General features: G+C 68.7%; 94 protein-coding genes and 2 pseudogenes. 49 read left to right on the top strand and 47 right to left on the bottom strand.

All coding sequences use genetic code 11. From position 1 onward, the window contains the following. On the top strand, positions 1–843 hold an 843-nt coding region (locus tag MMF94_RS35955), incomplete at its 5' end, for a thiolase C-terminal domain-containing protein (RefSeq protein ID WP_241041936.1). Positions 844–848: 5 nt separating this feature from the next. Next, a complete protein-coding gene (locus MMF94_RS35960) occupies positions 849–1256 on the top strand; it encodes a Zn-ribbon domain-containing OB-fold protein (protein WP_241041937.1) in 408 nt (135 codons plus the stop codon). A 106-nt stretch (positions 1257–1362) separates the two neighbouring features. Here MMF94_RS35960 and MMF94_RS35965 read toward each other — a convergent pair whose 3' ends face one another. Both MMF94_RS35965 and MMF94_RS35970 read right to left on the bottom strand, forming a co-directional pair. Next, complete coding sequence (locus MMF94_RS35965; protein ID WP_241041938.1) at positions 1363–2271, bottom strand: TIGR03560 family F420-dependent LLM class oxidoreductase; 909 nt, start codon at positions 2269–2271, stop codon at positions 1363–1365. A gap of 80 nt (positions 2272–2351) precedes the next feature. Further along, a complete protein-coding gene (locus MMF94_RS35970; protein ID WP_241041939.1) occupies positions 2352–3041 on the bottom strand; it encodes a class I SAM-dependent methyltransferase in 690 nt (229 codons plus the stop codon). Positions 3042–3236: 195 nt separating this feature from the next. Between MMF94_RS35970 and MMF94_RS35975 the strand changes: the two genes are divergently transcribed. Together MMF94_RS35975 and MMF94_RS35980 are read left to right on the top strand one after the other, a co-directional pair. Then, on the top strand, positions 3237–3920 hold the full coding sequence (locus MMF94_RS35975) for an alpha/beta hydrolase (RefSeq protein ID WP_241041940.1): 684 nt from the start codon (positions 3237–3239) through the stop codon (positions 3918–3920). A gap of 187 nt (positions 3921–4107) precedes the next feature. Further along, positions 4108–4806 carry a GntR family transcriptional regulator gene (locus MMF94_RS35980; protein ID WP_241041941.1) on the top strand — a complete coding sequence of 233 codons (699 nt, stop codon included), beginning with the start codon at positions 4108–4110 and terminating at the stop codon, positions 4804–4806. Positions 4807–4824: 18 nt separating this feature from the next. Here MMF94_RS35980 and MMF94_RS35985 read toward each other — a convergent pair whose 3' ends face one another. From MMF94_RS35985 to MMF94_RS36010, 6 genes are read right to left on the bottom strand one after another with little or no spacing between them, the layout of a single operon-like run. After that, the gene (locus MMF94_RS35985) at positions 4825–6393 is read right to left on the bottom strand and encodes a gamma-glutamyltransferase family protein (RefSeq protein ID WP_241041942.1); all 1569 of its coding nucleotides are present in this window, start codon (positions 6391–6393) and stop codon (positions 4825–4827) included. Beyond that, positions 6390–6953, bottom strand: coding sequence for an SGNH/GDSL hydrolase family protein (locus tag MMF94_RS35990; RefSeq protein WP_241042022.1), 564 nt, complete (start codon positions 6951–6953; stop codon positions 6390–6392). The genes MMF94_RS35985 and MMF94_RS35990 overlap by 4 nt, the downstream gene beginning before the upstream one ends. Before the next feature lie 23 nt (positions 6954–6976). Continuing rightward, on the bottom strand, positions 6977–7810 hold the full coding sequence (locus tag MMF94_RS35995; protein WP_241041943.1) for a PHB depolymerase family esterase: 834 nt from the start codon (positions 7808–7810) through the stop codon (positions 6977–6979). 26 nt (positions 7811–7836) lie between these two features. Continuing rightward, on the bottom strand, positions 7837–8964 hold the full coding sequence (locus tag MMF94_RS36000; RefSeq protein WP_241041944.1) for an ABC transporter ATP-binding protein: 1128 nt from the start codon (positions 8962–8964) through the stop codon (positions 7837–7839). Beyond that, positions 8957–10741, bottom strand: a complete 1785-nt coding sequence (locus tag MMF94_RS36005; protein WP_241041945.1) for an ABC transporter permease — start codon at positions 10739–10741, stop codon at positions 8957–8959. The genes MMF94_RS36000 and MMF94_RS36005 overlap by 8 nt, the downstream gene beginning before the upstream one ends. After that, the gene (locus tag MMF94_RS36010; protein WP_241041946.1) at positions 10738–11883 is read right to left on the bottom strand and encodes an ABC transporter substrate-binding protein; all 1146 of its coding nucleotides are present in this window, start codon (positions 11881–11883) and stop codon (positions 10738–10740) included. Before MMF94_RS36010 ends, MMF94_RS36005 begins: the two co-directional genes overlap by 4 nt. Before the next feature lie 331 nt (positions 11884–12214). On the opposite strand from MMF94_RS36010, the gene rocD reads away from it, so the two are divergent. Then, positions 12215–13441 (top strand): ornithine--oxo-acid transaminase, encoded by a 1227-nt coding sequence (gene rocD / locus MMF94_RS36015; protein WP_241041947.1) that lies wholly within the window; start codon positions 12215–12217, stop codon positions 13439–13441. 75 nt (positions 13442–13516) lie between these two features. Further along, entirely contained in the window at positions 13517–16180 is a 2664-nt protein-coding gene (acnA, locus tag MMF94_RS36020; protein ID WP_277398898.1) for an aconitate hydratase AcnA, read from the top strand. An 82-nt stretch (positions 16181–16262) separates the two neighbouring features. Here acnA and MMF94_RS36025 read toward each other — a convergent pair whose 3' ends face one another. Continuing rightward, on the bottom strand, positions 16263–17231 hold the full coding sequence (locus tag MMF94_RS36025; RefSeq protein WP_241041948.1) for a threonine/serine dehydratase: 969 nt from the start codon (positions 17229–17231) through the stop codon (positions 16263–16265). Positions 17232–17465: 234 nt separating this feature from the next. On the opposite strand from MMF94_RS36025, the gene MMF94_RS36030 reads away from it, so the two are divergent. Next, positions 17466–19799 carry an aminotransferase class III-fold pyridoxal phosphate-dependent enzyme gene (locus MMF94_RS36030; RefSeq protein ID WP_241041949.1) on the top strand — a complete coding sequence of 778 codons (2334 nt, stop codon included), beginning with the start codon at positions 17466–17468 and terminating at the stop codon, positions 19797–19799. Between the two features lie 32 nt (positions 19800–19831). On the opposite strand, the gene MMF94_RS36035 is transcribed toward MMF94_RS36030, so the two are convergent. From MMF94_RS36035 to MMF94_RS36075, 9 genes are all read right to left on the bottom strand, one after another. Then, the gene (locus MMF94_RS36035; RefSeq protein WP_241041950.1) at positions 19832–21385 is read right to left on the bottom strand and encodes a serine hydrolase domain-containing protein; all 1554 of its coding nucleotides are present in this window, start codon (positions 21383–21385) and stop codon (positions 19832–19834) included. After that, positions 21382–22209 carry an alpha/beta hydrolase family protein gene (locus MMF94_RS36040; RefSeq protein WP_241041951.1) on the bottom strand — a complete coding sequence of 276 codons (828 nt, stop codon included), beginning with the start codon at positions 22207–22209 and terminating at the stop codon, positions 21382–21384. Before MMF94_RS36040 ends, MMF94_RS36035 begins: the two co-directional genes overlap by 4 nt. 65 nt (positions 22210–22274) lie before the next feature. Then, on the bottom strand, positions 22275–23021 hold the full coding sequence (locus MMF94_RS36045; RefSeq protein WP_241041952.1) for a cupin domain-containing protein: 747 nt from the start codon (positions 23019–23021) through the stop codon (positions 22275–22277). Between the two features lie 40 nt (positions 23022–23061). Then, complete coding sequence (locus tag MMF94_RS36050) at positions 23062–24150, bottom strand: isocitrate/isopropylmalate dehydrogenase family protein (RefSeq protein WP_241041953.1); 1089 nt, start codon at positions 24148–24150, stop codon at positions 23062–23064. 31 nt (positions 24151–24181) lie between these two features. Continuing rightward, a complete protein-coding gene (locus MMF94_RS36055) occupies positions 24182–25027 on the bottom strand; it encodes an ABC transporter ATP-binding protein (RefSeq protein ID WP_241041954.1) in 846 nt (281 codons plus the stop codon). Beyond that, on the bottom strand, positions 25024–25839 hold the full coding sequence (locus tag MMF94_RS36060; protein ID WP_241041955.1) for an ABC transporter ATP-binding protein: 816 nt from the start codon (positions 25837–25839) through the stop codon (positions 25024–25026). The genes MMF94_RS36055 and MMF94_RS36060 overlap by 4 nt, the downstream gene beginning before the upstream one ends. 5 nt (positions 25840–25844) lie before the next feature. Then, on the bottom strand, positions 25845–26705 hold the full coding sequence (locus MMF94_RS36065; protein WP_241041956.1) for an ABC transporter permease: 861 nt from the start codon (positions 26703–26705) through the stop codon (positions 25845–25847). Further along, on the bottom strand, positions 26702–27655 hold the full coding sequence (locus tag MMF94_RS36070) for an ABC transporter permease (RefSeq protein WP_241041957.1): 954 nt from the start codon (positions 27653–27655) through the stop codon (positions 26702–26704). The genes MMF94_RS36065 and MMF94_RS36070 overlap by 4 nt, the downstream gene beginning before the upstream one ends. A 2-nt stretch (positions 27656–27657) precedes the next feature. Next, entirely contained in the window at positions 27658–29301 is a 1644-nt protein-coding gene (locus tag MMF94_RS36075) for an ABC transporter substrate-binding protein (RefSeq protein ID WP_241041958.1), read from the bottom strand. A 339-nt stretch (positions 29302–29640) separates the two neighbouring features. Between MMF94_RS36075 and MMF94_RS36080 the strand changes: the two genes are divergently transcribed. From MMF94_RS36080 to MMF94_RS36100, 5 genes are all read left to right on the top strand, one after another. Continuing rightward, on the top strand, positions 29641–30567 hold the full coding sequence (locus MMF94_RS36080) for a MurR/RpiR family transcriptional regulator (RefSeq protein ID WP_277398899.1): 927 nt from the start codon (positions 29641–29643) through the stop codon (positions 30565–30567). A 117-nt stretch (positions 30568–30684) separates the two neighbouring features. Continuing rightward, positions 30685–31884 carry a copper resistance D family protein gene (locus MMF94_RS36085; RefSeq protein WP_241041960.1) on the top strand — a complete coding sequence of 400 codons (1200 nt, stop codon included), beginning with the start codon at positions 30685–30687 and terminating at the stop codon, positions 31882–31884. Between the two features lie 168 nt (positions 31885–32052). After that, the gene (gene efeU / locus MMF94_RS36090; protein WP_241042024.1) at positions 32053–34131 is read left to right on the top strand and encodes an iron uptake transporter permease EfeU; all 2079 of its coding nucleotides are present in this window, start codon (positions 32053–32055) and stop codon (positions 34129–34131) included. An 87-nt stretch (positions 34132–34218) separates the two neighbouring features. Then, on the top strand, positions 34219–35454 hold the full coding sequence (locus MMF94_RS36095; RefSeq protein WP_241041961.1) for a Dyp-type peroxidase: 1236 nt from the start codon (positions 34219–34221) through the stop codon (positions 35452–35454). Positions 35455–35594: 140 nt separating this feature from the next. After that, positions 35595–36488 (top strand): SDR family NAD(P)-dependent oxidoreductase, encoded by an 894-nt coding sequence (locus MMF94_RS36100; RefSeq protein WP_241041962.1) that lies wholly within the window; start codon positions 35595–35597, stop codon positions 36486–36488. Positions 36489–36536: 48 nt separating this feature from the next. Here the strand turns inward: MMF94_RS36100 and MMF94_RS36105 are convergent, their stop codons facing one another. From MMF94_RS36105 to MMF94_RS36120, 4 genes are all read right to left on the bottom strand, one after another. After that, complete coding sequence (locus MMF94_RS36105) at positions 36537–37370, bottom strand: SAM-dependent methyltransferase (RefSeq protein ID WP_241041963.1); 834 nt, start codon at positions 37368–37370, stop codon at positions 36537–36539. A 280-nt stretch (positions 37371–37650) separates the two neighbouring features. After that, positions 37651–38265, bottom strand: a complete 615-nt coding sequence (locus MMF94_RS36110; protein WP_241041964.1) for a TetR/AcrR family transcriptional regulator — start codon at positions 38263–38265, stop codon at positions 37651–37653. Next, entirely contained in the window at positions 38265–39113 is an 849-nt protein-coding gene (locus MMF94_RS36115; protein ID WP_241041965.1) for an oxidoreductase, read from the bottom strand. The genes MMF94_RS36110 and MMF94_RS36115 overlap by 1 nt, the downstream gene beginning before the upstream one ends. Before the next feature lie 440 nt (positions 39114–39553). Next, the gene (locus tag MMF94_RS36120) at positions 39554–40015 is read right to left on the bottom strand and encodes a histone-like nucleoid-structuring protein Lsr2 (RefSeq protein WP_277398900.1); all 462 of its coding nucleotides are present in this window, start codon (positions 40013–40015) and stop codon (positions 39554–39556) included. A 130-nt stretch (positions 40016–40145) separates the two neighbouring features. Between MMF94_RS36120 and MMF94_RS36125 the strand changes: the two genes are divergently transcribed. Both MMF94_RS36125 and nth read left to right on the top strand, forming a co-directional pair. Then, positions 40146–40901, top strand: a complete 756-nt coding sequence (locus MMF94_RS36125) for an SLC13 family permease (protein ID WP_241041966.1) — start codon at positions 40146–40148, stop codon at positions 40899–40901. 71 nt (positions 40902–40972) lie between these two features. Beyond that, entirely contained in the window at positions 40973–41788 is an 816-nt protein-coding gene (nth, locus tag MMF94_RS36130; RefSeq protein WP_379660571.1) for an endonuclease III, read from the top strand. Positions 41789–41792: 4 nt separating this feature from the next. On the opposite strand, the gene MMF94_RS36135 is transcribed toward nth, so the two are convergent. Next, positions 41793–42608 (bottom strand): LLM class flavin-dependent oxidoreductase, encoded by an 816-nt coding sequence (locus MMF94_RS36135; RefSeq protein ID WP_277398901.1) that lies wholly within the window; start codon positions 42606–42608, stop codon positions 41793–41795. Between the two features lie 100 nt (positions 42609–42708). Next, positions 42709–43149, bottom strand: coding sequence for a winged helix-turn-helix transcriptional regulator (locus MMF94_RS36140; RefSeq protein WP_241041969.1), 441 nt, complete (start codon positions 43147–43149; stop codon positions 42709–42711). Between the two features lie 121 nt (positions 43150–43270). Between MMF94_RS36140 and MMF94_RS36145 the strand changes: the two genes are divergently transcribed. Further along, a complete protein-coding gene (locus MMF94_RS36145) occupies positions 43271–44188 on the top strand; it encodes an NADP-dependent oxidoreductase (RefSeq protein WP_241041970.1) in 918 nt (305 codons plus the stop codon). 168 nt (positions 44189–44356) lie between these two features. Continuing rightward, positions 44357–45541 carry an acyl-CoA dehydrogenase family protein gene (locus tag MMF94_RS36150; RefSeq protein ID WP_241041971.1) on the top strand — a complete coding sequence of 395 codons (1185 nt, stop codon included), beginning with the start codon at positions 44357–44359 and terminating at the stop codon, positions 45539–45541. A gap of 40 nt (positions 45542–45581) precedes the next feature. Here MMF94_RS36150 and MMF94_RS36155 read toward each other — a convergent pair whose 3' ends face one another. Further along, positions 45582–46679 carry a major royal jelly family protein gene (locus tag MMF94_RS36155; protein WP_241041972.1) on the bottom strand — a complete coding sequence of 366 codons (1098 nt, stop codon included), beginning with the start codon at positions 46677–46679 and terminating at the stop codon, positions 45582–45584. A gap of 252 nt (positions 46680–46931) precedes the next feature. Then, positions 46932–48644, bottom strand: a complete 1713-nt coding sequence (locus tag MMF94_RS36160) for an FUSC family protein (RefSeq protein ID WP_241041973.1) — start codon at positions 48642–48644, stop codon at positions 46932–46934. 277 nt (positions 48645–48921) lie between these two features. Here MMF94_RS36160 and MMF94_RS36165 point away from each other — a divergent pair, with 277 nt between their 5' ends. Together MMF94_RS36165 and MMF94_RS36170 are read left to right on the top strand one after the other, a co-directional pair. Then, complete coding sequence (locus MMF94_RS36165; protein WP_241041974.1) at positions 48922–51708, top strand: AAA family ATPase; 2787 nt, start codon at positions 48922–48924, stop codon at positions 51706–51708. 1 nt (position 51709) lies between these two features. After that, positions 51710–54409 (top strand): helix-turn-helix transcriptional regulator, encoded by a 2700-nt coding sequence (locus MMF94_RS36170; RefSeq protein ID WP_241041975.1) that lies wholly within the window; start codon positions 51710–51712, stop codon positions 54407–54409. 4 nt (positions 54410–54413) lie between these two features. On the opposite strand, the gene MMF94_RS36175 is transcribed toward MMF94_RS36170, so the two are convergent. Together MMF94_RS36175 and MMF94_RS36180 are read right to left on the bottom strand one after the other, a co-directional pair. Next, a complete protein-coding gene (locus MMF94_RS36175) occupies positions 54414–55646 on the bottom strand; it encodes an LVIVD repeat-containing protein (protein WP_241041976.1) in 1233 nt (410 codons plus the stop codon). 55 nt (positions 55647–55701) lie between these two features. Continuing rightward, positions 55702–57348, bottom strand: coding sequence for a helix-turn-helix domain-containing protein (locus MMF94_RS36180; protein WP_241041977.1), 1647 nt, complete (start codon positions 57346–57348; stop codon positions 55702–55704). Positions 57349–57589: 241 nt separating this feature from the next. On the opposite strand from MMF94_RS36180, the gene MMF94_RS36185 reads away from it, so the two are divergent. From MMF94_RS36185 to MMF94_RS36195, 3 genes are read left to right on the top strand one after another with little or no spacing between them, the layout of a single operon-like run. Next, a complete protein-coding gene (locus tag MMF94_RS36185; protein WP_241041978.1) occupies positions 57590–58558 on the top strand; it encodes an NADPH:quinone reductase in 969 nt (322 codons plus the stop codon). Between the two features lie 40 nt (positions 58559–58598). Next, the gene (locus MMF94_RS36190) at positions 58599–59030 is read left to right on the top strand and encodes a GlcG/HbpS family heme-binding protein (protein ID WP_241041979.1); all 432 of its coding nucleotides are present in this window, start codon (positions 58599–58601) and stop codon (positions 59028–59030) included. 2 nt (positions 59031–59032) lie between these two features. After that, positions 59033–60061 (top strand): zinc-dependent alcohol dehydrogenase family protein, encoded by a 1029-nt coding sequence (locus tag MMF94_RS36195; RefSeq protein ID WP_241041980.1) that lies wholly within the window; start codon positions 59033–59035, stop codon positions 60059–60061. Between the two features lie 98 nt (positions 60062–60159). Here the strand turns inward: MMF94_RS36195 and MMF94_RS36200 are convergent, their stop codons facing one another. Together MMF94_RS36200 and MMF94_RS36205 are read right to left on the bottom strand one after the other, a co-directional pair. Further along, positions 60160–61104 (bottom strand): TIGR03564 family F420-dependent LLM class oxidoreductase, encoded by a 945-nt coding sequence (locus tag MMF94_RS36200; RefSeq protein ID WP_277398902.1) that lies wholly within the window; start codon positions 61102–61104, stop codon positions 60160–60162. Positions 61105–61408: 304 nt separating this feature from the next. Then, complete coding sequence (locus MMF94_RS36205) at positions 61409–61828, bottom strand: MarR family winged helix-turn-helix transcriptional regulator (protein WP_241041982.1); 420 nt, start codon at positions 61826–61828, stop codon at positions 61409–61411. 87 nt (positions 61829–61915) lie between these two features. Here MMF94_RS36205 and MMF94_RS36210 point away from each other — a divergent pair, with 87 nt between their 5' ends. After that, positions 61916–62383: a hypothetical protein gene (locus MMF94_RS36210; protein ID WP_241041983.1), complete on the top strand. Its 468-nt coding sequence runs from the start codon at positions 61916–61918 to the stop codon at positions 62381–62383. A 90-nt stretch (positions 62384–62473) separates the two neighbouring features. Here MMF94_RS36210 and MMF94_RS36215 read toward each other — a convergent pair whose 3' ends face one another. The 4 genes from MMF94_RS36215 to MMF94_RS36230 form a co-directional block, all read right to left on the bottom strand. Further along, positions 62474–62797, bottom strand: coding sequence for a DUF202 domain-containing protein (locus MMF94_RS36215; protein WP_241041984.1), 324 nt, complete (start codon positions 62795–62797; stop codon positions 62474–62476). 5 nt (positions 62798–62802) lie between these two features. Beyond that, a complete protein-coding gene (locus tag MMF94_RS36220; protein WP_241041985.1) occupies positions 62803–63216 on the bottom strand; it encodes a YidH family protein in 414 nt (137 codons plus the stop codon). A gap of 176 nt (positions 63217–63392) precedes the next feature. After that, on the bottom strand, positions 63393–64352 hold the full coding sequence (locus tag MMF94_RS36225) for an HAD family acid phosphatase (protein WP_241042025.1): 960 nt from the start codon (positions 64350–64352) through the stop codon (positions 63393–63395). Between the two features lie 133 nt (positions 64353–64485). Next, on the bottom strand, positions 64486–64830 hold the full coding sequence (locus MMF94_RS36230) for a helix-turn-helix transcriptional regulator (protein ID WP_241041986.1): 345 nt from the start codon (positions 64828–64830) through the stop codon (positions 64486–64488). Positions 64831–65155: 325 nt separating this feature from the next. On the opposite strand from MMF94_RS36230, the gene MMF94_RS36235 reads away from it, so the two are divergent. After that, positions 65156–65833: a response regulator transcription factor gene (locus tag MMF94_RS36235; protein ID WP_241042026.1), complete on the top strand. Its 678-nt coding sequence runs from the start codon at positions 65156–65158 to the stop codon at positions 65831–65833. Here the strand turns inward: MMF94_RS36235 and MMF94_RS36240 are convergent. Then, the gene (locus tag MMF94_RS36240) at positions 65812–66918 is read right to left on the bottom strand and encodes a PAS domain-containing sensor histidine kinase (protein ID WP_241041987.1); all 1107 of its coding nucleotides are present in this window, start codon (positions 66916–66918) and stop codon (positions 65812–65814) included. The two genes, MMF94_RS36235 and MMF94_RS36240, sit on opposite strands and share 22 nt — an antisense overlap. Positions 66919–67078: 160 nt before the next feature. Between MMF94_RS36240 and MMF94_RS43870 the strand changes: the two are divergent. From MMF94_RS43870 to MMF94_RS36255, 4 genes and pseudogenes are all read left to right on the top strand, one after another. After that, positions 67079–67318, top strand: a pseudogene (locus MMF94_RS43870) (IS701 family transposase); the annotation flags it as partial. A 521-nt stretch (positions 67319–67839) separates the two neighbouring features. Continuing rightward, complete coding sequence (locus MMF94_RS36245) at positions 67840–68382, top strand: aromatic-ring-hydroxylating dioxygenase subunit beta (protein WP_241041988.1); 543 nt, start codon at positions 67840–67842, stop codon at positions 68380–68382. Between the two features lie 72 nt (positions 68383–68454). Then, positions 68455–68604: a hypothetical protein gene (locus MMF94_RS36250; RefSeq protein WP_241041989.1), complete on the top strand. Its 150-nt coding sequence runs from the start codon at positions 68455–68457 to the stop codon at positions 68602–68604. 76 nt (positions 68605–68680) lie between these two features. Next, positions 68681–69970, top strand: coding sequence for an aromatic ring-hydroxylating oxygenase subunit alpha (locus tag MMF94_RS36255; RefSeq protein ID WP_241041990.1), 1290 nt, complete (start codon positions 68681–68683; stop codon positions 69968–69970). A gap of 146 nt (positions 69971–70116) precedes the next feature. Here MMF94_RS36255 and MMF94_RS36260 read toward each other — a convergent pair whose 3' ends face one another. Next, on the bottom strand, positions 70117–70524 hold the full coding sequence (locus tag MMF94_RS36260) for a nuclear transport factor 2 family protein (RefSeq protein WP_241041991.1): 408 nt from the start codon (positions 70522–70524) through the stop codon (positions 70117–70119). Between the two features lie 511 nt (positions 70525–71035). Between MMF94_RS36260 and MMF94_RS36265 the strand changes: the two genes are divergently transcribed. Further along, positions 71036–71380 carry an Ntn hydrolase family protein gene (locus MMF94_RS36265; RefSeq protein ID WP_241041992.1) on the top strand — a complete coding sequence of 115 codons (345 nt, stop codon included), beginning with the start codon at positions 71036–71038 and terminating at the stop codon, positions 71378–71380. 150 nt (positions 71381–71530) lie between these two features. Here the strand turns inward: MMF94_RS36265 and MMF94_RS36270 are convergent, their stop codons facing one another. Beyond that, the gene (locus tag MMF94_RS36270) at positions 71531–71671 is read right to left on the bottom strand and encodes a hypothetical protein (RefSeq protein ID WP_241041993.1); all 141 of its coding nucleotides are present in this window, start codon (positions 71669–71671) and stop codon (positions 71531–71533) included. A 265-nt stretch (positions 71672–71936) separates the two neighbouring features. On the opposite strand from MMF94_RS36270, the gene MMF94_RS36275 reads away from it, so the two are divergent. The 6 genes and pseudogenes from MMF94_RS36275 (at position 71937) to MMF94_RS36300 (ending at position 77779) form a co-directional block, all read left to right on the top strand. Next, positions 71937–72284, top strand: coding sequence for a DUF485 domain-containing protein (locus tag MMF94_RS36275; RefSeq protein ID WP_241041994.1), 348 nt, complete (start codon positions 71937–71939; stop codon positions 72282–72284). After that, positions 72284–73945: a solute symporter family protein gene (locus tag MMF94_RS36280; protein ID WP_241042027.1), complete on the top strand. Its 1662-nt coding sequence runs from the start codon at positions 72284–72286 to the stop codon at positions 73943–73945. Before MMF94_RS36275 ends, MMF94_RS36280 begins: the two co-directional genes overlap by 1 nt. A gap of 241 nt (positions 73946–74186) precedes the next feature. Next, positions 74187–75023, top strand: a complete 837-nt coding sequence (locus tag MMF94_RS36285) for a CPBP family intramembrane glutamic endopeptidase (protein WP_241041995.1) — start codon at positions 74187–74189, stop codon at positions 75021–75023. After that, the gene (locus MMF94_RS36290) at positions 75020–76174 is read left to right on the top strand and encodes a sensor histidine kinase (RefSeq protein WP_241041996.1); all 1155 of its coding nucleotides are present in this window, start codon (positions 75020–75022) and stop codon (positions 76172–76174) included. Before MMF94_RS36285 ends, MMF94_RS36290 begins: the two co-directional genes overlap by 4 nt. Continuing rightward, positions 76171–76832: pseudogene (locus MMF94_RS36295) on the top strand (response regulator). Before MMF94_RS36290 ends, MMF94_RS36295 begins: the two are co-directional and overlap by 4 nt. An 86-nt stretch (positions 76833–76918) precedes the next feature. Then, complete coding sequence (locus tag MMF94_RS36300; protein WP_241041997.1) at positions 76919–77779, top strand: SAM-dependent methyltransferase; 861 nt, start codon at positions 76919–76921, stop codon at positions 77777–77779. Between the two features lie 72 nt (positions 77780–77851). On the opposite strand, the gene MMF94_RS36305 is transcribed toward MMF94_RS36300, so the two are convergent. Further along, positions 77852–78859, bottom strand: a complete 1008-nt coding sequence (locus tag MMF94_RS36305) for an ArsR/SmtB family transcription factor (protein WP_241041998.1) — start codon at positions 78857–78859, stop codon at positions 77852–77854. Positions 78860–78924: 65 nt separating this feature from the next. Here MMF94_RS36305 and MMF94_RS36310 point away from each other — a divergent pair, with 65 nt between their 5' ends. Next, positions 78925–80169 carry an MFS transporter gene (locus MMF94_RS36310; protein ID WP_241041999.1) on the top strand — a complete coding sequence of 415 codons (1245 nt, stop codon included), beginning with the start codon at positions 78925–78927 and terminating at the stop codon, positions 80167–80169. 351 nt (positions 80170–80520) lie between these two features. Here MMF94_RS36310 and MMF94_RS36315 read toward each other — a convergent pair whose 3' ends face one another. After that, complete coding sequence (locus MMF94_RS36315; RefSeq protein WP_241042000.1) at positions 80521–81540, bottom strand: metallophosphoesterase; 1020 nt, start codon at positions 81538–81540, stop codon at positions 80521–80523. Between the two features lie 573 nt (positions 81541–82113). On the opposite strand from MMF94_RS36315, the gene MMF94_RS36320 reads away from it, so the two are divergent. Then, a complete protein-coding gene (locus MMF94_RS36320; protein ID WP_338104405.1) occupies positions 82114–84501 on the top strand; it encodes an endonuclease/exonuclease/phosphatase family protein in 2388 nt (795 codons plus the stop codon). A 321-nt stretch (positions 84502–84822) separates the two neighbouring features. Next, positions 84823–86985, top strand: a complete 2163-nt coding sequence (locus MMF94_RS36325; RefSeq protein WP_241042001.1) for a phosphocholine-specific phospholipase C — start codon at positions 84823–84825, stop codon at positions 86983–86985. Between the two features lie 147 nt (positions 86986–87132). Here the strand turns inward: MMF94_RS36325 and MMF94_RS36330 are convergent, their stop codons facing one another. Together MMF94_RS36330 and MMF94_RS36335 are read right to left on the bottom strand one after the other, a co-directional pair. Next, positions 87133–87513: a VOC family protein gene (locus MMF94_RS36330; protein ID WP_241042002.1), complete on the bottom strand. Its 381-nt coding sequence runs from the start codon at positions 87511–87513 to the stop codon at positions 87133–87135. 11 nt (positions 87514–87524) lie between these two features. Further along, a complete protein-coding gene (locus MMF94_RS36335; RefSeq protein ID WP_379660573.1) occupies positions 87525–88301 on the bottom strand; it encodes a metalloregulator ArsR/SmtB family transcription factor in 777 nt (258 codons plus the stop codon). A 122-nt stretch (positions 88302–88423) separates the two neighbouring features. Here MMF94_RS36335 and MMF94_RS36340 point away from each other — a divergent pair, with 122 nt between their 5' ends. Continuing rightward, the gene (locus MMF94_RS36340) at positions 88424–89692 is read left to right on the top strand and encodes an APC family permease (RefSeq protein ID WP_241042004.1); all 1269 of its coding nucleotides are present in this window, start codon (positions 88424–88426) and stop codon (positions 89690–89692) included. A 76-nt stretch (positions 89693–89768) separates the two neighbouring features. On the opposite strand, the gene MMF94_RS36345 is transcribed toward MMF94_RS36340, so the two are convergent. Genes MMF94_RS36345 through MMF94_RS36355 form a run of 3 tightly spaced genes read right to left on the bottom strand, consistent with a single transcriptional unit; the run spans position 89769 to position 93281 of the window. Beyond that, positions 89769–90830, bottom strand: a complete 1062-nt coding sequence (locus MMF94_RS36345; protein ID WP_241042005.1) for an isopenicillin N synthase family dioxygenase — start codon at positions 90828–90830, stop codon at positions 89769–89771. A gap of 11 nt (positions 90831–90841) precedes the next feature. Continuing rightward, positions 90842–91813 (bottom strand): isopenicillin N synthase family dioxygenase, encoded by a 972-nt coding sequence (locus MMF94_RS36350; protein ID WP_241042006.1) that lies wholly within the window; start codon positions 91811–91813, stop codon positions 90842–90844. A gap of 28 nt (positions 91814–91841) precedes the next feature. After that, positions 91842–93281, bottom strand: a complete 1440-nt coding sequence (locus tag MMF94_RS36355; protein ID WP_241042007.1) for a purine-cytosine permease family protein — start codon at positions 93279–93281, stop codon at positions 91842–91844. A gap of 151 nt (positions 93282–93432) precedes the next feature. Between MMF94_RS36355 and MMF94_RS36360 the strand changes: the two genes are divergently transcribed. The 10 genes from MMF94_RS36360 (at position 93433) to MMF94_RS36405 (ending at position 101533) form a co-directional block, all read left to right on the top strand. Further along, positions 93433–94029: a helix-turn-helix domain-containing protein gene (locus MMF94_RS36360; protein WP_241042008.1), complete on the top strand. Its 597-nt coding sequence runs from the start codon at positions 93433–93435 to the stop codon at positions 94027–94029. Positions 94030–94958: 929 nt separating this feature from the next. Further along, a complete protein-coding gene (locus MMF94_RS36365; protein ID WP_241042009.1) occupies positions 94959–95423 on the top strand; it encodes an MSMEG_3727 family PQQ-associated protein in 465 nt (154 codons plus the stop codon). Between the two features lie 16 nt (positions 95424–95439). Continuing rightward, positions 95440–97131, top strand: coding sequence for a PQQ-dependent dehydrogenase, methanol/ethanol family (locus tag MMF94_RS36370; RefSeq protein ID WP_241042010.1), 1692 nt, complete (start codon positions 95440–95442; stop codon positions 97129–97131). A 66-nt stretch (positions 97132–97197) separates the two neighbouring features. Further along, a complete protein-coding gene (gene pqqA, locus MMF94_RS36375) occupies positions 97198–97305 on the top strand; it encodes a pyrroloquinoline quinone precursor peptide PqqA (protein WP_241042011.1) in 108 nt (35 codons plus the stop codon). Positions 97306–97412: 107 nt separating this feature from the next. Continuing rightward, on the top strand, positions 97413–98303 hold the full coding sequence (gene pqqB, locus MMF94_RS36380) for a pyrroloquinoline quinone biosynthesis protein PqqB (RefSeq protein WP_241042012.1): 891 nt from the start codon (positions 97413–97415) through the stop codon (positions 98301–98303). A gap of 14 nt (positions 98304–98317) precedes the next feature. Beyond that, positions 98318–99055, top strand: a complete 738-nt coding sequence (pqqC, locus tag MMF94_RS36385) for a pyrroloquinoline-quinone synthase PqqC (protein WP_241042013.1) — start codon at positions 98318–98320, stop codon at positions 99053–99055. Beyond that, on the top strand, positions 99045–99350 hold the full coding sequence (pqqD, locus tag MMF94_RS36390; protein ID WP_241042014.1) for a pyrroloquinoline quinone biosynthesis peptide chaperone PqqD: 306 nt from the start codon (positions 99045–99047) through the stop codon (positions 99348–99350). Before pqqC ends, pqqD begins: the two co-directional genes overlap by 11 nt. Then, the gene (pqqE, locus tag MMF94_RS36395; RefSeq protein WP_241042015.1) at positions 99350–100432 is read left to right on the top strand and encodes a pyrroloquinoline quinone biosynthesis protein PqqE; all 1083 of its coding nucleotides are present in this window, start codon (positions 99350–99352) and stop codon (positions 100430–100432) included. The genes pqqD and pqqE overlap by 1 nt, the downstream gene beginning before the upstream one ends. Before the next feature lie 108 nt (positions 100433–100540). After that, a complete protein-coding gene (rd, locus tag MMF94_RS36400; RefSeq protein ID WP_241042016.1) occupies positions 100541–100768 on the top strand; it encodes a rubredoxin in 228 nt (75 codons plus the stop codon). A gap of 3 nt (positions 100769–100771) precedes the next feature. Continuing rightward, positions 100772–101533: a ribonucleotide-diphosphate reductase subunit beta gene (locus tag MMF94_RS36405; RefSeq protein WP_241042017.1), complete on the top strand. Its 762-nt coding sequence runs from the start codon at positions 100772–100774 to the stop codon at positions 101531–101533. A 45-nt stretch (positions 101534–101578) separates the two neighbouring features. Here MMF94_RS36405 and MMF94_RS36410 read toward each other — a convergent pair whose 3' ends face one another. Then, positions 101579–102976, bottom strand: coding sequence for a DNA-binding protein (locus MMF94_RS36410; protein ID WP_241042018.1), 1398 nt, complete (start codon positions 102974–102976; stop codon positions 101579–101581). A 629-nt stretch (positions 102977–103605) separates the two neighbouring features. Here MMF94_RS36410 and MMF94_RS36415 point away from each other — a divergent pair. Continuing rightward, on the top strand, positions 103606–106374 hold the full coding sequence (locus tag MMF94_RS36415) for an AAA family ATPase (protein WP_241042019.1): 2769 nt from the start codon (positions 103606–103608) through the stop codon (positions 106372–106374). Positions 106375–106613: 239 nt separating this feature from the next. Here MMF94_RS36415 and MMF94_RS36420 read toward each other — a convergent pair whose 3' ends face one another. Beyond that, positions 106614–107831: an acyl-CoA dehydrogenase family protein gene (locus MMF94_RS36420; RefSeq protein ID WP_241042020.1), complete on the bottom strand. Its 1218-nt coding sequence runs from the start codon at positions 107829–107831 to the stop codon at positions 106614–106616. Positions 107832–107979: 148 nt separating this feature from the next. Further along, positions 107980–108648 (bottom strand): tryptophan synthase subunit alpha (trpA, locus tag MMF94_RS36425; protein WP_241042021.1); only part of this gene is annotated, 669 nt, incomplete at its 5' end.

The following is a 108648-nucleotide window of genomic DNA, read 5'->3' on the forward strand; positions in this document are numbered from 1 at the left end:
GCCAGAGCCATCGGCACCGGAGCCCGCAGCACCCCCGACCCGGCACCCGGGATGAACATGGAGACCCCCTACGGGCTCCCGTTGATCGGCAACTACGCCCTGGTGGCCCAGCGGCACATGCACGAGTACGGCACCACACCCGAACAACTGGCCCAGATCGCCGTCACCACCCGCGCCCACGCCGTCCGCAACCCCGACGCCATCGCCGGACTGCACGACCTCGGCATCAAGAACACCGGCGAGCTCACCACCGACGACGTGCTCGGCTCACGGATGATCGCCGACCCGCTGCACCTGCTCGACTGCTGCCTCGTCTCCGACGGCGGCGGCGCCGTCGTGATCGTCGGCGACGATGTGACCACCGGAACCCGCACACCCCCCGTCTGGATCCTCGGCAGCGGCGAAGCCGTGCGCTACCCCGGCAACACCCGCGACCTCACCACCAGCGCCGGCGCCCACTCCGCACCACTCGCCTTCGGCGAGGCAGGAGTGCGGCCCGAGGACATCGACATCGCGATGATCTACGACTCGTTCACCATCACCGTCCTGACACTGCTCGAAGACCTCGGCTTCGCCAAGAAAGGCGAGGGCGGCTCCTACGTCGAAGACGGACGGCTGCGCTGGGACCGCCCCGGAGCACCCGCGCTCAACACCGACGGCGGCGGCCTGTCGTCCAACCACCCCGGCATGCGCGGCATCTTCCTGCTCATCGAAGCCACCCGGCAGCTGCGCGGCGAGTCGACCTCCCAAGTCGACGGCGCCCGCCTGGCCGTCGCGCACGGCAACGGCGGGCAACTGGGCACCCGCCACTCCGCCGCCACCATCCTCCTCGGAAAGGACTGATCACCGTGACCGCCACCACCGACACCGCACCCACACGGCCCCTCCCGGTGCTCGACGAAGCCGACACCGGACCGTTCTGGCGGGCCTGCGCCCAGCACCGGCTCACCTACCAACGCCGCCGCAGCACCGGCGAAGTGGTGTTCTACCCCCGCGCCCACGACCCCGACCTCGAAACGCTCGACTCCACAGGCCGCGGCACCGTCTACACCTTCACCGTGGTGCGCCAGCACGGCCACCCGTTCTTCCGCGTCCACACGCCCTACACCGTGGCCTACATCGATCTCGACGAAGGCTTCCGCATCCTCACCGAGGTGATCGCCGAACCCGGCACCATCCGCATCGGGCAACGCGTGCACCTCGACTGGGAGGACCATGACGGCACCGCCATCCCCGTCTTCCGGCCGGCCGGGTAGGCGCGCAGCAGGCGTCACAAGGCGAAGCGAGCGCCAGAAAGATCCCGCGCTTGGGCGTGTGGCTGTCCGCCGACGACCGGCCGGTAGTGCCCGGGCCTCGGTCAGCTCAACCGAGCTTGACGAAGACTTCCTCGCGGAGCCGTTCGAGCGCGTCGATCCGCCGCTGACCGTTGCCGAGCGTGACGTCCGGGACCAGCACCTCGTCGATGCCCGCCTCGGCATACCGGCCGAACGTGTCGAGCAACTCCTCGGCGCTGCCCATCACCACCGGCCTCCCGGAGGCCACCAGCCGTTCGCGGCGCTCCGCAGCCTCGTTGTCGTCCGGGTCGATGACCTCGAACAGCGCCTGGGTGGACCGGCGGACGGTGCGCGGGTCGCGGCCGATCTTCTCGCAGTGTTCGCGGAACACCTCGCCCTTGCGGACAGCAACCTCCGGCAGGCTCCAGTGGTTCCACTCGTCGGCGTACCTGGCGACGATGCCGAGGGTGACCTTCTCCCCTGCACCGCCGATCAGCAGCGGCATCGCCGCCGGTTTGGGCTCCAGCGGCGCACCGGTCAGCTGGTAGTACTTCCCGTCGAAGTCCGTGCGGTCCCGGGTGAGCAGGCCCGTGAAGACCTGGCAGGCCTCATCGAGACGGGCGAGCAGTTCACGGGGTCGCGGCAGCTCGATGCCGTACGCCTCGTGCTCGTTGACCTGCCAGCCCGCGCCGATTCCCAGCACGAACCGGCCGCCGCTGATCTGGTCCACGGTCGCCGCCTGGTTGGCCACGACGGCCGGGTGCCGATACGTGTTGCCCAGCACCATCGACCCGAGCCGGACCCGTTCGGTCCGGCTCGCGAGCGCGGCCAGCACCGCCATGCACTCGTTCATCGGGACTCCGACGCCCTCAGCGCCGTTCGCCATGAAGTGATCGGCGATCCAGACGCCGTGCCAGCCGGTGCGCTCCGCGTACTCGGTGACCGCGAGGGTGTCCTGCCACGGCTGCGCGCCCAGCGGCCACAAGGAGAAGTCCATGTTCCGACCGTAATACCCAGACCGGGGCCACCAGGTCACATGCGGCGAGGATCGCGATCGACACGCTGAGGCGATTCGTCCTACACCTGCCGAAGCTCACCGTGATCGCGTTGAGCGACGACCACCACGCCCGGGCCGATCTGCCCTTCCGCAGGAAGCCGCAGCTCAGCAACCGGTCGTAGTCCTGTCTGCTCGATCAGCGCGGTGAGCTGTTCCGGTCGCCACTGGTAGGTCGTCCAGTTGACCGCGACACCGCCGTAGGCCTCGGTACGAGCCACATCGCTGTCCCCCACGTGCGTCGCGACGATCAGTTGCCCGCCTGGCACCAGAGCCCGGGCGAACGACGACAAGACCTGCGGCAGAACGTCGCGAGGCAGGTTGAACAACGACCACCACCCCATGACTCCGCCCAACGACGAGTCGGCCAGATCGAGGTCGGTCGACGAGGAGACGCTGAAGCTGCACTGGGGGTACAGACGGCGGGCGTGCTCGATCATGCGAGGCGACAGGTCCACCCCTGACGCGTTCACACCGCGATCAACCAGGTACGCCGTCACGGTGCCTGGGCCGCACCCGACGTCGAGCACCGGACCCAGGCCGCCGACCGCGTCGGCGAACACGTCCATTGCAGCTCGTAGCCACGGGTGAGTACGGACGTCTCCGAGGCCGGTCGTCGCCACCATCTCCACATAGTTGTCCGCGACGCGGTCGTAGGACTCGCGAACGATGTCGAGATCGGCCGGACGACGCACTGATGATGAACAGCCCATTGGACAGACCCTAGAAGAGACAGCAGCGCAGCTACTCCAGCGACGCGCATACACCTCAGAACGTGCAGGAGGGGCCCGCACCCAGGGGCTCAGCCCCCTGGTCCGGCTGGTCGCGGCACCACGATACGTTACATGTGAATACCGTAACCTAATACGGGTCCGAGATGCTGTCCGGCTACTCAAGAGAGAAGCATCATGACTGCTCAGCGGCCCACACTCGTTCTCGTCCCTGGCGCATGGCACCTCCCGTCCACCTGGGATCTGCTGCGCGGGGAGCTCGACGCCCTCGGCTATGCCAGCCGCGCGGTGAAGCTGCCTACCACCGGCCCCGACCCGCATGGCGGCGTGCGAGAAGACGCCGAGGCGGTCCGCGCCGCAACCGAGGCGATCGGCGGCCCGGTCGTCGTCGTGGCCCACTCGTACGGCGGGATCCCCGCCACCGAGGGCCTCACCGGCCTGCCCGACGTTCGGCAGCTCGTGTACCTGGCCGCCTACGTCCCCGACATCGACGAGTCGCTGTTCAGCCTGCACGGCGCCCCCGATCCCGACTCGACGGAGGACCTGTTCCCGGTCGGCTCGGACCCGCGGGCCCAGCTCTACGCCGACGTACCCGAGGCGGTCGCCGACCTGGCCGTCAGCCGGCTCGTCGACCAGCGCCGCCAGCCGTTCGCCGACCGTGTGACCAGGGCGGCGTGGCACACCGTTCCCTCCACCTACGTCATCACCGACAACGATGCCGCAATCCCGGTCCGGCTTCAGGAGCAGATAGCCCGTCGCGCGAGGAGTATCAGGCGGATCCCGACCAGCCACTCCCCGTTCCTGTCCCGTCCCGCCGAGCTGGCCGCGCTCCTCGACGAGATCGCGAGACTGTGGATCTGACGGTGGTGCACAACTGACGGCTCGCCGCGAACCGCCAGCGGATCGGATCAGGCCTCGGTGCAGACGCTCACATCGACCTCGTCTCACGATGAGTAAAGTGTGATCTATCAACGATCCCGATGCCCGGGGCAACGGATTCACTGCGCATGCAGGGCCACCAGCCAACGGACGACGAGAGGAGGCAGGCGTGGTCGGCCCGGAACACGACTACTCGACGAAGAGTGAGTTCGCCTATGCGTGGCTCCGCGACAAGATCGTGAGCCATGAATTCGCCCCTGGCGAGATTCTGAACCAGGCGTTGATCGCTCGTAGCCTGGGCATCAGCACCACACCCCTGCGGGAGGCCCTGCGCCGGCTCAAGTCCGAAGGCCTCGTCGAACTGGACGCCTACCGCGACGCACGAGCTACCGCGTTGTCCCCGGAAGAAGCACGTGACCTGGTCGAAATTCGGCTCGCCGTCGATCCCCTCGCTGCCGCGTTGGCGGCGGAACGACGCTCGAAGGACGACATCGCCGAGATGCGAGCTTCGTTTCAGATCGACGCATTACCCGATCGCCCGTCGATCGCCGACCTCGTTGCCCACCGGCGATTTCACCGCGCCATCTACCGTGCATCGCACAACGAGATCCTCATATCGACCCTGGACGACTTGTGGGACAAGGCCGATCGCTATCGCCTCGTCGGTCTCCGCGATCGCACCGACGAACGGGACCGCGCCGTCACTGCAGACGAGCACCGTCAGTTGCTCGATGCCGTGATCTCCGGCGACGCGGATTCCGCCTCAGCGATCATGCACCGCCACATCCGGGGCAGTCTCGGGGCGAAGGCGGCCTCCCGGCTCACCAGGTTGCAGTCCGCCGAACCGGACGCGCACGAATCAGGGTGAGGGCGGCGCGGGCCTGCGTCATCGGGGTGGCAGCTCGACCTCGCCGCCCGAGCCGTCACACCGGGGGTCGCTCACCGCGTCGAAACGGCCGTCGTCACCGACCTTGATCAGGTTGGCATGACCGAGCCACTCGTCGTGCGGAGGCAGCACCTTCGGGACGAATCCTCGAGCGGCCAACGAGTCCGTGGTACCGGCCGGCAGGTCGCTCTCCACATAGACCGTCATGTTCGTGTCCCCGGCATCCTGCACCCCGACGATCCAGCGGGGCGCGTCGACCGCGGCGGCCGGGGAGTCTCCCGCCATGCAGCGCAGCAGCAACTGGGCCTGGATCTGCGGGTGCCCGTGCCCACCCATGGTGGAGCTGATCCACCTGATGTTCCCGCCCTCGGTGACCATGACGGGCATGAGGGTGTGGCGCGGCCGCTTGCCGGGAGCCACGACGTTGGGCGAGAGCGGATCCAGGGAGAAGGACCGTCCCCGGTTCTGCATGAGAATGCCGGTCACCGGCTCCAGCACCCCGGACCCGAACGCGTTGTAAACGCTCTGCAGCAGCGAGACCGCGTACCCATCCGTATCGATCGCGGAGATGCCGACGGTGTCGCCGCCGACGCGCGCCCCCTCCGACGGCCGATGAGTCGCGGCCGGATCGCGATCGATCAGCTCACCGGCATCCACCGTGGCGAATCTCGGGTCGGCCAGCAGGAGATCACGAACCGCGTTGCCGTGCTCGAAGATCTCCGCGAGCGCACCGGCCTGCTCGCCCAGGACGTCCTCCGGGTCGCCGATCTCCTGAAGCCGTTTCAGCGCCCGCAACAGCATGAACCCCTGCGTGTTGGGCGGGCTGGTGATGACCTCGTACTGGCGGAAGGGCGCCGCGAGGGGTGCCACCAACTCGGACCGGAAACCGTCGAGATCCTCCAGCGTCATCACACAGCCCAGCTGCGCGAGACCGTCGATCAGCCGCCGGCCCACGCCCCCGCAATAGAGCGCTTCCGAGCCCTCGGCCCCCAGCTCCGCCAGCGACTGCGCGAGCGCAGGCTGGCGGAAGACGTCACCCTCCTCCAACGGCTTCCCACCAGGAAGGAACACATCGCGGCAGCCGGGATCCTGCGACAGCACATCGCGCTTCTCGGCGATCGCTGCGGCGAGGGACCGGCCGACCGGCGCACCGCCCGACGCGAGGTCGACGGCGGCATCGAAGTGTGCCGACCACGGCAGCCGCGCCCCGAAGGATCGGAGCGCCTCCCAGCCACGAACCGCCCCCGGCACGGTGACCGTGTCGATGCCACGGAACGGGATGGCCGCACCGTGAGCCGCCCGCAACCGCTCCGCCGACTGGGCCGCCGGCGCCCAACCCGTCGCGTTCACACAGTGGATCGCCCCGCCGGGAGTGCGCACGAGCGCCACCGCGTCGCCACCCAGCGCCGTCTGGTTCGGATACACCACGTCCAGCACCACGGCCGCGGCGATAGCAGCGTCGATGGCATTGCCACCCGCGCGGAAGGCGTCCTCCCCCGCCTCCGTGGCCAGATGATGCGGGCTGGCGATCGATCCGCGTCCGCGTGAGGGCGCCGAGTGACGTGTCATGATCCAGCTTTCCGGTCTCGTCGTGAACCGCCGAACCCGCGCCCGATCACCTGCGCGAGGACCGGTATCACGAGGGTGTAGCTGTCCTCCGTGAGATGCAGCCCGTCCGGCTCGAGGCCGCGGGCACCGGCGTCCGGCGGGAGGATCCGGTCCGTGTCCAGGCACGCGTCGGCGCCGACGACGGACCGCAGGATCTCGCGGTACTCGTCCAGGTCGCGGTTGCTTCTCGAACCCAGAGCGGGCTTCTCGATCTCCTCGATCACCGGCGGGAGGAACGCCACGAGGCGCGCGCCGGCGAAGGCGTCAGCGATCGTGGCCATGTTGACGGCGAAACGGTCGGTCGCCACGTGTTTCCACGGGGCGCAGTCGTTGCCGCCGAACGACAGCACCACGGTGTCCCAGCCGATCCGGCCGAGGAGCGCCGCCCGCGCCGCCCCGTCGGAGCTGTCCCAGCCGCCCGTGGCGCAGTTGTAGACGGTCGCGGCCCCGCCGAGCTCATGTTCGAGATGCCGGATCCGCGGCTTCGTGAAGCGGGCGAGCATGCTGTCGCCGAAGAGCATCACGCACTTCGTCCCTGTGCTGGTCAGGACGGCCTCGCGAGGACGGACGCGAAGAACTCGCAGACCACGTCGATCATCTTCAGTCCTTGGTGCGCCGCACCGGGGACGAGGTCGAAGCGGGCGGCGATGCCGTGGTCGTCCAGATTCTTCTGCAGCGTCTGCAGCCGCTCGATCCTGGTCTTCCCCTGCTTCTCAAGCCCCGGGAGCCAGTTGGAGTCGTACTGGTTGTTGATCTCCCAGCCCTCGACGTCGAGGTCCCCGACGACGAGCTGGATCGGCACCTTCCGGATCTCGGCGATGTCGGGCGCCGCGCCGAAGATCCTCGCGAAGTCCTTCGTCCCCAGCCACCACGGCGTCGTGTCGTCGAGCAACGTCAGGCGGCCCGGTGCGCCGATCGACGCGGCGAGGAGCCGCTGCGGATGTGCGTACAGGAAGCGATGCGCGAACTGGCCGCCTCCGGAGAACCCGTGCAGCAGGAACCGCTCGGTCCGAAGCGGTACCCGGCGGCTCACCTCGTCGATCATCGCGAGGAGCACGAGGTCGAACCGGATGCCGCGGTACTCCAGGAACTTGAAGTTGTGCAGGTCGTCCGGGTCGACGATCCCCGCAGGGAACAACGGCGCGAGAACGACGACACGCTGCTCCTCGGCGAAACCCATCATCGCGTCCCGGTACCGCGTGGCAGTGCGCGCGGTGCCGTGCTGCATCACCACGAGCCGGTACCGCTCCGGGTCGCCGGCCCGGCGCTTCGGGATGTAGAGGCTGTAGCTGAATCGCTGGTCCACCTGTGCCGCGATCGTGGTGGTGGCGCCGGTGAAGAAGTGCTCGGCCGAACTCCGGGGATCATTGCCTGTCATTGCCTGCTCCTGTCGTGGCACCTGGATCATGCGGACACGGTCGAGAGCTGCTGCGCCTCGGCCGACGGGATCGAGATGTCCGGGTACAGCAGGGCGTCGTCCGGGCCGAACACCAGTCGCACGTCGCCCGCCAGCGTGCCGTCCTGCGTGACGACCTTGACCACGTTCCGGCCGAGCTGCAGGTCGTACTCGAACCGGGAACCGACGTAGGACCGGGTGAGCACGTCGGTGTCGAGCACGTTGGCATCCGTGGATCCGCTCTCGGCCGGGATGATCGACAGCCGCTCGGGACGAATCGCCAGCGTGACGTCCTGGCCCGGCGTGAACGCGGTCGACGCCGCGACGTGGACGACCGAACCCGAGCTCTCGAGTCGCACGTGCACGACTCCGGCTCCCGATTCGACGACCTTCCCGATCAGGAAGTTGCAGCTCCCGACGAAGGCAGCCACGTGAGGGGTGGCCGGCGCGTCGTAGATCTCGGTGGGGGTGCCGATCTGCGTCATCCGCCCGTCGAACATGACCGCGATCCGGTCGCTCAGCGAGAGCGCCTCGTCCTGGTCGTGCGTCACGTAGACCGTGGTGATGCCGAGATCCTCCTGAAGGCGCTTGAGCCAGGCCCGGGCCTGTTCCCGCAGCTTCGCGTCGAGGTTCGACAGCGGCTCGTCCAGCAGGAGCACCGACGGCGAGTACACGAGGGCACGCGCGAGCGCGACACGCTGCTGCTGCCCGCCGGAGAGCTCGTGCGGGTACCTGTCCTCGAGGTGCACGAGGCCCACCTTGTCGAGCGCCTCGTGGATGAGCTCCGCCTTGTCGTGGCGCGCGACCTTGCGGATGGAGAGGGGAACGGCGAGGTTCTGCCGGACGGTCATGTGGGGCCAGAGCGCGTACGACTGGAAGACCATGCCGAGGTTGCGCTCCTCCGGTGGGACGTAGAGGCCGCGCTGCACGTCGACGAACGGTGTCCCGCCGACCGTGATGCTGCCCGTGCTGGGCTCCTCGAGCCCGGCGATGCAGTTCAGCGTGGTGGACTTGCCGCAGCCACTCGGACCGAGCAGCGTGAAGAACTCGCCTTCGCGGATCGTGAAGTCGACCGCGTCCAGCGCGGCCACGTCGCCGAAGGACTTCGATACGCCGGACAGACGTACCTCAGGCATGTGCGTGTCCCTTCATGAACCGGCCCGCCACCGCGACGACCGCCGCCGTGATGGCGATCTGCAGGGTGGCGAGCGCGGCAACCGATCCGGTCTGCCCCTCCGTCCAGAGGACGAGCATCGTCGTCCCGATGACCTCGGAGTCGGGAGAGGCGATGAACAGCGCAGACGCGTACGCCTTGAGAAGCGCGACGAACGTCAGGATCATCGCGCCGACGAAGGCCGGTATCAGGAGCCTCCACAGGATCCGGGCGAACGCCCCCACCCAGTCCGCCCCGGACGTGCGCGCGGCATTGTCCAGCTCCGACCCGATCTGGGTGATCGACGAGGCGATCGAGCTGAACGCGGTGGGCACCGCGCCGAAACCGAACACGATGACCACGCCCACGAGAGTGCCCTGGACGATCGCCCCCAGCGGCCCGCTGTGCGGCAGCAGGGCGAACGCCCAGAAGAAGCCGATCCCGACGATGATTCCCGGGATCGCCTGTGGCGCGAATGCCAGATACTCCACGGCCCGCCGGAACCGGAACGTCGACCGGCGGGCGACGATCACCGCGATCAGCGCGAGCGCGCTCACCACCACGGCACCGACCACCGCGACCGTCAGGCTGTTCGTGATGGACCGGACGTAGTCGTCGAAGCTGAAGATGTCGGCGTAGTTGTTCAGCGTCAGCGTCCGGAACGGGTTCTGCATCGGCGTGAAGACCAGGGTGAACGACCGGAACACCAGCCCGAGGATCGGTATCGCCGCGCCGAACAGGACGTAGATCGTGACGAGCACGGCCCCGGCCCACTTCACCCACCCGAGCTCGAGGCGGCGCGGACGCGTCGCCTTGCCGCGGACCGAGATGAACCGCTGGGCCTTCCTCAGGACCCTGGCCTGCAGGAAGACCAGCCCGAACGTCACGGCCAGGATGATCATCGACGCGGCGCCGAGCACACCGTAATCGGGCGAGATCGACTCCAGCCCGTTGGTGTAGAGGAACGTCGAGAAGACCCTGATGTTGGTCGGCGTGCCGTACAGCAGCGGCACGCTGAGGGACTCGATGGACGTGCTGAACGTCAGAATCGTTGCGTAGACGACCGGCGGCCGGAGCATGGGCACGACGACCGTGAAGATGATCCTCAGTGGCTTCGCGCCGCACACCTGAGCCGCGCTCTCGAGCGCGGCGTCGGCCTGCCGCAGCGCGTTCGCGCAGAAGACGTACGTGACGGGCGCCAGAGCGACTGCTTCGGTCAACGCCATGCCGGGCAGGCTGTAGAGGTTCCACGGCACGAACCCGATCAGTTCCCGGACCTCGGCGCTGACGAACCCGGCCGGCCCGTACATCGTGATCCAGCCGAACCCGAGGATCAGCGACGAGATGTAGAACGGCCACTGCATCGACAGTCCCAGCACCTGGCCGAACGGCAGCGCGGTCCGTACCACAAGCACGGCCATCGGCACCGCGATGACCAGGGTCAGCACCGTGGTCAGCACGGCCAGCACGGCCGTGTTGAGGATCACCTCACCGAATCCGGCCTCGGAGAAGAGGGCGGCGAAGTTGCCGAGCGTGAAGATCTGCCCGGTCTCGTGGAGGGGCCGGTCGATCACCGACTGGTAGAGGATCGGCGCGATCGGGGCGACGACGAGGACCGCGAGGACGACGAGCGTCGCGTACTGGAGCAGCCGGCTCCGGTCGACGCCGAGAACGCGCCGGTAGCGCGGCGACGAGAGCGCCGAGGAGGGGCGCGTCCCTGCCGCGGGGCGGGCACCCGCCTCCGTCAGGTTCGGGCTCATCCCGGGAGCAGCTCGGCGAACCGGGCGATGTACTGCTCGACCTCGGCCTGCGGGACCATGTCGAACGGCACCACGACGATCGAGTCGTCGCCGACCTCCTTGACGAGGTCCTGGTAGGTCCGCAGGCCCTGCGTGCCTTCGATGCCGTCGCGGTAGGCGGTGAGGCCACCTTCGGCCACGGCGCGTTGCCCCTCTTCCGAGAGCAGGAAGTCCAGGAAGAGGCGTGCCGTGTTCGGGTGGGGCGCCTTCCCGATGATCCCGGCGCCGCGGCCGAGCAGGAGCGTGCCGTCCTTCGGCAGGACGAACTTGACGAGGCCACCGCTGCGCTCTTCCTGCTCGTATCCGAGCGCGCTGCTGATCAGGAAGCCCGCCGCGTACTCGCCCGAGAGGACCTTCTCGATCTGGATACCGGACGAGGTCTCCGCACGCGAGAGCGGCAAGAGCTTCTCGAACGTGGCCTTGGCATCGGGGTTCTTCGGGTTCCACTCCGTCCATGCGTAAGCCACGGTGAACCCGAACGGGGTCGATCCCTCCCGGACCGTGACCTTTCCGTCGAGCTCGCCCGGGTGGGCGGCCGCATAGTCGGCCAGATCGGCGAGGCTTGTCAGGTCGCTGCTGATCAGCGCCGTGTTGTAAACCATGCCCATTGGATCGAGCGACATGGCGTAGACGTTCGGGAGGAGCTCGGCGAACTCCGGCAGGTGGTCCGCCTCGGGTGACCGGTACTCGGCCAGTGCGCCTTCGTGCGCGGCGAACTCGTTCCATCCCTGCGTCGAGCTCACGACCATGAGGTCGGTCTGCACCGAGTCGGTTGCGATCTCGTTCAGCAGCTGCTGGTACCCCTCCGCGCCGCTCTCCTTGGCCAGGATCGACTCGACCCAGGGGTACTTCTTCTGGAAGTCGCGGAAGATCGGCGCCCAGTTCTCCTTCGCGGTGCCCGAGTTGATCACGAGCTCGCCGCCCTCGGCCTTGGACCCCTCGATGATCTGCTGGTAGTCCGCGGGGTAGTAGTCGGGCACCTGCTCAACGGCGATCGGGTTGGGCGGCGCGGCGGGCGCGCTCGCGCAGGAGGCCACCGCGAGCAACGCCGCAGCCACCGCGACGACGCCCACCCGCCGGGACCATCGTGCTCGCTCGAACATCTCACACCTCTGGGAGTCGTGACGGCCCTGTCGGCCAGAAAGGTTATAACCTAAGACAGCGCAGACTCCAGCACGAAGATCGAAACGGGGTCGTTACAAGATTCTCCCCTCGACGTCAGACCGCGCCGAGCCGTTCGCCTCAGCCCGAACGCCGGAGTCGCGGGCGAAGAGACGCCCCATTCGGAGAGTAGTCGCAGCTCAACGCCTCTTCGGCGATTGAGTTGATCACTCTTGCGTCCACCGAGTGCAGGGCAGCCATGCGCCGGCGAAGTCACAGCACATGACGCACAGCTCACTCCGAACGCGGCAACGAGGTTATAACCTTGGCGACATGACCACGTTCGCCGACGGCCCGCCGACGACCACCGCCGACCTCATCGCGCTCGACGAGCGGTGGAGCGCGCACAACTACTACCCCCTGCCGGTGGTGATCGCCCACGCCGAGGGCGCGTGGGTCACCGACGTCGCGGGCAGGCGCCACCTCGACTTCCTGTCCGGGTACTCGGCGCTGAACTTCGGCCACCGCCACCCCGCGCTCGTGGCGGCGGCCGTCGAGCAGCTCGGTCGCGTCACGCTCACATCGCGGGCGTTCCACCACGACCAGTTCGGCCTGTTCTGTCAGGAGCTCGCCGAGCTGACCGGCACGGAGAAGGTGCTACCGATGAACTCCGGCGCGGAGGCAGTGGAGTCCGCGATCAAGGTCGCACGCAAATGGGCCTACCGCGTGAAGGGGGTCCCGGACGGCACGGCCGAGATCGTCGTCGCGGCGTCGAACTTCCACGGCCGGACCACCACGGTCGTGTCGTTCTCGACCGACCGCACCGCCCGCGCGGACTTCGGCCCCTTCACGCCCGGGTTCGTCGTCGTGCCGTTCGGAGACTCCGCCGCGCTGGCCGAGGCCATCTCGGAGCGGACGGCGGCCGTCCTGCTGGAGCCGATCCAGGGCGAGGCGGGCGTGATCATCCCGCCTGCCGGCTACCTCGCAGAGGCTCGACGGCTGTGCGATGAGGCGGGTGCGCTGTTGATCGCCGACGAGATCCAGTCCGGGCTGGCGCGAACGGGGCAGGTGCTCGCGCTCGACCACGACGGCGTCCGCGCCGACCTCTACACGCTGGGCAAGGCACTCGGCGGTGGCATCCTGCCGGTGTCGGCGCTGGTGGGCCGGGCCGACGTGCTGGACGTACTGCGTCCCGGCGAGCACGGCTCGACGTTCGGCGGCAACCCACTGGCCTGCGCGGTCGGCCGCGCGGTCGTCCGGCTGCTGGCCACCGGCGAGTTCCAGGAGCGGGCCAGGGTGCTCGGCGCCCACCTGCACGACCGGCTCACCGCACTGGTGGGCCATGGGGTCGAGGCGGTGCGTTGTCGCGGCCTCTGGGCCGGCGTGGACCTGCCGGCCGCGGGGCCGAGCGGCAGGGACGCATCGGAGGCACTCATGAGCCGCGGGGTGCTGTGCAAGGAGACCCACGAGCGCACGCTCCGCTTCGCTCCCCCGCTGGTGATCACCGAGCCGGAGCTCGATCGCGGGCTGGACGCGCTCGAGCAGGTCGTGAACCGGTGATCCCCGGTCTCCTCCTACCGGGGCGCCCTGCCGACTCCGGCATGTGGGCGTCAGCCGCGTCCCGACGGATCACCCGTGGCTGAACCCGCCGGCCGCCTCGACAGCTTCGACACGTTCGGCGAGCTCCGGGTGGGCTCGAATCGTTACCGGGTCGCCCGCATCGGCGACCTCGCGCCCTCTCGGATGCCGTACACCATCCGCGTCCTGCTCGAGAACCTGCTGCGCAACGAGGACGGCCACCGCGTGACGCGCGACCAGGTGGAGGCCGTGCTCGCGTGGGGTTCCGAGCACGCGTTCTCCGTCGCCGTCGACATCCACCCGGCCCGCGTCTTCATGCACGACACCAACGGTGTGCCGAGCATCGCCGACATCGCGGCCATGCGCGACGCGATGCACGAGATCGGCGGTGCTGCCACGTCGGTGAACCCGCAGATTCCCGTCGAGCTCGTGGTCGATCACTCGGTGATCGCGGACGTCTTCGGCTCGCCGGACGCCTTCGAGCGCAACGTCGAGATCGAGTACGAACGCAATGCCGAGCGCTACCGGTTCCTGCGCTGGGGCCAGACCTCACTACGCAACTTCGACGTGGTGCCTCCGGGCAAGGGGATCATGCACCAGGTCAACTTGGAGCACCTCGCGCGCGTCGTCGTGGCCGACCAGGGCTGGGCGTATCCCGACATCTGCGTGGGCACGGACTCCCACACCACGATGGTGAACGGGATCGGGGTCCTGGGCTGGGGCATCGGCGGGATCGACGCCGAGGCGGCCATGCTCGGTGAGTCCGTCAACATGCTGCTGCCACGGGTCGTCGGGGTCCGGCTCACCGGCGCTCTCCCGGACGGAGCCACAGCGACCGATCTCGTGCTGACGATCACCGAGTTGCTGCGTGCGCACGGGGTGGTGGGCAAGTTCGTCGAGTTCTACGGGGAGGGAGTCCGGTGGCTGTCCGTTCCCGACCGGGCGACGATCGCGAACATGAGCCCGGAGTTCGGCTCGACGTGCGCGTACTTCCCGATCGACGAGGAGACGATCCGGTACCTGCGCTTCACCGGACGCACGGCGGAGCGGGTGGCGCTCGCCGAGGCGTACGCGCAGGCTCAAGGGCTGTGGCACCGGCCTGACGTCGTGGCCGACTACTCGGAGACCGTCGAGCTCGACCTGACGGACGTGCGGCCGTCGCTCGCCGGACCGTCCCGCCCGCAGGACAGGGTTGCGCTGGCCGAGGCCCCGTCGCGATTCCGCGGGGCGCTCGCCGAGGCGTCGCCGGTGGCGGACCCGGCGATGGCCGTCCCGGCGATCCTGGACGGGTCCGAGCACAAGCTGCGTCACGGCATCGTGGGGATCGCGGCGATCACGTCGTGCACGAACACCTCGAACCCGTCGGTGATGGTCACCGCCGCCTTGCTCGCGCGCAACGCGGCGCAGCGCGGGCTCCGGAGCAAGCCGTGGGTCAAGACGACGCTGTCACCCGGATCGCGGGTGGTGACCGACTACCTGGATGCCGCCGGACTCACGCCGTTCCTCGATCAGCTGGGATTCCATCTCACGGGCTACGGCTGCATGACGTGCATCGGTGCGTCCGGCCCGCTCGTCCCGCAGGTGCAGGACGCGGCGAGGACCGACGGGCTCACGGTGGTCTCGGTGCTGTCCGGCAACCGGAACTTCGCCGGACGGATCAACCCCGACGTGCGGATGAACTACCTCGCGTCGCCCCCACTCGTCGTCGCGTACGCGCTCGCGGGCACGATGGAGACCGATCTGGCGGCCGATCCGCTCGGCCACGCACCGGACGGGACCCCGGTGTTCCTGAGCGACGTGTGGCCCTCGTCGAGCGAGGTCGCCGAGGTCATGGACACGGTGATCGCGCCCGGGATGTTCACCGCCGCGTATGCGGGGATCTTCACCGGTGACGCTCGCTGGGAGAACCTGGGCCAGGTCACGAGCGATCGGTTCGGCTGGGATCCAGGCAGCGACTACCTGCGGCGCCCGCCCTACTTCGAGGGGATGTCGGCCGAGCCCGAGCCGGTTGCGGACGTCGTGGACGCGCGGGTCCTGGTGATGCTCGGCGATTCGATCACGACCGACCACATCTCACCGGCCGGGGCGATTCCCGTCGACTCCCCCGCGGGCCGCTACCTCGCCGAGCGCGGGGTGGACCGGTTCGGCTTCAACACCTACGCCTCGCGGCGGGGAAACCACGACGTGATGATGCGCGGCACGTTCGCCAACGTCCGGTTGCGCAACGAGCTCGTACCGGGTGTGGAGGGCGGGTTCACGCGAAGCTTCGCGGAAGACGGCCGGGTGCGTCCGGTCTATGACGCCGCCATGGCCTACCGCGAGGCCGGCATCCCCCTCGTGATCGTGGGCGGTGCGCAGTACGGGAGCGGTTCGTCGCGGGACTGGGCGGCGAAGGGACCGGCGCTGCTGGGCGTTCGCGCTGTTCTGGCCGAGTCCTTCGAGCGGATCCATCGCTCGAACCTGATCGGGATGGGTGTGCTGCCCCTTCAGTTCCGTCCGGGCGAGAGCGCGCGGCGGCTGGGGCTCACCGGGCATGAGGTGATCGAGATCCGGGGAGTCGCAGGCCTGGCAACGGCGACGACGGCGCGGGTGCGAGCGGACGACCGGGAGTTCGACGCGATCGTTCGTCTCGACACCGAGCGCGAACGCGAGATCTACCACAACGGCGGAGTCATGAAACTCGTTCTGCGACGACTCCAGAAAGCGGACAACGGCTCGTGACGAATACGGCGAGCGGCCGGGATCGACCCGATCCCGACCGCCCCGACCGGCACGTCATCGTGGTGGCCTCGTGGTTATAACCTCAGTTTCGTGCGCGCTCCATCGCGGCGAGAAACATGTCGAGCCCGATGTTGCGGCCACACAGCACGACCGCCACCTTCTTGCCGCGGTATTGCGAGGCTTTCTGAAGAAGTCCGGCGACCGCGACGCCGGCCGAGCCTTCGATCATCCACCGCTCGCTCTCGGCCACAATGCGCATCCCCCGCGCGATTTCCGCCTCGCTGACGGTCAGCGTGTCGTCGATCACTTCCTGACAGACGGGGAAAGTGACAGAACCCGGCTCCACCGCGCCGGCCGAGCCGTCGGAGAGGGTGTCGTACTCCGGCGTCTCGATGATGCGGCCGGCATTCAGCGAGTCGAGCATGCAGGTCGATGCCTTCGGCCACACGCCGACCACGCGGGTGGCGGGGCTGAGCGCCTTGAGCGCGGTGCCCGTGCCGCCGATGAGCCCGCCCCCTCCGACACACATGAACACCGCGTCGAGATCGGGTGCCTGCTCGGCCAGCTCGACACCCACGGTGCCCTGCCCGGCCATCGTGTCGAGATCGTTGTACGGGGCGACATAGGGCTTTCCTTGCAGCTCAGACTGCCGTCGTGCCTCGATCTCCGAGTCGAGCGGGGATCCTTCCATCACGACGAGCTTCGCACCCAGCGCCTCGATCGCGGCCATCTTCGACCTCGCTGCCGTGTTGCTGACGTAGACCGTGACGTCGACGCCTGACAGCGCACCGGCCCGGGCAACCCCGAGCCCGTGGTTGCCGGTGGACGCGGTGATCACACCCGACCGCTTCGCGTCGGCACCGAGCGTACGGATCTTGTTCGCGGAGCCGCGGACCTTGAACGAGCCCGTGGGCATCAGATGCTCCGCTTTCAGCCAGACGTCGCATCCCGCCTCGCGGGAGAGAAGCTTGCTGTGTTCGAGCGGTGTCACGGGAACGTCGGGCCGAATACCCTGGTGCGCATCCATTATTCTCTCGAACAGAGTGACCACGCTCGAACTCCTCGGAATGAAGGAACGTAAATGTGTCGCGCGGGCCCGGCCCGCTCGTGAATCGATGTGCCGCCGGCCCTCGTCATCGCTCTCGCGGTACGGTGCGCCGCGAGGCTGTTGGTCTCGCCTCCACGATGTTATATCGTATGGCCTTCTTCCGGAAGGCGCGGCCCGAGAACGGCGTAAACAGCGGCGCTGAACAGCCGGACTCGAAACCACGAAGGAAGCAGCATCATGACCACCGAGACGGCTGTCCCGGACGAACCGGCAACCGATGTGTTCACCGAGCCCCCACCGATTCTCTCCCCCGACAGCCTCCGGAACGTGCTGCACGACCACTGGCACCTGGCCGGCCCGGACCTGCGTCCGCTCGACAGCGAACGCGACCTCAACGTCCTCGTCGACAGCCGGTTCGTCCTCAAGGTCTCCAACCCCGCCGAGCGGTCCGACGTGATCGACATGGAGGTCCGCGCGCTCGCGCACGTCCATGCCTCGGATCCCGGGCTGCCGGTTCCGGCCACGGTCGCCGCGCGGTCCGGCGCGCCCGTCGTGCACCTGGCCGACGACACCGGCCGCGACTGCCTGGCCCGGCTGATCACGCTCCTGCCCGGGAGCCCGCTCGAAGGCCGGCCCATCGACACCGCACTCGCCGAGCAGGTCGGCGCCGTCGCGGGCCGTGTCTCCGTCGCGCTGCAGGGCTTCTTCCACCCGGCGGCGGGACGGGCCCTGATGTGGGACATCAGGCGGATGCCGGCGGTGCTGGCCGGTTCGGGCATCGGAGCAGGCCCGTTGCAGCACCTCGCCGCCCGGGTCACACCGGCCTTGAATGCAACCGGCGCCCTTCCGTCCGGCATCCAGCACGGCGACGTCACCCTCACCAACGTGCTCGCCGACTCGGGCACGGTCACCGCCGTGATCGACTTCGGCGACATGCACCACACCGGTGCCGCCTGCGACCTCGCCGCCACCCTGGCGTCGGTGCTGCGCACGACGGGCGACGCCGGCACGGAGACGATCTGGCGCCTCACCGACGCCGTGCTCCGTGGCTACCAACGTCATCGCGCCCTGCTGCCGGCCGAGGTGTCCCTGCTCGGCGAACTCGTCATCGCCCGCTTGGTGACGACGCTGGCGGTGTCGGCGACCAGGCGCGGACCTCACGAGGACAACCATCGCTACATCACCCAGTACGACCGTGGCAGCGAGCGCGTCCTGGAGGTGCTCGGTGAGCTCGGTCCGGAGCAGCTCGCCCACCGGATGGAGCGCCTGGCCGGCACCCGCGACCTCGCGTCCGCCATACCCGGCAGCAGCCTTCCGGGCCGCCGGGCCGAGGCGATGGGCGGCGGGCTGTCGCCCCTCTTCTACCGGCAACCGCTCGAGCTCGTCCGTGGTGAGGGGCCCTGGCTCTTCTCCCCCGGCGGCACGCGATACCTGGATGCGTACAACAACGTCGCCGTCGTCGGGCACGCGCATCCCGCGGTCACCAACGCGATCGGCCGGCAGCTGACCCTGCTGAACACCCACTCGCGCTACCTCCATGCCGGCGTGGTCGACCTCGCCGAGCGGGTGCTGGCCACGATGCCTGCCGAGCTGGACACCTGCCTGTTCACCACGTCCGGCACCGAAGCCAACGAGCTCGCCTGGCGGCTGGCCACCGAGTACACGGGCGCCACGGCGGCCGTCATCGCGGAGCACGCCTACCACGGATCGTCGAAGTGGATGGCCGACCTGAGCTCGAACGAGTGGCCGCCCGGCTACCGGCCGCACCACGTCGCCACGTTCCCGGCGCCGCACGGTCCCGCGGCCGAGCTGACCAGGGCCGCCGCGGCACAGCGCATCGAGCGGACGGCGGAGGCGCTGCGCTCCGCGGGTGACCGCCCGGCACTCGTGCTGGCCGACTCGCAGTTCACCTCCGAAGGCATCCTCGACGTGCCCGCCGACTTCGCCGCGGGCCTCGTCGACGGCGCTCACGCCGTCGGCGCCCTGTACCTCGCGGACGAAGTCCAGTCGGGGTACGGGCGCAGCGGCCCGCTGCTGTGGCGCTTCGCGCTCGCCGGCATCACGCCGGACATCGTGACGCTCGGCAAGCCGATGGGCGCCGGTTATCCCATCGGCGCGGTCGTCACGCGGCGCGAGATCGCCGACGCCCTTGCCCGGAAGTACGAGTACTTCTCCACCTTCGCCGCCACAGCGGCCGCAGCCGCCGCCGGCCACGCCGTCCTCGACGTCCTGCACCTGACCGGCCTGCCCGAGCAGGCGGTGGAGGTCGGCAACCAGCTGCGCCGGCGGCTCCGCGAGCTCGCCGCCGACGAGCCGTTGCTCGGCGACGTTCGCGGAATCGGCCTGCTCGCCGGCATCGACATCCGCGCCGACGGCGAGACGACCTCCAGAGCCCTGACCCGTTCCCTGCTCGACCGGCTCGTCGCACACGGCGTGCTCGCGGGCTCGACGGGCCCGCGCGGCGATGTGCTGAAGGTGCGCCCGCCGTTGGTCTGGGAGCCCGCCCACGTCGATGTGTTCATCGACGGGCTCCACCGAGCGCTGTCGGACCTGCGGGCCGGGAGAACGTGAGAGCCGCGCGGTAGGGGCGCGCCCCGGCGTCCCTACCGCCGGATCCCCCGCACAGGCGGAAGCTCGGTCGGGCCCGAGTTGACGTTGACCTCGTGCCCAACCGTGACGCCATCCGCGTCGAAGCGGAGCATGAGCTGGTCGATGAACGGCGATTCGAGGAAATGCCACGTCAGGCACAGGGTGTCGGCCATGGCACCGTCCTCACCCGGAACCGACCATTGCGCACCGGCCACGATGGCGGCGAGGGTGTCCTGGTAGGAGTGGTGGAGCCGCCAGACGCTCACGCCGGTGCATTGCCGAGTCCACTGCCCGATTCCGTGCTCGATCGTGTGCCGGCCACGGTCGTCCTCGAGAACGAGCAGCACGGCGTCGGCTCGCACCTCGACCGACAGGCAACGCAGGCCGTGCTCGTTGGGCTCGAAGTCGTAGGTCTCCCGGAACCCGACCCGGTGCGCCGAGGACCGCAACGGCTCCGGTTCGCGAGCACGTCGAACCCAGTGGCTGACCGCCTCGGCCTCTGCGGCGTCGACGATCGGATCCCGCATCGTCTCGTCGAAGGCGTCCCGGAACGTTTCCCGGAGCATCTCCGGGAGGTCGTGGTAGGTGCCCTCACCCATCGCGCCCGTCACGACCACGACCCCGCCCTGGTCGGGGAAGACCATGCACTCCTGCCCGAAGATGCCGGAGGCGTTGTAGATGCGGTCCTCCGTCGTCCAGAACTGGTAGCCATAGCCGGAGTCGGCAACAGCGTCCGCGGGCGGCCGGACGAGCTCCGTGCCGTTCCAGTCGCCGCTGACAGCGCGCCGCACGTGCAGCGCGCAGGCTTTCTGCGGCCAGCCGCCCGGCAGGATCCGCTTTCCCTCCCACACACCGTCCTGGAGGTAGAGCACGCCGAAGGACAACAGGTCCCGCGGTCGCAGCGACAGGCCGTTGCCGCCGCTGGCGACCCCCTCCGGGTCTCGCTCCCAGTCGAAGTCGACGATGCCCAGCGGTTCGAACAACCGCGGCCGCAGATACTCGTCGACGGGTTGACCGGATACCTCCTGCACGATCGCGGACAGGACGTGGCTCGTCGAACTGCTGTACATGAAGGTGCGGCCCGGCAGTTCGACCACCGGCTCCTCGAGGAACTCCTCGACCCACCCGGTCCGCCGCAGCCGGGTCGTCGCACCGGACAGCCCGCGGCCGTGGCCGGTCTGCATCGTCAACAGGTCACGAACCCGCATCCGGAGCAGGTTCTCACTGAGCACCGCCGGAAGCCGGCCATCGAAGAAGGTCACGACCGGATCGTCGAGCCCGAGCAGGCCCTCGGCCTCGGCGAAACCGACAGCAGAGGCGGTGAAGCTCTTGGTCGCCGAATGCAGCTTGTGCTTGAGGTCCGGGTCGTGCGGCCACTGCCACAGATCCAGCACTGTCCGCCCCTGCCAATGGACGAGCAGCGAGTGCAGGCGCATTCCCCGCTTCGCCAGATCCTGCAGGAGCGCGTGCACGGGCCGCATCCCCATGGTCGCCAGGTCTTCCGCCATGGTCACCGTTTCGTCGTGGGCAGGCCGGAGCCGGCCGGTGTGGTCTGCGTGCTGGATCACCGCCGGCTCAACAGATCCGCCATGAACTCCTGGACCACGGGGATGACCTCGCTGCCCTTGTGAGCGATACCGGGAACGACATCGAAGCGCACCTCGATACCGTTGGCCTCGAAGTTGGCACGCAACGTCTCGAGCCGCTCGATCCGGGTGCCGCCGGTCTTCTCGACGCCGTCCATCCAGTTCGGCCCACCGGGGTTGTTGATCTCCCAGGTCTCGACGTCGTCGCCGCCGACGATCATCTGCACCGGCACCCGTCGCAGTGCGTCCATGTCGATCGCGATCCCGAAGCGCTCCTCGAAGCCTCCGGTACCGAGCCACCAGGGCAGCGAGTCGTCGAGCTGCGTGATCCGGCCCGGGGCACCGATCGAGACGGCGGCCAGCCGGTCGGGATGGGCGTAGAAGAAGCGGTGCGCGAACTGCCCGCCACCGGAGAATCCGTGCAGGTAGAAGGTCTCGGTTTCGGTGTTGAACCCCTCGCCGACCTCGTCGACGATGTGCAGCAGTTCCTCGTCGAACCGGATGCCCTTGTACTCGAGGAACTTGAAGCTGTGCAGCTCCCGTGGCTCCACCAGCCCGGCGGGGAACAGCGGTGTGAGGATGACGCAGCGGTGCTCGATCGCGAAGTTCTTCCACCGGTCGCGGTAGAGCTCCGCGGACCGTCCGGTGCCGTGCTGGATGACGACGAGCGGCAACGGAGCCGCGTCCGGGGTGTGATCCTTCGGCACGTACAAGGCGTAGAAAAGGCGCTGGTCGTGTCGCGATGCGAAGAACGGCGTCCCGCCGATGAAGTTGGCGCCCTCTGAATCGGGTTCCGGGGTGGACATTGCGTGTACTCCTCTTGTGCTCCGGCCGGTCGTGGTCAACTCGGCGAAGGCGATACGGATCGCCGTCAGAAGGCGGTCAGGACATGGTGGAAGTGTTCGACCTCCGGCAACCCGGCGATCGAGTCGCTGACGAGCCCACGCCACCGCTCGACGTCGGCCGATCCGCGGAATCCCGCGGTGTGGTCGCTGATCGATTCCCAGCCGACGACGAGCCGGTACTCCCGTGGGTTCTCCTGCGAGCGCTCCAGCACGAACGTGCGCGCACCCTTCGCGCGCTGGAAGAGCGGGGCGGCCTCGGCGATCGCCGCCTCGAACGCATCTTCCCGGCCCGGGAGCACCGTGATCCGCGCGGTCTCACGCACGATGCGCACGGATCCGTCCGGCCCTCCCGGGTGCTCCTCGTCGATCCGGGAATGCTCCCCCGACTCGACGAGCGTCCTGGTCGCGTCCACGGAGGCATACGTCCAGAAGATCTTCATGGGCTCGGAATCGGAAGCGTTCTCGAAATGGTGGGGAATGTTGGCCGGCACGAAGGTCGTGTCGAAGACGTGCAGCGGCGTCCGCACCCCGTCGATGTCGACGACGGCGTCGCCCTGCAGGACGATCACGGATTCGGCGACGTTGTGGAGGTGATGGCCGATCACGGCGCCGGGCGCGAAACTCGTGATGCCGTTCAGGAAGCTCGTCGCACCCCGGGCAGTCGTCACCAGCGGCACCGTGCGCGCACCCGCTCCGCGGTCCGTGGCGGGAAGTTGATCGGGACGCAGGATCGACGCCTGCTGGTTGATGCCGGGGACAGGCAGAGACGACACACCCGCTCCTTTCATGGGTGGTGATCGGCGGAGAACGACGTCAGTTCCCGCTCGCGGCCACTGCGCCGGCGCTGGTCAGCCTCGCCACCACATGGGCCGCGAACTCGGCCGTGCCGAGGTGTCCGCCCAGGTCACGGGTGCGGGATCCGGGCTCTGCGAGCACGGTCTCCACGGCCGACTCGATGCCGGCCGCCGCCGCGACCAGCGCCTCGTTGCGGTCACGCCGGCCGCGCCAGTCGAGCAACATCGCCGCGGAGAGGATGAGCGACGTCGGGTTGGCGATTCCCCGGCCCGCGATGTCCGGCGCGGAGCCGTGCTGTGCCTGGGCGACCCCGACGTCGTCGCCCGCGTTGAGCGAGCCGCCGAGGCCGAGGCTGCCCGAGAGCTCGGCCGCTTCGTCCGAGAGGATGTCGCCGAACATGTTGGTGGTGACGATCACGTCGAACGCGTCCGGCCGCCGGATCAGCGCGGCCGCGGCTGCGTCGACGATCAGCTCCTCGAGTTCGACATCGGGGAACGCCTCCGCGACCTTGCGCACCTCACGGAGGAACAGGCCGTCGGAGAGCTTGAGCACGTTGGCCTTGTGCACCGCCGTCACTTTCCGGCGACGCCGGCGGGCGAGCTCGAACGCCGCGCGGGCCACTCGTTCACAGCCCCGGGCGCTGATCTTCCTGATGCTGAACGCATTGTCGGGATCCGGCATGAACTCGCCGCTTCCCGCGTACATGTTCCGGTCGGAGTAGAAGCCCTCCGTGTTCTCCCGGACCAGGACGAGGTCCATCGGGGCGCGCAGGACGGTCAGATCCGCCCTCGACCGGCACGGGCGGATGTTCGCGAACAGATCGAACCGGACGCGAAGCTCGGCGGACGGGTTGATGCCGCCTTCGTGCCGCGGCGGGTAGTCGTAGTGCGACACCGGACCGAGAATCACTCCCCCGACCTCGGGTATCCGGTCCAGCACGGCTTGCGGAAGCGTCGTGCCCTCCCGGTCCAGGCCGGCGAAGCCGATGTCGGCGGTCTCGAGATCGAGGCCGAGACCGTAGGCTGCGTCGGCCGCTTCGAGCACGTCCACGGTCGGACCGACGATCTCCGGCCCGATACCGTCCCCGGGCAGTACGAGTACTTTCATCGTGGCGATCAGATCTCTTTTCGAATTGTCGTCACCGCGAGCCGGCGAAAGCGGCCCGCAGTTCGGCGACCCGCTCGGGTTTCCAGTTCGGCCCCGGCGCGGAGGAGAGCAGCATCTCCGTATAAGGGTGCTCTGGCCGGCGCAACACGTCTGCTGTGGTGCCGCGTTCCACGGCCTCTCCTTTGTACATCACCAAAATCTCGCTCGTCACTTCACCGACCACAGCGAGGTCGTGCGTGACGAACACAATGCTGACGCCTGTCTCGGCGCGGATCTCGTTCAGCAGTCTCAGGATCTGCGCCTGAACGGAAACGTCCAATGCGGACACCGCCTCGTCGAGCACGAGCACGGCCGGGTTCACCGCGAGTGCCTTCGCGATGGCGACCCGCTGGCGCTGCCCACCACTGAGCTGGTGAGGGCGCGACGCAAGCTGCTGCTCGGAGAGCCCCACGAAGTCGATCAGCTCGGCGATCCGAGCGCGCACGATCTCCGTGGCCGGCTCGGGCAGGTGCCTGCGCAGGACGTCGCGCAACGCCCCCTCGACACTCAGCCTGCGGTCCAGCGAACCGTAGGGATCCTGGAAGACCATCTGGACGTCCTTGGCCCGGCGCAGCCTCGCCGACCTGCCGCGCTCCTTCCGTTCCCTGGCCCGTCCGTCGATCACGATCGTGCCCTCGTCGGGACGGGTGAGACCCACCAGCATGCGGGCGACCGTGGTCTTGCCGGAGCCGGACTCGCCGACCAGCCCGAGCGCCTCGCCCTTGCGCAGCCCGAAGCTCACGTCCTTCACCGCGACCACGCGGGCCGCCCCGCGCCGTCCCGGAAAGGTCTTGGTCAGGCCGCTGACCTGCACAGCATCGTTCAGCACGTCGTTCATGCCGGCGCCTCCGCGGGTGCGGCGGACTCTCGCTCGGGGAGCCGGGGAACGGCGTCGGCCAGTGCCTTCGTGTACGGGTTGGCCGGGTTCACGAAGATCGTGCCGGCGGGCTGGTGGTCCACTACGGAACCGTCCTTCATGACGTAGACGCGGTCGCAGTAGGCGGCGGCGAGCTGCAGGTCGTGGGTGATGAACAGGACTCCCATGTGCCGCTCCCGCTGGAGCCGCCGCAGCAGCGCGAGCACCTCCGCCTGCGTCGTCACGTCGAGCGCGCTCGTCGCCTCGTCCGCGAGCAAGAGGCGCGGCTCGATGCTCAGTGCCGCGGCGATCACCACCCGCTGCAGCATCCCGCCGGAGAGCTGGTGCGGGTACGCCCGCAGCACACGGTCCGTGTCGTCGAGCCCGACCTCGGCGAACAGCGACGCGATCCGCTCGCGTGCCGTCGCCTTGGCCATACCGTGCACCTGGACGAGCCGTTCGGTGGCCGAGTCGCCGATGCGGCGCACCGGGTTGAGGGTCGCTCGCGGCTCCTGGAAGATCATGGCGGCCAGCTCCGACCGGACCTTCCGCACCGCCGCACGGTCGTCCGCCACCATCCCGTGCCCGCAGACCGTCACGGTGCCCGACAGGGACGCGCGGTCGGGCGTCAGGCGCAGCGCCGCTCTCGCCGTGGTCGACTTGCCGGAGCCGGACTCACCGACGAGCCCCACCGTCTCGCCATCGGCGACGTCGAGGGACACGCCGCGCAGGATCTCCCGGGAGCCCACGGGAGTGGGCACCGACAGGTGGAGATCTTCGATCGCCAACAACATGCGCGTCACGTCCTCACGGCGAGCTTGTCGGAGAGGCGCACCCCGACGACGTTGGTCGCGACGACCACGATCGCGATCGTGAGGCCCGGGATGATGGCGGGTCCGAAGAAGCCCTGAATCACGCCGGCCCGGCCCTCCTGCACCATCAGGCCCCATTCGGAGCTGGGCGGCTGCGCGCCGAACCCGAGGAAGTTGAGCGCGGCCAGGCTCATCAGCCCCTCCCCGAACAACACCACGAGGTAGCCGACCAGCGTGGGCAACAGGTTCGGCAGCACGTACCTGCCGAGCAGTTGGACGCCGCCGACCCCCTGCAGCCGGTACGCGTCGACGTACGGCCTGGCGAGCTCCTCGAGGGCAATCGCCCTGGTGAACTTGGCGATCACGGGCGCGAAGGCCAGACCCATTCCGATGATCGCCGTGGCCGGCCCGCGATCGAACACCGCGATGATGAGCACCACGAACAGCAATCCCGGAAAGGCGAACATGACATCGGTGACGCGGGCGAGCACCGTGTCGACCCAGCCACGCCGCCACGCGGCGACCACCCCGATGAGCACGCCCAGCACCGTGGCGAACGCCAGCAGGGCGATCGCTCCGAGCAGGCTCGGCCGCGCACCGTGGATCACCCTGGACAGGATGTCCCTGCCGAGCTGGTCGGCGCCGAGCCAGTGCGCCGGGCCGGGAGGCGCCCAGATGGCGGCGAAGTCGGTGGCATCGGGCTCGTACGGCGCCACGAGCGGGGCGAACACCGCCGCGACGACGGCGACGCCCAGGATGGCGACGCAGATCCGAAAGGGCCATCGCGAGCCACGCCGCCGAATCCCGGCCGCGGCCTTCGAGTGCGAGCGGAGGCCATCGATCGTCACGATCGGTCACTCCTTATCAAGGTGCGCGGGTCGAGGAGTGGGTAGAGCAGATCGACCAGGATCGTGACCACCATGTACGCGAGCACCATGTAGAGCAGAACCGCCTGTACCACAGCGAAATCGTGGGTATTGATGGATTCGACGAGCAGGCTGCCGATCCCGTTGAGGCCGAACACGCTCTCGATCACGGTGGTTCCGGCGAGCATTCCGGCGACGGTCAGCCCGCACATGGTGATCACGGGACCGAGCGAGTTGCGCAGGATGTGGCGGGACACGATCAGCCGCGTACCGAGCCCGTAGCTGCGGGCCGCTTCGACGTGGTCCAGCGCCTGCTGTTCCACCATGGTCTGCCTGGTCACGCGGCTGATGAGTGCGAGCGACCCGAGGGCGAGCGCGATCGCGGGCAGCGTCAGGTGGTACAGCGTGTCGGCGAAGCCTGCACCGTCACCCGCCACCGGGAACCAGCGCAGCTGCACCGCGAACACCGACACGAGCACGAGCGCCACCACGAAGTTGGGGACGGAGTTCACGAACGTGGTGGCGCTCGTGATGAGCGAGTCCAGCGGACCGCCCCTGCCGAGCGCCGAGGCGACGCCGAGCGCGACGCCGATGACGACGAACAGCACCGTGGCCATGGCCACGAGCGTCAGCGTCACCGGTAGCCGCGACGCCAGCAGGTCCGAGACCGGCTGCTGGTAGAAGAAGGACGTTCCCAGGTCACCGTGGAGTACGCCCTGCGCCCACGAGGCGTATTGCCCCACCAGCGGCTGATCCAGGTGGTACTCCGCGCGCACCGCCGCGATCCGCTCCGGTGTGATGTTCTCGGGGTTGCCGATCAGGAACGTCACCGGATCGCCCGGCGCGGCATAGATGCCTGCGTAGATGATGAACGAGCTGAGGGCCAGGGTGAGGACCATGGCCCCGAGCCGCCGCAAGAGCGCCGACGCCACGCCTAGTTGCCCTTCGCTCCGAGGTCGGCCGCCCAGGGGTAGTTCCGGAACGCGCCGGACGCAGGAACGCCGGTCACCTCGCTCGCGAGCACGACCGTGGTCGGGCTCTGCACCACGGAGAGCCACGGCATCGACTCGGCCCACCGCTGCGCGAGATCGACGGACAGGTCGGCCCGTTTCGCGTCGTCCAGCTCGGCCCGTGCCTGCTTCACGAGGGCGTCGTACTCCGGGTCCTTGAGCACCCATTGGACGGTCGAGTCGGAGGCACCGTTCTTGTAGAAACCGACCGGGTCGTTCTTCGAGATGAAGTAGTCATCGGTGAACAGGTCGGCCTGCTGACGGAACTGCGCGTCGCTGTAGTAGTCGCCGTACTGCTGGGGCGGGATCTGGATGATCCTGGCGTCGAGACCGATCTTCTTCGCTGCGTCAACGATCGCATTCGCGATCACGTCACGCACCGTTGTGCCGTCGCTCGCGACAACGATCTGCTGCTTGTCGGTGACCTCGGCGACGAGCTTCTTCGCCGCCTCGATGTTCTGTTCGGTCGGCTTGGCCGGCGCGCCCGCGGCCAGCTTCTCCGACGCCGCGCGGAACTTCTCGGCCTCGTAGCCCCACGCGCCGGGACCGACCGGCTCGGCGGCCGGTACCCCGAGGCCCGCCAGCGCGGACCGTGAGACGCCGTCCCGGTCGAGCGCGAGCGCGAGTGCCTTGCGCAGCCGCGCGTCGGCGAGGCCGCCCCGTTCGGTGACCATCGAGTTCCACACCCGGGTGTCCGGGCCCTGGCTGACCGTCGTGCTGGGCCCAGCGGCCAGCGGAGCCGCGGACGAGATGTTCTCCAGGTACGCGCCGTCCGCCTCGCCGGTGAGCAGTGAGTTGACGACGGCATCGTCATCGGCCCACCGGATCGTGAGCTCGCCGGTCTTCGACACGCGGTCCTTGTTCCAGTAGTCCGCGAACTTGGTCAGGACGATCTGGCGTCCCGACTCCCACGCCTTCACCTCCAGTGGCCCGGTGCATGCGTCGTCACCGCTGGGGGTACCGAAGGCGTCGCCCTGCGCCTCCACGGCCTTGCGCTCGAAGACGACCCCGCCCGTGCCGGCCAGGGCCTTCAGGAACACCGCGTCGGGCTGCGTCATCGTGACCGTGACCTCGTTGGGCCCGGTCTCCTGGATGGCGCTCACGTTCACGAACTCGTCGGACTCGTTGGCGCCGTCGGCGGCGTGCCGCTGCATGCTCCACGCCACGTCGGCGGCAGTCATGACGTTGCCGCTGTGGAAGTGAACGCCCTGGCGGATGGTGAAGACCAGCGTGTTCGGGGTCGTCCACTCGTACTTCTCGGCGAGCCCCGGCTCGATCGTCAGATCCGGCTGAGACTGCACCAGGCGCTCGCACACGTTGCCCATGACGGTGTCGGTGGTGGCACCGGCGGCGTCGTTGTCCTGGTCGAGGGTGGCCGGCTCCTTGGGCATGAACCACGTCGCCTTGTCGAGCGGGCCGGAGGCAGCGGGGGTGCTGTCGACCAGCTTCACGTTCTCCTTCACCTGGGACGGCGAAACGCCCGCGCCGCCGCAACCGGCGAGAAGCGCGAGCGTCGTGCACCCGAGCGCACCGGCGGCGAGCCGGCGGGAATGGCGGTGTCTTGTCATGGCAGGTCGTACCTCGTTGTCTTCCTCGTTGCCATTCGTGCGGGGGTTGTTGCGATCGCCGACCTGCCCTTCGTGCGAGCACGAAGGGCAGGAGTTCGTCGTCGTTCCCGCTGGGATTGCTCCCCTAGGCCGACCGGCGTCGGCGCGGAAACAGAACGTCGTCCAGTGGTGAGACCACGCGTGAGGTCGGCACCGGCACCGATCTCTGTGCCATGTCGGGCGATATCCTCTCGCCGCCGGACGCCCGCCAGGTGACGGTAGTGTGTCCTACAAGTTGCGATGTCCGTAGTGGAAACTACGGCGATCGTAGCCACAACGAGAAGAAAATCAACCTCCACTTTGACAACCACTCCGCCTGACGACGATCCCCTGCGGGAGCGAGTCACGAGCAAGATGGGCGACCTGCCTCCCGCCGAGCAGCGGGTCGCCGAGTACCTGCGGGATCACGGACAGGAGATCATCTTCGCGACGGCGGAGGAGATCGGCGCGGCCACCGGCACCAGCGACGCCACCGTCATCCGCACGGCGAAGGCTCTGGGCTACTCCGGGCTGCCCGAGCTCAAGCGGGAAGCCGGTCGCCAAGCGATCGGCAAGACCAGACCCTCGGCACGGCTGAGGAGCCGGATCGACAAGGCGGGCCAGGAAACCACGTCCCTGCTGGACCACGTGTTCACCGAAGCCACCGAACGACTGCTCGAGACCCGCAGGCTGATCGAGGAAGACGACTTCGTCGCGGCCGTCGACCTGCTCACGGGAGCCCGGGAGGTCGTCAGCTTCGGCCTCGGCCCGTCGGAGATGAGCGCGCAGTACCTGACCCTCCGCCTTCGCCGGCTCGGCAGGCAGGCCCGGCAGATCACCGCCACGGGGTTCCTGCTGGCCGACGACCTGCTGGGCATCCAGCAGTCCGATGTCGTGGTCCTCTACGTGCCCGGCCGCTTGATCAACGACGTCTTCGTGCTGCTCGATCACGCACAAGCGGTGGGCGCCTCCGTGATGCTGTTCTCCGACTCACTGCTGCCGGTCCTGGCCGATCGAGTCTCACTGACCTTGACCGCCGTGCATTCCGGATCCGGCCTCACCGGCGAGGCGCTCAGCGCGCTCCTGCTCACCGACTGCCTGGCGCTCGCCGTCGCCGCGCGGGATCGCGATCGATCCACGAACACGTCCGAGCTGCTCAACTCACTGCGTTCCACCCTGACGCAATCCGAACCGCGCAAGCGGCCGGCACGCCGTCCGCGGCGCGCAGCGAAGGACACCGCACCGTGACGAGCCTGGCGTCCCGGTGAAGCGAGTGGCGACTTCGTCGTAGCAGCTACTACTTCTGTTGCACTCTTCGTAGTATCAGCTACCTTGCCTCCACTCGAACTTCTGAGGAGGCAAGCGGTGCTGTCCCAGGTGTTGACGCAACTCGCGGCGGCCGATCCGAACCCGACGCCGGCGCCGTGGCGGGTCATCACGATGGTCGTCTACTTCGTCGGCCTGTTCGGGACGTTCGGCGGGAGCCTCGCGTACGTGCTGGTGGTCGGTCCCGTACTGGCTCGCCCCTCCGTGGCCCCGGCCGACCGCGACGTCCTGCGTCGCCGGGCCGCGCTGACGCTGGCCGCGATCGGCACGTGGTTCCTGATCGGGCTCTACCTGCAGCTCGCCGGGAAAGCAGCCAGGGTCAAGGGCGAGGAGATCCCGTTCTCCGAAGCGGTGCTCCCGCCGAAGCTCCTCGCCTATCTGATGAAGCCCGCCCAGCCCGGCGAGTGGATGTCGATCGGCGCTCAGACCACGGTCCAGTACGCAACATGGGCCGTGTCGGCCGCACTCCTCATCCTTCTCTGGAGCAGTCGCCTGCATCCGCGCACCGGCCGGGTGGCGGGCGCAGCATACGTCGTCGCCTTCCTCGCGTACGCCGTCACGTGGCTGCCCACCGATCCCACAGCGGAGACATTCGACAGTGTCCTCGACGGCGTGATGAACCACGTGCACGTGCTCGCGGTATCCACGTGGGTCGGCGGGATCGCGACGCTCGCACTTCTGGCCGCGGTCCACCGCCGCCTCACCCCGCACGCCGGAGTCGTATGGGGACAGATCTGGTCGCGGTACAGCGTCGTCGCGCTGACAGCGGTGGGCTGCATGGTGGTCAGCGGGTCATGGCTGGCGTGGAAGTACGTCGGCAGCATCGGCGACCTTGTCACCACCGAGTTCGGACGACTCCTACTGGTGAAGGTCTCCTTGGTATCCACCATGGTCGCAATCGGCGGAGTGAACGAGTTTCTCCTGATGCCGCGGATCGCCAGAGCCCGGGCCGCCGGTGCGGACGACTCGGTGTTCCGACTCGCCGTGCGCGTGTTCCCGAGGCTCGTCGCCGTGGAATCGATCCTCGGCGTCGGCGTGCTGTTCGTGCTCGCATTCCTCACCGGGTCGGCCAGGGCCGAGACCGGCTCCGAGACACCTGTCGTCGACGGCGGCGTGATCACCGTCGGGCTCGTCCTGATCGCCGCGGTCGCGATCTCCCTCGTCACCACGGCCAAGATCTCCGATCGGCTCATCGGCGGACCCACGGCTGCGACTACGGCCGACCTCGCGGGGAGCTGAGCGGGCCACCCTCCGGTGCACGCCGAACCGGAATCAATCGGCATTATGTCGTGCATTCATGCAATATGCTCGATCAGGACCTTTCCCCGCGTGCAGTATCAGGATTGAGCGCCACATCACCGGCACCGCGGCTGCTGATCATTTAGGTGAGGCTAGCCTGAAATCGTGATGTGGGCCGACGCCATTCCGAATCTGCTGATCGGGCTGCGAGAGGGTCTGGAAGCGGGTTTGGTCGTCAGCATTCTGCTGGCCGCACTGCGTCAGGCCAACGACGCCGCCGGCACGTCCGGGCGCCGCCGGATCTCGTCGTCGGCGATATGGCTCGGGGTGCTCGGTGCGGTCATGGTCGCGGCCGGATTCGCCACAGTGTTGACCTACGCGACGAACGTGCTCTCGTCCTCGGTCCAGGAGGCCGTCGGTGGCCTGCTGAGCGTGCTGGCGGTCGGCCTGGTGACCGGGATGGTGCTCTGGATGCGCCGCACCGCCCGGACGCTCACGGCGCAGCTGCGCGGAGAGGTCGCGCGCGCTGTGGCGGTCGGCGCGGGCGCGTTGACCGTCACCGCGTTTCTCGCCGTGGGGCGCGAGGGGTTGGAGACCACTCTCTTCATCTGGACGGCGGTGAAGGCGTCGGGGTCCACCGTAGCGCCTGTGATCGGTGCCGCGGTCGGCTTGGCCGCGGCGGTGCTGCTGTGCTGGCTGCTGTACGAGCGGGCGATCCGACTCGATCTCGGGAAGTTCTTCAACCGGACGGCAATCGCGCTGATCGTGATCGCCGCCGGAGTGCTGTCCTACGGGCTCGGCGATCTCCAGGACGCCGGCTGGCTTTCGGGGCAACGCTGGGTCGCCTTCGACCTGACCGGGCACGTGGATCCGAACTCGTGGTGGGTCTCGATCATCAGTGGGGTCACCGACCTGGCGCCGAGAATGACCGTCCTGCAGGTGGTCGCATGGGTCGCGTACCTGGCGGTCGTGATCCCCGTGTTCCTCCGCACCGATCTGGACCCCGGCGCCGCCCCGGCCGCGGCCCCGGCAGGCGGCGAGGCACGAGGGCCGGGCCGGTGGGAGCGACTTGCCGCGGGGCGGCCGTGGCCGGTGGCGGGCGTGCTGGTGGTGGTGCCCATCGTGGTCGCGGCGCTGGTGATCGTCGCGCTGCCGACGGGCAGCGCGTCCGCGTCGACGACGGAGGTCACAGTGACGAAGGACGGCTGCGGACGTGAGTGGGCGTCCGGGCACACGGGCACCCAGACGTTCGAGGTGGACAACAAGTCCGCCGAGGCCGGCGAGATCAACCTCGACAACTCCTCCGGTGGCGTGGTCGCCGAGATCGAAACCATCGGACCGGCCACGAGCGCCGACATGTCGGCCACGCTCGGGCCGGGGCAGTACAGCTTCGTCTGCCTGATGTCCGGCGGAACGATCCACGGCAACCCGGTCCAGGTGTCCGGGACGCAGAGTTCGACAACGACGACGGCCGTCAAGCCCGTCACCCTCGACGACCTGACCGGACCGAACACGCAGTACCAGGCCTACGCCGCCCGGGAACTGGTCACCCTGACCGGCGACATCGACGAGCTTCGCACCGACCTCGCCGCTGGAAACGTGCCGGCCGCCGACGCGGCCTGGCTCGCGGCGCAGCTGGACTGGGAACGCGTCGGCGCCTCATACGACAGCTTCGGCGACGAGGGGACCGCCGTCGACGGACTTCCGGACGGCCTGCCCGCAGGGGTGAACGACCCCGGCTTCACCGGGCTGCACAGGATCGAGTACGGCCTCTACCACGGCCGGAGCCCCGCGTCGCTGCTGCCCGTGGTGGACCAGCTGGCAACCGACGTCCGCACCGTGCAGCAGAAGCTCACCACCGACGACGAGGCCGGCGACCCGACCAACCTCACGCTGCGAGTGCACGAGATCCTCGAGGACGCCCTGCGTGATCACCTGTCGGGGATCGACGACGAGGGATCGGGCATGGCCTACGCGGAGACCGAGGCCGACACGGAAGCGACCCGCACCGTCCTGGGCGAGGTCTCCGGACTGATCGACGCCCGCATGCCGACGTTGGTCCCGACGATCACCACGCAGCTCGACAGCTTGCAGGCGGCGTTGTTCGCCACCCGGGCGGACGGCCGGTGGCAGCCCGTCAGCGCGGTGCCACCGGCGGCTCGGCAGCGCGTGGACGCCGCGATCGGCGCGGTGCTGGAGTCGTTGTCGATCGAACCCGACCTGCTCGAGGTCCCACCCAGCCATTGACGCACCCCGTGGCCGGACCACGGCCACCGACGAGAACCCGATCGGAGGGCCCATGAAACCAGTCACGATGGACGATCGGGGTCCCGCATGAATGTGAGCCGGCGCAGCTTCCTCAAGGGCGCCGCCGCGGGTGCTGCCGGCACCGCGCTGGTCGGCGGCGTGCTGATCGAGGGAGCGCAGGCCGACGCCGCCCCGGCCACCGGCGCTCCGCAGGTCGAAGCCTCCTACCCGTTCCACGGTCAGCACCAAGCAGGCATTCTCACCCCGGGCCCCCAGAACAAGCAGGACTACTCGGTGTTCGTCTCCTACGACGTCGTGCCGGGCACCGCGAAACCGGACCTGGTGGGCCTGATGAAGACGCTCACCGGTCGGGCGCGGCTGCTCACCGCCGGCGGTACCCCACCGGACCTGGGCGTCTCGCAACCGCCCTCGGACAGCGACGTGCTCGGCCCGGGAATGCCTGCCGATGGCCTGACCGTCACCGTCGGCCTCGGCTCGAGCCTGTTCGACAGCCGATTCGGCCTGGTCGGTCAGCAACCGCGCAGGCTGACGCCGATGAAGGTCTTCCCGAACGACTCGCCCGATCCGGCCTGGTTGCACGGCGACCTGTCACTGCAACTTTGTGCCAATCACCCCGACGTCGTCCACCACGCGATCCGTGACATCGCCAAGCACACCCGCGGTGGCATGCAACTGCGGTGGAAGATCGAGGGCTACAACTCGCCGCCACGGCCGTCCGGCACGTCACGCAACCTGCTGGGTTTCAAGGACGGGACCGCCAACCCCGTCGCCCCCGAAGCCGGCGAGCTGGTCTGGGTGGACGACCCCGCCGAGCCGGGCTGGGCCCGCGGAGGCTCCTACCAGGTGGTCCGGCTGATCCGGATGCTGGTCGAGTTCTGGGACCGGGTCTCCATCAACGAACAGGAGAACATGTTCGGTCGTCGTCGCGACAGCGGCGCCCCGCTCGACGGCAACAACGAGTTCGACACCCCGAACTACGCGGCCGACCCCCAGGGCGACGTCATCCCCCTCGATGCACATATCCGCCTGGCCAACCCGCGCACCGACGCGTCGGAGAACCAGCGAATCATCCGGCGCTCCTACAACTACGACCTCGGCGTCGATCCGAATGGCAACATCCAGGCCGGGCACATCTTCGTCGCCTACCAGCAGGACGTGCACCGCCAGTTCGAGACGATCCAGACCCGGCTCATCGACGAACCCCTGATCGACTACGTCCAGCCGTTCGGCGGGGGCTACTTCTACGCGCTGCCCGGGGTCGCAGATTCCGGTGACTGGTACGCGCGCGAACTGCTCTCGTAAAAACGTGGCCCGTTCACTGCGCCTCGGCCGCGTCCAGCAGCGCATCGCGCGTTCCCGGAGGTATCCGGCAACCTTACGGCAGGTTGACTGCGTCAACCCTGCCGGTTAGGTTGACGTCGTCAACCAGCAAGGGAGGCTGCGTGAGGGCCATCGTGACGGGCTCGACGAACGGCATCGGAGAGGCGATCGCGCGACGACTTGCCGGCGAGGGGCTGACGGTCGTGCTCGTGGGCCGCGACGATGCACGCCTGCGATCAGCCCGCGATCGGATCGTCGGAGCGATCTCGGACGCGGATCTCGAGCTCGAACAGGCCGATCTCGCCAGGCTCGACGAGGTGCGCGAACTCGCCGACCGCCTCTCCGAGGCACCCCCGCCGGGCGTCGTCATCAGCAACGCGGCGCTCGTCGCGCCACTGGATCGGCGCACGCCCGACGGGGTGCCGCGGGTCCTGATGGTCAACCATCTCGCCCCCTACGTCCTGATGCGCCGGCTGGCCGAGGCGCTGCGCGGGCGGCGAGCCCGGTTCGTCGTCGTCGGCGCGGAGCCCGTCTCGCTCGCCCGCTCACCTGTCGACCTCGACGACCTCATGTTCAGCCGGCCCGAGCACCTCGGCGAACCGGTGGAGCTGCGACCGTTCTACGCGTACGGGCGCACCAAGAACATGAACGTGATGTTCGTCTACGCGCTCGCCCACCGGCTCGACGGCACCGGCATCACCGTCAACGGGGCACATCCGGGCATCATCGGTGGCACCGGGCTCAGCCGCGAGGTGCCGGGCCTTACTGCATTGGTCGCCGAGAGATTCCGGTTCGACCCCGCCGATCTCCCCGACCCCGACACCGGAGCCGACACCCCGGCGTGGCTCGCGACCTCACCGGATGTCGACGGCGTCACCGGCCGCTTCTTCGTCGACCGTCGAGCCGTCGAGACGGCATCGCACACGACCGACCCCGCCCGCACGGATCGCCTGTGGAGCGAAAGCGCCGCGCTGGTCGGCCTCCCGGTCGACCTTGCTTGCGCTCACGGCCGCTGATCGTCTGTCCGCGGACGCAGCCCGCGTCGTCAGATCAACGCTCGGCGTTCACGCCTTCCGGCCGATCCCACCGCTCAGGAACGTGGTCCACTCGTTCTCGCTGTCCGTCAGCTCGTCGGGACGCCACTCGTTGGCATAAACCAGCCCCGGCTCGACCATCTCCAAGCCCTCGAAGTACGCCGTGTGCTCGACCCACGTGCGGAACCGACCGGTGCCGAACACGGACTCCATCTTCGCGTCCATCTCGCGGGCACGCGGGTCGTCGTCGTCGAGGAAGTTGCTGACCAGCAGGTAGCTTCCGGGCGACATCCGCTCCTTGACATACCGGGCGACGCCGGCTGGGTCCTTGCTGTCGGGCAGGTGGTGCAGGATTCCCGCCATCAGCACCGCGAACGGCTCGTCGGGGTGGATGAACTGCCTCGTCTCGGGATGGTCGAGGATCGACCCCGGGTCGGCCGCGTCGGCCTGGATCACCGTGGTGGTGTTGTTGTCGGCCAGGAGGGCGCGGCCGTGCGCGAGCACGATCGGATCGATATCGACGTAGACCACCCGCACCTGCGGGTCGATGTCGTGGGCGATCTCGTGCACGTTGCCCGCGCTGGGCAGGCCCGAGCCGATGTCGACGATCTGACGGATGCCCGCCTCGGCCACCAGGTACCGGACCCCGCGGCGCAGGAACGCGCGGTTGTCGAGGGCGAGCGGCACCGTTCCGGGGAAGACCTTGGTGAGCCCATCGGCCGCGATCCGGTCGACCTCGAAGTTGTTCTTGCCGCCGAGCGCGTAGTCGTATCCCCGTGCCACCGACGGGACGGTGATGTCGATCTCCGCCGGCAGCGCGACCGGCTTTCCGTGGGCCCCGCGCCATGCCTCCGGGACGCTCACCGGTTCACCTCGTGGCGCTCGGGATGTGTCATCTGAGCAGCTCCGTTCCCGTCGTCCGCAGCCAATACTCATGATCACGGCACGGGTGATACTACGCATACCTAACTGCTCAGAACTCGCATCCCGGGCCTGAGGTTGGACGTGGTGTAGGCGTCCCGCTCGCCCGGCATCGGCTGGGTGGGGCCCACCGCGGTAGCGCCCAACCGGCGGCTTTCAGCTGGTTGGCGACGTCGAGATCGTCCGACATCCCGGTCCTCGACCGTCACCGTTGCCAGTTGGGTCAGGCGGTCAGTCCGGCGCTGATCAGCCAGATGTGCTCGCAGGTCGACGACGCCCCTTGCAACGTCTCGCGGGATTCTTGCGAGGCGTGGTAGAAGGTCCGCTCGATCATCCAGCACAGGGCGCGTGCCATCGCTGACGCTTGTTCCGGTTCGGTGCCGGCCTGAACACCGGCCCGTTCCAGGACAGCGGTGATGGCCGCGATGAACAAGTCAGCTGTATGGCCCCATAGCTCGCCGATCTCCGGTACGGCCAATGACAGGTCGATCGCCGTCCGCATGACCAGGCCGTGCTCGTTCCACAGTTCGACCGTGCGCTGCATGGCCGCCGCGATGGCCCGGCGCGGATCGTCGGTCTCCGCAGTGACCCGGGAGCGCTCCCACAGGTGCTCGACGGTCCGGGCCACGAGCGCCGTGACGACTTCTTGCTTGGAGCCGAAGTAGAAATACAGGGCGCCACGTGTGATGCCGGCACCCTGAGCGATGTCGCCGACGGCCATCGCGTCGTAGCCCTTTTCCGCTAGCAGCGCTTCGCAGGTGTCCAGAATGGCCCGCTCCCGGACATCGCCCTTGCGTTCGGCGGTGCGTCGGCGCCGCGCGGGGTGGTTATCGGGCATCAGAGTTGAGCGCCCTCGGCGAAGTCGGTCGTACGGGAGAGCGTCTCCCATGCGCGGATGTCCTCGTCCACGGCCGTGCGCGCGGCGGTGACCAGGCGCAGCGCGTCCGAGCCCAGCACGAGGTGGGCCGGCGGCCGGTCGACCGACGCGATGTGCACGACGGCGTCCCCGGCCCTGGCCGGATTGCCCAGCTGGTTCCCGTCTGCCTTCTGCCGCGCTTCACGAATGGGGGTGAACAACTCGTCATAGTCGTCGATGGACCTCGTGGCGCGCGTCATGGACCGTCCGGCCCAGTCGGTGCGGAACGAGCCGGGCTCGATCGCCGTCACGTGGATCCCGAACTGTGCGACCTCCTTGCCCAGTGCTTCGAGGATGCCTTCCAGGGCGAACTTGCTGCCGCAGTAGGCGGACATGCCGGGCACGGCCATGAGCCCGCCCATGGAGGTGACGGCCATCAGGTGCCCGCGGCGGCGCCGACGCATGTGGGGCAGCGCCGCCTGCAGGGTGGCCACTGCGCCGAATACGTTGACCTCGAACTGCCGTCGCACCTCGGCCAGCGGGGTTTCCTCGAAGGTGCCCTCCAGGCCGTAGCCGGCGTTGGCGACCACGACATCCAGAGGGCCGACGCTCTGCTCGACCTCCGCGACCACGCTCGACACGACGTCGGCGTCAGTCACATCCAGGATGCGGCCGTGAGCGGACCCAGGTTCGAGCCCTTCGAAGGCTCGCAGGTCCTCCTCGGAGCGGACCGTTCCCACGACGGTGTGCCCGACGGCCAAGGCGGCTTGGGCGAAGGCGCGCCCGAGGCCCGCGCTGACGCCTGTGACCAGCCACGTCTGCTTCTGCACTGCTCCTCCAGAGAGAACTCGAGAGGAGCCGGACTGCTCCCCCACCACAGAATCTACACCACGTCGATTTTTCTCGTCGTCGTGCAGACTATGACGGCGCCTCGGTGTCGACGTGTCGCGCGACGACGACAGCACCGCGGCGAAAGCGGTGTCGGGTGGCGCCGCGGCCGCTGGTTCGACCGCACCTACGGCTCGGCCGTGGCGTTCACCTGCGCGGTCTCGTACCAGCCGCCAACCAGCGATGCGCTTCGAACGTCGACGATGGCGACTGCATCGACAAAGTCCTCATGCGACTGGATCACCGAGATCGCCCGCAGCCGGGTGACGCGGGCAGGAGTGAGCGCTGACGAGGGAGGTCAGGGCGGCGACGTCCCGGCCGCTACGGCACGGAATCGGCGCCGGTGACCCTCGTCAGACCCGAGCTGAGATCAGCCGGCTGCCTAGGCCCCGAACGGGTCCGCAACCTTCTTGCGGGACCGACGCTTCGGCTTGGCGTCAGCCTCGACCGCGTCAACAGTCACAGGTGCTGCCGCCGCGCTTTCCCGGCTCTCATACGCCTTGATCACCGCGGCCGAGATACGACCACGAGCCGACACGTGATGACCGTGAGCGGCAGCCCACTCCCGAATTGCCGAGGTATCCCCGCGGCGCGGGGACGAGGCGGCGGCGCGCTGGCGGCGAACCGTGGTGCCGCCGGCGCGTCGGGCTGCACCGACATACGGAGCCAGAATGCTCCGCAGCTCCGCGGCGCGCTTCGCGCTCAGATCGATCTCGAAGTTCTTGCCGTCGAGACCGAAGGCGACGGAGCTATCAGCCACGCCACCGTCCAGGTCGTCGACGAGCGTTACTTGCGTGACCCTTGCCATCTCGCACTTCCAACCATGAAATCCATCAAGGGCCACTCAATTCTCCACGCTGATCATGAAATGTCAAACCAGGATTGCCTTCGAGGGCTCGGCGGCACCCGAGAAACGCGGAACCCACCCCCGGCCTCATGCCCGTTCCGGTTCGGCCGCTCAACAGAGAAGCTGGATGCCCCACACCTGGCCCGCCGGCGCGGGTGAAGACCCACCGGCGGGTGCGGAAGTTCGTGTTCGGGCCGCCGACCGACCCGCCGCGCGAATTTTCTCAGAGACCGATGCGTTCCTGACTTGTGTCGGGTCGTCTGGAACCGTTACCACCGCGCCCGCGGCCAGAACAGCGACACGTGGTGCCCGCTCCCTGACCGTCGGGTGTCTGGTCGCCGTCGTCCTGCTCTCGGTGGGCTTCGACATCAACGTCGGCTACCTCGGGCTCACCGCGACCGTCATCCTGCTGTTGGCACTCCGGTCGGAGTCGGACGCGATCGTGTCCCGAATGCCATGGGGTGTCGTGCTGCTGATCGGCGGCCTGTTGACCTACGTCGGCCTGATGCAGCATCTGGGCGCTTTCAAGCAGCTCAACGACATGCTGCAGGTCCACGGGTCGCCCGCCCTCAGCCTGCTCGTGCTGTGCTACATAGCCGGCATCACGTCGTTCGCCGCCAGCTCCATCGCGGTGTTCGTGACCGTCATGCCGCTGCTGCCCGCGCTCGTCGCCGATGGGCTCTCCCCCGTCGGCGGCGTGCTCGCACTCGCGCTGGCGTCGGTGCTCGTCGACATCAACCCCCTCGGGATCACCGGAGGACTGATCCTCGGCGCAGCTGACCCATCGGCCCGGCCGCCGCCTGGCCCGCCAGTTGCTCGCCTACGGAATCGTCTCCGTCGTGGTAGCCCCCTCCTCGCCTGGCTCGCCTTCAGCTGGTGGTGAGGGCCGCCGGTCAAAGGCATAACGTGGCTGGGTGTGATGGCCTGAGCAGCCGATGCCCGCGGAGGACGATCATGACAGAGCGAGAGAAACAGCCTGCCAACGCGAGATCGAGTCGCAGGAAAGGACAACAACCGCTCCCCGCGACGTCAGAAGGGGATACGGCTCTGTCCCAGCGGGTACGACGCATGATCGACGTCGTGGCGCACGCCTATCCGGACGCGCGCTGGGAGCTCGATTTCACCACTCCACTCGAGTTGGCCGTGGCCACCGTCCTGTCCGCCCGGGCAACGGACAGCCGGGTGAACGAGGTGACCCCAGCGCTGTTCTCGCGGTACCGCACCGCTGCCGATTATGCTCACGCCGACCGCGCGGAACTGGAAGATCTGATCCACCCCACGGGCTTCTTCCACAACAAGGCCAGCTCGTTGATGGGTCTCGGCGCCGCGATCGAAGAAAAGTTCGGCGGCGAGGTGCCGAACACGATGGACGCGCTGGTCACTCTTCCTGGGATCGGACGCAAGACGGCGAACGTCATCCTCGGAAACGCCTTCGGTGTCCCGGGGATCACGGTGGATACCCACTTCGGCCGGGTCGTGCGCCGCTGGAGATGGACCGCCGAGGAGGATCCGGCCAACGTCGAGCAGGCGATCGGCCACCTGGTTCCACGGGAACAATGGACCACGCTATCCAACCGAGTGATCGTGCACGGCCGACGTGTATGTCATTCCCGCAACCCCGCGTGCGGGGTGTGCCCGGTGCGCGACGACTGCCCGTCCTTCGGCGCAGGACCGACCGACCCCGATCGTGCAGCCACGTTGGTGACAGGCCCCGAGAAGGCGCACATATTGGCATTGAGCGGGATCGTCGCTGATCCGCCTGATGCCTGAACCGTCAGCTGCTGGGCGGTCCCGCAGCGATACGCGCGTGCAGCTCGTCCGGTGAGAGCTCCGACCCGTCCTGGAACCACCACGTGACGCCCGCGTCCTCGTACTCCACCGCGCACCGGGCGTCGGGAGCGGCTTTCTCGCTCGGCGACCAGATCGCGAGGTCGCCGTCGCATCGGCCGCCGGCAGCCACGAACTCGCCGCGGATCGCGCGAACCTCATCCGGCGTCGGGAGCCGGAAGTCGTCGGCCTCGTCGCGAATCTGCGGGAACAGCCCATCGGCTCCCCGCGCAGCGCGAACCGGACCCTTCCGCGGCCAGAATCCACTCGTCCAGACGGGCACCGCCGCGGGCGGGAAACGGACGTCCGTGGCCCGGTAGTACGTGCCGGTGTGGTCGACCGGCTCCCCCGACAACAGCGCGTGCAGAAGTGCGGCTCCCTCGTCCAGCCGGGCGGCCAGCTCCGATCTCTTCGCGGACTCACCGAACCTCGCGTAGTCCCACCCGACACCCGCGCCGAGACCGAGGATCAGCCGGCCGCCGGACAACGACTGCAGCGTGCTCGCCTCGAGCGCGAGCTTCGCAGGCCGCCGCCGCGGCAGGGGGACGACCATCGGGCCGAGCTGGATCGTGGTGGTGGCCTGCGCAATCGCAGCGAGCACGACCCACGGATCGGCGACCGGTGGGTCGTACTCGTCGGGGGTGATCAGGTCCCACATGAAGAAGCCGTGCCAGCCGGACGCCTCCGCAGCGATCGCCAGGTCACGAAGGACTCCTGGATCGCCGTATGGACCGAACGATGGTACGTAGATTCCATAGCGCACAAATCACCCGAACCGCCCATGGCGCCACGGCATTCCCCGCTGCTGCATGCTGGTCAGGCAGTCCGCCCAGCGCCGGCGTCACGGGCGGATCACCGGTCGTTCAGCCGACGCGGCCGTCGTACTCCTCGCGATTGTCGAGCACCTCGTCCATGTGCGCCTCGGCCCACTCCTTGATGCCGCGCATCAGGTCGTGGAGCGAGAGACCGAGGTCGGTCAGCTCGTAGGTGACCGTGACCGGCACGGTCGGCGTCACAGTGCGGGTGACCAGGCCGTCCCGCTCGAGGGAGCGCAGGGTCTGGGTGAGCATCTTCTGACTGACCCCGGCCAGTCGGCGGGACAGCTCGGAGTAGCGCATCGCCCGCGGCTCGCCGACGCCGTCGCGGCCAGGGTGCGGGCCGTCGCCGCCGAGCGCGGCCAGGATCAGCGCGACCCACTTGTCGGAGATCCGATCGAGCAGCCGGCGGCTGGGGCATCCCGCCAGGAACGCGTCGTAGTCCGACCGTGCCTGTGCCCGTTTCTGGGCCGCCGTGAGCGTTGGCATCGACCGTTCCTTCATACCGGGGGGTGACTAACGCACTTCGAAGTGCGCACTCCCCATCGGAGAGTTACCCATCCACAGTGATGTGCGACAACGCCGAACACAAGCCTTCCGGAGCGAGACCATGAGGACGTCCACCTTCCGCACCGCCGCCGTCCGCACCCCGGGCGGACCCGGCTCGATCGAGATCATCGACGTTCCCGTCGTCGAGCCCGGGCCGGGCGAGGTCCGGGTCGAGATCGCCGCCGCGTCCGTCAATCCCGTCGACCTGGGGGTCGCGGGCGGCCGTTTTCACGCGATGGGACTGGTCAACCAGCCCGAGCACACCGGTCTGGGCTGGGACTTCGCCGGCACTGTCGTCGCCACCGGCGAGGGGGTGGACCTGGCTGTCGGCACCCGCACAGCCGGCGTGGTCGCCGGCTTCGACCGGGACTTCGGTACCTACGCCGAGCAGCTCGTGGTGGCGGCCGCCGATCTCGCCGTCGTGCCCGACGGGCTGGACCTGGCCGCGGCGTCGACAGTCCCGCTCAACGGGCTGGCTGCGGCCCAGATCGTCGACCTGCTCGGCGACGCGCCCACCGACGGCAACAGGCTGCTGGTGACCGGCGCGGCCGGCGCAGTCGGGGCATACCTCGCCTCGCTTGCACAGGACCGCGGCTGGCACGTGACCGGTCTGGCCAGAGCTGAGGACGAGGAGTTCGTCCGCAGCCTCGGCGCCGACTTCACCACGCACGCCGAACCGGGCTGGGACGCGGTCGCCGACGGTGCGGCGCTACAGGAGCGCGGCCTCGCTCTGGTCCGCGATGGCGGAGCCTTCGTCGGCGTCCAGCCGAGCGCCGTGCCTGCCACGGAGCGCGGGATCACCGTCCACGCCGTGGTGGCGCACCCCGACAGCCCTCGACTCGGCAACCTGCTCGCCCGGGCCGCATCCGGCGAGCTGCCGACCCGAGTGCACGCAGTCGTGCCGCTGGACCAGGTCGCCGACGCCCACCGGGCTGTTGCCAAGGGCGGGATTCGCGGTCGCTATGTGCTCAAGCCCTGACCGTTCGCTCACGCATCCATCACGCCGGCAACCTAGGCAAGATTTCGTTGACGATCATTCGCGGCGCGAATTTGACGTGCCGACCTGGAGCAAACAAGAATTACCGTGCTCACGGCGCGGTATCCGCCGGCACGAAACGGACGCACCGCATCGGTTGAATGGAGTTCGATGAGCGACGCCCTTGTCGTGACGGGCAACGCCGACGACGTGCTCGGCCGGGTCATCGCCTTGGTACCTGTCCTCCGGGAACGGGCGCGTGCCACCGAACAGGCGCGCCACATGCTGCCCGAGAACCTGACGGCACTCGTGGACGCCGGTGTGTTCCGGTTGACGATGCCGAGAGATCGCGGGGGCTACGAGGCGCCGTTCGCTCTGGTGAGCGACGTGCTCTCGGAGATCGCGCGTGGATGCCCATCCACCGGATGGATCGCTTCGATCTTCTGCGCTGCGGCGCCCTGGCCGGCGATGCTGAGCGACGAGGCCGCCGACGAGATCTACTCAACCCCGGACCTGCGTATATCGGCGCTCGTCGCCACCACGGGAACGGCCGTTCCGGTCGACGGGGGCGTACGGGTGACCGGAAGATGGGGATGGAACACGGGCGGGCGCCACTCCCAGTGGGCAGGAATCGCCGCGATCTGTCCGGACGGCGACACCTCGGAGCCCGTCGTGTGCGTGGTGCCCACGGACGTTCTGGAGATCGGCGACGACTGGGACGCCGCCGGGATGGCAGGCACCGCCACCAACAGCGTGTCCGCCGACGACGTCTTCGTCCCCGACCGCCGGGTCGTCCCGATCGCAGCACTCGCCGGCGGCCGGTATCCGCATCAGGGTCGCTACGCGGCCAATGACTACTTCCGGTATCCCGCGGTCCAGCTGTTCCTCGCGCTGTCCACGCCTGCGTTCGTCGGTATCGCTCGCGGCGCGATGGACGTATGGCGCGAACGGATCGGGAGCCGCGGGATAACCGGCACGATCTACACGAGCCGGGCCGAGGCCCCGAGTACCCAGCTGGCGCTGGCAGACGCGGCTCGCGACCTGCGATGCGCCGAACTGTTCGCGATCGAGGCGATCCGGAGCATGGAGAAGAACACCGGCAGGACCCCATCCCCCGCGGACCGGATCCTCACCAAGGCCTATCTCGGGTGGTGTGCCAAGCACGCCCAGAGCTGCGTCAACACCCTATACCGGACCAGCGGTGCATCAGCGGTGCAGAACGCGGTACCGATCCAGCGCTACTGGCGTGACGTGAACACGCTGATCCAGCACGCGCTCATCGACCCCACCACGTCCGACGAGCTCTACGGCCGTTCACTCCTGGGCGTGGACACCTACAACACCTCCATCTTCTGACAGGGCCCTCGCCGCTCGGAGTCTTGACACCGGGGTCCTCTCAGGCAACGCCGGTCAGCCGGACCGGGCCGGCGCCGACGTACACTCGAATGATCTGGTAGGGCGGCACCCGCGTGTCCACCCCGGCATTGAAAAGCGGGGTCCGCGGGAGCTGGTTCACGCTCACGTAGAGGAAGCCGTCGCCGGCGAGGGCGAGGGTGTCCGGCCACAACAGGTCCGGACCGTGGAGCAACGTCGACCATGTGCCGTCGGCGTCGCGTTTGAGTACCGCACTGTGCTCGTAGGCAGTGGCGTACACAGCCCCGTCGGTGTCGGACTCCAACCCGTCCGACGCACCCTTGTCGCCCAGGTCCTGGATGGTCGCGGCCACCTGCTCGTCGGTGAGCGAGCGGTCGATGAGAGCGCCAGTCTCGACGCTGTAGAGACGCCTGCTGGACAGCGGGCAGTAGTAGAGGAGACTGCCGTCCGCGCTGATCGCGATGCCATCGGCTCCAACCCGGTAGTTCTCCCGGACGACACCCTGCACGACCGCTCGGAACCCCTCGGTCGCCGAGGTGGTCACGTGCCCCCGCAGGCGTCCCCAGCTCTCCCCCGAACCGAGGTCGACCACGACCAACGCGCCTTCCGGTTGGGAATCGGTGAGGTAGGCGTATCCGCCGGTGCCGCGCGAGAAGTCGAAACGCACGTCGTTGAGGTACGTCGTGGGAGTGACCGCGGCCGGGTCCAGTCGAACGACGCGGACCACCTGGTCGGTCGCGGGGTCGACCTCGACCAGCTTCGGACCGTTCTCCAGCCAGGGCGCGAACGCGAGACTTCCCGTGTCGAGCAACCACACATGGCCGGCCGGGTCGGTGATCACGCTCTGCACCGAGACCAGCTGGTCCGCGTTCCTCTCCTCGCTCCATTCGTTGAGCTCACGGCTGGGATAGGGCACCACTTTGCCGTCCACGACCTCGGCGACGGTGCAAGGCACGTCGTCGCCCCACCGCGGAAAGGAGACGAAAACGCGCCCGTCGTCCGTGACGGTCACGCCGGTCGGCATCAGATCGTCGATTTCTGCGACGACCTCGTAGTCAGGAGCGACCCAGCTACCCAATGGGGTCGCGCCGGAAGTAGCTGAAGCAGAGTCGGAGGACATGGATCTCCTTTTGATGTATGGATGTGCGAGTCGGCTACCGCAGGATTCGCCGGGCGGCATTGATGGTCAGGGTATTACCTCGACCAGGCTGCCCCTGAAACCGCGACCGGCCATCGTACGGATGACTGGCGCCGAGCACCGCGACCCACGACGGACACAGCCCACGTACCACAGCCGAATGATCCGCGGGCACGAGCAAGAAATGATGGAAACACACGGATACAGCCTGTGCTCAGATCTCGCGCGGAAACGCTACGCCTCCAGCCCATCGCCCGGTCGGGGCAGGCATTCCGCGACGGGCGCACTGCAGTGCGGGGTGGTCCCGCCCGTGAGGGGTTCGGACGCGGACATGAGGCGGTCCTCGAGGCAGGTCGCGACTCGTGCCCACCGCAGCGCGCGCACCCTGATCGGTCTCGGCTCGCTGTTCGCCTGTGCGGCACGGTCCCGCATGGCTTGCAGTGTGGAGGCGATCGCTGCACGTTGGAGCGACCGATCGACGAGGGAAGCGATCGGCTGGGTGGTTGTGACTCGTGCGAGGTCGGCCTCCACCCGTTCGCGTTCCCGGTCGACCGGAGGCCACCACGTCCCCGGCACGAGGGCGTATCCGACGACGAGGACGACCGTACAGCCCGTTGCGGTGTTCACGAGGCGCTGTAGCAACACATCCGGAGCGACGGTGCCGCCGTAGTCGAGGAGCAGGAGGACGAGCGGCGTGATGATCACCGAGAACGCCCAGTAGTTCCGCCGCACTGCCCATGGGATCGCCGCGCACAGCACAGCCAGGATAGGCAGGACCGAGTATCCAGCGGCGAAGAAGGTCGCGCCCCAGCCGATGACCACTCCCAGCCCGGTGCCGATGCCACGTTGCAGCGTGCGGGAGAACACCGACGCGAAGTCGGGTTTGAGGCAGAGCGCAACGGTCAGGACGATCCAGTAGGAGTGGCCGAACGGAGTGATCTGCCGGAGGAACTCTGCGACGAGGAGGCACAGGAGCAGCCGGGCGACGAACTGCCAGGATCGGCGGTGCCCCAGCTGCGCAGAGACGATGCGTCGCACCGGGACAGGACGCGGCGGCTCCAGTGAGGTTGCCGGCAGGAGCGCTGCGACCGGGGCCGTCAGGTGCGGCTCTACCCGGGTGGACGGCGTGATCGCGGCAATCTCTTCGGCGTATGCGCGCAGCGCCTCGGCCGTGCGCGCGTCCACAGACCTGGACCGGACAACCGTCACGAGCACGCTCACCCGGGCGAGCACGCTGCGGTAGAGCGCGAGTTTCGCCCGGCGCGCTCTCCTGATGGGCCGTGCGGTCAAGATCAGCTGGGCGGCGGCGGCGAGCGTGGTCTCCATGGCACGGCGCAACTCGCTCGCGTCCCCACCCGCGGGTGAGTTCGCGTATGCGCCCAGCGCCCTGACGGCCTGCGAGAGCGCGGTCGCGTACAGGCGGTCGGTGCGTTCGAGAGCGCTCTGCAGCCACATCCCCGAGATCGCGGTGAGGCCGCCCAGGACGTAGGCGGTCACCCTTGTGGTTGTGGAGATGTCGATCTGCACGCCTCCTGCCACCGCCATCTGGACCAGGAGCTGCATCCCTGCGAACGACAGCCCCGAGCCCAGTGCGCTCAGCAGGCCGGAGACGAGCCCGAACGTGAGCACGACGAGCAGTGGGGCGAACCCGGTGCCACCGGTGGCGGGGCCGAAGACCATGGCGAGCGTGCCGCCGGCCAGGGCACATGCAGAGCGCAGCGTCCGTTGTCCGGTCGTTCCGCTGCGTTCGCTCAGGACGACGAGCAGCGCCGACAACGACGAGATCAGCGCGGTCCCCGGCCCACCGATCGCATACCCGACTCCCGCCACCGCAGGAACCGTGACCGCCGACCGCACCGAGTCACGCCAGGGCGCCGGCGCCGAACCGAAGGCAATGGTCCTGATGAACCAATCCGGGAGCAGTCCGCGCAGGGTCGCGACATTCATGGTCACCACGTCGACGGACCCTCCCGGATCACTTCGGCACATTCCCGTTGCGCTGTGCACGCGAGGGTGCCCGGGGCGTGAGGAGCAGCCATCCACAGAACGACTGGCCGAGTCGGGATCACAGAGGGCTTGACCGCGTGTACGAACTATGCCGCCGGAGTCCGATCCGACCCGTAAGTCATATGACTGCCTTCCGACTATTGCCTGTGTTCTGCATGGCGAGCGCAGAACCGGCCGGGTTACCTCGGAGGCCGACGTATTCAACGATCGGAGGACGATGCTCGTCGGAGAAGGCCGTACGCGGGCGGGAACAGCACACGGTCCGGTACCTGACCTGGTCGGCCGGTCCGCCGAACGCGATCTCCTTGCGCGGACCGTCGACGACGCGGCCACCGGTTCGGCGAGGCTGCTGCTCCTCGGCGAGGCGGGTATCGGCAAGACGAGCCTGCTGCTCGTTGGCGTCGCCCTAGCACGGCAGCAGGGTTTCCTCATCATTCCCGAACCAGGGAGATCAACCGCGGGCTGCGGGCTGCTGGGCCGGCTCGTCGCGCCGTTGGCGCACGTCGCGACGCGGCTACCGTGGTCCCTGCGCAGGCCGCTGCAGGAGCTCATGGCCGACGCGGGCACCGGCGACTCCGTGTCCGAGCCGATGGCGCTGCGCCGGGCACTGCTGGCGCTGGTTCGGGTAGCGGCACGGGAGCGGCCCGTGGCTGTCGTCATCGATGACGCACAGGACGCGGACCATCAGGCCCTCGCAGTGCTGACCCACCTCAGCCGCAGGCTGAGCAATGAGCGTGTACTCCTGCTGTTCGCGGCCCGCGGCGTCCTGCCGCCCGACCACCTCGACGCGGACCTGCCCGTATGGCACGTCGGCCCGCTGGCCGCCGCGGAGGCCGCGGTCCTGCTCGGTCTGCAGTCGAGCGTGCCGACGGGATGGAACCGGCGCGAGCTCCTTCGCCATGCCGGCGGCAACCCGTTGGCCGTCATCGAGCTCGCCAACAGCGCAGTCAGCGCCGACCGCTTTCCACGCGGGGAGTACGGGCTGGGCGTCCCGGAGCGGATCCGCCATGCCTACGCCGGTCAGATCGACCATCTACCGGCCGCCACCCGCCGGGTTCTGCTCTGCGCTGCGGCGGCTGACGAGCACGACGGCCTGCAGGCCGTGCTGTCCTCGGCTGACGCGGACCTCGCCGACTGCGGTCCTGCCGAAGTAGCGGGCTTGATCACGGTCGTGGGCAACCGCGTCGGTTTCCGGGATCCCGCTGTTCGCCTGGCGTGCTACTTCGGAGCGTCGGAGCACGATCGGCGGCTGGCGCACCGGGCGCTGGCCGGCTGTCTGGCGCACGACGTGGAACGGCATGCCTGGCACTCGGCCAACGCCGCTGCAGAGCCCAGCGAAGAGGTCGCGTCCCTGCTCGAGTCGGCTGCTGACATCGCGCACCGGCACGGCCGGCACGTCGAGGCGGCCGGTGCCCTGCAACGCGCGGCGGACTACACATACCGAGCCTCCGAGGCCGCCCGCCGGTACGCCCGGGCCGCGCACCTCGCCACGTTGAGCGGCCACTACGCGTGGTGCCGGCAGCTCTGCGAGCGGGTCACGTACCTGACCGACGACCCGGACGTGCTCGGAGCCGCGATGGCGAGCGCCGGTCAGCACCTTCCACTTCACGAGCCCGCGCCCACCGCTGTTCTCCAGGTCCGCCGGCTGTTCGACAGCGGCCTACGGGATCAGGGCGTGGCCACGGCCCTGACCGCGGCTGTCGGCGTGGCAGCGTTGGTGAGCGGCGAACCATCGCTGCGCCACGTGGCTGCCGACGTCGCGTGCCGTGCCGAGAGCCTCACGGCTCGCTCCGAACCGGGTGACGAGTTGTGCCCCGAAACGGCTCGCGCCGCTGTGGTCACCTCGGGCAGGGCGATCTGCGATCCGACCGAATGGCCCCCTGAACAGGACTTCGACCTGCACGAACCTCCGAGCGGCCGAGGCGAGGTCATGCGGCTCCTGGCGTTGGGAACCACCAGTTGGATCTCGGACGCGCCGACTGCCGCCGCCGGACACCTACGGCGTGCACGTCACCTTCTGCGCGAGGACAGGGCCCAGGGCGCCCACCCGTTCAGCTTCGTCATGCTGCTCGATGCCCTCACCGAGTGCGGGCTGTGGCAGGAGGCAGCCACGGTGCGGGCCGAAGCGGCGGACATCGCTGCTGCCGGCGACCTTCCGTTACTGGGCCGGGCGATCGCCGCTCAGGCGATCGTCCTGCAGACCTTGCGCGGTGACGATGCCGCTGCCCGGGAGGCTCTCCACATCCTGGACCCTTGGTCGAGCCGTCCCCAGTCCGACAGTCGCTTGGTCCGCTGCCTCGCCCACCGTGCGGCGGGGCGTGTCTTCGCCGCGGCCGGCGACCATGCGCTCGCCTGCACGCACTACCTGGCGATGTTCGGACCGGACGGGGAGCCGGTGCACTTCACGTGGTCTTACCGGGCGGTCGTCGAGCTCGCCCGGTCAGCGGCGAAGGCGAACCAGCAGGAGGCGGCCGCCCGGGCCGTCGTCGGCGTCCGGCGCGGCGCCGGTGGCTCGGCACGCCGGAAGCTGCTGGCCGACCATGCAACCGCGCTGCTCACCGGCACCGGAGATCCCGGCACCGAGTCGATTCTGCGCACGGCGGCCGAACACGCTGCGATCGAGCGTCCCTATGACCATGCGCTCGCGATGGCCGACTACGCCCATTGGTTACGCGGCCGTCGCCGGTTCGTCGACGCCCGTCCTCTGCTCGCCGCCGCACACGATGGATTCGTCCGCCTCGGCGCCGACCGGGACGCAGCCGCCACTCGGGCCCGTCTCCGCTCCGCGGGGGTGTCGGTGGCCGCCGGGGCTCGCGACGGGTTCGCGCTGCTGACAGCGCAGCAGCAGTTCATCGCGAGACTCGCGGCGCAGGGGCTCAGCAATCGCGCGATCGCGGATCGATTGCTGCTCTCGCCGCGCACGATCGGATCCCACCTGTACCAGATCTTTCCGAAGCTCGGCGTCGTCAACCGCCGCCAGCTGCCGGACGTCATTCCGGAGTGACATGATCGAGTCGCCACATAGCGATCACACCGAATCCCTCGGCACCTTCTGCCCGGGCTGGGATCCGGTCCTCGACCTGATCGATCCGAACCGGTCGACCGGAGCAGCAGGCTTGATCGCGGCCGACCCCGGCATGGGCAGGTCGGTCCTCCTGCAAGCTGCGATGCACCGAGCCCGGGCGGAGGGGTACTTCGTCGTGACCCCGGCGATGTGTCCGGCCGAGCGGTATCGGACAGGTGCCAACGGACAGCAGTCCGGCTCCCCCATGCACGATGACGTCCCTGACCAGTCCGCGGCTGACGTGGCGGAGTGGCTGAGCCGGGCGGCGCGGAAGCAACCCGTTCTGGTCGCCGTGGACGACGTGGACCGTCTCGAGCCCATTGCCGCCGACACGCTACTGAGGATGACCGAGAGGCTGCGGGCACAGCCGATCGTGTTCTTGTTGACCAGCCGATCCTCGGCGGCCGCGGGCCTCATCCGGCCGGACCTTCAGCTTTACGGACTGCCGCCACTCGATGCACCTGGCGCGGCGCGACTGCAGCGCCGCCAGCCCTCACGCCTCACCGGACTCGCCGCCTACGAAGTGTTCCGCCAGGCCAAGGGGAATCCGCGCGCGATCGTCGAGCTCTGCCACGCATTCGGAGACAGGGAGATCCCGGAGACCCTGCGCATCCGGTCGACGTACGCGCGGCAGATCGGTGCGCTCCCCGATGCCACCCGGAACACCCTCCTGTACCTGGCCGGACGTACGGGCCGGGAACCACTCGCCGCGGTGCTGAGCGCAGCAGGCCGGTCCTCGATGCACCCCGAGGTGTGGGAGCCCGCCGTAGCCGCCGGTCTCGTCGAGCTCCGCGACGACGACGTCGTCTTTCCGGACCCCCTGGTCGCGGTCGCGGTCTATCACTCGGCACCCGCTGTGGAGCGCCGGCGGGTGCATGCCGACTTCGCGGACGCCATCCGCCACCCCTCGTTCGAACGCGCCATGCACCAGGCGATGCTGCCGCTCGGCTGTGACGCACGCACTGCCGCGATCCTCGAGGCGGAGAGCCGAAAGGCCCGCGACGAGGGGCGTATGACGCACGCGGCGGTCGCAGCGCAGCGCGCGGCCGAGCTGTCGACGGACAGCGAACTCGCCGCTCGTCGCTACGTGCTGGCCACCCTTGCGGCGTCGGCTGCGGGGCACATCGACTGGACCCGCGAACTCGCCGCACACGTCGACCGGCTCACCGAACAGCCGGACCTGCGCTGCAGCGCCGCGAGCGCCGCCGCAATGGCGCTCTCGCGCGACGGACACCAGCGCGAGGCCATGGCCCTCATCGTTCGCACGGCCGGCAGTCATCCATTCATCGACCAGGCCACAGCACTGGGTCTGGCGGTCTGCGGTGCTGTGGTGGCGGCCCAATCCGGGCTGAGCGTTCATCGCGACGCTGCCACATCCCTGCTCGACGCCGTGGCAGGCCGACCGGTCGTCCCGACCCCGACCCCGTATCTCGGCGCGGCTGATCTCGAGCTCCAGCGTGCGTTCGCGGCGGTGACCGTCGACCCCGCCTGCGCGCCGGACCACCGGAAACTGCTTCCCCCCGAGCACGACCAGGTGGCAGGGATACCGGCGATGGACCGGCTGGCCCTGGCAACGATCGCCGACGCGCTCGACGACAGTGAGTTCGCGATCACGCTGCGGTCGGAGGTTCTCGACGAATCCTGCCCCGGGGAGGGCACGGCAGTCTTTCCCGAGGCATGGCCGGCTCTGATCCGCGGCCTGATCGACACAGGGCGCTGGGATGCCGCCGAGCGGGGCCTCGACTCCGCAGCCGAACTCGCGGCCGCGCGGGACCTACCGGTTCTGCGGGTGCACCTCGCGGCGTTGCGTGCCGTCCTCGCCGCCTTTCGGGGTGACGCCCCGACCGCGCGCTCACTCGCCGAAGAGGGCTGGCCGGGCCTCTGCCTGGAGAGCAACCGGACGGCGCGCGTCGGGCTGCTGCGCGCACTCGGGTATGCAGCCCTCGCCGCCGACGATTTCGACACCGCCTCCCGCGACTTCCTGGCCGCCATCGAGATGCAAGCGCACGCGGGAACGATGCGGCCCGATGGTGCCGACGCGATCGGGCTCGCGATGGCGGCCGCCCGCACGGGCACGCGCGCTGTCGCTCTCCCGGTCCTCGAGTCCGTGCGTCAGGCACACGGGACACACCCGGTGATCCTGACGCAGCTGCAGTTGACCCAGGCCTACGCGCTTCTCGCTGACGACACCGAGACCGAGCGGCGGTTCCGATATGCGATCTCCCATCCGCGGGCCGGATCGTGGCCATTCTTGCTCGCGCTCGCACGGCTGCACTACGGATCATGGCTGCGCAGGCAACGCAGGCCGCTGGATGCGCGGCGCCGGCTGACCGAGGCGTTCTCGGGGTTCGGCGCGCTGGGCGCGCGTGTGTTCGCCAGATCCGCCTGTGTCGAGATCAGGGCCGGCGGCGGCGATCCCGACCACCGCGGCAAGCCGGCAGACGTCGCCTTTCTCTCGGCGCAACAACTCCAGATCGCCCGGCTTGCCGCAGAGGGCCTGCGGAACCGCGAGGTGGCCGACCGGCTCCAGCTGTCACCGCGGACCGTCAGCACCCATCTCCACAACGTCTATCTCCGGCTCGGTATCACCCAGCGCCACCAGCTCCGGCAGGCACTACCGCCGGAGCGACCGTTGGTCTGACCCGTCAGCCGTCGTACTGGGCGCTCAGCAGCCCGGCGTTGTAGTCGGTGCAGAACAGCACGCCATCGGGTCGGACGTGGACATCCGCGGTCTGGATCACGCATGGGCGTCCAGGGCGCGGGTCCATGAGCTTCGCCGGCGGACCTGGAAGCAGCGCCCCGACCGGCTTCGGCCGGTACGGGTCGGAGATGTCGAAAGATCGCACCCCGGCGTTCTGGTAGGTGGCGAAGATCAACGTGTCGGAGACGAAGCTGCCCGGGCGGTTCTCGTGCAGGTTGTGCGGCCCGAAGTGGCCACCCTTGCGGGCGTAGTCCTGCTCGGCCGGCGTCGGCAGCGTCGCGATACTGATCGGGTTCGTCGGGTCGGCGATGGTGAAGACCCAGACGTGCTTGAGGCCGTCCTGGAGGTTGTCCGCGGTGGCTTCATCGGCGACGAGGAGCAGTTCGCGGGCCGGCAGCGGCACCGCCGGGTGCGTCCCGCCTCCGAACGGGGGCGACCAGTTGCGGTGTGAGATCAGCTCGGGTGCCTCGCGGTCGCGGATGTCCAGCAGAGTCAGGCCGCCGTCGCGCCAGGACGCGTACGCCGTGTCCCCGTCGATGATCGCGTGGTGCAGGGCGTAGCGCCATCGTCCGGTGTCCCAGGTCGGGCTCTCACCGCGCGCGCTGTTCATCCCGGGAAGCCACCATTCGCCCGCCCACCGGGGTTTCGCAGGGTCCTTCAGGTCGATGACCCTGAAGACGTAGTCGGTGAATCCCTCGGCGAGAACGGACGCGTACGCCCAGCGCCCGCCGGTGTACCAGAGACGGTGCACCCCGACCCCGTCCACGTCGAGAAAGGAGATCTGCCGCGGCTCGGCGGGGTTCGAGATGTCGAACATGGCGACGCCGGCAGACCAGGTCCGCCGTGTTCCCGCGAGGCGGGTCCCGACCGAGCCCTGGTAGTAGTTCTGCTCCGCCGAGAACTCCTTCCACAGGTCCTTGGCGTGGATCACCAGGAGTAGGTCATCGGCCGCCTGCAGGTGGATGTTCCAGGTGTCGGGAGGTGCGGCGTGGAAACCGACGGTGGTCATGTCCCGTGGGTTACGAGCGTCGACGACCGAGAATCCGCCGGAGAACAGGTGGCCGACGTAGACGTAGCCCTCCTGGTATTGCAGCTGCATCGCGTCCGGGCGCCCGCCCTGGTCACTTCGACCGAGTGGGGTGAACGCGTTCGCGATCTCTACGGCTGGTGTGGACACCGTTCTACTTTCGCGGGCGACAGGAGGCGAGCCACCCGTCGAATGACTGACGGCATCACGCCCCGTCGGTCAGCCGGGCGGCTTCGGCCTGGGCGAGACCCTCACCGTGCTTCGCCGACTTGTACGGGTCGCCGAGCTTCTCCGCAGCTGTCGTGGACAAGGTGAAGACCTCGGGCCAGTGCCGCCAGTTGACCCATCTGCTGGAGAACCCCTGGAGTGCGTCGACAGTGCTCACGACCGCGGTGTAGTCAGCCGTCCCGAGAGCCTGACGCAGCGCGCCGAGCCAGTTCTCGCTCTCGGCCTCCAGCCAGCGCTGTGCCGACGCCAGGTCGGGGAAAGCCATCGCCAGGTCGGACGGCTCGGGGCTGCGTTGCCGGTTCGGCTGGAACCAACTCCCGGCAACACGGGCCGTGGCGAGCAGCCAGGACACCATCTGCCGACGGGCCGCCTCGACGGCCTCGCGGGTGTCCTCGGCCACCAGCTGCTCCCGGGCGAACAGCCGGATCAGGTCGTGGAACCCGGCGCGCTGGTCGGCGGCCGAAACGAGCAGACCGAGCTCGATGAGGTCGTCGAGGCGCCGGTCGACCTCGTGTACGGGCAATTCGGTCAGCACCGAGGCCAGGGCGGCTCCCGTGTCAGGGCCGGGCACCAGCGCCAGCCTCCGGAACACGAGCCGGGTGGTTGGTTCCAGCTGGCCGTAGGACACGGAGAATGCAGCGCGGATCTGCAGGTCCCCGGCGGACAGGTGGTCGAGCCGGCTCTCCTCGTCGGCGAGCCGGTTGACCAGGGTCTCGAGGGTCCAGCCCGGCCTGCTCAGCATGCGATTGCCCGCGATCCGCAGCGCAAGGGGGTAGTTGCCGCACAGCTGGGCGACGGACCGGATCAGTGCGGGTGCTGGGTTCGCGGCGGAATCGTGTTCGACGACGGCCCGCAGCATGCCGTCGGCGTCGGCGTCACTGAACGGACCGAGTGTGACGCGACGTGCGTGTTCGAGTCCGGCAAGAGTCCGCCGGCTGGTGATGAGCGCTGCGCTGCCGCCCGGACCGGGCAGCAGGCGCCGGATGTGTGCCTCGTCCGCCGCGTTGTCGAGCAGCAGCAGCACGCGCCGGTCAGCCACGACGCGCCGTAACACCTGCGTGCGGTCGGTGTGGAGCGAGGGGATCCTCTCGGCGTCGACGCCGAGCGCGCGCAGCAGGCGGAACTGCACAACGTAGGGGTCGAGCGGCTCGGGGTCGCTCCCACGGAGGTCGACGAACAGCCGCCCGTCCGGGAACTCGCCACGCGTGCTGCATGCCGCGCGGACTGCCAGTGCCGTCTTGCCCAGGCCACCCGCCCCGGAGATCACGATGGGAGCCGGTCGTCCGTCACGGTCGACGAGCGCCGAGGTGAGCGTCGCGAGTTCCGCGGAGCGTCCGGTGAAGTCCGGGATGTCCGGGGGCAGTTCGCACAACGGCGCCGGTGCGGGCCGGGACCGGCCTGTCCTGGCCGCGTGCAGCAGGAGCTTGCGGTCGTCATCGGGTAGGCGAAGCGCGTCGGCGAGGGCCATCACGGTGCGCGCCTGCGGGTTCCTGCTGCGACCGCGCTCCATGTCGCTGATCGCCCGCACGCTCACACCCGATCGCTCCGCAAGATCCTCGAGGGTCATACCGGCGGCATGGCGGAAGGCACGCACCAGCTCTCCGAGCTCTGCCGACTCCGCCATGGCTTCTCCCTCCCGCTCGGCTGAAACCCGGGGGCTGTCCGTGAGGTCGCCTTCGACGGTAGTCCGCCCGCTCGTGCGCGACGGGTGGGAATCGCCTCGCATGGCCAGTCGACCGATGGATGGTCGCGCGCCGTCCGACGCCGAGACTCGAGCACACGTCAGACCGACTACCGCTCGAGAGGAGATCCAGTTGCTAGCGGTGATGTTCGAAGAACCGGGACCCGCAAGCGTCCTTCACCTGGTGGAGCGCGAGATTCCGGATGTGGGGACGGGAGAAGTACGTGTGCGGATGGTGGTGTCGGGCGTCAATCCCACCGACGTCGGTGCTCGTTCCGGCCGCGGTACCACCGACGGCACCGCGGGCCCGCACATCCCCAACCAGGACGGGGCCGGCGTCGTCGACGCCGTGGGTCCGGGGGTCGACGGCCTCGCGGTCGGCGACCGGGTATGGGTGTGGGACGCCGCCTGGATGCGCTCCAACGGCACCGCGCAGGAGTACGTGGTCCTGCCCCGGCGCCAGGTCGTACCGCTTCCTGACGGCGTCCCGTTCGACGTCGGGGCCGCACTGGGCATCCCGGCGCTCACCGCGCACCGGGCGCTCACCTGCGCTGCCGAGGGGCCTGCCCAACTCGAGCCCGGAGCGCTGACGGGCAAGGTCGTGCTGGTAGTGGGAGGCGCCGGTGCCGTCGGCAACGCCGCCATCCAGCTCGCCACATGGGCAGGTGCTCGGGTCCTCACGACGGTCACCAGCGCTGCCAAGGCGGAGCTCGCCTCGGCCGCAGGAGCCGACGAGGTGATCGATGCCACCGGGGATGTGGCTGCAGAGGTGCGGCGTGCGACCACGGACGGCCTGGACGTCGTCGTCGAGGTGGCACCGTCGGTCAATCTCATGTCCGACGTGGAGATGCTCGCACCGGGCGGCACGATCGCGATCTACACAGCGGGCCGGGAGGGAAAGCTCACGATCCCGTCGTTCCCGAGCATGGTCAAGAACGTGCAGTTCCAGTTCATTCTGACCTACACGACCTCGACGCAGCAGAAGGACCATGCCGTCACGGCCGTGAGCGCAGCCGTCGCCGCGGGCGCGTTCGGGGTCGGCGACAAGCACGGTTTGCCGATCGCGCGTTACCCGCTGAGACGGACCCGCGAGGCACATGAAGCAGTCGAGAACCACTGGGTGGGCAAGGTTCTGATCGACGTCACGCCCTGAATCAACCGATCCGACGCAACAACAACGAAGGAGAACCAGAATGACCACGTCCATGGCCCAGATCTCTCCAGTGACTCTGTCGCTGGAGAGCGCACACCGGCTTGCTGTCGCCGCTACGAAAAAGGCCGAAGAGATCGGCATCCCCTACACGGTCACGATCGTGGACGGCGGCGGAAACGTGGTGCATGTGAGCCGGATGGACGGCGCCGCGTTGGCATCGATCGACACCTCGCTGTCGAAGGCGCGCACGTCGGTGTACTTCGGTGCGGCCACCGCCGACCTCGCGAGCGCCGTCCAGCCCGGCGCTCCGCTCTACACCATCCCGACCTCCACCGTCCTCCCGCTGGCGTTCGTCGCAGGTGCCGTCCCGGTGGCCGACAGCGCGGGCGTGGTGATCGGCGCCGTCGGCGCCGGAGGTGGTTCTCCGCAACAGGACCACGAGGTCGCGATCAGCGCGGCGAGCGCTCTCTGATCGTGGACCGCAAGTTCGAGAGAGGCGAGCGCCGGATGCGTGCTGCAGTGCTGGAACGGTTCGGCGAAGCGCCCGCCGTCACCGAGATCCCCATCCCCGTCCCCGCCGCGGACCAGGTGCTTGTCGAGATCGTGGCCAGCGGTGTCAACCCGCTGGACACCAAGATTCGGGCAGGAGAGGCTGCACATGCCCGAATCCAGCTCCCCGCGGTGCTCGGGCTGGACCTCGCCGGCGTGGTCGAGGACGTCGGCGCGGCCGTCACCGGCTTCGACCGAGGCGACCGCGTCTACGGCCTCACGGGTGGGGTGGGTGATCTACAAGGCTCGCTCGCCGAGTTCGCGGCCGTGGACGCCCGGCTGCTCGCCCCCGCACCGCAGTGTCTCAGCCTTCGCGAGGCCGCGGCGTTACCACTGGTCGTGATCACCGCATGCGAGGCCCTCGTCGACCGGGCCCAGGTGCGCCCCCGGCAGAGAGTGCTGGTGCACGGCGGCGCCGGAGGTGTCGGGCATGTGGCCGTTCAGATCGCCCAGGCGCGCGGCGCCGAGGTCTTCGCGACCGGGTCGGCCCGCAGTCTCGACACCATCAAACGCCTCGGCGCCACCACGATCGACTACACAACACCCGTCGAGAGCTACGTCGCCGAGCACACGGACGGCGAGGGGTTCGATGTCGTCTTCGACACCGTCGGCGGTGCCGTGCTCGATGCGTCCTTCGCCGCGGCCCGCGCCTACACCGGCCACGTGGTGAGCGCACTCGGCTGGGGCACGCACAACCTCGCGCCCCTGTCGTTCCGCAACGCGACCTACTCAGGGGTGTTCACGTTGGCGCCGATGCTGACCGGACACGGGCGAGACCACCACGGCGAGATCCTGCGTGAGGCAACTGCCCTCGCAGACGCCGGAGTGCTCGCGCCACGCCTCGACCCCCACCGCTTCACCTTGGAAACGGTCGACGAAGCCCACGAGGTGGTCGCGACAGGCACAGGATCGGGAAAGGTCGTCGTCGACATCGGCGATCGGGCCATCGAGTGAATGCTCAGTCGATATCGGTCCATCCCCGGTACCAGCGGGAGAACGCCGCTGCCTCGTGCCCTGCCAGGCCGAAGGCGGGATCTCCTGGCCGCTGCGCTTCAGGACGAGGCGCGGCCGCTGCCGGCAGAGACAGCCCAGGCGCCGGAACTGCGCGCAGCGACATCCGCCAGCAGCCCAACCGTCCTGGCCTGGTCCTCGGGCGAGCCCACCGGGAGCATGACCAGCTCGGTTGCGCCGGCATCGGCGAAACGGCGCATCTCCGCTTCCACAGCCGATTCGTCACCGGCCACAAGGGTGTCTTCCGCTCCTCCGGATCCTTGCCGGTCGAGCATCGCACGAAGCGTGGGAACGGTTGCGGCAGCTCCGAATTCCTCGCCGACACGCCGGCGTGTCGCGTCCATATCGGAGGTCACGGAGACGAGCAGCCCCACGACGATGCGAGGTTGAGCCCCGACTGCAGCCCCCGAGACGACGGCAGGCACCAGGGACTCGTCGAGGAACCGGGGCGTCGCCCATTGCGTGAGGACGCCGTCGGTGAGCTCGGCGGCGAGGCGGAGCATCCGTGGACCGTGCGCGCCCAGCAGGACGGATGGAGCTGTCGTTCCCGGCGCGGCCACCCCACCGAAGGCCGTGATCGACTTGCCGTGGACCTGGACGTCCTCTCCGCGCAGGACCGGTCCGACGACCTCGAGGACCTCTCTCGTGTGTTCGACCGGGGGCTGCCACGTCAGCCCGTATCTCCCTTCGACTGTGGGTCGGTGACTCGGGCCGATGCCCAGAGTCAGCCGTCCACCGGTGGCGGCGTGGGTTGTCAGGGCCTGAGCGGCGAGGGCGAGTGGATGCCTCGGGTACGTCGCCATGACGGACGTGCCGAGTTGGATCCCCGGTGCGCGATCGCCCACCGCGGCGAACACCGTCAACGGGTCCCACCCACCGTGTTCGCCGAGCCAGAAACTGGAGAAGCCGGATCCGGCCGCACGCTCGATCTCTGCCATCAGTTCTGGTAGCGGGCCGGCTCCATAACTCGCCAATCCGATCTTCATAGATCCCTTCCAAGGGTCTTTGCGGTGCTGGATTTCGGAGTCGGCGGAGGAGCGGCTAGCTCGGCGGCCTTGTGCCGCTACGCCTGTCCTCCGCGCTCCGAGTCTCGAACGCAGCTCGAGCGTACCTGACAGTTCGATACTTTAACTATTCGGCAGTTGAACTGTTACGTCGGCGGGCGGCGAGGGTGCGGTCGAGCCCGGTCGCCGGACTCCGGATCCCGAACGTCCTCGCAGGTCACAGCGCTGTCATCGATCGGCGACGCCTCCGTCGTCTCGTCGATCGTTTCTCACGGGACGACGATGATTACTCGGCCTCGGCAAGCGCGCGCGTGAGCACGTCGAGCAGGCCCGCCCGTTCCCCGTCGCTGAGGCGCAGCAGTGGGCACGCCTTGTCGAGGGCGTTCAGCGCGGCCTCCCGGGCGGCGCGGCCGGGCGGCGTGAGGGCCAGGACGCGGGTGCGTCGGTTGGTGGGGCACTCGGTGCGGGTGATGTACCCGAGCTCGACGAGCCGGTTCGAGGTGAACGTGAGGCTTGAGGACGTGCAGCGCAGGCGCTGTGCCACGACCTTCATCGCCGGCGGGGGCTCGTCGGGGTCGATGGCCCAGAGCGCGTAGGTCGTCGACATGGTCAGCCCGAGCTCGGTCAGTGCAGGTTCCGCCCGCTGGATCGTGGCCATGACCACCTCGTAGATGGCTTCGAGGGCGGTTCGGGGCGGCAGAGGCATGGGCAAATCGTACAGCTCTTGAACAGTGCAGCACTCGAAGCTATAGAGTCGCACGGAGTTAGGCTCTCGAAGAGTTGGAGTGTCAAGGTGTTGAAGCCGAAGCTCACCACCCTCACCGCCGCGGACTGGACGGTCGCAGCGTCCGGCGTTCTGGCACTGGCCATGGGGATCGCAGGACTGGCAGGCCCCGAGCGCCAGGTACGCGCCCTCGGGTTCGAGGGCAGCGACGGAGACCGTGATCACCTCACTGCGGTGCTCACGAGCACCTCGGCGGCCGCGGTCAACAACGGATTCCTCTATCTGATCGGAGTCGCGACAGGCTCGTCGTGGTTCCCCGCGTACACGGTGGCTGCCCGGGCGGTCATGGGCGGAGTGCTCGGCGCCAGGGTTGCGACCGGCCGGGCTCCGAGATCGTTCATCGCTGCCGCCCTCTGGGAAGTGCTCGGCGCGGCGGCCACCGCGGGGGCCCTGTGGTGGGACGGGCGGCGCTCTCGCCGCCGTGGCGGGGGATCCGGGCAGCCACCGCTGCCGCTCCTTGACGATCAGCGGGAGTGAACGTTCCCGCACGCGGGTCTGGCGTCAGCAGTCGACCGGGATGACCTACAGGCACATCGCCACGTGACGGACGTGCGTCGCAGAGCCGGCTCAGAGCAGGACGACACCGGTGACCACGGCCAGGGCCACCACCGACCAGCCGACCACCGGCACGGCGAGGACGGGGGCCACTCGGGCCGGGAACGGGGAACGGCGCAGGAGAGCCGCCCGGCGCCGACCGAGCACGACCGTCACCAGGGCGATGAGCACCGCGAACGTAGCGGGCACCACCGCCACGGTGAGTCCCGCCGCACCGATCTCGCGCACCGACAGCAGCGCCGCGTTGGCGAGCATGCCGAGGGCCGTGCGACCCCACGCGAGCCGCGTGCGTTCCGGTTGCAGCCCGGGAGCATCCGGGGACGGACCAGCACGCATGGGCCTCACCCCAGGAAACCCTTGACGATCACGAGGGCCAGACCCAGTAGCGCGAGGATGACGAGACCGACGGCGAGCACCCACGGGGCCCGCTGCGGTGGCAGCGCCCCGTCGCGCCGCATCGCGTACTCCACCCGCCGCCAGCGCAGCACACCGTTCCCGGCGCACAGCACCGCGAGAACCACCAGGAGCCCGCCGGTCACGGCTCGTACCCCCGGCAGCGGGAACGCGGGCACGAGCTGCACCACCGCGATTCCCGCCGCGAGCAGCGAGAGCGCCGAGCGGATCCACGCCAGGAACGTGCGCTCGTTGGCGAGGGTGAACCGGTAGTCCGGGTCATGCTCGACGACGGTGTCCGCCGCCGCTGCGCCGAGGAATCGTTGGCTCCCCGGGATGGAGTCACTCGGGTCGCCGTCCATGCACGCGAGTGTGCCGACGGCAGCCTTTCGCGCCCATTGCGTGGCCACCAAGATTGAAGCGATGCACACCCGAGACCGGGGATAGGGCCAACCCCACCACAACCCTTGCCGGCTCCGTACGTGCCACGCGCAGCCGCAGGGGTGGAGGCCATCCCATCGAATGGCAAGAGCTCCGGCTACGGAACGGTGTACATCGGATTGGGCAGCTTGTAAGTGGCGTCGGCGTGGCCACCACTCAGGTCGCTTTGCTGGTCGCCGACGTCTTCGATCACATCGAAGCCCATCGACTCGATGTGGGCCCTCGTACCGGACTTGTACTGAACCGTTGTGCACGTGCCGCTACAGTGGAGATATGTCGGAATCGAACCGGCGCCCGGCGCGAAGAAAATTCCGACCGCCGCCGGATATCCCACCTTGTTCAAGTTCTTCAAGGTAGCGTTCGCCAGAGTGTGCGGTCGTCCGGTGACGAAGAACAGCGCCACGCCATGCTCGTGCGCCGATCTTGCCAACGCGAGCGTCGCCGATATGACGGGCAGCTTCTCCGCGAGTGCCCACTGAATCGTCTTCGCGGTGTTGTGGAAGGCGAAGTCGTTGTTGGCGCCGTACGAATACGTCGACAGCGCCGTGTCGTCGATGTCCAGCACGATCGCCATACGATGGTGTCCGAGTTCACGCGCGCGGCGTTCGAGCGCCCGCACGGCGCGAGTGTCGACCAGCCCCACCTGACGCGCCCATGCACTGTCCGCTGAGGCCTGATGCTGTCCGGCGGCATCGATATGGTCGCCGTAGTACGTTCTGATGTCTTGCTTGGCGTCGTCGAGATTGACCGGCTGAGAACGATCGGCGGACGCGCCGGCCGGCGGCGCCGTTCCTGCCACCATCGTCGTCGCCATCGCCGCCGTGCCGCAGGCGCCGGCCAACACGCCCACCACCAGGACGGCTATCCCCAACGGCACCCACGCGTGGCGGGCGCCCGCACCGGCGGCCCGCTTTTCCGCTGCCTTCATAGGGCGGCAAGTCTTCTCGATATCGCGGCCACACGCAAGGCGATCTCGTTCTAGCTTGAGTAAAATTGGGCGTTTCTCGCAGATCTCCGAGGTCGATTCATGCTCGACGCCAAACGCCGCCGCGAGCATTTCCACTCCAGATCCACGCTCGCAACCTCAAGGAGAAAATGTCCATCCGGCGCCTCTGGAGGCTGTCGAGGCCGGCCTCGCGGCCTCACATGCGGCTGCTGCGGCGGATCCCATCCGGGGCCCGGCGGCGGCATTACTGACCGAGGGCTGCGGGAGCAGATCCGGAGGGGCAATGCTGACGGCGCCAACTGTTGGGCGTCATCCCGTACTGCCGCCGGAACGCCCGATCGAACGTCCTGCGTTCGAGGAACCCCACCGCAGCCGCGATGTCCGGCGTCGCGAGCCAGGCGTACCGCGGGTCGGACAGCATCGCCCGCGCGGCGAGCAGCCGTTGTTCGCGCAGGTAGGCACCGGGCGTGATCCCGATCGGCTCGAACAAGGTGTACACGTGACTGACCGACACGTGGTGCCGCCGCGCCAGCTCCCCGACCTGCAAGGCCGGGTCGGCCAGGTGCTCGCGGACGTGCATCAGCATCATGTCGAGAAGGCGATCGACCGACGCCGGGGACCTCGGTTTCGGGAGGTACGGGACGAACAGGAAACTCCCGTGACTGCGAGGAGACGTCTGGGGCGCCGTGCCGTCGCCGTTGGACCATCCGGTGGCTGCCCGGCGACGTATCCCTATTGTCCCGTTCATCTGATCCCTTTCCGGAGGTCTTCCGTACAGGCAAGTGTGCCGACGGCCACCTTTCGCGCCCATTGGGTGACCACCAGGGTTGAAGCGATGCACACCCGAGGGCAGATGTAGGGCGAACCCCACAGACAGCCCCCATCGGCCTTCGTACGCTGAGGCCGTGGCCGCACTGCGGATCGTCGTCGGTGAGGACAACGCGCTTGTCCGCGAGGGCATCGTCCGGGTCCTGGAACGCGCCGGCGTCGAGGTGGCCGACGCGGTGGACAACGCGGACGATCTGCGGCGGTCGGCGCTGGACCTGAAGCCCGACGTCGTGGTGACGGACATCGAGATGCCCCCGAACCACAACGGCGACGGCCTGCGAGCAGCCCTCGAACTCCGTGCCGCCCACCCCGAGATCGGAATCATCCTGCTCTCACAGTTCCTCGACGCCGACTACGCGCTAGAACTCGTCGGCACGCATCCCGAAGGGGCCGGCTACCTCCTCAAGGAGAAGGTTGCCGACACGTCGGCTCTGCTCGACGCCGTCCGCCGTGTCGCGGCAGGCGGATCCGCGCTGGACCCCGATGTGATCGCCCAGCTCGTCAACCGGCACGGCGGGCCCGGTCCGGTCGCCCAGCTGACTCCACGCGAGCACGAGGTCCTGACCCTGATGGCCGAGGGCCACGCCAACGCCGGGATCGCCGAGCGCCTGGTCGTCACCGTCCCGGCCGTCGAGCGGCACGTCACAGGCATCTTCACCAAGCTCGGCCTGCGAAGGGCCGACCGGACCCAGCACTGCCGCGTGCTCGCCGTGCTCGCCTACCTCCGCAACCAGCGGACGCCCTACACCTCCCGCGAGGCGTGACCACCGGGTGTCACCGGTTTCTGCCGCCGCGCGATCCTCGGATCCACCGGGATCGCGATCCGGACGGTAGTGCCACCCCCACGCGCAGCGTCCACGTCGATCGTGCCGTCGTGAGCGCCGATTCGGTCGACGAGCCCGATGAGCCCGGAGCCTGCACCGATCCGCGCGCCGCCGATCCCGTTGTCGGTGACACTGATGTCGAGCGCCGTTCCGTCGAACTCGACGGACACGGTCACGCAGTTCGCCCGCGCGTGCTTCACCGCGTTCGCCATCGCCTCGGCAACCGCGTAGTACGCGCTCGCCTCGACCGACTCCGGCAGTCGCCGCTTCCCGAGGTTGCTCGTGATCCGGCTCGGTATCGGCATCCGGTCGGCGAGGCCCTGGATAGCGGCCATGAGCCCGTAACAGTGGAGCGTCGGCGGATGGAGACCCGCGACGAACTCGCGGAGCTCGTCGATCGCACACTGAGTCTCGGTCACGGCGCCGTCCAGGAACACCCGCAGGTCGGAGTCACCGGGGGCGAGCTCGCTGCGGGCGAGCTCCAGACCGACCATCAACGCGACGAGCCGTTGCTGTGCCCCGTCGTGCAGGTTGCGGGCAATCTGGCGGCGGATCTCCGTGGTCTGTTCCATGATGCGGCGCTGCGCCGCCTTGGCCTCCGTGGCACGAATCGTGGCCGCGTCGCGCTCCCGAGCTGTCTGCTCGGCACGTCGACGTTGGGTGATGTCGGTGAACGCCAGGACCACACCACGACCGGTCGGCAGGTCGATCGGCGAGGACCACCATGCGATCGGGAACAGCGAGCCGTCACGCCGGATGAACGACTCCGCCTCACCGTGCGCAGCTCTGCCGGTACGCGCCGGCGCGAGGAGGACGCAGTTCTCATCACCGCCCGGCCGGTCGGGCGGGCTGTAGTGGACGGTCGAATGGCTCGGCTTCCCCAGGAACTCGCTGTTGTCCTCATAACCCAGTGCCGCAACCGCCGACGGGTTGGCGAACGTGATGTGCCCGTCGGCATCGACCACCCAGATCGGCTGTGGAACGTCCCGCAGGATGCGGGAGACCACCTGCTCTTCTGTCGTCACTTGGATGTCCTCGTGTCCGGTGCCACGCGCCCCGACATGCCCGTTCGGACAGACCGGTTCCCGACAGCAAGCCTGGTGACAGCCGATCTCGGGACCTGCTGTGGCGTACGGCACAGCCAGTATGTGCCACACGCCGCACCTGGTGCGAGGTCGACGAGATGTCGGCATCGTCATGCTCAACCGGGCCCACCAGGCCGGGGTCCCGACCGGTTCGTCGTGGGCGAGTGCGGACGAGGCCTACGGCCAGAACCCCGCCTTTCGGGACTGACTGGCCGATCGGAAGATCCCGTTCGTGCTCGCCACCCGCAACGACGATCTGCTGACCAGCCCGGACGGGCACGGTCGACCGGCGAAGGTGCTTGCCCCGATCTGGGAGCGGCGCTCGATCGGACCCGGCGCGCTCGAACCGATTGGTCCATCTTATTCCTTGCAGTTTCCCCAGTATAGGCCGCTTTCTCCGGATCAACACCACTGAATCATGGATTAAAAGTGGACCGGTTGGTTCGAACTGATTAGCATGCGATCGATGCCTAGAGATGATCCCGGGGACGCCCTGCGGTGGAATCACCGGGACGATCAGCATGGGGGTGCTGCGTTGTCGACGAATCTGACGATTCACCCATCGGAGACAGTTGCGTGGAATTACCGTGCTGCCGGCGAGCGGGGCCTTGCGGTGCTCGACGACAGCGGCACGACGCACCTTTTCGTCCTGCAGCGGTGGGAACACGGTGCCACCGCGGTGCAGCTCCCCTCCGACGACATGGGCCCCGGACGCTGCGGGCCGGTCGTGGCGCGAGCGGCTCGGCGTGGACGTCACGTGAAACCCGGGGGCGCGCAGCCCGGTCCTGGCGAACCAGGGCCGGCTCGCCGCAATTCTGGAGGAGTCCTCTCTGGCGCGTTCGTGCGGCGAAGGAGCTGCAGATGACCCGGACGACGCCGATGACCGGAGCGGGGCACATGCGGCCGGTGCGGGAACCCGCGCGGCTGAGCGAAGTCGAGCAGTTCCTGTACCACGAGGCACACCTGCTCGACAGCTGGCAGCTCGACGAATGGCTCGCCCTGATGCACCCGGAGGTGCTGTACCGCGTGCCGGCCCCGGGCTCGGAGGGACGCGACCCACGCTCGACCCTGCAGGTGATCAACGACCGCCACCTCCAGCTCGCCGGGCGCGTCACACGGCTGAAGAGCAAGCACGCGCACGCCGAGAGCCCGAAGTCGCGTACCCGCAGGCTGCTGTCGAACGTCCGGGTCGAACAGAACGACGAGCAGGACCCCCCGGCCCTTGTGGCGCACGCGAACTTCCACGTGATGCGCACCCGGCACGCCGAACTCGACCACTTCATCGGCACGTACCGGCACATGCTCGTGCGATCCGCCGACGGCTCGTTCCTGGTGCGGGAGCGGGTGGCGACGCTCGACCACGGGATTCCCGAGGCGGGCGGCACCGTCTCGATCATTCTCTGACGACGAAACGACAAGAGGTGGACCAGGTGATCGACCCTGCACACCCGTCGGTGGGCCACCCAGCTACCCGCAATGGAGTTCCTGCCCGACACGCCGGACGCGCGACGGGAGCTGATGCCGGAAACCGTGGCGGCGTACGCCCGGCGGCTCTCGTTCGACCTGTTGCTCTTCGACGCCGGGCTGCTCACCGCGCTCGTCGACGTTGTGGCTCCGACTCCATGAACGCCCGGCTCGCCGCGGCGGCGCGGACCACCAACCCGCAGAACCTGCTGAACAGTCTCCGAAGGAGCACCGTGTCATGACGCAGCAGCTGACGGCGCCGGCGCCTGCCGGCCCTACTGGCCTCGTCGACGACCGGCCGCGCGAGGGGTTCTTCCGCGTGCACCGGTCGTCGCTGGTGGAGGAGTCGGTGTTCGAGGCCGAGCGCCGAACGATCTTCGACCGGTGCTGGCTGTACGTCGGTCACACCTCGGAGGTGCCCGACGCAGGCGACTACCGGGCCCGCGCAGTGGCCGGCCGGCCACTGATCCTCTGGCGCGCCCAGGACGGGCAGGTTCGGGTGTTCCTGAACACCTGCCGCCACCGCGGGGCACAGATCTGCCGTGTGCCCGAAGGCAACGCCCGCGGGATGACGTGCTTCTACCACGCGTGGACCTACGCCAGCGACGGCAGGCTGACCGGCCTGCCCGGCGAGGACGGCTACGGCCCGGACTTCGACCGCAGCCGGTTCGGTCTGGCGTCTCCACCGCGGGTCGCGGAGTACCGCGGCTTCGTCTTCTGCTGCTTCGACCCGGATGCGGTCGAGCTGACCGAGTACCTCGGCCGGGCACGGGAGTACATCGACCTGGTGGCCGACCAGTCCCCGGAGATGGAGGTGGTGGAGGGGGTGCACGAGTACTCGATGTCGGCGAACTGGAAGCTGTTCGTCGAGAACAGCCTGGACGGCTACCACCTCCTGCCGCTGCACCGCACCTACTTCGACTACCTGAAGTCGACCGAGGGCTCCTCCGGTGGCACCCGCATGATCACCAGCGCCGAGAACCTCGGCGCCGGCCACGCGGTGATCACGTTCGAGGGGGCGCCGTGGGCACGGCCCGTGGCGCGCTGGACACCGGCGATGGGGGAAGAGAACCGCCGCTACATCGAGGGCCAGTTCGCGTCGTTGCGGGAGCGGTTCGACCCGGAGCGGGCCCGCCGCATCGCGACGGTCGACCGGAACCTGCTTGTTTTCCCCAACCTCGTGATCAACGACATCATGGGAATCGTGATCCGCGCGATCACACCCACTAGCGCCGGCCATACCGTGATCGAGCAGTGGACGCTGGCCACGAAGGGTGAACCGGCCTCGGTGCGGGAGCGACGGCTGGACTCCTATGTCATCTTCCAGGGGCCTGGCGGCCTGGCCACGCCGGACGACATGGAAGCGTGTGAGTCCTGCCAGCACGGGTTCCGCACCGTTGCCGAGGCACCGTGGTCGGACATCTCTCGGGGCATCCACAAAGAGGCGACCGGAGGGCCGTTCGTCGCCTCGGACGAGATCCAGCAGCGGACGTTCTGGCGACGCTGGCGGGACCTGATGGGCGGCTGAGGCCGGCTGGGAGGAGATGCCATGCGGATCAGCGACGATGAGATGGCGAAGCACCGGTCCGTGGAAATCCGGTCCTGCTGATCCTCGAAACCGTCGCCGAGGCGCCAGGTGAGGTGGGGCTGGCTTGCACCAGCGCGTCGGTCACCTCAGGTCTCCGTCGCGAACAGCGGCGAGGGATCCATGAACACCCGGAAGTCCTTGACCAGGCCCTCCGCCATACGCAACGTGGTCGTGACGGGAAGAGGCGCCAGCTGCACGCCGTCGAGACGCGTATAGGTGACCTCGCTCTCCACACTCACCACCTCACCCTCCTCCCAACTGCCCAACCACACGCCGGTGACCGCGTGGCTCAGCCCACGGATCCCGGAGAAGAGCGTCTCGACCACCTGCTGAATCCCCGCCTTGCCCACCACGCGTTCCTGGTTGGCAAAGCGCACAACGGCGTCGTCGGTAAACCTTCCGACCACCGCCGCAACGTCCATCGCGTCGATACTGCTGAACAGGCCGTACACCTCCCAGCGCAGGGCTGGATACGGAGCCGCGTTCGCATCCATCGGGGGCTCCACGCTCGGCCGACTCTCCGGCACGTCATTCATGGAACTGAAGCATCGCCAGCCCGGTCCGCTTCTTCAACCCTCGAGGAAGAAAAGTGACCTCCTGACGAAAAAACGTCCATCTCGGAGACGCCAGGTGTGGCACTCTGCGATGGAAACATGGCTTGCCGATCACGGGTAATGACAGAGGATGCAGCGCATCCTCAGCGAAGCACCTTAAGTACTTCATCAAAAAGATAAAGCGATTTCGCCGACGGCGGAGCCTGATCCATCCCGGCTCGCCGGCGCCCAGGATCAGCATGTCGCGCCTCCCTCCGCCGCGGCGCTCGCAGGGTGAGGGGTCCTGCGAGCGCGCGGCAACCCAGGCGGCTCACGACAACTCAGCCCTGCCGAGTTCCGCGTTGCAGTAGCCCCGTCCAGCGTCCTCCCGGGCCCGCCGCCTGCACCTCCTGCACCAACCTCCAGGCCTGATCCCCTCCCGCCGGTACCGGACAAATGGGAAGATCTCCGCGTGAATCTCCGGCGCCTGCTCACCGCCCTCGCCCTCGGCGCTCTGCTAGCCGGGTGCGGAGGTTGTGGTGTCTCCGCTGGAGCCCGGGCCCCTCACGCACTGGACGGCCCCGACTACTCCGGCTATCTGGCGGCCGTCGAGGGAATCCCCTACTTCCGGGGGCCCCACGCCGCCGCCACCGCTGCCTGCGAGCGCAAGGCGCGCCGCGATATGAGCCGCGAAGAGGCCATCGACCTTGTGGCCCGGGCAATGGCCAGTGACGGGTTCGGACGACCCGAGGCCCAGCGCACCATCGACGCCGTAGACCGGTTCAACATGTGCCCTGGCTCGGACTGGGAGCACTGAGACCTGCCATGCCCGCGCGGGGTGACCCGCGGCTCCCCTCGGGCTTGACCCGCAAGCCCAAGGCACCGATGCAGCAGCCACGCCGACGGCCCGCCTGTGGTTCCCCAGGAATCCGAACGACCAGCGTGGTCCACGCGCCGGCGCCCCGAGCTAGCTTTCCTTTTCGCTCACGACCTCCGTGGAATCTCCGAACATCGTGGTGCCCTGGCCGCCGCTGTGTTCCTTCCGGATCGCAACGAACTTGATCACCAGACGGTCGCCCACGACCTTATAGCGGAAGTAGCCGCGCATCTGGGTCCCTGCGCCGCGATCCTCGGCGTCGAGATAGACCCGCTTGTCGACGCGTGCCCGCAGCTTGGCATCCTTCGTCTTGTCGACCGCGTCCGTGAGCGACTCGAGTCCCCCGTGTGATGGCCCATCGGACGGGGTCCATACACCCGCCGAGCCGAATCAATCTTCGCGTTCGGCAGATTCCGCCTGACTTCCCGTGAACGATCGAGTGCGGGGTGATTTCGCACTGCCGATACGGGTACCCCGAAGTGCGCGAGGAGGCATCGTGTCCCACATCGATCCATCGGCCGGAAGACCGGCAACGACCACAGTGTACGAGCAGGTTGAACGGACCGACGAATTCCAGGATCTCCGGCGTCGGCTCCGCCAGTTCGTCTTTCCCATGAGCGCGGCGTTCCTGCTCTGGTACCTGCTGTACGTACTGCTGGCCACGTACGCGCCGGCGTTCATGGCCACCGAACTGGTAGGAAACATCACCGTCGGGCTGGTGATCGGGCTTCTGCAGTTCGTCTCGACGTTCGCCATCACCGCCGCTTACGTGCACTACGCGAACCGGCACCTCGACCCGAGAGCCGAGCGGCTGCGCGAGCGGATCGAAGGTGCGGACACATGATGGATCACCTCGCGCAGGGCAGTGCGCCGGCGAGCGTCGGCAACCCCCTGCTGAACATCAGCATCTTCGCCGCGTTCGTCGTCGTCACGCTGGTCGTCGTCTTCCAAGCCAGCCGCACCACCAAGACGGCATCCGACTACTACGCAGCCGGCCGCTCGTTCACGGGCGCGCAGAACGGCATCGCCATCTCTGGCGACTACCTGTCCGCAGCGTCCTTCCTGGGCATCGCGGGCGCGATCGCCGTCACCGGATACGACGGCTTCCTGTACTCGGTCGGATTCCTGGTCGCATGGCTGGTCGCGCTGCTCCTGGTCGCCGAACTGCTGCGGAACACCGGCAAGTACACGATGGGCGACGTGCTGAGCTTCCGGATGCGGCAACGCCCGGTCCGCGCGGCCGCCGCTACGTCCACACTGGTCGTGTCCTTCTTCTACCTGTTCGCCCAGATGGCCGGTGCCGGCGCGCTGATCGCGCTGCTCCTGAAGATCCCCAACACGAACATCGTCGGCCAGGGTGCGGTGATTGCGATCGTCGGAGTCCTGATGATCGTCTACGTGCTGGTGGGCGGGATGAGGGGCACCACGTGGGTGCAGATCATCAAGGCCGCCCTGCTGCTGGTCAGCACCGCCCTGATCACGCTCTGGGTGCTCGCTTTGTTCGGTTTCAGCCTGTCGGCTGTGCTCGGCCAGGCGGTGAGCGCGAACCCCGTGCTGGAGACCGCCGGCCAGACCAAGCCGCTGGGCGAGAAGCTGCTCGGTCCGGGTCTGCAGTACGGGGCCACCGCGACAGCGAAGATCGACTTCATCTCGCTCGCGCTCGCGCTCGTGCTGGGCACAGCCGGCCTGCCGCACATCCTCATGCGGTTCTACACGGTGCCCTCGGCCAAGGAAGCGCGGCGCTCGGTCGTGTGGGCGATCTGGCTGATCGGGATCTTCTACCTGTTCACGCTCGTGCTGGGCTACGGTGCCGCTGCGCTGGTGCCCGGTGGCGCAACCACGATCGCCAACGCGCCCGGCCGGACGAACTCCGCCGCGCCGCTCCTGGCCTACGTGCTCGGCGGCGAGGTGCTGCTGGGCTTCATCTCCGCGGTCGCCTTCGCCACGATCCTGGCGGTCGTGGCCGGTTTGACGATCACCGCGTCGGCGTCGTTCGCCCATGACGTCTACGCCAACGTGATCAAGCACGGAGAGGCGCCGCCGGACTCCGAGGTGCGGGTGGCCCGGATCACGGCGGTCGTGATCGGCGTGATCGCCATTGCCGCCGGCATCCTGGCCCGCAACCAGAACATCGCGTTCCTGGTGGCGCTGGCGTTCGCCGTGGCAGCGTCGGCCAACCTGCCGACGATCCTGTACACCCTCTTCTGGAAGCGGTTCAACACCACCGGCGCCCTCTGGAGCATCTACGGCGGCCTGGCCAGCTGCGTGCTGCTGATCATCTTCTCGCCGGCGGTGTCCGGGAGCCCGACGGCCATGCTGAAGGACGTGGATTTCCACGTCTTCCCCCTGGCCAACCCCGGCCTGGTATCGATCCCGTTGTCGTTCCTGCTGGGCGTGATCGGCACCTATGTCGGCGGGCGCCAACCGGTCGACGAGGCCAAGTTCGCCGAGATGGAGGTCCGGTCGCTCACCGGCGCCGGGGCAGAGAAGGCGACCTCGCACTAGGCGATGTCCTGATTCCGGTAACGCCGCGCGCTCGGCGGGCCTGAGCCGTCGCCGCCGCAAAGCGAGCCGGGAGCCACGAGGAGCCCGACGTTCAGTCACGCGGGCGAGGCCTGACGGGCTCTTGTCCCCCGTGCGAGCTATGCGCAGGTGTCCACTGTGTGGTGACGATTCCGGGGCGTCGGATTCATAGCGTTCTTCGCAGCCGCAGCGTTCTGGCCGCGGATCTGGCGAAGGGATTCTCATGAGGTTGGTCTGGCAACTCGCAGGCACCGCGGCGGTCGCCTTCATCGGTGGGCAGATCCTCGCCGCGGTGCAGGGGAATCCGTGGCTCACGCTCGCCATCGGTGTCCTGACGGCCGTGCTGTCGGTGGTCGTCTACGGGTGGCTGGTGCGGCGGACCGAGCGCCGCCCGTCCACTGAGGTGGCCTGGAACGGTGCCGGGGCCGCGCTCGGTCGGGGCACGCTCCTCGGCGCCGCGCTGTTCGGGCTCGTCATCGTGAACATCGCTTTCCTCGATGGTTATGCGGTCCACGGCGTGGGCTCGGTGACGGGTGCGGTGGGATTGTTCGGCTTCATGGCCGCCGCCGCGGTGACGGAGGAGCTGATGTTTCGTGGCGTTCTGTTCCGCATCATCGAGGAACGCATCGGCACGTGGATCGCGTTGGTGCTGACCGGTGTGCTGTTCGGCCTGGTGCACCTGCTCAACCCGCATGCCGGCCTGTGGGGCGCCATCGCCGTCGCGATCGAGGCCGGCGGCATGCTCACCGCCGCATACGTCGCCACGCGCACACTGTGGCTGCCGATCGGGCTGCATTTCGGCTGGAACTTCGCCGCGAGCGGCATCTTCAGCACGGAGGTCTCGGGCAACGGCACCCCGCAGGGTCTGCTGGATTCCGCGATGTCGGGCCCGGTGGCTCTCACCGGCGGCGACTTCGGTCCAGAGGGAAGTCTGTACTCGGTGCTGTTCTGCGTCTTGGCGACGATCGCATTCCTGTTGCTGGCCCGCCATCGCGGCAATCTGGTACCCCGCCGCCGGCGCGCCGACCGGGTCGAGGCCACGATTACTCTCGCCCGATGATCGATCACCGGGCGGCCTTGACGCTGTGGCGCCGGTTCGACGTCACGGGCCGGGATCTCGCGCTCGGGCTGCTTCTGCTGGGATCGTCGTTCCTGCCGGTGCTCCACAACCACGGGACGCAGCTCGGTGGGATGCCGGCCCGCTCCTTCGACGCGCTGGCCGTCGCGGTGGTCGCCCTGGAATGCCTCCCGCTCGCCGTGCGTCGACGGTGGCCCGCGGCCTGTCTCCTCCTGGTGTCGCTCGGCTTCGCCGTCGACCAGCTCCGCGGCTACCACTCGGTCGCGGGCACCGCGCTGGCGATCGCGCTGCTGAGCGTGGGAGCCCATCTGGAACGGCGCCGACGCGCCACCGCGATCCTGTTCTCCGCGGCGTACGTGCCGCTGGCCGTCGTGCTCTTCCAGCTCGGTTCGGGCGAGCCGCCGGAGGAGTTCGTGACGTTCTACCTGGCGCTGGTCCTCGCGTGGGGCATCGGAGCGTGGCTGCGCTCCACCCGGGCAGCGGAAGCCGAACGTCGCCGTCGCGTCGCCGAGGACACCCGCGCGGCCGAACGCACGCGCATCGCCCGCGAACTCCACGACGTCGTCACCCACCACGTGACCGCGATGGTCGTGCAGGCCGAGGCGGCACGTTATCTGACCGCCGCGCCCGACCGCCTCGACCAGACCCTGACCGCAGTGACCGACACCGGCCGACGGGCCATGACCGACCTGCGGCACCTGCTCGATCTGCTCAACCCCGACCACGACGCCGAAGCCACGACACCGGCCCCGGGCAGCTTCGGCACGCTCGTGGAGCAGACGCGTCAGGCCGGGCAGCCGGTGGAGTTCACCGAGGAGGGCACGCCTGCGGAGTCGAGCGGAAGCGCCGATCTCGTGGCCTACCGGGTCGTGCAGGAGGCCCTGACGAACGCCCTCAAGCATGCCCACGGCAGCCGCACGTCGGTTCAGGTGCATCACAGCGAACGGGAGATCACGGTGGAGGTCAGCACCGACGGCTCCGGGTCGCAGGCGGGGTCCCCTGTCGGGAGTGGACGGGGCCTGGCCGGTCTTTGCGAGCGGGTCGCTGTCCTGGGCGGCGATTTCATCGTGGACCGGCAAGCCGGCGCAGGCTTCGCCGTGCGAGCACGGATTCCCACGGGGAGCCGGTCGTGACCGCACCGATCCGAGTATTGGTCTGCGACGACCAGATGCTGATCCGCACCGGGCTGGTAACGATCATCGACGCGCAACCCGATCTCGAGGTGGTGGGCGAGTGCGGGGACGGGCAGGCCGCCGTCGACCTCGCCGGCCGTCTGGCCCCGGACGTCGTGGTGATGGACATCCGCATGCCGGTGCTCGACGGCATCGAGGCCACTCGCCTGCTGGCCGGTGCCGGGGTGCCGCAACCCGTCAAGGTAGTCGTGCTGACGACCTTCAACCTGGACGAGTACGTCTACGAGGCGCTGCGTGCGGGAGCGAGCGGGTTCCTGCTCAAGGACGCACCGCCTGCCCAACTGCTGCACGGGATCCGCACCGCGGCCACCGGCGCGGCCCTGCTCGACCCCGAGGTGACGCGCCAGCTTGTCGGCAGGTTCGCGGCCCGCATCCGGCCCGCCGAGCGAGCCAACCCACGCGACACCCCGCTCACCCCCCGTGAACTCGAGGTCCTTCGCCTCATCGCGGACGGCCTCTCCAACAGCGAAGTCGCTGCCGCACTCGTGATCAGCCAGGAACCGTCAAGACCTTCGTGTCACGCATCCTCACCAAGCTCGGCCTGCGTGACCGCGTCCAAGCAGTCGTCTACGCCTACCGCCACGGCCTGGTGACCTGACGGCCGCATAGATGGCTGCCACGACGGAACACCCTTGATCGTGCCGTGGACTACGCTCGGTGACGCACGACGCACTGGAGGTTGACATGGCTGAGTCCGCCAAACGGCTCCACGACAAGATCGCCGAGCACTACCCGCGGGTCGGCCAGAACAAGCAGCTGAGCGGCATCGACTTCAGCAAACCGACGGTGGCGCGCGTCTATGACTACTTGCTCGGCGGCCACGACAACTTCGCGGTCGACCGGGCCGCGGCCGATGCGCTGAACGCGAAGTACAACGGCGGAGCCACCGAAGTCTGCGTCAGCAACCGACGGGCCCTCCAGCGGGCAGTGCACTACCTCGCCACCGAGGCCGGCATCCGACAGTTCATCGACATCGGGTCGGGCCTGCCCACGCAGGAGAACGTGCACGAGATCGCCCACCAACTCGACCCGACCGCACGGGTCGTCTACGTCGACAAGGACCCGATCGTCCTCGCCCACGGCCGCGCCTTGCTGGCGGACAACCAGACCACATCAGTCACACAAGCCGACGCCGCCGACCCGGACTCGATCCTCGACGCCCCCGAGACCAGGCAGCTGATCGACCTCGATCAGCCGTGGGCGGTGCTCATGGCGAGCGTCCTGCACCACCTCACCGATCATGAGGACCCGGCCGGCGTGACGCAGCGACTCATCGCGAGGATGCCGTCCGGGTCCTACCTGTTCACGGTCAACCTCTTGCGCGAGGACCACCCGCAAGCCGACGAGAAACTGGAAGCCGACGTCGTCTCGCGGGTCGGCAGCGGATACATCCGGACCTGGGACCAGATTCGCCGCTACTACGACGGCCTGGAAATGGTGGAACCGGGCCTCGTGTACGCCAACGACTGGCGCCCCACCGACCCCACCAAGCCCGAGGGACCGTGGTCCACCGTGCTCGTGGCCGGACTGGGAAAGAAGCCCTGAAAGGCGCGCGACCCCGGAATCCCGGTCCGCACAAGGGTCTGGCAAGGCGTGCGCTTCGCGACGCCACAGGAATCAAGACCGACCCGGCAAGCATAGGTCGGAATCCGGGTCCAGCAGACCCAGTCCCCGTTCGGTGGTCAGATACAGCACGGCGCGACCATGCCGTTCACCAGCGACGAGGCCGCTTTCGCGTAAAACTCTGAGGTGTTGCGACACCGCGCTCGGCGTGATCCCTAGTGCGCGCGCCAGGTCTATCCCGGTGGCAGGCGATCGCAGTGCCTCGAGCAGCTGAGCGCGAGGCCGCCCGAGCAGACGGATGACGCTGCCAGGTGCGGCACGCGTCCCAGCGGTCCAGAGCGCTCCGACGCCACGTGCTGGGTAGCGCACGGTGGTCTGTGTGGTGGTATTGCCCTTGATCAGGACCTGTGCGGTGCCGAGTGCGACGGGCAGCAGGACCAGGCCGCCAGGGCCCAGATTCACCGCGCGGTCGCGGCGCACGCCCGTCAAAGTCAGACGCCCATCTTGCCAGTGCAGATCAGGGTGCAAGGTCGCGAACAACCGGCCCGTCCCGCCAGTGGCCAGTTGCTTGGCGCCGTAAGCGATGTCGGCATCGAGGACCGCCCGGATCCGCGCCCAATGCGGTGCGATGAGCCGGTCGTGCGCCTCCCGCAACTCCTCGGCGATCACCTGCAGGCCGGCGGCGGGATGTGCAGCGAGCGCGGCGGCAGCCTCGGGGAGATCGTCGCCGAATACCCGCGCCAGGCTGGTCCGCACCTGGCGTGCCGTGGTCTGCTGCATCGCCACGAGGTCCTGCTCGATCGTCGTACCGGCACCCGCAGGTGCAGGAACGAGGAACTGAGGCCAACTCGGCCGATCGTTGACGATCAGCGGCCACGTGCGCGGCAACACAAAAGATTGCCTGGCCAGCTCATCGGTCGCCCACCGCACCCATCGCAGATTGCTCTCCTGCCGCCCCCGACCCCCGAGCAACTGAAGACCAGACACCGTCTCGGACAGCGGCGAGACCGCGAACCGCGTGCCCGCCAGTTCCGCTACACCGAGCGAGATCGTCAGCGGCACCACTCGATTATGAGCCCTGAGCTACATGATGTCCTCGCGACCACGCAGTCCCGACGATCCGTCGCATGACCGGTTCAATCACCCAGGCGCGGCTCCCTGCCTCGTACTGGCGCCTGTGGTCGGCTGCGGCCGTAAGCTCCGTCGGCGACGGAGTGTTCGCTGCCGCCGTCCCTCTGCTGGCCATCACCGTCACCACAGATCCGCGCTTGATCTCGGTCGTCTCGGCCTGCACATTCCTGCCCTGGTTGCTCCTGTCCCTCCCTGCCGGCGCCCTCGTCGACAGGTACGACCGGGTAGCGCTGATGTGGCGGTCACAGGCGGTCCAAGCGGTGATCGTCACCGTCATGGCCGCGTTGGCAGCCGCGGGTGAGCTCAGCGTCCCTGTCCTGGCCGCTACGGCGTTCGCCCTCGGCACATGCGAGGTCGTGTTCGGCAACGCATCGCAGGCGATCCTGCCGGACATCGTCCCGAAACCCCTCCTGCATCGGGCAAACGGGAATCAGTACACCGTCACCACGATCGGCAAGATGTTCCTCGGGTCCCCCGTGGGCAGCCTTCTGTTCTCCATCGCCGTTGCGCTTCCCTTCGGCATCGACGCCGCCTCGTTCGTCCTCTCGGCCGCACTCTTGGCGACCCTGCCGAGCCGACGCCGCGACCACACCGACAACCCGCCGCTCCGGTTGACCATCACAACCGGACTGCGCTGGCTGACCAGCCATCGCCTCCTGCGCACACTCGCGCTACTACTGGGCGTCAACACCTTCTGTTTCCAACTGGGCAACGTGACCCTCGTCCTGCTCGCCACGCAGACACTGAACGTCAGCGATCGTGGCTACGGCCTGATGTTGGCGGCCGGCGCCGTCGGCGCCGTGGTGGGTGGGACGGTCAATGCGAAGATCGTCGCCCGGATCGGTGCGCTTCCGACGCTGGTCACAGCACTGGGCGCCAACGTGGTCGTCTTCGAGAGCCTCGGCCTGAGCCCGAACGCAATCGTGCTCGGCGGACTCCTGACCGCCAACGGGTTCCTCACCACGTTGTGGAACGTCGTGACCGTGGGCCTGCGCCAACAGCTCGTTCCATCGGAGTTGCTCGGCCGAGTGAACAGCGTCTACCGAATGCTGGGCTGGGGCCTCATCCCCCTCGGTGCACTGACCGGTGGCCTCATCGCCCACATGCTCGGGCTACGAGCCGGCTACCTGATCGCCGGTGCACTACGCGGCATCGCCTTACTCATCGCCATGCCCGTTCTCATCGGCGCCCTGCGCGCTCGCGACAAATCGCCACGGACTTCAACAAGGCACACCGAGTAGCCGCAGTGCTCGTCCATCCGCAGGCCTCGATCCGGCGCAGGAAATCCGGCGACGCTCACAGTCGGCCATTGTGCGTATACCGACGCCCCCAGATCACTGGACTCTTCATACCCCACCTCAGGCCGGCCGACCGCCTGGGACGAACGTTTACCGACCCGTTTACACAGTCGCGGCCCTGAACCTGACCCACTCGACCTGTAGAACGCTGAAGGCCCTGACCTCGCAGGTCAGGGCCTTCAGCATGGTGGGCGGCAGTGGGATCGAACCAGTGATCCCTGTGCGTCCTTCCTCACCAGATCACTCAGACCGTGTCGTCAAGCGACGTACACCAACGCCTGGCGATCAGTACACCTACTGCGGGGTCGGCGTCGTGCCGAAGGGGACCTTCGTCCAGGTCAGCACCTGCGGGTCGCCCGGTTGGACGGTGACGCGGAGGTAGTTGTTCACGCCGTTCGAGCCGTCGACGGTGATCCGGGTCAGGTTGGGCGCCGGGGTCGTGACGCCGTACAAGCTCAGCCACGGCGACCCGGGCGCGAGGGGGTTGTCGGAGTTGTAGACGTGACTGTCGCCGTTGAAGAGGTACACCGGGCCATCGAAGTCGGCTGAGCGCTCGGCGATGGCCCGGATGATCTCCTGGAAGCCGGAGTATGCGGCCAAGCTGGGGTTGGGGACGGTCGGGTCGAACATGTCGGCCTGCATCAGCAGAGCGACGGCGCGCTGCCCACGAGCGTGGTCGAAGGTCTCGCTGATCAGGTCGAGGGTCGCCGCGGTGCGCTGCTGCACCTCGGCCGTCTGCTCCGGGGTCGGCGCGGTCTGCCCGGTCCAGGGGGCGAGATCGTTGTTGCTGCCAACGACGTGCAGCACGGCGAACGAGACTCCGGCGCGGTCGTAGGACACGTTCTCCGGAAAGCCTCGATCGGCTTGCGAGTGCACGGCAACGCTCTGGCCGCCGAGTGTCTTGCCGGGCTTGGGGAAGAAGGTCTCGCGCACGGCGTCCAGCCGCTCGAGCGGGTCGAAGCCCCCGTTGTTGGGCCGGTGGCAGTCGGTCCACTCATTGTCGCCCGGGGTGTAGACGAACGGATCGGCGAATCGATCGAACTGAGCTCGGACCGCGGCGAAGTAATCGTCGCTACAGACCGAGGAGCCGTCCTTGATGTCACCGAGGTGATTGACGATCTGGACTGCGGGATCGGCGTTGATCTGATCGACCACGCTCGGGAAGTGGGCGATCTGCTCGGCGCCGTAGGGGATGTCGCCGATGACGGCGAAGCCGAAACCGGCCTTGTCCGGTTGCTGGGCAGCAGCGGTGCCGACGGAGACGGCGGACAACGCGAGGACGAGGGTGGCGCCGACGAGGAATGGACGTCGCACGGGGAGCTCCAGTCATTGGTCGGGCACGCTGGTAATCCCGACCGTGTGGGGAAATGCGGATACCGCGCTCGGGGCAGCGCGGCCGACCGAACGCGGAGGCCAGGCCGCGGACGATGCGGCGCGACGCTATCCACGGGAGTTGAACCCGGAGTGACCGTAGATCAACAGATTGACTCTTCGGGGCACGGGGAGCCGGCGTGCTGCCGGCCGACTCCGGGGCCGATGTTCAGAAGGCCGCGCGGAGGCACCCCGAGTGCACCGGTGGGCACTCGGGTGGTGATCAGCTCTGACGCGGGCACCGCCCCGGTCGAGCCGCTCGACGAGCTGTCAAAGGCCGTGGTCCTCACGGGCGCCGGGTCCGGGATCGGGGCGGCGACGGCACACAGGTCGGCCGTCGAGGTAGCGACAGTGGTCGCCGTCGGGCGTACCGCACGGAAGCTGCAGAAGACTGCCACGGTCGGGGTGGGAAGGAGGCGAATCCTCCGATAGCGGCGGCTGGCCGAAACCTCAACCTTGATCTTCGCGACACACGGAAGACGCTTCGCATTTCACCCATGTGGGTTAGATGCCGCGGTGACTTCACTCCGACGCCATACTTGCCGCGCTGTTGCGGCAATTACTGTCGCGGGCGTTGCCGGGCTGACCGTGTTGGTCGCGCCTGCTTCCGCGGCACCAAGTCCCGGGCCAGTCATCGCCGAGGTCTATGGCGGTGGTGGCAACTCCGGTACAACCCTGACCCGGGACTTCATCGAACTGTCGACGGCGGGCACCACCCCCACCGGCGTCGCCGACATGAGCGTGCAGTACCTGCCGGGCTCGCCCAGCGGGAGCAGCCGCTGGCAGTCCACCCCACTGTCCGGTTCGGTGAACCCCGGTGCGCGCCTCCTCGTCGCCGAGGCGGCGGGGGGCGGAGGCACGGTCGAGCTGCCCACCCCCGATGTGACCGGGTCGATCAACATGTCCGCCACGACCGGCACGGTGGCGCTCGTCAACGGAACCACCCCGTTGACCTGCCTGACCGCCGCTGACTGCGCAGCCGACTCGCGGGTCGTCGACCTCGTCGGTTACGGCAGCGCGGTGGTGCGGGAAACCAACCCGGCGCCGGCGCCGAGCGCCACCACGTCGGTCTTCCGCGCCACATCGATCGACACCGACGACAACGCGGCCGACTTCGTCGCAGGTCCGCCCACTCCCCAGAACACTGCCGGCGGGGAGGCCGGCGGCCCGAGCGATGCGACCGACGCGCGCATCCGCGATGTGCAGGGCACGACCCGGATATCGCCGCTGGTCGGCAAATCCGTGCGGGTTCCCGGCATCGTCACCGCCACGAGAGGGTTCGGCTCCTCACGCGGGTTCTGGATCCAGGACCCTCAACCTGACAACGATCCCCGCACAAGCGAGGGCCTTCTGGTGTTCACCGGCTCCGTGACGCCGACGGTCGCGGTCGGCGATGCCGTCACCGTCACCGGCACGGTGGCCGAGTACCGCCCCGAGTCGGGCTACCAGACGACCACCGAACTCACCGGCCCCACGTGGACCACCGAGTCAGGCGGCCACGAGTTGCCCGAACCGGTGGTGATCACCCAGAACACGGTGCCCGGCGAATACGTCCCGCAGCCTGGCGGCAGCATCGTATCCCTGCCGCTGGAGCCCTCGAAGTACGCATTGGACTTCTGGGAGGCCCACGAAGGCGAGCTGGTCAGCGTCGCCGACGTGCGCGCCGTCAGCGGCACCACGGCCTTCGACGAGGTGCTCGTGACCACCAAACCGAACGAGCACCCCAGCGCACGCGGTGGTTCGGTGTATCTCGGCTATGACCAGACCAACACCGGCATCGTCAAGGTCCAGTCGCTGATCCCGTTCTCGCAGCGGCCGTTCCCGCAGGCCAATACCGGTGACGTCCTCACCGGCATCACCTCGGGCCCGGTCGAGTACAGCCAGTTCGGCGGCTACACCATCCAGGCCTCGATCCTCGGCGAGCTCAAGGACAACGGCCTCGCGCGTGAGGTCACCCGCAAGCAGAACAATGGCGAGCTCACGGTGGCCACCTACAACGTGGAGAACCTTTCAGCCGTCGACGACCAGGCGAAGTTCGACGGGCTGGCCCACGGCATCACCGACAACCTCGCGTCTCCGGACATCGTGACTCTGGAGGAGATCCAGGACGACAACGGCCCGGCCGGCACGAGCGACGGCGTGGTCGCGGCCGACCAGACGCTGAAGCGCTTCGTCGACGCGATCGTGGCCGCGGGCGGGCCGCGCTACGAATGGCGGCAGATCGACCCGCAGGACATGACCGACGGTGGTGAGCCGGGTGGCAACATCCGGGTCGGCTTTCTGTTCGACCCGAAGCGGGTGTCGTTCGTGGACCGTCCAGGTGGCGACGCCACGACCGCGGTCGACGTGGTGATGGACGAGAAGGCCAAGAATCCGCACCTGTCTATCTCACCCGGCAGGGTCGACCCGGCCAACCCGGCATGGCAGACCAGCCGCAAGCCGCTGGCCGGCGAATTCGTCTTCCACGGGAAGACGGTGTTCATCATCGCGAACCACTTCGCCTCGAAGGGCGGCGACCAGCCGACCCACGGCATCAACCAGCCGCCGGTCCGCAGCTCCGAGGTGCAGCGTGTGCAACAGGCCACCGTCCTACGTGGCTTCATCGACAAGCTGCTCGCGGCCGATCCCAACGCCAGCCTCGTGGTGGCCGGCGATCTCAACGACTACCAGTTCTCCCCGACGCTGCAGGTCCTCACCCAAGGCGGCGCGCTGACGGCGTTGATCAACACTCTGCCGGAGAACGAGCGCTACAGCTACGTCTTCGACGGCAACTCGCAGGTGCTGGACCACATCCTGGTCTCGAAGGGACTGAAGAAGGTCGGCTACGACGTGGTGCACATCAACTCCGAGTTCGCCCAACAGTCGAGCGACCACGACCCGCAGATCGTGCAATTCCATCCGTAACAAGAGATGAGTTAATTCCCGAAGGCCACCTTGGTTGCGGTGAACGCGACCAAGGTGGCCACAGCACCACCACAGTCGCCTGCAGCCGTGTTTGCCCAGTTCATACCGTACGAATCGGACCGTTTTCGGCTGCGGCCCGGCTACCTCATAACTCCCTGGATGGTGTCCGTATGTAACAACTCTCACTGCAGGTAACGGATGTTAAGACATCTAGGTTTTGCGCACTCGGCAATTTATGGGTCGGATTCCGGACACTCGGGAGCAAGATCGCAGCACCAGTGTCTCGAGGCGCATCCCCGAACCTGGAGAGTCCCCCGAATTATGTCCACATTGTCCCGCAGAAACTTCCTCGGCACCGCCGCGACCGTCGCTGGTGCGGCCGCCATCGGTGCCGCGCTCCCCGGCGTGAGTGCCGCCGCGACTCCCACGCAGAACAAGCCCGCGCCGGCCGGCCAGAAGCACGGCGACATACGCGACATCAAGCACGTCGTCGTGATCATGCAGGAGAACCGCAGCTTCGACCACTACTTCGGCGCCCTCAAGGGCGTGCGAGGGTTCGGTGACCGGTCGACGATCCAGCTGCCGGGCGGCAAGTCCGTCTGGGAGCAGCCGAAGACGCCTACCGCAGGGGCCGAGACTCAGTACCCGTGGCGGCTGAGCGGGGCGAAGTCCTGGAGCGGCGCGACCCCGCCGAGCGCCGAGCTCGGCGCCGCCAACTACGGCGGCACCAGCCACGGTTGGGCCGACCAGCACGGCGCCTGGTACGGCGGCCTCATGAACGGCTGGTATTCCGCCAAGGGCGGCCCGACCACCCTCGGCTACCTGGACCGCAAGGACCTTCCGTTCCACTACGCCCTCGCGGACGCCTACACCGTCGGTGACGCGTACCACTGCTCCGTGCTCAGCGCGACCGGCCCGAACCGCACCTTCCTGTGGAGCGGGACGATCAACGCTGACAAGAAGCACGGCAGCTTCACCGCCAACGACGGCGGCGACGAGCGTGGCAAGTTCCTGCCATGGGAGTCCTACGGCGAGACGCTCCAGAAGGCCGGCGTCAGCTGGCGGGTATACCAGTGCGCCGACGACTACGGCGACAACGGCCTCGAGTACTTCGACACCTTCGCCAAGCTCGACCCCACCCAGGGCGGCAAGGCCGCTCCGGGCGACGTCTACTACGAGAACGGCGTCAAGAACGTCCCCGAGCCGGTCACCGGACTCGCGGGCAACGCCGACAACATCAACGCCGCGATCCGTGCCGACGTGCTCAACGGCACGCTGCCGCAGGTCAGCTGGGTCGTCAACAACCAGTTCTTCTCCGAGCACCCGGTCACGGCCCCGAGCAACGGCGCATACTTCCTCCGCGGCGTCCTGGCGGCCCTCAACGCCGACCCGGATGTCTTCAACTCGACCTTGGTGATCGTCAACTATGACGAGAACGACGGCCAGTTCGACCACGTCCCGCCGCCCATGCCTGCGCCTGGCGAGGCGGACGAGTTCGTCTCCGGCACGCTCGCCTCGTCCGGGGTCACCGCTCCCCTCCCGGTCGGCCTCGGATTCCGTGTGCCGCTGCTGCTCATCTCGCCCTGGACCCGCGGCGGTTGGGTGACCTCCGAGGTGTCCGACCACACGTCGATCATCCAGTTCATCGAGAAGTGGACCAACGGGCTCGGTACACCGGCCGTCTGTCCCAACATCAGCGACTGGCGCCGCAAGGTTTGCGGTGACCTCACCAGTGCCTTCGACTTCGCGTCGCCGGTCTACGGTCTGCCCAACCTGCCGGACACCGGGGAGCTCGTCCCCGAGACGAAGTACACCCCGCTGCCGGGCGACAACAAGATGCCCACCCAGGAGGCGGGCACCAAGTCTGCCCGCCCGCTGCCCTACCAGCCCAACGCCAACCTGACCGGGTTCGCCGACGGTGTGGTGAAACTGCAGTTCAGCAACGATGCCCCCTTCGTCACCAAGGCGAGTCAGTTCGCCGTCTACAACAATCAGGGCGGCTTCCCGACGCTGGCGCAGTACCCGGCCAAGTTCCCGGGTCAGTACACCGTCGCCGCCAAGGCGACCGCCACCGGCACCGGCCCCATCGGCTCCGCCGGCGGCGACACCGCGTACGACCTGACCATCACCGGTCCGAACCGGTTCCTGCGTCGCTTCATCGGCGACATCGCCACCGTCGGCAAGGACCTCGTCGTCGAGGCGAGCTACTACGACGGCAAGTCGACCGCACGCCCGAAGCTGAAGCTGTGGTTGTTCAACAACGGCGCCTCGCCCGTGGAGTTCACCATCACGCGCAATCGCTACATCTCCGGCGCACCGGAGAAGGTGAAGGTTGCCGCGCACAGCAAGGAGGCGTGGGCGGTCAGCCCGCTGGGGGTCAGCGGCGGCTGGTACGACGTGACCGTCACGGTCGACAGCGACCACGCCTGGTCGCAGCGGTTCGTCGGCCACCTGGAGACCGGCGAGGCCAGCGTCACGGGCTGAGCCGCCCGGCATCGTCAGTCGGTTGCGGCGTAGCGGCTTGAACGAGGCGGAGGGCCTCCAGGCGGAGTGGGTGTGTGACGCACCCACTCGAACCCGAGAGGCCCTCCGTGAATCTCCCCTGTCAGAAGGCTGCCGGTTGCCAAGTCCTCACGCTCTCATGGCCGGTTGGAACAGCTCGATCAGGTTTCCAGCAGGGTCGGCGAGCAATATCTGGCGGCCCCCGGGGCCGCTGACGAGATCGCTGCGGAAGCACACGCCGGCGTCGCGGAGCGGGGCGACGGCGGCGTCGAGGTCGTCGACGACGAGGTGGATGCGGTTGCGGCCGGAGGTCGCGGAGTCCGCGGGCGTGGCGCGGGCGCCGGAGCTGGCGGGGCCGGACAACAGCAGCCGCAGCCGACCGCGGATCACGTCGGCGAACGCAGGCGCGGCACTGATGTTCACCTCGAAGCCGAGGTGAGTGGTGTAGAAGTCGATCGCCTCCTGAACGTCCTGGACGATATAGCGGACGCTCACAAACTCGTCGGCCATGACGGATTCTCCTAGCGGTGGGTGGCGGCGAGAACGGGCAGCAGATGCCTCACGCGGGTATCGACCTCGGCCGCGGTGCGCCGGAAGGCGGAGTAGGTAGCGTCGTCGGTGCCCTCGGCCGCCGCGGGGTCGGGGATGCTCCAATGCCTTCGTCGAGGGATGGCGGACCACTCCGGGCATGCCTCGCGAGCGCGGTCGCACAAGGTGATGACGTGGTCGAACCGCCGATCGACGAGCGTGTCGATGTGGCGGGGCTGGAATCCGGTTGCGTCGATGCCGAACAGCTCGCGCAACACTCGGACGGTGTTGGCATGCAGCGCCCGCCTGGGTCGGGTCCCGGCACTGGCTACCGTCACGGCGCCGCCGGTCCGCCGGCGCAAGAGTGCCTCGGCCATGGGTGAGCGAGAGCCGTTACCGGTGCACACGAACAACACCGCGACCGATCCAGCCGGCCGACCTGCCGGTGGCACATCGGATTGTCCGGCGTCTCGACGCAGTGCCGGGTGCAGTGCGGCGCCGCTCTCGGCCAGTGCCTGCGCGCATCGGTCCAGGTCCAGGTGGTAGTAGCTGTCGCGGCCGTCGTAGCTGCTGCGAGTCGCGCTGACCAGCCCCGCATTTCGCAGCAGCCGCAGGTGGTAGGAGGTCAGGTTCTGCGGCTGGGCGATGTGGGCGGCCAGTTCGCGAACCCGATGATCGCCGTCGGCGAGTGTGGCGAGGAGCTGCCACCGCAGCGGGTGGGCGGCCAGCTGGAGAAACTCTGGTGGCGTCTTCGCCCCGGGCCGCTCCATTGACATGTCAGGAAGCTACATCAGCCTGGCTTGATACATCAATTCTGTTTGATGGATTGCGCTCGCTTCACCTAGTGTCCAGAGCGTCGTTGTCGGCGTGGCAAGCGGTGGCGGGGGTGGCGATGACGGGTGAGCCCGCCTTGGTGCGGCGTCTCGGGACGTCTGATGCGGTGGTGATCGGGCTCGGCTCGATGATCGGCGCCGGGGTGTTCTCTGTGTTCGCACCCGCCGCTGCGGCCGCCGGCGGCGGACTGCTGGTCGGGTTGGTGATCGCTGCGGTGGTGGCGTATTGCAACGCGACAGCGTCAGCGCAGCTGGCCGCGCAGTACCCGACGTCTGGCGGGACGTATGTGTACGGGCGTGAGCGCCTGGGCGCGTGGCCGGGCTTCCTGGCCGGCTGGGGTTTCGTGATCGGCAAGACCGCAAGCTGCGCGGCGATGGCGTTGACCTTCGCCGCCTACGCGGTCCCGCCTACCTGGCAACGGCCCGTGGCGGTCGCGGCGGTGCTCGCGCTGGCTGCGGTGAACTATCGCGGTGTGACCCGGACTTCCCGGTTGACCCGGGTGGTGGTCGCGGTGGTCTTGCTCGCGCTGACGGTGGTGGTTGCTACCGGGTTGGTCTGTGGCCATCCCGATCCCGGTTTGCTCGTCGGTGGATCGGGTCCGGCGGGGACGTACGGGGTGTTGCAGTCGGCCGGGCTGTTGTTCTTCGCGTTCGCCGGCTATGCGCGGATCGCGACGATGGGTGAGGAGGTGCGCGATCCAGAGCAGACGATCCCGCGGGCGATCGTGCTCGCCCTTGGTGTTGCGGTGGCGATCTACGCTGTGGTCGCTGTGACCGCTCTGCTGATACTCGGGCCTCATCGGCTGGCTGGGTCGAGCGCCCCGCTGGTCGACGTCGTGGCTGGGGCAGGTGCTGGTTGGGCAGGGTCGATCGTGGCGGCGGGCGGGGCTGCCGCTGCCCTCGGGGCGCTGCTGGCGCTCATCGCGGGCATCGGGCGCACAACGCTGGCCATGGCCCGTGAAGGCGACCTGCCGCGCTGGCTGGCCGCAGTGCACCCCAAGTTCCGCGTGCCGCACCGCGCCGAGGTCGTGGTCGCGGTGGTGGTGTCCGTGCTGGTGCTCACGATCGACCTGCGGGGCGCGATCGGGTTCTCCTCGTTCGGGGTGCTGCTCTACTACCTTGTCGCCAACATCGCCGCCTTCACCCAAGCGCCCAGCCATCGACGGTTCCCGCGCTGGTTGCAGGTGCTGGGCGCGCTGGGTTGCCTGCTGCTGGTGGCCACGCTGCCCTGGCAGGCGGTGGCTGTCGGCACCGGCGTGTTCGTGCTCGGCGTTGCCTACCGCGGGCTGCGGTTGATCACTGCGCGGCGTCGAGCCGCGACAGAGTGAAGCCCGAGGGATGCTCGCAGCCGTCGCTGCCCTCCGGTGCGACGCCGAACTAGCCTGCCACCGCCGCCTCGTCCCCTCACCGTGGGTCGGCCCCGGTGGGGTCGAGGCGGGCGACCTCCCGCTGGGCGACCGTGGCGAGAGCCCCGCCGCGCGAGCCCGCGAGCTTGGCCCGCAGGTGCTCGCCGACGGTCACCGGCTCGTACCGGGCCGGGTGCTCGGTGTCGACGCACGTCGGCAGGGGTGCGATGACGGCGTCGACGTTCCCGTCGTGGAAGAACGCCGCCGACCGACGCGGGACCAGCACGCCGTCCACCACGGGTGCGGCGACCCGGTGCATCGTGGAGATCCACTGGTCGTTGGTCCAGCGGGCGAGCGCATCACCGAGGTTGACCAGGAGTGCGCCGGTGGCCGGCTGCGCCGGGTGCCACCGGCCCTCGGCGTCGAGGATCTCCAGGCCGGGCACGGCGTCGGCCCACAGCACCGTCACGATGCCGTAGTCGGTGTGCGCGCCCATCCCGACCTGATCGGGCTCCAGCTCGACGTCGGCGGACGGCAGGCGGTAGTTGATCATTCGCAGAACGTCGACGGAGTGGTCGGTCGAGGACGCGAAGTACTCCTCGCCGAGGTCGAGAGCCCGACCGACGATCCTCATCATGGTGCGGGAGACGCCGCCGGCCGCCGCGAACCAGTCCTCTACGGCGGGCCGGAACCCGGGCGTGTCCGGCCACACGTTCTCCTCGTAGTCCGTGGGCGAGAGGTCGAGCCCCGGGAAGTCCGAGGCCTGCGCACCGACGTTGAAGGCCTCGAACAGGTCGGCCGTGCTCACCAGACCGAGGCTGTTGGCCAGCGCCTCGGACTTCGGGGGCGAGTAGCCGCGGTTGACCCCGGGCGGGCAGCGGTACGCCAGCTTGGCGGATAGTTCCTGCCCGAAGAACGCCTCGGTGGCGCGGGTGAAGGCGTCGAGCGTCTGCTGCGGGATGCCGTGCCCGACGATCTGCATGAACCCGACGGTGCGTGCCGCCTGGTCCACGGCGGCGGCCACGGCGTCCCGGGCGCCGCCGTGGGCGTCAATGCGGAACGGGGTGATGTCGATGACGGGGACGTCCAGGACGCCGTCGCGGGTCTGTGCTCCGGACATGGGTTCCTCCTTCAGCTGACGGTGGCCGCGGCCGCGCGTTCGAGCAGGTAGTCGCCCGCGGTGACGGGTGGGTACCCGCGACGGCCGATGGGTGCTGGCAACGGCGTGACGACGGTGTCGACGTCTGCCTCCAGGAACATGATCAGCGAGATCAGCTCCTCGTGGGGTGCGTCCGGTGACGGGGGCAGGACGCGATGCCGGGTGGAGCGCCAGCGGTTGCCCGTCCAGCGGGCCATCAGGTCACCGATGTTGACGGTGAAGGCGTCGGGGACGTGCGGAGCACTCACCCAGGTGCCGTCGGGGGCCTGTACCTCGAGGCCGCCGTAGCCGACCTGCCTGTCCAGGATCGTGATCATGCCCCAGTCGGTGTGCGGCCCGATCCGGTACTGCCCCTCCGCCGGAGCGCCGGTCTCGCTCAGCGGCGGGTAACGGTTGATGTTGAAGGTGTGCGGCGAGCACAGCGTGCGGCGCACGAAGAAGTCGGCATCCAGATCCAGCGCGGTCGCACTCAGCTGCAGAAGCTCCCCATAGACGCGCCGGACCGCGTCCGCGTAGCCGGTGCACAGCGCGGCCAGTTCGGGGACCTCGGCCGGCCAGACGTTCTCGGCGAACCAGACCCGGTCGAGCTCGGCGACTCCGGTACGCAGGTCGCGGCCGAGGGTGTAGCTCTCCTTCAAGTCCGGGCGCTCGGCGTCGGCGGTCTCGTCGGGGAAGGAGTTCACCTCCCGACCCGGCCCGACCCAGCCGCGCCCGCCCACGGCGGTGGCGTAGGCGGCCTTCTGCGCGGACGGCAGGACGAAGAACCGGCGGGCGGCGGTGCGGATGCATTCGCGGACGTCGGCACCGATGCCGTGCCCGGCCAGGAGCAGGAACCCGGACTCCTGCAGTGCGTGGTCGAGTTCGGCGGCGAGCGCGGCGCGCTCGTCCGGGTCGCCGCCGCGCCAGCGGGCGAGGTCGATCAGGGGGATGGGCAGTCGGGTCATCGGTGCCGGTCCTTTCCGAGGAGTCGGGTCAGGCAGACTGAGCGGGGGCGACGGTGCGATAGGCGAGCAGCAGGTAGACCACGCCGCCGACCGCGAGGCCCGCCGGGGCGCTGAGGTCCAGTCCGCCGGTCGCCGCGGAGAGCGGGCCGGTGAAGACCGTCGTGTTGAGCCAACATGCCGCGGCGACCATCCCGGCGGCCTGCGCGACCATCCCGGCGGTGCAGAACCCCCGATCGCCCGGCCGGGCTGGGGCGTCCGCGAGCAGACCGAGGTCGTAGCGCCCACGGCGGAGGAAGTAGTCGACGACGAACACCGCGGCCCACGGCGCGAACCACACGATCATGAACAGCAGGAAGTTGCTGAGGATGGTGCTGAAGTCACCGGAGAACACCACCGCGAACGCGATCGCCGTCGAGAGCACGCCGTCGACCACGACGGCCTGCCAGCGCCCGATCCGCACACCGATGGCCTGCAGGGTGACCCCGGAGGAGTACAGATCGATCGCGTTCACGGCCATCATCTGCACGATCAGGAGCAGGAGATAGGGCACGACGAACCAGAGCGGGTAGGCACCGGGCAGCCCGCCGATCGGGTCCGAGGCGGCCGGGGCGACCAGCGCGACGCCGACCCCGAGCAGCATGAGCAGCGTCTGCGGGACCGCGCCGCCCAGGGCGACCGACGCGACGAGTGCGCCGCGGCTGGTCGAACGAGGCAGGTAGCGCGAGTAGTCGGCGGCGCTCGACGACCAGCCGAGCCCGGACCCTGACGCCGCGAGCGCGACCCCGCCGAGGAACACCGGCCAGCCGGCGGGCTCGACCGCAGGCAGGCTCAGCCGACCGGCGGTGAGACACGCGAGCACCACGAACAGCGCGGCGAAGGGCAGCACCAGCAACCGCAGAACCCGCGTGATCGCGGCATGCCCGATCACCGGCAGCACGCTCTGCACCACGGCGAGGACCAGGACGACCGCGACCGTCCCGCCGGCGCCCAGCTCGACCCCGGCGAGGCCGAACAGCGCGATCACGGCGAAGGTCATCAACACCATGTCGAGCACCTCGTACCCGATCATCATGAGCCAGTTGAAGAACGCCAGCGGCCGGTTGCCGTTGCGGCCGAGCGCGGCCCTGTTGATCGCGAACGTCGTGCTGCCCGCGGCCGGCCCTGCCAGGCTGCACAGCCCGGCGACCAGCCAGGTCAGATTGCCGATCAGGATCGCCGCCACGGCCTGCCACCAGGCAAGGCCGAACTCGACGAGCAACGCGCCGTAGACGACGACCTGCACGTTGAGCAGCGCACCGCTCCACATCAGGCCGACCTGGCGGGCGCTGCCGTGCCGCTCGGCATCCGGGATGTGCTCGATGCCGCGCATCTCCACCCCGGCCCGATTGCCAGGAGCGATCACATGATCATCCCCGGAGGCGTCCTCCGGCGTGGCCGCATGGTGGTCCGTGCTGGTCGATAGGGCCATCGGGCATACTCCTGCCATGGCTGTCGGTGAGGATCAGGGCACGTGCCCTGTCTGCGACGCGACGGTAGCGATTGTTGTCAGCAGTCAAAGTCTCGCCTATGAATGTCGCCAGCATTCAAGCGTTGTTACGGGTGCGTGAACGGTGACGCCGGTGGATGAAGCCGCGCTGAACGCGCGGGTCGGCGCCACCGTGCGCGCGCTCCGCGAGAAGTCAGGCTTCTCGATGCGCGAGCTGGCGCGCCGGTCCGGCGTCAGCCAGCCGTTCCTGAGCCAGATCGAGCGCGGGGTCAGCGCGCCGTCGATGGTGACCACCTACCGGCTCGCCGAAGCCCTCGGCGTGCTGCCGGGGGCACTGCTTCCCGCGCCGGCCGCCGCGCAGGTCACCGTCGTACGTGCTGGGGAAGGTCGCGACATCCCGGTCGCGAACCGCCCCGACGCCGCGGTGGGGCGGGCGCTACTGATGCAGCCCGGCAGCCCGCTGGAGATCATCGAGTACCGGATCGAGCCCGGCGGGCACATCGCCGAGTGGTTCGAGATGCCGGGCGACCTCGGCGTCTACCTCATCGAGGGCCGGCTCGACGTCGAGGTCGACGGCTACGGCGTCGTCCGGCTCGCGGCCGGCGACTTCGTCGCCCACCCCGCATCCATCCCCCATCGCTGGCACCTGGTCGACGACGAACCCGCGCGCGCCCTGCTCGCGATCGCGCACGCGCCGGAAGGGGCGCGCCACCCGTCCGGCCACAGCTGAACCGGCCGACGGCCGATGATCGCTCGACTCACTGCCCGGCGAGACTCCGGACTTCGCGATTCAGGGTGTCCAGCCACTGCAGCGGCTCTGGTTGACCACGCTGGTCGGGAAGCGCGAGCTGCCGGCTCGGGGACCGACAGCGAGGTCGTCGTGACGCGATCGTCTCCTCGTGCGGCTACCGGCCGCGCCTCACGGACCATATCTCCCTTTGCTGGGCATTTGTCTCGCTCCGGCCGACACGCAGCGCTCAGGTCAGCGCCGCTGTGGCCATACCGGATCGGCGTCACCGAGCCTTACCTCGACCGGCCGGTGCCACAGTCAGGCGACGGAGCAACGGCCGCAAGCGATCGACGGCAACGGAGTAGAAGCTCCTTACGAACGGTACCTCTTCGCCAACGAGCGGTACCTCTTCGCCAACGAACGGAGAAGGTCCACACAATTCGCCGGCGACTCTTGCCGAGCTAATCATCGAGACTGTACGGTACTTCTTGACTGGCATTTACGCAAAGAGTGCGCCCCCGGGCACGTTTCAATTGTGAGCCGGCCCCGCACCGGCCGAAGGCCGACCAGCGGGCGCACCGCATCGGGAATAGAGCCATCTACGCGGTATCGCACTGAGCCAACGGAGTTGCAGTGGGAGCATATCTCGGACGCCGTCACCAATTCAGTTATGGACAACGCGGACAACGCGAACGGTGACGATAGACGTCGTGAATCGGTCACACTCCACCCGAACAGCCGACCCGAACCCCTCGATCATCTCCACGAAGATCGATGACGAGGTCCCGCATCCGGAGGAGTGGGTCGGACCGGTCTGAGCGAACAGTGAACTGTTCGACAAACATACAAAGCAGTACCGGATAGGCCGCCAACGCGTTCTGCGAGATCATTCATATCGGTGTTTACGAGCCGACGGAGAAGGGTGCTCAATGACGACTACTTCGAATGAACGATCAGTCCAGTTGGCCGAGGCCGGCCTGGCCGCACAGAACAGGCTCGCCCTGGGCAGACAGCTGGGGACGGGGAATATCGGGCACGCCGAGGAGGGATCCGACGGCCGAATGCGCGCCACGATCCGGATCCCGGAGGACGAGCTGGTCTGGGACCCCGCGATCATCATCCTGCCCCATGGCGGCGAGCTCGAGCTCACCCTCATCAACGACGACAAGAACACCCACTGTGCGGTGCTGCCCACCATCGGGGACAACCTGATCATCTGGTTGGTCAACCATTCCAAGGGCACGGCCACCCTGAACCTGCCGGGCCCGGGCACCTACTGGTTCGGCTCCACGACCGGTAACGACGAAGGCCGCGGCCTGACCGGAGCGATCGTCATCGGCGGGGAAGTTCCGCCCGAGGCCAAGCTCGACCGCCCCGCCCAGCCGCGCCCGTAGCAGAAAGGAGCAGGTGATGACCGACTATGTCGACGCAGGTCAGGCCGTCCGCCTCACCTCACTCAGCGCCGTCAAGGGAAGTGCGCCGCAGGTTGCCGAGAACGTCAACTTCGAGCGCATTCTCGACGCCCGCTCGGAGCCACATAACTGGCTCACCTACTACGGCACCTATGACGGCCAGCGCTACAGCACGCTGGACCAGATCAACAAGGAGAACGTCCGGCGCCTGACTCCCGCCTGGGTTTTCCAGGCCGGCGCGACCGGCATGCACTCCGGCGCGTCGACCTACTCGTTCGAGGCCTCCCCGCTCGTCGTGGACGGGATCATGTACGTCTCCGGCCCGGACGGCAAAGTCTGGGCCCTGGACGCCAAGACCGGCGAGGAACTCTGGCGGTTCAAGTACCCCTCCCCGTACGACGTCTCGCTGTGCTGCGGGAACGTGAACCGCGGCGTGGCCGTGGGGCACGGGAAGGTCTACCTCTACACCCTCAACGCCCACATCATCGCGCTCGACGCGACGAACGGCGAGATCGTCTTCGACGTCGTCAACGGTGACGTGCGCGCCGGGGAAAGCGGTTCCGTCGCGCCGCTGCTCGTGAAGGACATGGTCATCGTCGGCAGCGCCGGCGGGGAGTTCGGGGTCCGCGGCCACCTGGACGCGTTCGACGCCCACACCGGGGAGCGCCGCTGGCGCTGCTACACGGTTCCCAAGCCCGGCGAGCCCGGATCCGAGACCTGGCCGGCCGACGGCGAGGCGTGGCAGCGCGGCGGTGCGAACTGCTGGGTCACCCCCACCTACGACCCTGAGCTGGAGCTCCTCTTCCAGGGGACGGGCAACCCGGCGCCCGACTTCGACGGCGGCGTGCGCGAGGGTGACAACCTCTACACCGACTGCACCATCGCGGTGGACGTGAACACCGGCCAGATCCGCTGGCACTACCAGTTCACCCCGCACGACCTGTGGGACTACGACTCCACGATGGAGAACCTCCTGTTCGATGCTCCCGACGGGCGCAAGCTGCTCGCGCACGCGGACAAGAACGGGTACTTCTTCGTCCTCGACCGGACCGACGGCGCGCTGGTCCGGGTGTTCCCCTTCGTGGACCGGATCACCTGGGGGGAGATCACCCCCGACGGGAAGGTCACCCCCAAGGTGTATCCGGACAAGGAAGGCGAGCCGGTGCACTTCTGGCCGGGGCCTGCCGGGGGCAAGGAATGGACGCACATGTCCTACAACCCCCAGACCGGGTTGATCTACGTGCCGGTGCAGGAAGTCGGGGCCACGGCCACCCGGCGGCGCCGCGAGTTCAAGGAGAGCATCCCGTACTGGGGCGCGGGCGTTGCCGTCGACCTCGAGGACTACTACGGGTTCGTGGCCGCCATCGACCCGCTGACCGGCGAGGAGAAGTGGCGCTGGCGCAACGAGTACCCGATGTGCGCCTCGACGCTGACCACGGCGGGCGGGCTGGTGTTCCAGGGCATCCCGACGGGTGAGTTCGTCGCCCTGGACGCCGAGACCGGCGAGAAGCTGTGGTCGTTCCAGTGCGGAAGCGGGCATCACAGCAGCCCCACCCCGTACAGCATCGACGGCCGCCAGTACATCGCCGTGCCCACCGGATGGGGCGGCTGGGTCGAGGGCTTCTTCCCCGGGTTCCTCGGGGCCAACGCGGGCGACGCGCTGTTCGTCTTCGCCCTGCCCGAGGACTAGGGCGCGTCCCTCACGCCCTAGCAACACCGCACGCGCCGCGAAGCAACGAAGAAAGGAGGTGACGGCGTGGAGTCCACCATCACCCAGTCTCGTACCGAGTGGGAGGCCCCCGAGTTCGAGGAGATCGGGTGTGCCCCGGAGGTGACCATGTACATCGCCCGCTCGGAGGCCTGAGCCGACGACCGGGCACGAGGACGAGGAGGGGCACCGGACGAGGGTCCGGCGCCCCTCTTTCGTTCGGACCCACGACACGCGCCACGGCGCGGGAGGAGGACGCGGGGATGCGGCTACGGGTGCTGGGATCGGCGGCCGGGGGCGGGTACCCACAGTGGAACTGCCGCTGCCCGACGTGCGGCGCGGTGCGTGACGGGTCCCGGCCGGCCCGGGCGCGCACCCAGTCGTCGATCGCGGCGAGCCCGGACGGGCGGCGCTGGTTCCTGTTCAACGCCTCCCCCGACATCCGGGCCCAGTTCGAGGCGTTCCCCGGCATGCACCCCGGCGACGGACGGGTCACGCCGCTGGAGGCGGTGCTGCTCACCGACGCCGAGATCGACCACACCCTTGGCCTGCTCCTGCTGCGCGAGGGGCGCGGCATCCAGCTGCACGCGACGGCTGCGACGCACGCGACGCTGCGCGAGGGCACCGGGTTCCTGAACACGCTGGAGCGCTACTGCCCCGTCGACTGGCACCCGGTCATCCCGGGGCAGGAGGTGTCGCTGGGCGGGATCTCCTACCGGGCGTTCGACGTCCCCACGGCCAAGCACGACCGGTTCGGCATCGGGGCCGACGGCGGACGGGTGGTGGGCTACCGCCTGACCGACGAGAGCACCGGGCGGGTGGCTGTGTACCTGCCGGGCGTGCAGGAGCTGACGCCGGCCGTGCGCGACGAGCTCGACGGGATCGACTGCCTGTTCGTCGACGGCACCACCTGGCACGACGACGAGCTGATCCGGCTCGGGCTCGCCGAGAAGACTGCCCGCGACATGGGGCACCTCGCGATCGGCGGGCCCGGGGGGAGCCTCGAGCTGCTGTCCCCGTTGCCGATCGAACGCAAGATCTACATCCACATCAACAACACGAACCCGATCCTGTTGGAGGACACGCCGGAGCGCCGCCTGGTCACCGAGGGCGGCATGGACGTGGCCCACGACGGGCTCGAGGTGGAGGTCTAGGTGCGATGACGACCATGGCGACACCGACCCGCAACGGCGTGGCGGCTGCGACTGGACGGAGGGGCCCGACGGCCCCGGAGACGGCGGCGTTCCTGGAGCGCCTGCGCGCGCACTCGAAGAGCTACCACAGCGCACACCCCTTCCATCTGCGGATGAACGAGGGAACGCTCTCCCCCGCCCAGATCCGCGGTTGGGTGGCGAACCGCTTCTACTACCAGGAGAACATCCCCCGCAAGGACGGTGCGATCCTGTCGAACTGCCCCGACGTGGAGGTTCGCAGGCGCTGGATCCGCCGGATCGTCGACCACGACGGGGTCGTCACCGGGGAAGGCGGCATCGAGGCCTGGCTGCGGCTGGGCGAGGCATGCGGGCTGACGCGCGAGGAGATGCTCGACCACCGCCACCTCGTGCCCGGCGCGCGGTTCGCCGTCGACGCCTACGTGACGTTCGCCCGCACGAAGCCGTGGGTGGACGCGGTCGCGTCGTCGCTGACCGAGCTGTTCGCGCCGGACCTGATGGCCGAGCGCCTGGCCGCGTTCGAGCGCTGCTACACCTGGATCGACCCGGACGGGCTGGCCTACTTCCGGGCCCGGCTCGAGCAGGCGCCGCGCGACTCCGAGCACGCCCTGGAGGTCGTCACCGCGCACTGCCTGACCCCCGACGAGCAGGACCGCGCCGTGGAGGCGCTGTCGTTCAAGTGCGACGTGCTCTGGTCCCTGATGGATGCGATCGACCAGGCCTATGTCGAGTGACTCCGGGCTAGCCCCGTCCGCGCTACCGGACACGGCCCGTCCCCGGCTCGGGCCGCACCTACGGCTGCGTTTCGACCGCTCGCGCGGCAAGAACGTCCTGCTCGGACCGGAGTCGGTGATCGTCCTCAACGCAACCGGCGCGGACGTCGTCGGCCTGTGCGACGGGTCCCGGACCGTCGCCGAAATCGTGGACGACCTGCGCACCCGCTACCAGCGCCCGGTGGACGACGAGGTGCGGGACTTCCTGGCCCGCATGGCCGCTCGCCGCCACGTCACCGTCGAGGAGGCGATGTGATGGATAGGCCCTTCGGTTTACTGGCCGAGCTCACCTACCGCTGCCCGCTGGCCTGCGCCTACTGCTCCAATCCGCTCGAGCTCGCCGCCTACGACGACGAGCTGTCCACAGCGGACTGGCAGCGCGTGTTCACCGAGGCGGCAGAGATGGGCGTGCTTCAGTGCCACCTCTCCGGCGGCGAGCCGCTGCTGCGCCGCGACCTGGTGGACCTGGTACGCACGGCCGCCGAGCTGGGCATGTACACGAACCTGGTGACCAGCGCGATCGGGTTCTCCCGGCCGCGGGCCGAGGCGCTCAAGGAGGCGGGGCTCGACCACGTGCAGGTCAGCGTGCAGGCCGACGAGCCGGCGACGTCGGACCGGATCGCGGGCATCCCGTCGTTCGAACGCAAGCTCAAGGCCGCCGCCGTGGTGAAGGACCTCGGCTGGCCGCTGACCGTCAACGTCGTGCTGCACCGGCAGAACATCGACCGGATCGCCGAGATCGTGGCACTGGTCGAGGAGCTGGATGCCGACCGCGTCGAGCTGGCCAACACCCAGTACTACGGGTGGGCGTTGCGGAACCGGGCCGCGCTGCTACCCAGCCGCCACCAGCTCGCCCGCGCCGAGGAGGTCGTGCGCGACGCCCGTGCCCGCCTGGGCAGCAGGATGGAGATCGTGCACGTACTTCCGGACTACTACAGCGAGTATCCGAAGCCGTGCATGGGTGGCTGGGCGTCGCGCCAGCTCACCGTGGCACCGAACGGCGACGCGCTGCCCTGCCCGGCCGCGCAGACGCTCCCGCTGCCCCGGGCCAGCGTCCGCGAGGACTCGCTGGCGACGATCTGGGACGAGTCGCCGATGTTCACCGCGTTCCGCGGCGCCGGCTGGATGCAGGATCCGTGCCGCACCTGCGAGCGCCGCGAGCTCGACTTCGGTGGGTGCCGGTGCCAGGCATTTCAGCTGACCGGCGACGCCACCCGGACCGATCCGGTCTGCCACCTCTCCCCCGACCACGGGCTCGTGACCGAGGCGGTGGAGAAGGCCAACGCGGGGTCACGCCGAGTGGACGAGCTGCTGATCGCCCGCCCGCACCGCGGCTGAACAGGAGGAGGTTGCGCCGATGACGTCGATGCTGGTCCTCGCAGCCGGCGCGGAACTGTCGATGTACAGCGCCGATGAGCTGACCGTTCATCGGCGGGAGCTCCCGGTATGAGCGTCAGCGGACAGACACAGGCCAAGCCGGTGACCACGCGATGGGTCTGCATCCCGTGTGGATTCATCTACGATCCCGAGGAAGGCGACCCGGACAGCGGCATCGACCCCGGCACGCCCTTCGAGGACATCCCGGACGACTGGATGTGCCCCATCTGTGGTGCCACGAAAGCGGATTTCCGCGAGCTGGAGCCGGGAGAGTTCCCGGAGGACGGAGGACCCTGAGTCGTGATCACCGGATACGACCACTTCGTGACGCTCGCCGAGTCGCTGCAGTGGGACGAGACGGGCATCGACTACTCGGCCGACCGCGAGGCCTGGCCACGGCTCACCGACACCGAGAAGACCAGGGTTCTCGGACTGATCGCGGGCTTCGTCATCGCTGAGACAGCGGTGTCCAGGGAGCTCGGTACCTATCAGGCGGCCGCGTCCGGCGACTCGATGGAGGCGGCCTTCCGTGCCCAGGCCCGCGACGAGGCGCGCCACGCCCGCTTTTTCGACCTGGTCGCGGCCGAGGTCGCCGGCGTTCCAGGGGCCGACCCCACGGCACGGCGGGACGCTCTGCGCAGCCTCGTCAGTGTCGACCTCGTCGATCTGTTCGAGGAGCGCCTACCGGCCACCGCCCAACGGCTCGCGGAGGACCACGAGTGCCTGACCGCCGCGGTCGGGCTCTACCACATGGTGATCGAGGGCGTGGTCCTCCTCGCAGGACAGCACGCGATGCTCGACATGCTCGAGGGGCTGTCCGTCCGGTTGCCGGGTGTGCACAAGGGCATGGAGTTGGTCCTCCGTGACGAGCGCTGGCACATCGGGTTCGGATCGCGCATCGTCCAGCGCGCCGATATCGGCCGGGACGAGGCGGACATGCTGCTCACGCAGGGGGAGACGGCCGCAAAGGTGTGGGGAGACCTCATCACACCCGACGCGATCGAGACCGCCGTGCGGCAGCATCGACGCCGTCTCAAGGCGGCCGGCATCAAGTTCTGGTGATCCCGTGACTCGCGCTCGTGATGATCCGAGTGCGAGGAAACAGGTTCAGAGCCCCAGCGCGTCGCGGACGGCCGGCGTGCTCCTCCGGGAGACCGGCACCACATCGTTCGTCTGGCTGTCCATGACCAGCGACAGCTCACCTTTGGACCCGCGCTCGATTTCCCGGACGCGACTGAGGTTGACCACGTAGCGGCGGTGCACCCGCAGGAACCCGGCGTCGGCCAGCTCGTTGGTGAGCTTGTCCAGGCCCGGGGTGGCGGAGCGCAGTCGCCCCTGCTCAGTGAACAGCCACACGTCGTTGCCGTCCGACTCGGCGAAGCTGACTTCGCGCGGCCGCAGCAGCACCATCCGGTCCTCCCGAAGCGCTACGACCCGGCGCATCGGCGTATTGGGCGGAAGGGTGGGCGCCAGTGTGGGGAGCGGCTGCGCATCGCCGGACGCGCCGAGAAACATCAGGTGCCCGGCCAGTTGCCCCGAGAAGAACACGGGCCGAATGGTGACCGAAACCGGCTCGTCGGCGAGATGAGTGAAGATCTGTGTCGAGCCGACCCAGTCGGAGTTTCGGGCGGCACGCTCACTCGCATATTTGGCAACCCGGATCAGGTCCGGCAGGGAGGTGCGCCATCTGATGGCGGGCTCGACCGCGGGTACCTCGGCGGGCACGCCCATGAGTGGACTGGCTCGCTCATCAGCGATCACCACACTCCCCGCGGCGTCGACCGCGGCCACTGCGTCGGTGGCGCGACCTTTGGCCTGGACGAATGCAGCGATCAGTTCGGCGGCGCTGTCTCGAGCGCGCCCTTTCAGCGTGGTCTGCGTCTGGGTGACCGCACGGGAGAGCCACCTGTCGGTGGCATCGGGCAGCGGGGTGCGCCAGCAGGAGACGTTGAGCACCGCGATCGGCTCGCGGGTCACCACGTCACGCACGGCAATGCCCGCGCAGGCCCAGCTGTGGAACGCCTGGCACCAGTGCTCCGCACCCCTGATCAGAACCGGGCCGTGCGTTTCCAGCGCGGTACCCATCCCGTTCGTGCCGGCCCCGGCCTCCGACCAGCAGGACCAGGTGGCGAGATTGGCGTCGGCGGCTCTGGCTACCGTGGCCGCGTCACCCCAGGTGGCCAGGATTCGGCCGGTGGCGTCGGTGACGGTCACGATGCCGTTGCGGCCTTCCACCTCCCGCGCCATGGCCCCCGCAAGCCCGCCCAACTCGGTCAGTATCACGAGTTGTTCGAGCGTATGGTCACGATGTTCCGCCGCCAGCGGAGCTTCGGTCAAATGTGGATCGACCCGATACTGCTCGCGGCAGCGATGCCAGGAGACCACCACCTCGGGCCGGACACCACGGACATGATCCTCGCCCTGCACGAACCGCTCCCAAGCAGCGAACACCGTGCCCCTGCCTGAACTCGCCGACGTGGTGTCGAGTCGGTGCACATCGCTCATGCTGAAGAACCGCCTTTGGTCCATCCCCACACCGCACAGCACGCACTTAGCTCGGGCCCCCACCGCCCGCCGCCGCCAAGCCGATCGCAGCCAGGCGCCGCGCGGCGCCCTTCCCGCTTGATCAGCCACCGCCGTCACCATGTGTACCTTGCCCCGCCACGGTCTGCAAAGGGGCCGATGACCATGTTCCTCCGCGATCCCGATGCCCCCTGAGACCGACGCGGCGAGGGACTGGCCGGGCCACGCACCGCGAGCGCGGACCGAGTGGACCGAGTGGACCGAGTCACGGAGGCCGGAGGTCGACGAGCCACGCGGCTACCGTCTGCCGCCGCACGCTCACACCACATCGGACCAGCGGTGGTCGAGCTATTCGGAATTTCGTTTATTCCCATCGAAAATGGACATACATAGCCACTCGACGGTGTATCGTGAGGCCGGCGACGCGATCGAAAAGAGAACCTCATGGAATTCGGCGATCTTGGACAGAAGTAGGATATCTCGCGTTCCGCGACGGGCCGCACCGGACGGATGCGGATGCCGCTCATAGTTCATAGACCGGCGAGTCCCGGAGTCCGCTGCCGTCGGCCGTTTGATCGTGCATTTTCGTATTTCGATGGTGGTGTGATCTGATGTTGCTGGATCGGTGCGACGAGCGGGAGGTGCTCGACCGGCTGCTGGCTGTCATTCGGGCGGGTGAGAGTCGGGCGCTGGTGGTGCGTGGCGAGCTCGGAGTAGGCAAGTCGGCACTGTTGGAATACCTCGTCAGCCGAACATCGGGCTGCCGGGTGGAGCGTGTGGTGGGAGTTCAGTCCGAGTTGGACCTGGCTTTCGCGGGGCTCCATCAATTGTGCCTGCCGATGTTGGATCGGGCGGAGCCGTTGCCCGGGCCGCAGCGTGATGCACTGTATGCGGCGTTCGGGTTGCGCGTCGGACCGGCGCCGGACCGCTTCCTTGTCGGCCTTGCGGTGTTGGGCCTCCTGGCGGAGGTGGCCCGTGAGCGGCCGTTGGTGTGCGTGATCGACGACGCGCAGTGGCTGGACACGTCGTCGGTTCAGCTGCTGACGTTCGTGGCCCGGCGGCTGCGGGTCGAGTCGGTCGCTGTGATCATCGCCGTGCGCGAGCCCCACGAACTGGACTTATCGGGATTGCGAGAACTCGTCGTGGGCGGGCTTCCGGAGACGGAGGCGCGGCTGCTGCTTGGATCGGCGCTGCGGGGCCGGGTGGACGAGCGGGTGCTGGACCGGATCGTTTCCGAGAGCCGGGGTAATCCGCTTGCCCTCATGGAGTCGGCGCGTTCATCGACGGTGGCCGAGCTCGATAGCGGGTTGCTGAGTGTGGGCGCGCTGCCTGAGCGGATCGAGGAGAGCTACTTGCAGCGCGTCGTGGCACTTCCGCGGGACACGCGGCGGCTGTTGCTACTGGCCGCGGCGGAGCCGATCGGTGATCCGGTGCTGCTCTGGCGGGCAGCCGGACTACTCGGCCTCGGCGATCGAGATGCCGCGCCTGCCACCCAGAACGGATTGATCGACATCGGTCCGGTGGTCCGGTTCCCACACCCGCTCGCGCGCTCGGTGCTCTATCGGGCGGCATCGCTGAAGGAACGCCGGAATTCACACCAGGCGCTGGCCGAGGTCACCAATCCGGACACGGATCCCGATCGGCGTGCGTGGCACCGCGCCCAGGCGGCGCCCGGTCCCGATGACGAGGTCGCTGACGAGCTCGAGCGGTCAGCTTTCCGAGCGCGCGCTCGCGGCTGCTCGGCTGCGGCCGCGGCGTTCCTCGAGCAGGCTGCTGAGCTGACAGTCGAGCCGTCGCGCAAGGCGGAACGGACAGTGGCCGCGGCGCAGGAGAAACACCGGGCCGGCATGACGGACGCCGCCATCAGGCTGCTCTGCCTGGCGCAGGCCGGCCGGCTGGACGAGCTCCAGCGTGCCACGACGGACTTGCTTCGTGCTCAGATCGCATTCACCGCGCACCGCAGCAGCGAAGCGCCCCGGCTGTTGCTCAAGGCAGCGAAGCGGCTGGAGCCGCTCGACGCCGAGCTGGCCCGTGAGACGTATCTGGAAGCCGTCTCGGCGGCAATGGTCGCCGGCCCGCCGGCCGACAGCGGCGGCCTGGCGGAGATCGCCGAGGCTGCGCGAGCCGCGCCGCTCGCCTCGCCGCCTCAGGGTGCAGCAGATCTCCTCCTGGACGCCGTGGCCACCCGGATCATGGATGGTCATGCCGCAGGGATGCCGATGACGAGGCGAGCACTCTGCGCGTTCCGCAGCCCGGACCTTCCGCCGGACGAGGGGCTGCGCTGGCTGTGGCTGGCGGGCACGACGGCTGCGCAAGTGTGGGAGAACGAGACCTGGGAAGCACTCGCGGATCGGCACGTCCAGCTCGCCAGGGAGCTCGGTGCCGTCGTGGTGCTTCCGCTCGCGCTGACGTCACGGATCGTCGTCCACACGGTTCTCGGCGAGCTGCCCGCGGCCGCGTCGCTGCTCAAGGAGGCCGACGAGGTGATCGAGGCGACCGGAAGCCCGCGCATGCCCCTGGCAGCCATGTTGGTCGCTTCGTGGCAGGGACGGGTAAGCGCGGCCTTCCGCGTGATCGACGCGACGACCGCAGGGGCGGTGACGGGCAGCCAGGGCGTCGAGCTGGTCACTGCCATATGGGCCAAGGCGTTGCTGTGCAACAGCCTGACCCAGCACGAGTACGCGCTCTCCGCTGTCGATGAGATCTCTCACGCGTCTCCAATCGAGTTGGGCCTGCCGGCGTGCGGGGTGATGGTGGAGCTCATCGAGGCGGCCGCCCTCAGCGGTCAGCCCGAACGTGCCGCTTGCGCTCTCGGACGACTCACGGAGGCGACCCGCGCATCCGGGACCGATTGGGCGCTGGGAATCGAGGCCCGCTCGCGGGCGCTGGTGAGCGAACCCGAGGCGGCCGAACCGCTCTACCGCGAGGCGATCGCCCGACTCGGCCGTAGTCGCGTTCGCGGCGAGCTTGCACGCGCCCATCTGCTCTACGGCGAGTGGCTGCGCCGCGAGCACCGCGTGGTCGACGCACGTGAGTCGCTTCGCATCTCCCACGAGGTGTTCTCCATGATCGGAGCCAGAGCGTTTGCGCGCCGCGCCGCGCGCGAGCTGGAGCTGACCGGAGAATCAGCTACCAGACCTCCGAGGCTCTCCCCCGATACCGACAACTTGCTCACCTCTCAAGAGGAGCAGATCGCAGGGCTCGCCTCCGCCGGGCTGACCAACGCCGAGATCGCCGCCCGGCTCTTCGTCAGCCACAGGACGATCGAATGGCACCTGAGGAAAGTCTTCGCGAAGCTCAACATCACCTCACGCAGACAACTCCGCTTGGCCCCGCACCGCTTCCATGGCAGCGCGGATCCGCAGCCGGAGGAATGCTGAACCAGCTCGCCGTCCGACGTGGCGCCATCAACCGCGCCACCGTCTGGTCGCCATCGCGACTCGAAGTCTCGGCCGCCTGACCAGAGGCCGTCGAGCGTGCCCTCGGGCGAGCGGTCGGCTGTGCAAACGCCAAGGTCGAGCACGCTCGTCAATGGGGCAGGCCCGAAGGGTCGAGGCAGGCAGGCGAGTGAGCCTCGAAAGCTGAAACGAACAACGTGACCCACCCCCGCCGCCCACCCTCAGACGGACCCCGTGACCTGCTCCTCGATGCCCAGGAGCGCGCGGCCGTAGATCTCCCTGCTCAGTGAGGGCGACACCGCTGCGTGCCGGGACGCGGTGGCGAGGTCGCGCCAGAACCGCTGGAGCGGGTTGCTGCGACCGAAGCCCGCGGCCCCGCCGATGTCGAGGAGGCGCTCGATCGCCTCCCGGCACCGGAGCACGACCACACTGGCGTCCATCCTGATTCGCGCCCGAGCCTCGACGTCCAGCCGACGACCCTCGACCGAGGCCGCCTCGATGTCATCGGCCGCCCGGTAAGCGTGCAGCCGTGCAGTGTCGATGAGGGACACGACGTCCGCGATGGCCAGCTGGACGCTGGGTGAGCGCACGGCGTCCGTGTACACCGACCCGGTGATCGCCTTGCCCTTCGCCAGCGTCTCCAGGACGTGGTCGAGCGCGCCCTGCGCCATGCCGATGACCGGGCCTGCCATCGAGATCGCGAGCAGCGAGACGACGGACGCGTGATAGACCCGCTCGCCTTCCTGCCACCTGTGGTTCGAGCCGCTCAGCTTCCAGGCCGGAAGGGTGCGGTACTCCGGCACGAAGAGCTCACGAACGGTAAAGCCGTCGCTGCCGCTGCCCTGCATGCCGGCCATGTCCCAGGTGGCGTTGATGGCGATGTCCGACGCGGGGAGCAAGGCGAGCCGGACATCGGGATGCTCGGCCGTGTCGGCGTCGACCGACACCTGGCACAGCACCCACTGCGCGTGGTGGATCCCCGAGGCGTAGAACCAATCGCCGTCGATGATGATGCCGCCCGGTTCCCGGCGGGCCGTGTTCGACGAAGCACCGTTCGTGGAGCCGCTGACGGCTGTCGATCCGTCCTCCCCCCAGACGTCATGCCTGGCCTGGTCGCCGAAGAGCGCCGTCATGAACGCCGCGCCGCAACAAATCTTGGCGACCCAGGCGCTTGATCCGCAGCCGCGTGCGAGCTCGGAGAACACCTCGATGACGGTGCGAATGCCGGCTTCGCGGCCGCCGTACTTCCGCGGTGCTGTCAACGTGTAGAAGCCGGCCGCGCGCAGAGCGGCGTGCACATCCGGCGGCAGAGTCCCGAGCCGCTCCGTCTCCGATGCGTGGGCTCTCAGTAGGGGAACAAGCGCGCGGGCAGTGGCCATCACCTCTGCGCGTTCGGCGGGCTCGTTGAGTTCACCGGATGAGAATGCCGCATCATGCACGACAACTCCTCCTTCTGTCGATGTTCGTCGCCACCACGCCCGGATTCGGACTCCCGACGTGGGCCGTTCGCTGAATTCACCATCGAGTGCATGAACGTGCACCACCAACTCGCGACCGAGCGACCGATGCCCGTTCTGAACGGGTCGATCAAGCGGTGGCGGCAGGCTCGGCCAGGTGGTTGGTGCGGCGGACGCCGTCGGCCAGTTCCGCGGCCAGTGCACGGACCTGCTCGGCCCCGCCCCGCTCAGCGGCCGAGACGAACGCCGACCCGACGATCACCCCATCAGCGAACGACGCGACCTGCGCAGCCTGCTCGCCCGAGCGGACCCCGAGACCGACACCGATCGGCAACGCGGTATGCGCACGACACCGCGCAACCAACTCCGGAGCAACCGAGGCGACGCTGTCCCGCGCACCCGTGACACCCATCGTCGAGGTGGCGTACAGGAACCCACTACCCGCCGCAGCGGTCAGCGCGATGCGCTCCTCGGCGGACGAGGGCGCGACCAGGAAGATCCGATCCAGCCCGTGGGCCCCGGAAGCGGCCAACCAGTCCCCGGCCTCCTCCGGAATCAGATCAGGAATGATCATCCCCAAGCCACCAGCCGAAGCGAGGTCACGAGCGAACGCCTCAACCCCGTAACGCAACACCGGATTGAAATACGTCATGACCACCGCACGACCACCCGCAGCCGACACCCGCTCCATGACCGACAGCACGTCACGCAGCCTCGTGCCCGCCCGCAACGCGGTCTCCGCGGCCGCCTGAATCGTCGGCCCATCCATCACGGGGTCGGAGTACGGGATGCCGATCTC

This window comes from Pseudonocardia alaniniphila (assembly GCF_022524485.1).
Classification (GTDB): domain Bacteria; phylum Actinomycetota; class Actinomycetes; order Mycobacteriales; family Pseudonocardiaceae; genus Pseudonocardia; species Pseudonocardia alaniniphila.

Bases quoted from the DNA above. Each gene is read 5' to 3' on its own strand.
- MMF94_RS35965 (WP_241041938.1), bottom strand. From the start codon at position 2,271: ATGGACTTCTCCTTGTGGCCGCTGGGCGCGCAGCCGTGGCAGGACACC.
- MMF94_RS35970 (WP_241041939.1), bottom strand. From the start codon at position 3,041: ATGGGCTGTTCATCATCAGTGCGTCGTCCGGCCGATCTCGACATCGTT.
- MMF94_RS35975 (WP_241041940.1), top strand. From the start codon at position 3,237: ATGACTGCTCAGCGGCCCACACTCGTTCTCGTCCCTGGCGCATGGCAC.
- MMF94_RS35985 (WP_241041942.1), bottom strand. From the start codon at position 6,393: ATGACACGTCACTCGGCGCCCTCACGCGGACGCGGATCGATCGCCAGC.
- MMF94_RS35990 (WP_241042022.1), bottom strand. From the start codon at position 6,953: ATGCTCTTCGGCGACAGCATGCTCGCCCGCTTCACGAAGCCGCGGATC.
- MMF94_RS35995 (WP_241041943.1), bottom strand. From the start codon at position 7,810: ATGACAGGCAATGATCCCCGGAGTTCGGCCGAGCACTTCTTCACCGGC.
- MMF94_RS36000 (WP_241041944.1), bottom strand. From the start codon at position 8,964: ATGCCTGAGGTACGTCTGTCCGGCGTATCGAAGTCCTTCGGCGACGTG.
- MMF94_RS36005 (WP_241041945.1), bottom strand. From the start codon at position 10,741: ATGAGCCCGAACCTGACGGAGGCGGGTGCCCGCCCCGCGGCAGGGACG.
- MMF94_RS36010 (WP_241041946.1), bottom strand. From the start codon at position 11,883: ATGTTCGAGCGAGCACGATGGTCCCGGCGGGTGGGCGTCGTCGCGGTG.
- rocD (WP_241041947.1), top strand. From the start codon at position 12,215: ATGACCACGTTCGCCGACGGCCCGCCGACGACCACCGCCGACCTCATC.
- MMF94_RS36030 (WP_241041949.1), top strand. From the start codon at position 17,466: ATGACCACCGAGACGGCTGTCCCGGACGAACCGGCAACCGATGTGTTC.
- MMF94_RS36040 (WP_241041951.1), bottom strand. From the start codon at position 22,209: ATGTCCACCCCGGAACCCGATTCAGAGGGCGCCAACTTCATCGGCGGG.
- MMF94_RS36050 (WP_241041953.1), bottom strand. From the start codon at position 24,150: ATGAAAGTACTCGTACTGCCCGGGGACGGTATCGGGCCGGAGATCGTC.
- MMF94_RS36055 (WP_241041954.1), bottom strand. From the start codon at position 25,027: ATGAACGACGTGCTGAACGATGCTGTGCAGGTCAGCGGCCTGACCAAG.
- MMF94_RS36060 (WP_241041955.1), bottom strand. From the start codon at position 25,839: ATGTTGTTGGCGATCGAAGATCTCCACCTGTCGGTGCCCACTCCCGTG.
- MMF94_RS36075 (WP_241041958.1), bottom strand. From the start codon at position 29,301: ATGACAAGACACCGCCATTCCCGCCGGCTCGCCGCCGGTGCGCTCGGG.
- efeU (WP_241042024.1), top strand. From the start codon at position 32,053: ATGTGGGCCGACGCCATTCCGAATCTGCTGATCGGGCTGCGAGAGGGT.
- MMF94_RS36095 (WP_241041961.1), top strand. From the start codon at position 34,219: ATGAATGTGAGCCGGCGCAGCTTCCTCAAGGGCGCCGCCGCGGGTGCT.
- MMF94_RS36110 (WP_241041964.1), bottom strand. From the start codon at position 38,265: ATGCCCGATAACCACCCCGCGCGGCGCCGACGCACCGCCGAACGCAAG.
- MMF94_RS36125 (WP_241041966.1), top strand. From the start codon at position 40,146: ATGCCCCACACCTGGCCCGCCGGCGCGGGTGAAGACCCACCGGCGGGT.
- nth (WP_379660571.1), top strand. From the start codon at position 40,973: ATGACAGAGCGAGAGAAACAGCCTGCCAACGCGAGATCGAGTCGCAGG.
- MMF94_RS36140 (WP_241041969.1), bottom strand. From the start codon at position 43,149: ATGCCAACGCTCACGGCGGCCCAGAAACGGGCACAGGCACGGTCGGAC.
- MMF94_RS36145 (WP_241041970.1), top strand. From the start codon at position 43,271: ATGAGGACGTCCACCTTCCGCACCGCCGCCGTCCGCACCCCGGGCGGA.
- MMF94_RS36150 (WP_241041971.1), top strand. From the start codon at position 44,357: ATGAGCGACGCCCTTGTCGTGACGGGCAACGCCGACGACGTGCTCGGC.
- MMF94_RS36155 (WP_241041972.1), bottom strand. From the start codon at position 46,679: ATGTCCTCCGACTCTGCTTCAGCTACTTCCGGCGCGACCCCATTGGGT.
- MMF94_RS36160 (WP_241041973.1), bottom strand. From the start codon at position 48,644: ATGAATGTCGCGACCCTGCGCGGACTGCTCCCGGATTGGTTCATCAGG.
- MMF94_RS36165 (WP_241041974.1), top strand. From the start codon at position 48,922: ATGCTCGTCGGAGAAGGCCGTACGCGGGCGGGAACAGCACACGGTCCG.
- MMF94_RS36170 (WP_241041975.1), top strand. From the start codon at position 51,710: ATGATCGAGTCGCCACATAGCGATCACACCGAATCCCTCGGCACCTTC.
- MMF94_RS36180 (WP_241041977.1), bottom strand. From the start codon at position 57,348: ATGGCGGAGTCGGCAGAGCTCGGAGAGCTGGTGCGTGCCTTCCGCCAT.
- MMF94_RS36190 (WP_241041979.1), top strand. From the start codon at position 58,599: ATGACCACGTCCATGGCCCAGATCTCTCCAGTGACTCTGTCGCTGGAG.
- MMF94_RS36200 (WP_277398902.1), bottom strand. From the start codon at position 61,104: ATGAAGATCGGATTGGCGAGTTATGGAGCCGGCCCGCTACCAGAACTG.
- MMF94_RS36205 (WP_241041982.1), bottom strand. From the start codon at position 61,828: ATGCCTCTGCCGCCCCGAACCGCCCTCGAAGCCATCTACGAGGTGGTC.
- MMF94_RS36215 (WP_241041984.1), bottom strand. From the start codon at position 62,797: ATGCGTGCTGGTCCGTCCCCGGATGCTCCCGGGCTGCAACCGGAACGC.
- MMF94_RS36220 (WP_241041985.1), bottom strand. From the start codon at position 63,216: ATGGACGGCGACCCGAGTGACTCCATCCCGGGGAGCCAACGATTCCTC.
- MMF94_RS36225 (WP_241042025.1), bottom strand. From the start codon at position 64,352: ATGCTCGCGGCGGCGTTTGGCGTCGAGCATGAATCGACCTCGGAGATC.
- MMF94_RS36230 (WP_241041986.1), bottom strand. From the start codon at position 64,830: ATGATGCTGATGCACGTCCGCGAGCACCTGGCCGACCCGGCCTTGCAG.
- MMF94_RS36245 (WP_241041988.1), top strand. From the start codon at position 67,840: ATGACCCGGACGACGCCGATGACCGGAGCGGGGCACATGCGGCCGGTG.
- MMF94_RS36250 (WP_241041989.1), top strand. From the start codon at position 68,455: ATGGAGTTCCTGCCCGACACGCCGGACGCGCGACGGGAGCTGATGCCG.
- MMF94_RS36255 (WP_241041990.1), top strand. From the start codon at position 68,681: ATGACGCAGCAGCTGACGGCGCCGGCGCCTGCCGGCCCTACTGGCCTC.
- MMF94_RS36260 (WP_241041991.1), bottom strand. From the start codon at position 70,524: ATGGATGCGAACGCGGCTCCGTATCCAGCCCTGCGCTGGGAGGTGTAC.
- MMF94_RS36270 (WP_241041993.1), bottom strand. From the start codon at position 71,671: ATGCGCGGCTACTTCCGCTATAAGGTCGTGGGCGACCGTCTGGTGATC.
- MMF94_RS36280 (WP_241042027.1), top strand. From the start codon at position 72,284: ATGGATCACCTCGCGCAGGGCAGTGCGCCGGCGAGCGTCGGCAACCCC.
- MMF94_RS36285 (WP_241041995.1), top strand. From the start codon at position 74,187: ATGAGGTTGGTCTGGCAACTCGCAGGCACCGCGGCGGTCGCCTTCATC.
- MMF94_RS36290 (WP_241041996.1), top strand. From the start codon at position 75,020: ATGATCGATCACCGGGCGGCCTTGACGCTGTGGCGCCGGTTCGACGTC.
- MMF94_RS36300 (WP_241041997.1), top strand. From the start codon at position 76,919: ATGGCTGAGTCCGCCAAACGGCTCCACGACAAGATCGCCGAGCACTAC.
- MMF94_RS36310 (WP_241041999.1), top strand. From the start codon at position 78,925: ATGACCGGTTCAATCACCCAGGCGCGGCTCCCTGCCTCGTACTGGCGC.
- MMF94_RS36325 (WP_241042001.1), top strand. From the start codon at position 84,823: ATGTCCACATTGTCCCGCAGAAACTTCCTCGGCACCGCCGCGACCGTC.
- MMF94_RS36330 (WP_241042002.1), bottom strand. From the start codon at position 87,513: ATGGCCGACGAGTTTGTGAGCGTCCGCTATATCGTCCAGGACGTTCAG.
- MMF94_RS36335 (WP_379660573.1), bottom strand. From the start codon at position 88,301: ATGGAGCGGCCCGGGGCGAAGACGCCACCAGAGTTTCTCCAGCTGGCC.
- MMF94_RS36340 (WP_241042004.1), top strand. From the start codon at position 88,424: ATGACGGGTGAGCCCGCCTTGGTGCGGCGTCTCGGGACGTCTGATGCG.
- MMF94_RS36345 (WP_241042005.1), bottom strand. From the start codon at position 90,830: ATGTCCGGAGCACAGACCCGCGACGGCGTCCTGGACGTCCCCGTCATC.
- MMF94_RS36350 (WP_241042006.1), bottom strand. From the start codon at position 91,813: ATGACCCGACTGCCCATCCCCCTGATCGACCTCGCCCGCTGGCGCGGC.
- MMF94_RS36355 (WP_241042007.1), bottom strand. From the start codon at position 93,281: ATGGCCCTATCGACCAGCACGGACCACCATGCGGCCACGCCGGAGGAC.
- MMF94_RS36365 (WP_241042009.1), top strand. From the start codon at position 94,959: ATGACGACTACTTCGAATGAACGATCAGTCCAGTTGGCCGAGGCCGGC.
- MMF94_RS36370 (WP_241042010.1), top strand. From the start codon at position 95,440: ATGACCGACTATGTCGACGCAGGTCAGGCCGTCCGCCTCACCTCACTC.
- pqqB (WP_241042012.1), top strand. From the start codon at position 97,413: ATGCGGCTACGGGTGCTGGGATCGGCGGCCGGGGGCGGGTACCCACAG.
- pqqC (WP_241042013.1), top strand. From the start codon at position 98,318: ATGGCGACACCGACCCGCAACGGCGTGGCGGCTGCGACTGGACGGAGG.
- pqqD (WP_241042014.1), top strand. From the start codon at position 99,045: ATGTCGAGTGACTCCGGGCTAGCCCCGTCCGCGCTACCGGACACGGCC.
- pqqE (WP_241042015.1), top strand. From the start codon at position 99,350: ATGGATAGGCCCTTCGGTTTACTGGCCGAGCTCACCTACCGCTGCCCG.
- rd (WP_241042016.1), top strand. From the start codon at position 100,541: ATGAGCGTCAGCGGACAGACACAGGCCAAGCCGGTGACCACGCGATGG.
- MMF94_RS36410 (WP_241042018.1), bottom strand. From the start codon at position 102,976: ATGAGCGATGTGCACCGACTCGACACCACGTCGGCGAGTTCAGGCAGG.
- MMF94_RS36415 (WP_241042019.1), top strand. From the start codon at position 103,606: ATGTTGCTGGATCGGTGCGACGAGCGGGAGGTGCTCGACCGGCTGCTG.